100 protein-coding genes, 1 tRNA gene and 3 pseudogenes (1 of these 104 cut by a window edge) are annotated in these 98,437 nt (G+C 63.1%); 42 read left to right on the top strand and 62 right to left on the bottom strand.

Annotation, left to right across the window (positions count from 1 at the left end):
* Nucleotides 1-584, bottom strand: a pseudogene (locus A9K71_RS32410) (IS5 family transposase); the annotation flags it as partial.
* 162 nt (nucleotides 585-746) lie between these two features.
* Between A9K71_RS32410 and mobA the strand changes: the two are divergent.
* The 8 genes from mobA to A9K71_RS07725 all read left to right on the top strand — a co-directional run bounded on the left by mobA (nucleotide 747) and on the right by A9K71_RS07725 (nucleotide 6,781).
* On the top strand, nucleotides 747-1,379 hold the full coding sequence (gene mobA / locus A9K71_RS07760) for a molybdenum cofactor guanylyltransferase MobA (protein ID WP_066992761.1): 633 nt from the start codon (nucleotides 747-749) through the stop codon (nucleotides 1,377-1,379).
* A complete protein-coding gene (gene mobB, locus A9K71_RS07755) occupies nucleotides 1,376-1,891 on the top strand; it encodes a molybdopterin-guanine dinucleotide biosynthesis protein B (RefSeq protein WP_066992758.1) in 516 nt (171 codons plus the stop codon). The genes mobA and mobB overlap by 4 nt, the downstream gene beginning before the upstream one ends.
* Before the next feature lie 153 nt (nucleotides 1,892-2,044).
* A complete protein-coding gene (locus A9K71_RS07750) occupies nucleotides 2,045-2,830 on the top strand; it encodes an ABC transporter substrate-binding protein (RefSeq protein WP_066992755.1) in 786 nt (261 codons plus the stop codon).
* A gap of 79 nt (nucleotides 2,831-2,909) precedes the next feature.
* Nucleotides 2,910-3,626 (top strand): ABC transporter permease, encoded by a 717-nt coding sequence (locus A9K71_RS07745; protein WP_066992752.1) that lies wholly within the window; start codon nucleotides 2,910-2,912, stop codon nucleotides 3,624-3,626.
* Nucleotides 3,623-4,447, top strand: a complete 825-nt coding sequence (locus A9K71_RS07740) for an ABC transporter permease (protein WP_066992749.1) — start codon at nucleotides 3,623-3,625, stop codon at nucleotides 4,445-4,447. Before A9K71_RS07745 ends, A9K71_RS07740 begins: the two co-directional genes overlap by 4 nt.
* Before the next feature lie 113 nt (nucleotides 4,448-4,560).
* Nucleotides 4,561-5,430 carry an NAD(P)-dependent oxidoreductase gene (locus A9K71_RS07735; protein WP_066992747.1) on the top strand — a complete coding sequence of 290 codons (870 nt, stop codon included), beginning with the start codon at nucleotides 4,561-4,563 and terminating at the stop codon, nucleotides 5,428-5,430.
* 6 nt (nucleotides 5,431-5,436) lie between these two features.
* Entirely contained in the window at nucleotides 5,437-6,141 is a 705-nt protein-coding gene (locus A9K71_RS07730; RefSeq protein WP_066992744.1) for a DNA alkylation repair protein, read from the top strand.
* A gap of 67 nt (nucleotides 6,142-6,208) precedes the next feature.
* Nucleotides 6,209-6,781 (top strand): DUF3299 domain-containing protein, encoded by a 573-nt coding sequence (locus A9K71_RS07725; RefSeq protein WP_066992741.1) that lies wholly within the window; start codon nucleotides 6,209-6,211, stop codon nucleotides 6,779-6,781.
* Nucleotides 6,782-6,823: 42 nt separating this feature from the next.
* Here the strand turns inward: A9K71_RS07725 and A9K71_RS07720 are convergent, their stop codons facing one another.
* The 4 genes from A9K71_RS07720 to A9K71_RS07705 form a co-directional block, all read right to left on the bottom strand.
* Nucleotides 6,824-7,315: an Lrp/AsnC family transcriptional regulator gene (locus A9K71_RS07720; RefSeq protein WP_066992738.1), complete on the bottom strand. Its 492-nt coding sequence runs from the start codon at nucleotides 7,313-7,315 to the stop codon at nucleotides 6,824-6,826.
* 108 nt (nucleotides 7,316-7,423) lie between these two features.
* Complete coding sequence (locus A9K71_RS07715; protein WP_066992735.1) at nucleotides 7,424-8,041, bottom strand: uracil-DNA glycosylase family protein; 618 nt, start codon at nucleotides 8,039-8,041, stop codon at nucleotides 7,424-7,426.
* Nucleotides 8,042-8,068: 27 nt separating this feature from the next.
* A complete protein-coding gene (locus tag A9K71_RS07710; RefSeq protein ID WP_066992731.1) occupies nucleotides 8,069-8,680 on the bottom strand; it encodes a glutathione S-transferase in 612 nt (203 codons plus the stop codon).
* Between the two features lie 115 nt (nucleotides 8,681-8,795).
* The gene (locus tag A9K71_RS07705) at nucleotides 8,796-9,419 is read right to left on the bottom strand and encodes a thermonuclease family protein (RefSeq protein ID WP_066992728.1); all 624 of its coding nucleotides are present in this window, start codon (nucleotides 9,417-9,419) and stop codon (nucleotides 8,796-8,798) included.
* A 75-nt stretch (nucleotides 9,420-9,494) separates the two neighbouring features.
* On the opposite strand from A9K71_RS07705, the gene A9K71_RS07700 reads away from it, so the two are divergent.
* On the top strand, nucleotides 9,495-11,015 hold the full coding sequence (locus A9K71_RS07700; protein ID WP_066992725.1) for a HAMP domain-containing sensor histidine kinase: 1,521 nt from the start codon (nucleotides 9,495-9,497) through the stop codon (nucleotides 11,013-11,015).
* A gap of 36 nt (nucleotides 11,016-11,051) precedes the next feature.
* Entirely contained in the window at nucleotides 11,052-11,582 is a 531-nt protein-coding gene (locus tag A9K71_RS30005; RefSeq protein WP_082980387.1) for a GNAT family N-acetyltransferase, read from the top strand.
* A gap of 42 nt (nucleotides 11,583-11,624) precedes the next feature.
* On the opposite strand, the gene A9K71_RS07695 is transcribed toward A9K71_RS30005, so the two are convergent.
* Nucleotides 11,625-12,620: a nicotinate-nucleotide--dimethylbenzimidazole phosphoribosyltransferase gene (locus A9K71_RS07695; RefSeq protein ID WP_066992818.1), complete on the bottom strand. Its 996-nt coding sequence runs from the start codon at nucleotides 12,618-12,620 to the stop codon at nucleotides 11,625-11,627.
* Between the two features lie 163 nt (nucleotides 12,621-12,783).
* Here A9K71_RS07695 and A9K71_RS07690 point away from each other — a divergent pair, with 163 nt between their 5' ends.
* Nucleotides 12,784-13,014, top strand: coding sequence for a DUF1289 domain-containing protein (locus A9K71_RS07690; RefSeq protein ID WP_066992723.1), 231 nt, complete (start codon nucleotides 12,784-12,786; stop codon nucleotides 13,012-13,014).
* A gap of 28 nt (nucleotides 13,015-13,042) precedes the next feature.
* A complete protein-coding gene (locus A9K71_RS07685) occupies nucleotides 13,043-13,747 on the top strand; it encodes a TIGR02281 family clan AA aspartic protease (RefSeq protein WP_066992721.1) in 705 nt (234 codons plus the stop codon).
* A gap of 89 nt (nucleotides 13,748-13,836) precedes the next feature.
* Here A9K71_RS07685 and dusA read toward each other — a convergent pair whose 3' ends face one another.
* Nucleotides 13,837-14,835: a tRNA dihydrouridine(20/20a) synthase DusA gene (gene dusA / locus A9K71_RS07680; protein ID WP_066992719.1), complete on the bottom strand. Its 999-nt coding sequence runs from the start codon at nucleotides 14,833-14,835 to the stop codon at nucleotides 13,837-13,839.
* A gap of 106 nt (nucleotides 14,836-14,941) precedes the next feature.
* Between dusA and A9K71_RS31950 the strand changes: the two genes are divergently transcribed.
* From A9K71_RS31950 to A9K71_RS07665, 4 genes are read left to right on the top strand one after another with little or no spacing between them, the layout of a single operon-like run.
* Nucleotides 14,942-15,334: a hypothetical protein gene (locus tag A9K71_RS31950; RefSeq protein WP_197504207.1), complete on the top strand. Its 393-nt coding sequence runs from the start codon at nucleotides 14,942-14,944 to the stop codon at nucleotides 15,332-15,334.
* Complete coding sequence (locus A9K71_RS07675; RefSeq protein WP_066992717.1) at nucleotides 15,258-16,319, top strand: glycosyltransferase family 2 protein; 1,062 nt, start codon at nucleotides 15,258-15,260, stop codon at nucleotides 16,317-16,319. The genes A9K71_RS31950 and A9K71_RS07675 overlap by 77 nt, the downstream gene beginning before the upstream one ends.
* On the top strand, nucleotides 16,294-16,986 hold the full coding sequence (locus A9K71_RS07670; protein ID WP_066992713.1) for a class I SAM-dependent methyltransferase: 693 nt from the start codon (nucleotides 16,294-16,296) through the stop codon (nucleotides 16,984-16,986). The genes A9K71_RS07675 and A9K71_RS07670 overlap by 26 nt, the downstream gene beginning before the upstream one ends.
* Nucleotides 16,964-17,407, top strand: a complete 444-nt coding sequence (locus A9K71_RS07665; RefSeq protein WP_066992710.1) for a GtrA family protein — start codon at nucleotides 16,964-16,966, stop codon at nucleotides 17,405-17,407. Before A9K71_RS07670 ends, A9K71_RS07665 begins: the two co-directional genes overlap by 23 nt.
* 3 nt (nucleotides 17,408-17,410) lie before the next feature.
* Here the strand turns inward: A9K71_RS07665 and A9K71_RS07660 are convergent, their stop codons facing one another.
* The 3 genes from A9K71_RS07660 to A9K71_RS07650 form a co-directional block, all read right to left on the bottom strand.
* Nucleotides 17,411-18,034, bottom strand: coding sequence for a hypothetical protein (locus A9K71_RS07660; RefSeq protein WP_066992708.1), 624 nt, complete (start codon nucleotides 18,032-18,034; stop codon nucleotides 17,411-17,413).
* Nucleotides 18,021-19,184, bottom strand: a complete 1,164-nt coding sequence (locus tag A9K71_RS07655; protein WP_066992815.1) for a hypothetical protein — start codon at nucleotides 19,182-19,184, stop codon at nucleotides 18,021-18,023. Before A9K71_RS07655 ends, A9K71_RS07660 begins: the two co-directional genes overlap by 14 nt.
* Nucleotides 19,185-19,532: 348 nt before the next feature.
* Nucleotides 19,533-19,835 (bottom strand): DUF982 domain-containing protein, encoded by a 303-nt coding sequence (locus tag A9K71_RS07650; RefSeq protein ID WP_066992705.1) that lies wholly within the window; start codon nucleotides 19,833-19,835, stop codon nucleotides 19,533-19,535.
* A 294-nt stretch (nucleotides 19,836-20,129) separates the two neighbouring features.
* Between A9K71_RS07650 and A9K71_RS07645 the strand changes: the two genes are divergently transcribed.
* Nucleotides 20,130-21,587: an NCS1 family nucleobase:cation symporter-1 gene (locus A9K71_RS07645; protein WP_066992703.1), complete on the top strand. Its 1,458-nt coding sequence runs from the start codon at nucleotides 20,130-20,132 to the stop codon at nucleotides 21,585-21,587.
* Between the two features lie 98 nt (nucleotides 21,588-21,685).
* Here A9K71_RS07645 and A9K71_RS07640 read toward each other — a convergent pair whose 3' ends face one another.
* The gene (locus tag A9K71_RS07640) at nucleotides 21,686-22,747 is read right to left on the bottom strand and encodes a peptidoglycan-binding protein (RefSeq protein ID WP_245299551.1); all 1,062 of its coding nucleotides are present in this window, start codon (nucleotides 22,745-22,747) and stop codon (nucleotides 21,686-21,688) included.
* A 343-nt stretch (nucleotides 22,748-23,090) separates the two neighbouring features.
* Here A9K71_RS07640 and A9K71_RS07635 point away from each other — a divergent pair, with 343 nt between their 5' ends.
* Nucleotides 23,091-24,344, top strand: coding sequence for a serine hydrolase domain-containing protein (locus A9K71_RS07635; protein WP_082980386.1), 1,254 nt, complete (start codon nucleotides 23,091-23,093; stop codon nucleotides 24,342-24,344).
* A gap of 118 nt (nucleotides 24,345-24,462) precedes the next feature.
* On the opposite strand, the gene A9K71_RS07630 is transcribed toward A9K71_RS07635, so the two are convergent.
* The 6 genes from A9K71_RS07630 to tpiA form a co-directional block, all read right to left on the bottom strand.
* Nucleotides 24,463-26,169 (bottom strand): ShlB/FhaC/HecB family hemolysin secretion/activation protein, encoded by a 1,707-nt coding sequence (locus tag A9K71_RS07630; protein ID WP_082980385.1) that lies wholly within the window; start codon nucleotides 26,167-26,169, stop codon nucleotides 24,463-24,465.
* A 288-nt stretch (nucleotides 26,170-26,457) separates the two neighbouring features.
* Nucleotides 26,458-26,997 carry a DUF1697 domain-containing protein gene (locus tag A9K71_RS07625; protein ID WP_066992695.1) on the bottom strand — a complete coding sequence of 180 codons (540 nt, stop codon included), beginning with the start codon at nucleotides 26,995-26,997 and terminating at the stop codon, nucleotides 26,458-26,460.
* 17 nt (nucleotides 26,998-27,014) lie between these two features.
* Complete coding sequence (locus A9K71_RS07620; protein ID WP_082953678.1) at nucleotides 27,015-28,652, bottom strand: CTP synthase; 1,638 nt, start codon at nucleotides 28,650-28,652, stop codon at nucleotides 27,015-27,017.
* 250 nt (nucleotides 28,653-28,902) lie between these two features.
* Nucleotides 28,903-30,027, bottom strand: a complete 1,125-nt coding sequence (locus tag A9K71_RS07615) for a L,D-transpeptidase (RefSeq protein WP_066992691.1) — start codon at nucleotides 30,025-30,027, stop codon at nucleotides 28,903-28,905.
* A gap of 212 nt (nucleotides 30,028-30,239) precedes the next feature.
* Entirely contained in the window at nucleotides 30,240-30,764 is a 525-nt protein-coding gene (gene secG / locus A9K71_RS07610; RefSeq protein ID WP_066992690.1) for a preprotein translocase subunit SecG, read from the bottom strand.
* 171 nt (nucleotides 30,765-30,935) lie between these two features.
* A complete protein-coding gene (gene tpiA / locus A9K71_RS07605) occupies nucleotides 30,936-31,703 on the bottom strand; it encodes a triose-phosphate isomerase (protein WP_066992805.1) in 768 nt (255 codons plus the stop codon).
* A 144-nt stretch (nucleotides 31,704-31,847) separates the two neighbouring features.
* On the opposite strand from tpiA, the gene A9K71_RS07600 reads away from it, so the two are divergent.
* The 6 genes from A9K71_RS07600 to lexA all read left to right on the top strand — a co-directional run bounded on the left by A9K71_RS07600 (nucleotide 31,848) and on the right by lexA (nucleotide 38,104).
* The gene (locus A9K71_RS07600) at nucleotides 31,848-33,740 is read left to right on the top strand and encodes a peptidyl-prolyl cis-trans isomerase (RefSeq protein ID WP_066992686.1); all 1,893 of its coding nucleotides are present in this window, start codon (nucleotides 31,848-31,850) and stop codon (nucleotides 33,738-33,740) included.
* The gene (gene trpD, locus A9K71_RS07595) at nucleotides 33,737-34,747 is read left to right on the top strand and encodes an anthranilate phosphoribosyltransferase (RefSeq protein ID WP_066992683.1); all 1,011 of its coding nucleotides are present in this window, start codon (nucleotides 33,737-33,739) and stop codon (nucleotides 34,745-34,747) included. The genes A9K71_RS07600 and trpD overlap by 4 nt, the downstream gene beginning before the upstream one ends.
* A 1-nt stretch (nucleotide 34,748) precedes the next feature.
* Nucleotides 34,749-35,564, top strand: a complete 816-nt coding sequence (gene trpC / locus A9K71_RS07590) for an indole-3-glycerol phosphate synthase TrpC (RefSeq protein ID WP_066992801.1) — start codon at nucleotides 34,749-34,751, stop codon at nucleotides 35,562-35,564.
* A gap of 2 nt (nucleotides 35,565-35,566) precedes the next feature.
* Nucleotides 35,567-36,046, top strand: a complete 480-nt coding sequence (gene moaC, locus A9K71_RS07585) for a cyclic pyranopterin monophosphate synthase MoaC (protein WP_066992680.1) — start codon at nucleotides 35,567-35,569, stop codon at nucleotides 36,044-36,046.
* Nucleotide 36,047: 1 nt separating this feature from the next.
* Complete coding sequence (glp, locus tag A9K71_RS07580) at nucleotides 36,048-37,253, top strand: gephyrin-like molybdotransferase Glp (RefSeq protein WP_066992677.1); 1,206 nt, start codon at nucleotides 36,048-36,050, stop codon at nucleotides 37,251-37,253.
* 116 nt (nucleotides 37,254-37,369) lie between these two features.
* Complete coding sequence (gene lexA / locus A9K71_RS07575; RefSeq protein ID WP_066992799.1) at nucleotides 37,370-38,104, top strand: transcriptional repressor LexA; 735 nt, start codon at nucleotides 37,370-37,372, stop codon at nucleotides 38,102-38,104.
* Here the strand turns inward: lexA and A9K71_RS07570 are convergent.
* The gene (locus A9K71_RS07570; RefSeq protein ID WP_066992674.1) at nucleotides 38,098-40,551 is read right to left on the bottom strand and encodes a ComEC/Rec2 family competence protein; all 2,454 of its coding nucleotides are present in this window, start codon (nucleotides 40,549-40,551) and stop codon (nucleotides 38,098-38,100) included. The genes lexA and A9K71_RS07570 overlap by 7 nt on opposite strands.
* 102 nt (nucleotides 40,552-40,653) lie before the next feature.
* On the opposite strand from A9K71_RS07570, the gene gltX reads away from it, so the two are divergent.
* Complete coding sequence (gene gltX, locus A9K71_RS07565; protein WP_066992670.1) at nucleotides 40,654-42,078, top strand: glutamate--tRNA ligase; 1,425 nt, start codon at nucleotides 40,654-40,656, stop codon at nucleotides 42,076-42,078.
* 181 nt (nucleotides 42,079-42,259) lie between these two features.
* Nucleotides 42,260-43,588 (top strand): citrate synthase, encoded by a 1,329-nt coding sequence (gene gltA / locus A9K71_RS07560; RefSeq protein WP_066992667.1) that lies wholly within the window; start codon nucleotides 42,260-42,262, stop codon nucleotides 43,586-43,588.
* 82 nt (nucleotides 43,589-43,670) lie between these two features.
* On the opposite strand, the gene lpxB is transcribed toward gltA, so the two are convergent.
* From lpxB to A9K71_RS07495, 13 genes and pseudogenes are all read right to left on the bottom strand, one after another.
* Complete coding sequence (gene lpxB / locus A9K71_RS07555) at nucleotides 43,671-44,852, bottom strand: lipid-A-disaccharide synthase (protein ID WP_066992665.1); 1,182 nt, start codon at nucleotides 44,850-44,852, stop codon at nucleotides 43,671-43,673.
* The gene (gene lpxI / locus A9K71_RS07550) at nucleotides 44,842-45,744 is read right to left on the bottom strand and encodes a UDP-2,3-diacylglucosamine diphosphatase LpxI (RefSeq protein ID WP_082980389.1); all 903 of its coding nucleotides are present in this window, start codon (nucleotides 45,742-45,744) and stop codon (nucleotides 44,842-44,844) included. The genes lpxB and lpxI overlap by 11 nt, the downstream gene beginning before the upstream one ends.
* A complete protein-coding gene (lpxA, locus tag A9K71_RS07545; protein ID WP_066992796.1) occupies nucleotides 45,731-46,567 on the bottom strand; it encodes an acyl-ACP--UDP-N-acetylglucosamine O-acyltransferase in 837 nt (278 codons plus the stop codon). The genes lpxI and lpxA overlap by 14 nt, the downstream gene beginning before the upstream one ends.
* A gap of 15 nt (nucleotides 46,568-46,582) precedes the next feature.
* Nucleotides 46,583-47,044 carry a 3-hydroxyacyl-ACP dehydratase FabZ gene (gene fabZ / locus A9K71_RS07540; RefSeq protein WP_066992658.1) on the bottom strand — a complete coding sequence of 154 codons (462 nt, stop codon included), beginning with the start codon at nucleotides 47,042-47,044 and terminating at the stop codon, nucleotides 46,583-46,585.
* The gene (lpxD, locus tag A9K71_RS07535; RefSeq protein WP_066992654.1) at nucleotides 47,037-48,092 is read right to left on the bottom strand and encodes a UDP-3-O-(3-hydroxymyristoyl)glucosamine N-acyltransferase; all 1,056 of its coding nucleotides are present in this window, start codon (nucleotides 48,090-48,092) and stop codon (nucleotides 47,037-47,039) included. Before lpxD ends, fabZ begins: the two co-directional genes overlap by 8 nt.
* A gap of 78 nt (nucleotides 48,093-48,170) precedes the next feature.
* Nucleotides 48,171-50,540 carry an outer membrane protein assembly factor BamA gene (gene bamA, locus A9K71_RS07530; protein ID WP_066992650.1) on the bottom strand — a complete coding sequence of 790 codons (2,370 nt, stop codon included), beginning with the start codon at nucleotides 50,538-50,540 and terminating at the stop codon, nucleotides 48,171-48,173.
* A 218-nt stretch (nucleotides 50,541-50,758) separates the two neighbouring features.
* Nucleotides 50,759-51,901, bottom strand: a complete 1,143-nt coding sequence (rseP, locus tag A9K71_RS07525; protein ID WP_066992647.1) for an RIP metalloprotease RseP — start codon at nucleotides 51,899-51,901, stop codon at nucleotides 50,759-50,761.
* A 103-nt stretch (nucleotides 51,902-52,004) separates the two neighbouring features.
* Nucleotides 52,005-52,820: a phosphatidate cytidylyltransferase gene (locus tag A9K71_RS07520; RefSeq protein WP_066992644.1), complete on the bottom strand. Its 816-nt coding sequence runs from the start codon at nucleotides 52,818-52,820 to the stop codon at nucleotides 52,005-52,007.
* Between the two features lie 10 nt (nucleotides 52,821-52,830).
* Nucleotides 52,831-53,562 (bottom strand): annotated as a pseudogene (locus A9K71_RS07515) (isoprenyl transferase); the annotation flags it as partial.
* A 20-nt stretch (nucleotides 53,563-53,582) separates the two neighbouring features.
* Entirely contained in the window at nucleotides 53,583-54,137 is a 555-nt protein-coding gene (gene frr, locus A9K71_RS07510; protein ID WP_082980388.1) for a ribosome recycling factor, read from the bottom strand.
* Between the two features lie 89 nt (nucleotides 54,138-54,226).
* Nucleotides 54,227-54,949: a UMP kinase gene (pyrH, locus tag A9K71_RS07505; RefSeq protein ID WP_066992639.1), complete on the bottom strand. Its 723-nt coding sequence runs from the start codon at nucleotides 54,947-54,949 to the stop codon at nucleotides 54,227-54,229.
* 150 nt (nucleotides 54,950-55,099) lie between these two features.
* The gene (locus A9K71_RS07500) at nucleotides 55,100-56,209 is read right to left on the bottom strand and encodes an aldo/keto reductase (protein WP_066992636.1); all 1,110 of its coding nucleotides are present in this window, start codon (nucleotides 56,207-56,209) and stop codon (nucleotides 55,100-55,102) included.
* Between the two features lie 29 nt (nucleotides 56,210-56,238).
* Nucleotides 56,239-56,766, bottom strand: a complete 528-nt coding sequence (locus A9K71_RS07495; RefSeq protein WP_066992790.1) for a nuclear transport factor 2 family protein — start codon at nucleotides 56,764-56,766, stop codon at nucleotides 56,239-56,241.
* Between the two features lie 119 nt (nucleotides 56,767-56,885).
* Here A9K71_RS07495 and A9K71_RS07490 point away from each other — a divergent pair, with 119 nt between their 5' ends.
* Entirely contained in the window at nucleotides 56,886-57,812 is a 927-nt protein-coding gene (locus A9K71_RS07490; protein WP_066992633.1) for a LysR family transcriptional regulator, read from the top strand.
* A gap of 27 nt (nucleotides 57,813-57,839) precedes the next feature.
* Here the strand turns inward: A9K71_RS07490 and tsf are convergent, their stop codons facing one another.
* The 5 genes from tsf to A9K71_RS07465 all read right to left on the bottom strand — a co-directional run bounded on the left by tsf (nucleotide 57,840) and on the right by A9K71_RS07465 (nucleotide 62,483).
* Entirely contained in the window at nucleotides 57,840-58,760 is a 921-nt protein-coding gene (gene tsf, locus A9K71_RS07485) for a translation elongation factor Ts (protein WP_066992630.1), read from the bottom strand.
* Nucleotides 58,761-58,879: 119 nt separating this feature from the next.
* Nucleotides 58,880-59,659, bottom strand: coding sequence for a 30S ribosomal protein S2 (gene rpsB, locus A9K71_RS07480; protein WP_059188654.1), 780 nt, complete (start codon nucleotides 59,657-59,659; stop codon nucleotides 58,880-58,882).
* Between the two features lie 259 nt (nucleotides 59,660-59,918).
* Nucleotides 59,919-60,197 (bottom strand): DUF4031 domain-containing protein, encoded by a 279-nt coding sequence (locus A9K71_RS07475; RefSeq protein WP_066992627.1) that lies wholly within the window; start codon nucleotides 60,195-60,197, stop codon nucleotides 59,919-59,921.
* 64 nt (nucleotides 60,198-60,261) lie between these two features.
* Nucleotides 60,262-61,557 carry a hypothetical protein gene (locus A9K71_RS07470; protein WP_066992624.1) on the bottom strand — a complete coding sequence of 432 codons (1,296 nt, stop codon included), beginning with the start codon at nucleotides 61,555-61,557 and terminating at the stop codon, nucleotides 60,262-60,264.
* Nucleotides 61,558-61,652: 95 nt separating this feature from the next.
* A complete protein-coding gene (locus tag A9K71_RS07465) occupies nucleotides 61,653-62,483 on the bottom strand; it encodes a cell envelope integrity EipB family protein (protein WP_066992621.1) in 831 nt (276 codons plus the stop codon).
* A 138-nt stretch (nucleotides 62,484-62,621) separates the two neighbouring features.
* On the opposite strand from A9K71_RS07465, the gene A9K71_RS07460 reads away from it, so the two are divergent.
* The 3 genes from A9K71_RS07460 to A9K71_RS07450 all read left to right on the top strand — a co-directional run bounded on the left by A9K71_RS07460 (nucleotide 62,622) and on the right by A9K71_RS07450 (nucleotide 65,205).
* Nucleotides 62,622-63,086 (top strand): RidA family protein, encoded by a 465-nt coding sequence (locus A9K71_RS07460; RefSeq protein ID WP_066992618.1) that lies wholly within the window; start codon nucleotides 62,622-62,624, stop codon nucleotides 63,084-63,086.
* Nucleotides 63,087-63,097: 11 nt separating this feature from the next.
* Nucleotides 63,098-63,826, top strand: a complete 729-nt coding sequence (locus A9K71_RS07455) for a glycerophosphodiester phosphodiesterase (RefSeq protein WP_066992615.1) — start codon at nucleotides 63,098-63,100, stop codon at nucleotides 63,824-63,826.
* Nucleotides 63,827-63,990: 164 nt separating this feature from the next.
* Entirely contained in the window at nucleotides 63,991-65,205 is a 1,215-nt protein-coding gene (locus A9K71_RS07450) for a GNAT family N-acetyltransferase (RefSeq protein ID WP_066992612.1), read from the top strand.
* Nucleotides 65,206-65,226: 21 nt separating this feature from the next.
* Here A9K71_RS07450 and A9K71_RS31945 read toward each other — a convergent pair whose 3' ends face one another.
* On the bottom strand, nucleotides 65,227-65,391 hold the full coding sequence (locus tag A9K71_RS31945; protein WP_197504205.1) for a hypothetical protein: 165 nt from the start codon (nucleotides 65,389-65,391) through the stop codon (nucleotides 65,227-65,229).
* Between A9K71_RS31945 and A9K71_RS31240 the strand changes: the two genes are divergently transcribed.
* From A9K71_RS31240 to A9K71_RS07440, 3 genes are all read left to right on the top strand, one after another.
* Nucleotides 65,390-65,551, top strand: coding sequence for a hypothetical protein (locus A9K71_RS31240; protein ID WP_156752606.1), 162 nt, complete (start codon nucleotides 65,390-65,392; stop codon nucleotides 65,549-65,551). The two genes, A9K71_RS31945 and A9K71_RS31240, sit on opposite strands and share 2 nt — an antisense overlap.
* Nucleotides 65,552-65,566: 15 nt before the next feature.
* The gene (locus A9K71_RS07445) at nucleotides 65,567-65,995 is read left to right on the top strand and encodes an HIT family protein (RefSeq protein WP_066992609.1); all 429 of its coding nucleotides are present in this window, start codon (nucleotides 65,567-65,569) and stop codon (nucleotides 65,993-65,995) included.
* 212 nt (nucleotides 65,996-66,207) lie between these two features.
* Nucleotides 66,208-67,302, top strand: a complete 1,095-nt coding sequence (locus tag A9K71_RS07440) for a phosphatase PAP2 family protein (protein ID WP_245299550.1) — start codon at nucleotides 66,208-66,210, stop codon at nucleotides 67,300-67,302.
* Between the two features lie 241 nt (nucleotides 67,303-67,543).
* Here the strand turns inward: A9K71_RS07440 and clpA are convergent, their stop codons facing one another.
* The gene (gene clpA, locus A9K71_RS07435) at nucleotides 67,544-70,009 is read right to left on the bottom strand and encodes an ATP-dependent Clp protease ATP-binding subunit ClpA (protein WP_066992605.1); all 2,466 of its coding nucleotides are present in this window, start codon (nucleotides 70,007-70,009) and stop codon (nucleotides 67,544-67,546) included.
* A gap of 6 nt (nucleotides 70,010-70,015) precedes the next feature.
* Nucleotides 70,016-70,342 (bottom strand): ATP-dependent Clp protease adapter ClpS, encoded by a 327-nt coding sequence (gene clpS, locus A9K71_RS07430; protein WP_041000825.1) that lies wholly within the window; start codon nucleotides 70,340-70,342, stop codon nucleotides 70,016-70,018.
* Between the two features lie 89 nt (nucleotides 70,343-70,431).
* On the opposite strand from clpS, the gene A9K71_RS31235 reads away from it, so the two are divergent.
* The gene (locus A9K71_RS31235; protein ID WP_156751000.1) at nucleotides 70,432-70,608 is read left to right on the top strand and encodes a hypothetical protein; all 177 of its coding nucleotides are present in this window, start codon (nucleotides 70,432-70,434) and stop codon (nucleotides 70,606-70,608) included.
* 10 nt (nucleotides 70,609-70,618) lie between these two features.
* Here the strand turns inward: A9K71_RS31235 and A9K71_RS07425 are convergent, their stop codons facing one another.
* Nucleotides 70,619-70,948 (bottom strand): phasin family protein, encoded by a 330-nt coding sequence (locus tag A9K71_RS07425; protein WP_066992785.1) that lies wholly within the window; start codon nucleotides 70,946-70,948, stop codon nucleotides 70,619-70,621.
* A gap of 288 nt (nucleotides 70,949-71,236) precedes the next feature.
* Between A9K71_RS07425 and A9K71_RS07420 the strand changes: the two genes are divergently transcribed.
* Nucleotides 71,237-72,691: a D-alanyl-D-alanine carboxypeptidase gene (locus A9K71_RS07420; RefSeq protein ID WP_066992603.1), complete on the top strand. Its 1,455-nt coding sequence runs from the start codon at nucleotides 71,237-71,239 to the stop codon at nucleotides 72,689-72,691.
* Nucleotides 72,692-72,732: 41 nt separating this feature from the next.
* Here the strand turns inward: A9K71_RS07420 and A9K71_RS07415 are convergent, their stop codons facing one another.
* The 3 genes from A9K71_RS07415 to A9K71_RS07405 form a co-directional block, all read right to left on the bottom strand.
* A complete protein-coding gene (locus tag A9K71_RS07415; RefSeq protein WP_066992599.1) occupies nucleotides 72,733-73,431 on the bottom strand; it encodes a molecular chaperone DnaJ in 699 nt (232 codons plus the stop codon).
* 123 nt (nucleotides 73,432-73,554) lie between these two features.
* Complete coding sequence (locus A9K71_RS07410; protein ID WP_066992596.1) at nucleotides 73,555-73,992, bottom strand: DUF1489 family protein; 438 nt, start codon at nucleotides 73,990-73,992, stop codon at nucleotides 73,555-73,557.
* Nucleotides 73,993-74,131: 139 nt separating this feature from the next.
* On the bottom strand, nucleotides 74,132-75,535 hold the full coding sequence (locus A9K71_RS07405) for an L-serine ammonia-lyase (RefSeq protein ID WP_066992593.1): 1,404 nt from the start codon (nucleotides 75,533-75,535) through the stop codon (nucleotides 74,132-74,134).
* A 173-nt stretch (nucleotides 75,536-75,708) separates the two neighbouring features.
* Here A9K71_RS07405 and A9K71_RS07400 point away from each other — a divergent pair, with 173 nt between their 5' ends.
* Nucleotides 75,709-76,428 (top strand): DUF599 domain-containing protein, encoded by a 720-nt coding sequence (locus A9K71_RS07400; protein ID WP_066992783.1) that lies wholly within the window; start codon nucleotides 75,709-75,711, stop codon nucleotides 76,426-76,428.
* On the opposite strand, the pseudogene A9K71_RS07395 reads toward A9K71_RS07400, so the two are convergent.
* From A9K71_RS07395 to A9K71_RS07375, 5 genes and pseudogenes are all read right to left on the bottom strand, one after another.
* Nucleotides 76,401-77,196 (bottom strand): annotated as a pseudogene (locus A9K71_RS07395) (YdcF family protein). The gene A9K71_RS07400 and the pseudogene A9K71_RS07395 sit on opposite strands and share 28 nt — an antisense overlap.
* A gap of 81 nt (nucleotides 77,197-77,277) precedes the next feature.
* Entirely contained in the window at nucleotides 77,278-78,843 is a 1,566-nt protein-coding gene (locus tag A9K71_RS07390) for an amidase family protein (protein WP_066992590.1), read from the bottom strand.
* Nucleotides 78,836-79,300, bottom strand: a complete 465-nt coding sequence (locus A9K71_RS07385) for a GNAT family N-acetyltransferase (RefSeq protein ID WP_066992587.1) — start codon at nucleotides 79,298-79,300, stop codon at nucleotides 78,836-78,838. The genes A9K71_RS07390 and A9K71_RS07385 overlap by 8 nt, the downstream gene beginning before the upstream one ends.
* Nucleotides 79,301-79,307: 7 nt before the next feature.
* Nucleotides 79,308-79,595, bottom strand: coding sequence for an Asp-tRNA(Asn)/Glu-tRNA(Gln) amidotransferase subunit GatC (gatC, locus tag A9K71_RS07380; RefSeq protein WP_066992584.1), 288 nt, complete (start codon nucleotides 79,593-79,595; stop codon nucleotides 79,308-79,310).
* Between the two features lie 137 nt (nucleotides 79,596-79,732).
* Nucleotides 79,733-80,440, bottom strand: coding sequence for a metal-dependent hydrolase (locus A9K71_RS07375; protein ID WP_066992778.1), 708 nt, complete (start codon nucleotides 80,438-80,440; stop codon nucleotides 79,733-79,735).
* A gap of 107 nt (nucleotides 80,441-80,547) precedes the next feature.
* On the opposite strand from A9K71_RS07375, the gene ruvX reads away from it, so the two are divergent.
* Entirely contained in the window at nucleotides 80,548-81,030 is a 483-nt protein-coding gene (ruvX, locus tag A9K71_RS07370) for a Holliday junction resolvase RuvX (RefSeq protein WP_066992581.1), read from the top strand.
* Here ruvX and A9K71_RS07365 read toward each other — a convergent pair.
* The 3 genes from A9K71_RS07365 to A9K71_RS07355 form a co-directional block, all read right to left on the bottom strand.
* The gene (locus A9K71_RS07365; RefSeq protein WP_066992578.1) at nucleotides 80,972-81,313 is read right to left on the bottom strand and encodes a DUF6105 family protein; all 342 of its coding nucleotides are present in this window, start codon (nucleotides 81,311-81,313) and stop codon (nucleotides 80,972-80,974) included. The two genes, ruvX and A9K71_RS07365, sit on opposite strands and share 59 nt — an antisense overlap.
* Entirely contained in the window at nucleotides 81,313-81,873 is a 561-nt protein-coding gene (locus A9K71_RS07360; protein ID WP_066992575.1) for a hypothetical protein, read from the bottom strand. The genes A9K71_RS07365 and A9K71_RS07360 overlap by 1 nt, the downstream gene beginning before the upstream one ends.
* Before the next feature lie 154 nt (nucleotides 81,874-82,027).
* Nucleotides 82,028-83,656, bottom strand: a complete 1,629-nt coding sequence (locus A9K71_RS07355; protein WP_066992776.1) for a DNA alkylation response protein — start codon at nucleotides 83,654-83,656, stop codon at nucleotides 82,028-82,030.
* Between the two features lie 182 nt (nucleotides 83,657-83,838).
* On the opposite strand from A9K71_RS07355, the gene A9K71_RS07350 reads away from it, so the two are divergent.
* The 4 genes from A9K71_RS07350 to dprA are packed head-to-tail and all read left to right on the top strand — an operon-like array spanning nucleotide 83,839 to nucleotide 87,848.
* A complete protein-coding gene (locus tag A9K71_RS07350) occupies nucleotides 83,839-84,804 on the top strand; it encodes an aspartate carbamoyltransferase catalytic subunit (RefSeq protein ID WP_066992572.1) in 966 nt (321 codons plus the stop codon).
* Nucleotides 84,801-86,087 carry a dihydroorotase gene (locus tag A9K71_RS07345; RefSeq protein ID WP_066992569.1) on the top strand — a complete coding sequence of 429 codons (1,287 nt, stop codon included), beginning with the start codon at nucleotides 84,801-84,803 and terminating at the stop codon, nucleotides 86,085-86,087. The genes A9K71_RS07350 and A9K71_RS07345 overlap by 4 nt, the downstream gene beginning before the upstream one ends.
* A gap of 55 nt (nucleotides 86,088-86,142) precedes the next feature.
* Nucleotides 86,143-86,724: a glycerol-3-phosphate 1-O-acyltransferase PlsY gene (plsY, locus tag A9K71_RS07340; protein WP_066992566.1), complete on the top strand. Its 582-nt coding sequence runs from the start codon at nucleotides 86,143-86,145 to the stop codon at nucleotides 86,722-86,724.
* Nucleotides 86,721-87,848, top strand: a complete 1,128-nt coding sequence (dprA, locus tag A9K71_RS07335; RefSeq protein WP_066992563.1) for a DNA-processing protein DprA — start codon at nucleotides 86,721-86,723, stop codon at nucleotides 87,846-87,848. The genes plsY and dprA overlap by 4 nt, the downstream gene beginning before the upstream one ends.
* Before the next feature lie 30 nt (nucleotides 87,849-87,878).
* Here the strand turns inward: dprA and A9K71_RS07330 are convergent, their stop codons facing one another.
* The 4 genes from A9K71_RS07330 to A9K71_RS07315 all read right to left on the bottom strand — a co-directional run bounded on the left by A9K71_RS07330 (nucleotide 87,879) and on the right by A9K71_RS07315 (nucleotide 90,603).
* Entirely contained in the window at nucleotides 87,879-89,024 is a 1,146-nt protein-coding gene (locus A9K71_RS07330) for a hypothetical protein (protein ID WP_066992560.1), read from the bottom strand.
* Nucleotides 89,025-89,124: 100 nt separating this feature from the next.
* A complete protein-coding gene (locus A9K71_RS07325) occupies nucleotides 89,125-89,310 on the bottom strand; it encodes a hypothetical protein (RefSeq protein WP_066992556.1) in 186 nt (61 codons plus the stop codon).
* 183 nt (nucleotides 89,311-89,493) lie between these two features.
* Nucleotides 89,494-90,033 (bottom strand): J domain-containing protein, encoded by a 540-nt coding sequence (locus A9K71_RS07320; RefSeq protein WP_066992553.1) that lies wholly within the window; start codon nucleotides 90,031-90,033, stop codon nucleotides 89,494-89,496.
* Nucleotides 90,034-90,527: 494 nt separating this feature from the next.
* A tRNA-Lys gene (locus tag A9K71_RS07315) sits at nucleotides 90,528-90,603 on the bottom strand.
* 285 nt (nucleotides 90,604-90,888) lie between these two features.
* Between A9K71_RS07315 and A9K71_RS07310 the strand changes: the two genes are divergently transcribed.
* A complete protein-coding gene (locus A9K71_RS07310; protein WP_066992550.1) occupies nucleotides 90,889-91,344 on the top strand; it encodes a BA14K family protein in 456 nt (151 codons plus the stop codon).
* A 67-nt stretch (nucleotides 91,345-91,411) separates the two neighbouring features.
* Here A9K71_RS07310 and A9K71_RS07305 read toward each other — a convergent pair whose 3' ends face one another.
* The 7 genes from A9K71_RS07305 to A9K71_RS07275 all read right to left on the bottom strand — a co-directional run.
* The gene (locus tag A9K71_RS07305; protein WP_066992548.1) at nucleotides 91,412-91,891 is read right to left on the bottom strand and encodes a DUF6882 domain-containing protein; all 480 of its coding nucleotides are present in this window, start codon (nucleotides 91,889-91,891) and stop codon (nucleotides 91,412-91,414) included.
* 32 nt (nucleotides 91,892-91,923) lie between these two features.
* A complete protein-coding gene (glpK, locus tag A9K71_RS07300) occupies nucleotides 91,924-93,417 on the bottom strand; it encodes a glycerol kinase GlpK (protein WP_066992545.1) in 1,494 nt (497 codons plus the stop codon).
* 90 nt (nucleotides 93,418-93,507) lie between these two features.
* Complete coding sequence (locus A9K71_RS07295; RefSeq protein ID WP_066992542.1) at nucleotides 93,508-95,238, bottom strand: ABC transporter substrate-binding protein; 1,731 nt, start codon at nucleotides 95,236-95,238, stop codon at nucleotides 93,508-93,510.
* A 77-nt stretch (nucleotides 95,239-95,315) separates the two neighbouring features.
* Nucleotides 95,316-95,603, bottom strand: coding sequence for a DUF2160 domain-containing protein (locus A9K71_RS07290; RefSeq protein WP_066992540.1), 288 nt, complete (start codon nucleotides 95,601-95,603; stop codon nucleotides 95,316-95,318).
* A gap of 3 nt (nucleotides 95,604-95,606) precedes the next feature.
* Entirely contained in the window at nucleotides 95,607-96,515 is a 909-nt protein-coding gene (locus tag A9K71_RS07285) for a carbohydrate ABC transporter permease (RefSeq protein ID WP_066992537.1), read from the bottom strand.
* A gap of 1 nt (nucleotide 96,516) precedes the next feature.
* A complete protein-coding gene (locus A9K71_RS07280; protein ID WP_066992534.1) occupies nucleotides 96,517-97,383 on the bottom strand; it encodes a sugar ABC transporter permease in 867 nt (288 codons plus the stop codon).
* Nucleotides 97,384-98,437 carry the 3' portion of an ABC transporter ATP-binding protein gene (locus A9K71_RS07275; RefSeq protein ID WP_066992531.1) on the bottom strand. It continues 14 nt past the right edge of the window, so 1,054 of the gene's 1,068 nt are visible here — the last part of the coding sequence; the start codon falls outside the window, past its right edge; it ends in the stop codon at nucleotides 97,384-97,386. It lies immediately after the preceding gene.

Genomic DNA, 98,437 nt, shown 5'->3' with positions numbered 1-98,437 from the left:
GGTTGGATTGCAGGGGATGACGGCCTGCGCTCCCATCTCGACGACGATCGCGCGCAGGGCATTACTGTCATAGGCCTTATCGGCAAGAACGCGTTTGGCCTTGAGCCCTTCGAGCAAAGCAGGCGCTTGGGTGACGTCGCCACGCTGGCCGGGCGTCAGGATCAGGCGCAACGGACGGCCGCGACCGTCGACAGCCATATGGATCTTAGTAGTCAATCCACCTCGGGAACGCCCCAAAGCCTGGTTCTGGTCCCCCCTTTTCCGGTCGCCGCCTGCTGGTGGGCGCGAACCAACGTGCTGTCGAGCATCACATAATCGTTGTCGGGATCAACGATCAGATCGGCAAAGACACGCTCCCAAACGCCAGCCTTCGACCAGCGCCGGAACCGCTGGTGCAGTGTCTTCCACTTGCCGTAGCGCTCGGGCACATCATGCCAATGCGCTCCGGAGCGCAGAACCCACAGCACGCCATTCACAAACAGGCGATTGTCTTCGCCGCTGCGGCCAGGATCACCTGCCTTTCCCGGCAACAGTCCTTCGATACGCTGCCATTGCGCGCTGCTCAGTTCATATCGACGTGCCATCCACCGCTCTCCAGATCGAATCTGCAAGCCTATGAATCATGCATCAACGCGATTTTGAATCCTGAATGTCGATTGGTCCTACCGCGAGCGTGTCGTCGGCAGGCGCCAGCCTGCCGCCGAAAGCGCTGGACCCGACATGGCGCCGGACGGCATATAGTCCCGATGGACCGAAGCGTTGCAGGCATCATCCTGGCGGGAGGCCAGTCGCGCCGGATGGGCGGCGGCGACAAGACGCTGCTTTCGCTGGGCAAGGTCAGGCTGATCGAGCATGTCGCCGCGCGTCTCACACTGCAGGTCGCCACGCTGGCGCTCAACGCCAACGGCGATCCGGCACGGTTTGCTGGCACCAACCTTCCGGTGCTTGCCGATACGATAGAGGGCCATGCCGGCCCGCTCGCCGGCATCCTCACCGGCCTTGAATGGGCGGCAGCGGACACGGGTTACCGGTCGCTGGTCAGTGCGGCCGGCGACACGCCGTTCTTCCCTGGCGATCTCGTCGAGCGATTGGCCGTTGCCGCTCGGGCACGGCCGGGCGCGATCGCGGTCGCCAGTTCCGACGGCAGGTGGCACCCGACCTTCGCGCTCTGGCCGCTCGGCCTGCGCGATGCCCTGCGCCATTTCCTGGTTGAGGAGGACAATCGCCGGGTCTCGGCCTTCGTGGAGCGGCATGGTTTTGTCGAGGTGGAGTTTCCGATGCTCGAAGCCGGAGGCGAGCGGATCGACCCGTTCTTCAACATCAACACGCCCGACGATCTTGCGGAGGCCGAGCGTCTGTTGCAAAGCCTTGAGCCATGAGACGCGTGTTCGGCATCACCGGCTGGAAGAACTCCGGCAAGACGACCCTGACTGAGAAGCTGGTCGCCGAACTGGTTCGGCGCGGCTGGACGGTCTCCACGGTCAAGCATGCCCATCATGACTTCGACATCGACAAGCCCGGCACAGACAGTTTCCGCCACCGTCAGGCCGGCGCGATGGAGGTCGCGATCGTCTCCGGCCGGCGCTGGGCATTGATGCACGAACTGCTCAACGAGGACGAGCCGACGCTGGACGACATCCTGGCGCGGCTGGCGCCCTCGGACATCGTGCTGGTCGAAGGCTACAAGCGCGAAGCGCACCAAAAGATCGAAGCGAGACGGCTGGAGGCCAAGGACCGGACGCCGCTTTCGATCAACGATCCAAACATCGTGGCTCTCGCCGCCGACTTTCCGGTCGAAGGCGAAAAGCTGCCGGTCTTCAACCTCGGCGATACGAAATCGATAGCCGATTTTATCGAGCGCGCGACCGGTCTCGTCAGTCCAGGCAAGTAACGCAGCGGCACACGGCGGTTGCCGTTTGCTGTTGTTTTTGCAGTTGCTTTTTTCTTGCAAAGAGTGGGAGTATCCCGCGCAGCGGGCGGTCAAAAAGGCTCCGCCCACAAGAGCCGCACGGGACAGCGGCCATGACAATATGAGAGGATTATCATGCGTATTGCACTGCGTATCGCGCTTGCCGCTTCGGCCGCGCTGCTGACACTTGGCGTCGCCCAGGCTCAGGAAAAGACCCTGAGGATCGGCACCGAAGGCGCGTACCCGCCCTTCAACAACCTGACATCGGACGGCCAGCTGGTCGGCTTCGACATCGACATCGCCAAGGCCCTCTGCGACGAAATGAAGGTGAAGTGCACCTTCGTCGCACAGGATTGGGACGGCATCATCCCGGCGCTCCAGGCCGGCAAGTTCGACGCCATCGTCGCTTCCATGTCGATCACGCCAGAGCGCCAGGAAAAGGTCGACTTCACCCACAAATATTACAACACGCCGTCGGCGATCGCCGTGCCGAAGGATTCGCCGCTCAAGGGCGTGACCAAGGAAGACCTCGCCGGCAAGACGATCGGCGTCGCCACCACGACGACCCACTTCAACTATGCCTCGAAGACCTACACCGACAGCACGATCAAGGGCTATCCGAGCAGCCCCGAGGAACAGGCCGACCTCGCCAATGGCCGTCTCGACGCCATCGAGGACGACATCGTCGTGCTGCAGCAGTGGCTGGATTCGCCCGACGGCGCCTGCTGCAAGATCCTCGGCCAGCCCTCGCCGCAGCCGGTCGAGATTTTCGGACCGGGCGCCGGCATTGCCGTGCGCAAGGGCGAGACCGACCTGGTCAACAAGCTGAATTCCGCGATCGACGCTATCCGCAAGAACGGCAAGTACAAGGAAATCAACGACAAGTACTTCAAGTTCGACGTCTACGGCGCCGAGTCCTGATCATTTGCGCTCAGGGCGGTGAGGATCACCTCGCCGCGCTGCCTCCATTCCGGGATCGCCACGGAGACACGCCCCACCAATGCCAGCCCAAAGCATTTGGACACTTCTCAGTTGGGGACCGGATGGCTGGAGTGACGACATTGCGTCTGGTGTGCTGGTCACGGTCGCGCTTGCGCTTGCGACATTGCCGATAGGCCTGGCGATCGGGTTCTTCGTCGCCTTCGCCAAGCAGCACGAAGAGCCCGCGCTCCGGCTCGCGGCCAACATCTACACCACTGTTTTTCGCGGCCTGCCCGAGCTGGTGACGCTGTTCCTGTTCTTCTTCGGCATGCCGCTGCTGCTGCAATATGTCGTCCGCCTGTTCGAGCCCGAGGCGACAATCGACGTGAACAGCTTCATTGCCGGCATGATCGTGCTGGCGCTGATCTTCTCCTCCTACGCCAGCGAAGTCTTTCTCTCCGCCTTTCGCGCCATTCCCAAGGGCCAGTATGAGGGCGGCTACGCCATTGGCCTTTCGAAATGGCAGACGATGCGCCTGGTGATCCTGCCGCAGCTGCTGCGCATCGCCTTCCCGGGTCTGGAGAATTGCTGGCTCAGCCTGCTCAAGGACACCTCGCTGGTGTCGGTCGTCAATCTAGCGGAAACCCTGCGCAATGCCGGTGTCGCGGCGCGCGTCACCAAGCATTCCTTCCTCTTCTACAGTGTCGCGGCGCTGGTCTTCCTTGTGCTGGCCATCCTGTCCTCGGTCGCCACCGGCTATATCCAGCGCTCGCTCGGGCGCAGGGAGGCTCGATGAGCGTCAGCCAGGCTATTGCGGTTGACAGGCCCCCGCCCCGGGCTCGCGGCTGGCCGCGCGTGCGCATCATAGGCTACGCGCTGGTCGGCCTCTGGAGCCTTTTCGGCATCGGCATCGTCGCCTATCTGGTCCACGCCTGGAACGCCGATTTCTTCGCCAGATACGCGCCGGCCTATCTGCAGGGGCTCGCAACCACCCTGTCGCTGGTCTCCGTTTCGATGGTGGCGGGCGCTATTCTCTCGTTGCCGGTTGCCTACGGCCGGATGTCCAAGAACCGCATCCTTTCCGGATTGGCTTATTGCTACGTCTACTTCTTCCGCGGCACCCCGCTGCTCGTGCAGACCTACCTCGTCTATTACGGCATCGGCTCGTTCCGCCCCGAGCTGCAAACCGTCGGACTATGGTGGTTCTTCCGCGAGGCGTTCTACTGCGGCGTCTTTGCCTTTTCGCTCAACACCGCCGCCTATCAGGCCGAGATCCTGCGCGGCGCCATCGAAAGCGTTCCGCGGGGCCAGTGGGAAGGCGCGGCGTCGCTTGGCCTGCACAAGCTGCAGACGCTGCGCAAGGTGATCATGCCGCAGGCGATCATCGTGGCGCTGCGGCCTTACGGCAACGAGCTCATCCTGATGATCAAGGCTTCCGCGATTGTCGCCATCATCACCGTCTACGACCTGATGGGCAACGCGAAGCTCGCCTACGCAAAATCCTTCGACATCCAGGCCTATATCTGGGTGGCGATCGTCTACCTGGTGCTGGTCGAGATCCTGCGTCACGGCGTCGAATGGATCGAACGCCGGATCACCATTCACCTCAAACGATAGAGCGTCGTCAGCGGACGGGCCTGCACCAGTCGATGCGGCTTTGCGCGCCTTGACGAATTTTTCGCATAGCCTAGACCTTCCGCCACTGAAATCTCTTGTTGGAAGGCAGGCTTATGGCATCGGTTGCATTTCTCGGTCTTGGCGTCATGGGCTATCCGATGGCCGGGCACCTCAGGAACAAGGGCCACCACGACATCACTGTCTATAACCGCACGACCGCCAAGGCAGAGCAATGGGTCGCCCAGCATGGCGGCAGCCTGGCGCTGACACCGGCCGAGGCGGCCGAAGGCAAGGATTTCGTCTTCTCCTGCGTCGGCAATGACGACGACCTGCGCTCGGTGACGACAGGCGCCAGCGGCGCCTTTGCCGCCATGAAGACGGGCTCCGTCTTCATCGACAACACGACAGCCTCGGCCGAAGTCGCGCGCGAACTGGCCGAAGCCGCCGACAAGGCCGGCTTTTCCTTCCTTGATGCGCCGGTATCGGGCGGCCAGGCGGGCGCCGAGAATGGCGTGCTGACGGTCATGGTCGGCGGCGAGCAGGCCGCCTTCGACAAGGCCAAGCCGGTCATCGATGCCTATGCCCGCATGGTCGGGCTGATGGGACCCGTGGGCGCCGGCCAGCTCACCAAGATGATCAACCAGATTGCCATTGCCGGCCTCGTCCAAGGGCTGGCCGAAGGCATCCATTTCGGCAAGAAGGCCGGCCTCGACATCGACAAGGTCATCGAGGTGATCTCCAAGGGTGCTGCCGGCTCCTGGCAGATGGAGAACCGCCACAAGACGATGAACGCCGGAAAATATGACTTCGGCTTCGCCGTCGACTGGATGCGCAAGGATCTCGGCATCTGCCTCGCCGAAGCCAACCGCAACGGCGCCAAGCTGCCGGTGACCGCGCTGGTCGACCAGTTCTACAAGGACGTGCAGGACATGGGCGGCAGGCGCTGGGACACGTCCTCGCTGCTCGCCCGCCTGGAAAAATAGACGGCGATGGTCCTGCCCGATCCAAGCTGGAGCGCCGACGAGATCGTCGCCCATCTGCGTTCGATCAGCAGCGAGAAAAACCGCGCCGGCATGGCGCGATTCGGCATCAACACGAGAACCGCGCTGGGCGTCGGCAATTCCGATCTGCGGCCGCTGGCGCGCAAGCTGAAGAAGAACCAGGAACGGTCGCTGCTCTTGTGGGACACCGACATTCGCGAAGCGCGATTGATGGCCGCTTTCACCGGCGAGCCGAAGAAGCTCGACATCGGTCAATGCCGGCGCTGGGCCGCCGATTTCGGCAGTTGGGAGATTGTCGATACCGTTGCCGACCTGTTCGCCGAAACACCGTTCTGGCGTGAGCTGGTCGAGGAATTCGCCAAGGACGAGCGCGAGTTTGTCCGCCGCACCGCCTTTGCCATGCTGGCCTGGGCGGCGGTGCATCTGAAGAAGGAGCCGGACGCGAGCTTCCTCGCTGCTCTGCCGCTGATCGAGACGCATGCGGGCGATCCGCGCAACTTCGTCCGTAAGGCGGTGAACTGGGCGCTGCGGCAGATCGGCAAGCGGTCGGTGGCGCTGCACGCCCCTGCCCTTGCGCTGGCCGAGAAACTGGCGGCGTCGTCCGACAAGACGGCACGCTGGATCGGCAAGGACGCGGTGAAGGAACTTTCGGATGTCAAACAGCTCGAACGGCTCGCGACCACACGACCTTGATCTGAGCGAAGTAAGCTCACGACGCTTTTACTCGCTTCCGAAATGGGACTGGCGGAGGATCACGACCATGAGCAGGCGTTTCAGATCAAGCGCGACGCTGGCGATCGTGCTTATGCTCGCCACCGCGAGAGCCGACGCCGCGGCCGACGTCGCGCATATCTTCTGGAAAGACTTGCGCCCGGCGACGCAGGCGGTCGCCGAGGACGCCAACCTGCCGATGATCGCGGCAAAACTGCCCGATCACGGTGAGACACTGTCGCTCAATCTGCAGGACAAGACCGTTCAATTGTCCGGCTACGCCTTGCCGGTCGATCGCGAGGGCGACCTCGTCTACCAGTTCCTGCTGGTGCCTTGGACCGGCGCCTGCAGCCACATGCCGACGCCGCCGCCGAACCAGATCGTGCTGGTAACGCCGGCGCATCCTTACAGGATGGCGGAGGCATACCAGCCGGTCTCCGTCACCGGCGTGCTGAAGCCCGGCATGGAGAAGAGCCAACTCTTCATCCTGGACGGCGTCTTGATCGTGCAGTCCGGCTATACCGTGCGCAAGGCCGAGGTGGCTGATGTCGACAGCGTGCCGGACGCCGTCACGCTCCCGGTCAACTCGCCGTGGAATTTCCTCAACAAAAAGAAGAACTAGGTCTCGCAACTTCGCGCATAGCGGGAAGCGCGAGCGCCGTGCTCAGGCCGCGTTGGCCCCCGACTCCTTGTCCAGGATCATGTAGTCGAGCGGGATCTCGGTCGTGTACTTGATCTGCTCCATGGCAAAGGAGGACGACACGTCGCGGATCTCGATCTTGGCGATCAGCCGCTTGTAGAAGGCGTCGTAGGCGGCAATGTCGGGCACCACGACGCGCAAGAGATAGTCGACGTCGCCGCTCATGCGGTAGAACTCGACCACCTCCGGAAATTCCTGGATGACCTCGGAGAAGCGCCGCAGCCATTCATGGCTGTGCGAATTGGTGCGGATCGAAACGAAGACGGTGACGCGCACATTGACCTTCTCATGGTCGAGAATGGCCACGCGCCGCTTGATGACGCCCTCTTCCTCGAGCTTCTGGATGCGCCGCCAGCACGGCGTGGTCGACAGGCCGACTTTCTTGGCGACATCGGCGACCGCAAGCGTCGCGTCCTCCTGCAGGAGGCGAAGAATTTTTCTGTCTAGGCGGTCCATGGGAAGGCTCCAGCGGAATAGTTTGGCTATAATCCTTTTTATCAGGCCCTTTCACAAGAAAGAAATTCTGCCAATGCCGGCAAAAGCGAGTGATTTCTTGCAAGATGCCTAATTGAGGCGATAGCGGATTTCCGAGCGCAGGAATGGCAGCAAATCCATTTCAAACCACGGATTCTTCTTCAGCCAGCCGGTGTTTCGCCATGACGGATGCGGCAGCGGCAGCACTTTCGGCCCGGCTGCAGCATCCCAGACAGCGCGCCAGTTTCTGACCGTTTCCGTCAGCGACGGCCCACGCGCCGTGCCCATGTGCCAGGACTGCGCATAACCGCCGATCGTCAGCACCAGATCGATCTGCGGCATCAGCGCCATCAGATCGGCGCGCCAGGCAGGCGCGCATTCCTTCCGTGGCGGCAGATCGGCGCCCTTGGCGTCCTGGCCGGGAAAGCAGAAACCCATCGGCACGATGGCGAATTTCTCCGTGTCGTAGAACTCGTCGGGGGTGACGCCGAGCCAGTTCCTCAAGCGATCCCCGGAAGCGTCGGTGAACGGCATGCCCGAGATGTGGACTTTCGTGCCCGGCGCCTGGCCGGCAAGCAGGATGCGGGCCTTCGACGATGGCAACAGCACCGGACGCGGCTGATGCGGCAGGGGCCGTCCGCGCGGCTGCTCGACGCAAATGCGGCAAGCCCGCACCTTGGCGGCAAGGCTCTCCAGCGCTTCGCTCATGTCCGGCGGGTTATCCAAAAACAAGCCTCAAGCAGCAGCGCTTGGCCGGCTGGAGAGCGCTGCGTGCCAGCGCAGCACGTTCCCGCATTCCTCAGGCACCTTGATGCGCGCCGGCTTCATGAAATCGATGGCGATCAGCCCGGTGATGTCCGCGACCGAATAGGCGTCGCCGGCGGCAAATTCCCTGTCCGCCAACTCCCGGTCGAGGAGATGCAGGAACTCGATGGCCTTCGGCTTGTTGGCCTCGCCCCACTCTGGGATCTGCGGCACCTCCCATTCCTTCATTGCCGGATGGATGTGCCGGAACGCGGCGGCCACGCAGCTCATCAGGTTTAGCTCCAGACGCCTTTGCCACATCTCCACCAGGGCCTTGCCGAGCGCGCCTGTTCCGAACAGGGCGGGCTCGGGGTGCAATTCCTCGAAATACCGGCAGATGGCGATGGATTCGGTGATGATGGTGCCGTCGTCGAGTTCGAGCACGGGCAGCCGCCGCAGCGCATTGCGCGACGCCACCGGCTCCTCGCGATGCTCCAGCGCGCCCATGTCCACGGGCACCAAAGGGACGGTTAGCCCTTTTTCAGCCAGGAAAACCCGAACCCGCCTGGGGTTGGGCGCCCGGCCGCCATCGAACAGCTTCATTTCAGTCTCCGATCTTCATGCCAATCTTAGGGCGCGCTGCAATGCATGTCGCCCAAAACTGCACAGCGGTTTGGCAAGACCACATGTTGACCAACAGAGCATCACCGGAGCGGCATCACCAGAAACGAACAAGCTCACGCAGCGCATCGCCGAGCGAAGCCAGTGCGCCGTGCTTGCTTTCGACGGGTTGATTGTGATGGCTGTCGCGCCAGTCCTGCGGCTGATCGAAGGAGCCAGCCCAGATGCCCACCTTGGCAGCCCGCGCGACGGCCTCCTCGGTTTCGAAGTCGCCGAAGGCGACGGCCCATCCGGACTGTACCTGCGCCCGGTTGAGGTCCGTGTCGCCCGCCTTGCAGTCGCCGAGCAACCGGCCGTAGCGGTCGCGCTGCCAGCCGGTGCAGGAGACCGGCCTGTCGGCGATCAGCTGGACCAGCGACTGCCGCGCAAGCCTGCCGCAGGCATAGTCGGCACCGTCCTTGCGGCACGTCTGTGTGTATTCCGGCGCGTCGATGCCGCGCATGCGGATGCGCTCGGCGCCAAGCGTGATCGAATCGCCGTCCTTGACGATCGCCGAGCCTTGCTCCTGTCGCGTCTCGAAGCGGTCGAGCCGCGCCGCCACCAGGATGGACAGGCCAAGCAGGACCACGGCCAGCCCGTAATCCAGAAGCCTCCGCAAAAGGCTTCGCGGAGGCCGCGGAACATAGCGCCGGCGCGGTCTTCGCGACCAGGAACGGCTCATATGGCAAACAGTCTCTTAATCATTCGAACGTAGCTTAACGAACTGAAAATCGCTGCGCGCAGAAATTGAACTTGCATGCCTTTGCTACGCTCGGACACAGCGGACAAATTCATTGTGGACCGCAGGAAACCGCATCGCAACAGCGATGTGGCTCGCGCGGTGCGCAGGACGCGTGACCGTCTTTCGCAGCAGGCCGGCAGCCTCGATTTCGACCGCGAACTGCTCAAGCTGCATGCACGCGCCATGGTGGTCAGTGCGGCGGCGATTCCTCTGCTTGTGCTTGTAGTAGCGGCCATCGGCCGCTTCGCGGGCCTGGGCAACCAGGTCGCCGTCTGGGCTCTCTTCATGCTGCTTTGCTACGCCATCGTCACTTTCATGGCGCGGCGCGTCGAGCGCGCGGAAGCGGCCGAGCTCGACCCTGTGCAGACGCGCCGCGATTTCCTGATCGGCCATTCGCTTTGCGGCCTCGGCTGGGCCTGGTTCGCCTGGCTGGGCTGCGCCACATGCCAGGTCGACCAGTTCCATGTCGTCAAGGCCATGGTGCTCCTGGTCGCCATGGCGACGACTGCGGTGATGGCATCGTCCTTGGGCGGCGCGCTATTGGCGACCTTCGCCGTTCCCGTCGCGGTCTATGTCTATGCCGTCCTGCGCCTGTGGATGCCGATCGAAGGGATCATGGCGGCGCTTCTGGTCGCTGCCCTGCCCTTCTTCGGCTACGTCGCGCGCCATCTCAACCAGTCATCCTGGATGCTGCTCTCCTTCCGCTCCGAGAAGGACGCGCTGATCGCCGAGGTGGAGACTGCCAAATCCATGTCCGACGAGGCCAGGCGGCGCGCCGAGGACGCCAATCTGGCGAAGTCGCGCTTCCTCGCCTCGATGAGCCATGAGCTCCGGACGCCGCTCAACGCCATCCTCGGTTTCTCCGAAGTGATGGCCAATGAAGTGCTCGGGCCGATGAACAACCCGACCTATCGCGATTATGCGCATGATGTGCACGAATCCGGCCAGCATCTGCTCGACCTGATCAATGAGATCCTCGACCTGTCGCGCATCGAGGCCGGCCGCTACCAGCTCAACGAGGAGCCGGTGGCGCTGGTGACGATCGTCGAAGATTGCTGCCATATGATGGAACTGAGAGCCCGCAACAAGGACATCCGCGTCATCCAGGAGTTCGAGACCGCGCTGCCGCGCCTGTTCGGCGACGAGCGTGCCATCCGGCAGATCGCGCTCAATCTGCTGTCCAACGCCATCAAGTTCACGCCGTCGGGTGGCGAAGTGCGTGTGCGCGTCGGCTGGACGGCGGGCGGCGGTCAGTACATCTCGGTCAAGGACAACGGTCCCGGCATTCCGGAAGAGGAAATCCCAGTGGTGCTTTCCGCCTTCGGCCAAGGCTCGATCGCCATCAAGAGCGCCGAACAGGGAACGGGCCTCGGACTGCCGATCGTGCAGGGTCTGCTCGACATGCATGGCGGCGAGTTCGAGCTGCACTCCAAGCTGCGCGAAGGCACCGAGGCCATCGCCATCTTCCCGCTGAGCCGAGTGATGGAGGAATTGCCCGCGCTGCCGACCAAGGCTGTCGCCGCCCGGCGGCGTTGAGTCCTTCGGTCCGATATGACAAAATTGCCGCCTGAGATGACGATCACTGATTGGGATCCAAGCCGCACCGAGATCAAATCGGAACGCCTATCCCTCAAGCTATTTACGCCCGGTGATGCCGAAGAGCTTTACGCCTGTATTACGCCTTCAATCACCCGCTTCATGCAGTGGGAACCGCCACGATCGTCGGCCGCATTTGGCGCGGTCCGGCGGTCTTGGTTAGAACCGATCCTCGATGGATCGGACCTGCATTTCGTTGTGCGGCGTTCGCAAGACGGTCGTTGTCTAGGGCTTGTTGGCCTCCATGCGGCGAACACGGTATCTCCCGAACTTGGAATCTGGCTCAAGGAAGACGCTCAAGGACAGGGCATCGGCCGGGAGGCAATCGCCGCCGTGGTTGCATGGGCGTCGGAGAAACTCGCGCCGGACAGTTTTGAATATCCTGTCGCGGAAGAAAACATCGCTAGCAGAAAGATTGCAGAACGTCTCGGAGGCTCGGTAGTTGGAAGGCGATCCAATCCAAAATATATCGCTGTCGTCTATCGTATTCCCAAGCTCCGGCGTTGACTCCCTACCCGATAACCTGCAGCCGATTTCTGCACACGTTCTTCAGCCACGAACCGCCGCCGCCATGCCAGAACTCGTGAGAGCCGCGGCCTTGACGAGACCGGCGGCAAGTCCAGCCCCAACTCCTTCCCCGTGACTGACAGCAAGATCGAGCAGTGGCTTGAGCCCAAGCCGTTCGGCGACTTTGGCTTGGCCCGGCTCCGGCGACAGGCTGGCGAGCAGGCAGTGGTCGATCGCGGAAGGATCGGCTTTGTGAAGAGCCGCGGCGGCAGCCGTCGCGACGAACCCGTCGAGCAGCACAGGAATCTTCTGCATGCGGGCTGCAAGAATGGCGCCGCAGATCGCCGCGAACTCGCGCCCGCCGACGCGGCGCAAGGCTTCGAGCGGATCGCCGAAACCGGCGCCGTGGAAAGCAAGCGCCCGGTCGACCGCTTCGGCCTTGCGCGCCATCATCGCCGTGTCCGCGCCCGATCCAGGGCCAACCCAGTCGGACCCCTTGCCGCCGAAGAGGGCAGCGCTGAGCGCGGCCGCGATGGTTGAATTGCCGACGCCCAGATCGCCAAGGCAAAGAAGATCGGCGCCGCCCGCGACCGCTTCCATGCCGAAGGCCATGGTGGCGGCGCAGCCGCGCTCGTCGAGGGCTGCTTCTTCCGTGATGTCCCCGGTCGGAATATCCAGCGCCAGGTCGAAGACCTTCAGGCCGAGATTGTTGGCGATGCAGATCTGATTGATCGCCGCACCTCCGGCGGCGCAGAGTTCGACGGCATTGGCGGTCGCCGAAACCGGCCGCGGCGAAATGCCATGCCGAACGGCACCGTGGTTGCCGGCAAAGATCGCCACAAGCGGACGATTGACGGCCGGCGGCGCACGCCCGCTCCAAGCGGCGAGCCATGCCGCGACATCTTCAATCCGGCCAAGCGAAGCTTTCGGCTTGTCGGCCTTGGCAAACAGGGTGCGAACGCGGGTTTCGGCGGCGGCGTCCGCCGGCGGCAGCGTTGCCAGCAGAGTGCGGAAATCGTCGAAAGGCTTTGCGGTCATATCGAATGCGGTCTCTTTGCAGGAACAGGCCAGCGGCATAGCCGCCTTCACCGCCTGGCACAACCGCCCGGCAATGCCGCGAAAGCGCCGGTCGACGGCGCATCGCGAAGGGCTTGCATTGGCGTTGCGGTTGCACCATGTGGAGTGAAGGCAAGAGAACAGTATGACGGCCATCGAGTCTCCCTGCATACTCGTCTGTTCCATCGACATGAAAACCGGCTTCTGTTTCGGTTGCGGCCGCACGCGCGATGAGATCGCCGGGTGGATCGCGATGACGCCGGAAGTCCGGCGTGCAGTCATGGCCGAGTTGCCGGCGCGGCTGGAGACGGTCGAACGCCGGCCCCGCCGCGAGACGCGGCGCGCCCGCATGGCGCGCGAGCGCGGCGTGCTGTGAAAGAGCTGGCTGTGAGAAAGGGCTGGCCATGAATCGCCTGTTCTGGGTCGTCATGCTGGTGATCGGCGCCGGCTTGATCCTGCTGATGATGAATGATTCCGCCGGCCGCACCTTCGGCATCGAGAACAACGATTTCAGCAGGCTGATCTGGGTTGGAGTCCTGGTGGCGGTAATCGGCGCCAGCCTTATTCGCTCTGGCCGGCCGCTCGGTGACATGGCGCGCAACTTCGGCGTCTGGGCGGCAATCGTGCTGGCGCTGATCGCCGGCTACCAGTACCGCTACGAGTTGCAAGATGTTGTCAGCCGCGTCACCGCCGGCCTTGTTCCGGGAAGCCCCTTGGCGCTTGGCGTCGATAGTGGCCGTGCCACCGTGACGCTCGACAAGGCCGGCAATGGCCATTTCGAGGCGCGAATCCTCGTCAACGGCAGGCCGGTGCGCACGGTGGTCGACACCGGCGCGACCAGCACGGTGCTGACGGCGGAGGACGCCCAGGCGGCCGGCTTCAACCCAGCGGCGCTGAGCTACACCGTGGACGTCTCGACCGCCAACGGCATGGCGCGTGCGGCAACGGTCAGGACCGACGAGATGGCGATCGGCGGCATCGTGCGCAAGGATATGCCGGTGATGGTCGCGGCGCCCGGCATGCTCGAGCAAAGCCTGCTGGGCATGAACTTCATCGGCTCGCTGTCGGGCTTCGAGGTGCGGGGTGACCGGATGATCCTGCGCGACTAGATCCTCGGTTTTCTGCCCGGAATTGCGTCTAGACAAACAGATGGAGCGGTTCGCCGTTTCTGTGGAACGGTGAAAACCGCCGATCCGCCTCAAGCGGCTTCGGTTTCCGCCGCCACGAAATCTATTGCCGCGAACGCCGTCTTCAGCACCTCTGGCCCGGCGCCGGGTCTGTTGGCGTCGGTGGACAAAATCTGCCGGTAGCGGCGTGCGCCCGGGAGACCGTGGAACAGCCCGACCATATGGCGCGTGACATGGCCGAGCCGTCCGCCCTTCTCGATGTGGCGCGCGGCGTAAGCGGCCATGGCGTCCATCAGCGCCGCGTAGTCGAAAGCGACCGGCGCCTCGCCGTAAAATGTGGCATCGATCCCGGTGAGGATGCCGGGCGTATGATAGGCCGAGCGGCCGAGCATGGCGCCGTCGACATAAGCGAGGTGCGCCTCTGCCTGGTCAAGGGATTGAATGCCGCCGTTGATGCCGATGAATTGGTTGGCCATCCTGGCCTTGAGCCGATAGACGCGCGGATAGTCGAGCGGCGGGATCTCGCGGTTTTCCTTGGGACTAAGCCCCTCCAGCCACGCCTTGCGGGCGTGCACCCAGAGCGCATCGGTGCCGGCCGTCAGCACGCCGTCTGCGAGCATGTCGAGAGCGGGTTCGGGGTCCTGGTCATCGACGCCGATGCGGCATTTGACCGTGACGGGGATTGTCACCGCCGCCTTCATCGCCGCGATGCATTCGGCGACCAGCACCGGCGTCTTCATGAGGCACGCGCCGAAAGTGCCCGACTGGACGCGGTCGGACGGACAGCCGACATTGAGGTTGATTTCGTCGTAACCGAACGCCTCGCCGATCACCGCCGCTTCGGCAAGCTTTCGCGGATCCGACCCGCCAAGTTGAAGCGCAACCGGATGCTCGGCATCGTCGAAGCCGAGCAGGCGCTCGCGTGCGCCATGGATGACTGCGTCCGCTACCACCATTTCCGTGTAGAGCAACGCGCGACGCGTCAGCTGACGGTGAAAGAACCGGCAATGCCGGTCCGTCCAGTCCATCATTGGTGCTATGGCTATTCTAAAATCTTGATACTTCGACATTTTCTTGTTGTTTCAAAAATGTTGGGCCACGTGGTGTGCGCTCTTTTCCCACGAGACGCCCTTTTTCCAGTTTCCGATGCGTCGGTGCACACGGGGCGCACACGAATTGGACACCTTCCCTAAACTAAAATCCGGCTCTTGGAGAGCCCAGGTTCGTCACGGGGCATCTCACGAAGATTTTTGCGCGGCAGGAACGCCGAGATCGGCGCACGATGCAGCGCCGCTCTTTCGCGATCCGGTGGCGCTCCATCCGGCCGGCCTGAAAAAGATGGGCATCAAAATCCTCGATCCAAGGACTTCTGTCGGTACCCGGTTAGATTTCAACCGAACGTTGCGCGCCTTTTTTGGCGAGAGCAGCGCCATTTCTTCCGCAATTAGCGCCTGCTTATGGAACTTTCTGGCCGGTGTTCCATTGCAATCGCATGCAAGAATCTGTCCAGCGGATCCGGACGCGGGCACCGTCCCTACGCTACTCATTGGTGCTGCCGATATACAATGAGGAGGAGGTGTTGCCCCGGCTGGTCGAGCGGATCAGCGCACTGACCGCAAAACTGGACGGAGACACCGAAGTCATCTTCGTCGACGACGGAAGCAGCGATCGAAGCGTGAGCTATTTGCGCGGCATGGTCGCCGCCGAACCGAGCTTCCGCCTGATCGAGCTCTCCCGCAACTTCGGCCACCAGATCGCCATCAGCGCCGGCATGGAAGCGGCCTCCGGCGAGGCCGTCATCGTCATGGACGCTGACCTGCAGGATCCGCCCGAGGTCGTTCTCGACCTGGTGGCGAAGTGGAAGGACGGCTTCGAAGTCGTCTACGCAAGGCGCGTCAGCCGCAAGGGCGAAACCTGGTTCAAGCGCTTTACCGCCAGCCTGTTCTATCGGCTACTGGAGAGGATGACACCGGTCGAGATCCCGCGCGATGTCGGCGACTTCCGCCTCGTCGGCCGGAAGGCGCTGGACACGTTCAAGCGCATGCCGGAGCACGACCGCTTCGTCAGGGGCATGTTCGGCTGGATGGGTTTCAAGCAGGCGGCGGTGCCGTTCGAGCGCCCGGCGCGGACGCTTGGTGAAACCAAATACCCGTTCTGGAAGATGATGCGGCTTGCCATCCATGGCATCATCGGCTTTTCGGAGCGGCCTCTGCAACTGGTGCTGTTGACCGGGTTGGCCATCTCCGCTCTCGCCCTGGCGTTCGGCGCATACGCCATCGCGGCCTGGATCCTCGAAACCGGCGTGATTGCCGGCTGGACATCCACGGTGGTGATCGTGTCGCTGCTAATCGGCATCAATCTTTTCATGACCGGCGTGATGGGCCTTTACGTCGGCAGCATCCATGCCGAGGTCAAACGGCGCCCGCTCTACGTTATCGAAAGGCTGAGTGGCTTCGACCGGCCGATGCGCGTCGCCTCCCGCGACAAGCGCGCTTCGTTTCGCAAGTCCAGGAACGGGGTCACGGCGGATGTCCGAACTCTTCGACAGCTATAGGTCCAGCTACAGTGAGGCAGTCGAGGGCTCGATCCGGTTCTCCGGGCTGCGCCATGATTTCTTCCTGCGTGCCAAGGCCGAGCTTCTGCGACGACTGGTCCTCGAGCAGGACCTCCGGCGGGGCGGCGCAGGCGTGCACGCGCTCGATGTCGGTTGCGGCGTGGGCTCGCTTCATCCGCATCTCGCCGATGTCTTCGATCGACTCGACGGCTGCGACGTGTCGAAGGAATCCCTCGCGCGTGCCAGCGCTGAGAACCCGCACGTCGCGTACAGCGTGTGCAACACCTCACGCCTGCCTTACGCGGATGGCATGTTCGACCTGGCCTTCGCCAGTTGCGTCGTCCACCACGTGCCGCCTGCGTCGTGGCTGGATTTCTTCCGCGAGATGCGGCGCGTTGTTCGGCGAGGCGGACTTGGCTGCATCATCGAGCACAATCCCTACAACCCGCTGACCCGTATGGCGGTGTTGAGATGTCCGTTCGACAAGGACGCCGTCCTGCTTCGCGCTGGCAAGGCGGCATCGCTGCTTGAGCAGGCGGGCTTCCGCGACGTGCACTGCGAGCATTTTCTGCTCCTGCCGTCGGCCAAGCCGCTTGCCCGGAAACTGGAAAGCGCGCTCGCTTGGCTGCCGCTCGGAGCGCAGTATGCCTGTGTCGCCCGCGCCTGAGAATCGTCGCGTCGCCGGCACGAAGCTCCTGGGGCGCTTCGCTTCAGTCGGCCTTGTCGCCACAATCCTCTATGCCGTCCTGACTACAATCTTTGCCCAATCGAACTGGCTCGGGCTCGCGCCCGTCGAAGCCTCGCTCGCCGCTTACGCGGCCGCCGCCCTGTTTTCCTATCTGGCGCACAAATCCTTCACCTTCATGTCGGCCGGCTCGCACCGGTCACAGGCGCCGCGTTTCGTATTGCTGACGATTGCCGGCCTCGCTATGGCTTACGCGGCACCGTACCTGCTGACGGTGACATTCGGCCTGCCGCTCGCCGTTCCCGTTCTCCTCACTTCCTTGGCCATCCCAGCGCTTAACCTTCTTGTGCTCGATCGCTGGGTCTTTGCAGAGCGCCGCCTGCGCGATGACGGGCCGTCCTGAGGATCAAAGCGTGTCCAACCGAAAAGATCTCAGCTTGATGGCGCGGTTGTAGATGTTGCTCGCATCGGCGCTTTGCGGAATGCCGTCGGGATACTCGATGGCCATGTCCAGTGTCGCCTTGCCAGCCAGCACGGCGTGCGGAATGACGAAGGACACAGTTGTCGCCACATCGCCCGACAGCGTCCCCCGATACACCTCGGTCCCATTGGCCGACACGACGATCCTCTGCCAGGTCTGCGGCGGGCGAATAACGGCGGCCATTTCCAGCGTTGCCCGAAGCCCGTCGCGGAGCGGCGGCAGGGTAAGGCGCAGGCGAGAGCTCTCGCCCAGCGAATGGGTGCCGTCCGCCACTGGCCCCGACCAGCCGCAGACCATCATGGTGGTTGCTTCCCGGGCGCCGTCGGAGCGGAACGATACGGTCCGGCCTGGCGTGTAGCGCCCCACGGCGTCCCGGTTGAGGCATGTGGTGGTCTTGTCGATGTAATAGGCGCGGTAATCGTCGTTGACATTCGGGCTGAGGGCAAGCGCCAGGATGGTGATCTCGGCTGCCGCAAGCGCGCCCGCCAGCGCGTAGCCGGCACCCAGGATTACCGGCCTGGTCGATTCCGTCAGCTCAGACCAGCGCAAGATAGCCTCCAAGCCAGGCCACGGTCATGAAGTAGCAGGTGAAGAGGAAGACAATCAGCGCAGCGACCAATGTCGCCTTCGAGCCCGACAACAGCACCGCCGTCAGCATCGTCAGCGGCGCGAGGCCGACGACATAGCGGACCATCGAAGCCAGATTCGAGGTCAAAGGCAGGATGATGGCCATGGCGCAGAACAGGGCCGCGCCAATTTGCCTGCGCGCCGCGAGCACCGCCGCCAGCGCCAGTCCCACGATTGCCGTCGACGCGCTCCATTGCGGCGCACTGGGCCACCAACCGGCCCCGGGGTGATAGGACAGCCCCGCCCAGAGGAACAGCAGCGGGTTGCCGGCCACGCGCCCGAACGCGCGCTGGACATGCACGAAGGCAAAGCCGTCCCCGACCGTGACGTAAAGGTAGAGCATGTAGGCGAACAGGCCGGCGGGCGAGATGAGTATGGCGATGATGAGATCCGGCCGGCCGAGCAGCCAGCGCGGAAAGCCAATGACCGATCCGCCCTTCGCGCGATGCTCCTCGAACATGCGAATGACGATCGCGAACACGGCCAGCACGCCGACGACCCTCGTTGCCGAGAGCAGCGCGCAGGACAACCCAGCGGCGAGATGGTTCGAGCGTTTGAGCGCCAGGAAGAGGCAGGACGTCAAAAGCACGAAGAGCGGCTCGGTGAGGAAGGTGGCAAAATAGAACGAGAACGGGCCGCTCAGCAGGAAGGCGCAATAAAGCACATAGGCCCGCATATTCCTGTCCATGAGCGGCCATGCCACCAGGCACGAGAGGTAGCCGCACGCCAGCGATGCCGCCGTCGCAATCGCGATCGTGGAGAAGGGCAGAATCGTGCGGACCGCCGCCACCAGCATCGGATAAAGCGGAAAGAACCCCCAGCGCCCGACATTGCTGCGGCCAGGAATGGGAAAGCGCTCATAGCCCTGTTCGGAAATGCCGACATACCAGGAGCAATCCCATTTGCAGAAGGCGCGGACATAGGCCGCTAGGCTCGGATCCGGCGACACCGATGCGAATGCGGCGTAGCGGATGGCAAGACCGCTCAACAAAAACAGCAGCGGCACTGCCGCCACCGCGATCACCGTGGGGCGCATGCCGCTCTTCGCACGCGCCACATCTTCAACCGCCAAATCCGCCTCCAACCGTCCGGATGGCATCCGCGTGGGGCCGGCGTCCCTGGCCAACACGCCTCTCGGTCCAACGCTGCATACCTAAAGGGGCGGTGGGATTTTTAGTTCCGCTGCACGATATTCCGGCCGGCATGGCATCCGGTGGACAATCTGCCGGTAGAGCGCCGCCGGCAGGCCATGAAAACAGTCCGGCGTATGACACGACCAGCCGCTGGCCCCGGTGGAAGCCCCCTCACACGCTCTTTCAGGGGGAATTGAAACGACGCAACTCGTGCCAGTAAGGACACAACACCACCGCGGACGTCGGCCTCAGGCCGACGTCTGATGCTGCCGAAGGATTCGAACGTGCTAGCGCCTTAGAGCGTAGACATTGTCCATCGAGGCGCCGCCCAGAGGCAGCGCCATCTCGTCGTCGAGAATCCGAGTGATGCGGGCAAAGCCGACAAAAGCCTTTCTCGCCTCCTCAGCCGACATCTTGCCAGCCATAGCTGCCGAGCAGCAATTCACGGCGCATTGATAAACGGGGCCGCGCCTCCCCGTTGGCCACTTCCGCAGGAACACCATCGCTTCGGAGACGCTGTCGACTTCCTCCAAGGGGTATCCCTGCCCACGCGCGATCCGCACTGGGGTAAAGAAATGCAAGCGATCCATCACTATCCTCCCGGTCGACCGCAAAGCGGCCGAACCCGCATAAACGCATGTCCAGGGGTTTGGTTCCATACAATTTTGGTTGCTGCTCGAAAAGGTTCGGAACCGGACAGGGCACGATCAGCAACCCGACTCAAGTGAAGGCGATTCCTGTTTTGGCGCGACGAGAAGCGCGATTCTCATTGAATGACTTTAAGGCCAAAGCCGGCAAATGGATTGCTTGTAGGTTCCCCAGCGGCAGGCTTACCCTCACCAGTTAACGCGGGTCGCCGCGTTTTGCAAAAGGGGACAGTTGCAATGACCATACAAGGCGCTTCGCCGGACCTCTACAACGAGGATCTGGCTCCGGCAACAGTCAGGAACTGGGGGCCGTTTTCAATCTTCAACGTCTGGACTTCCGACGTCCACAGCCTCTGGGGCTATTATCTCGCCGCGAGCCTTTTTCTGTTCTGCGGCGGCTTCGTCAACTTCATCATCGCCATCGGCATCGGCTCGCTGATCATCTACTTCCTGATGAACCTTGTCGGCTATGCCGGCGTTAAGACCGGCGTGCCCTACCCTGTGCTTGCGCGCGCCTCCTTCGGCATCTGGGGTGCCAACGTTCCGGCGCTGGTGCGCGCCGTCGTCGCCTGCTTCTGGTATGGCGCGCAGACGGCCGCCGCGTCGGGCGCAATCGTCGCGCTGCTGACGCGGCTGCAGTGGTTCGACGAGTTCAACAGGACCTCGCATCTGCTCGGCCATTCCACCCTGGAGGTGATCTGCTTCGTCGTCATCTGGGCGCTGCAGCTTTTGATCATCCAGAAGGGTATGGAAACGGTGCGCCGCTTCCAGGACTGGGCCGGACCCGCCGTTTGGGTGATGATGCTGATCCTGGCGATCTATCTCTGCGTCAAGTCGGGCACCTTCGCCTTCACCAGCGATATTCCGATGGACGTGCTGCTCGACAGGACCAAGGATGCCGGCGTGCCAGGCGAGCCGGGTTCGTGGACCGCGCTGTTCGCGGTGGCGGCAATCTGGGTAACCTACTTTTCGGCGCTCTACCTCAACTTCTGCGACTTCGCCCGCTACGCGCCCAACAACGCGGCGCTGCGCAAGGGCAACATCTGGGGCCTGCCGGTCAACCTGATCCTGTTCTCGCTGGTCGCCGGCGTCACCACGATCGCCGCCTACGACGTCTATCACGAGGTGCTGCTCCACCCCGACCAGATCTCGGCCAAATTCGACAGCTGGTTCCTGGCGGCGCTTGCCGCGCTGACCTTCGCGGTGGCGACCCTGGGCATCAACGTCGTGGCGAACTTCGTCTCGCCGGCCTTCGACTTCTCCAACGTCTTCCCGCGTCAGATCGACTTCAAGAAGGGCGGCTATATCGCGGCGCTGATCGCGCTGGTGCTCTATCCGTTTGCGCCGTGGGAAGGCAGCGCTGCCTCCTTCGTCAACATCATCGGCGCAACGATGGGGCCGATCTTCGGCGTGATGATGGTCGACTATTATCTGATCCGTAAGGGCGAGGTCGACGTCAACGCGCTCTACCGCGAAGATGGCGAGTTTCGCTTCCAGGGCGGCTGGCACGTCAACGCCTTCATCGCCGCCGGCATCGGCGCGATCTTCTCCTCGATCCTGCCCAACTTCACCAACTGGCTGCCGTCCTGGTGGGGCGTCTATGGCTGGTTCTTCGGGGTCGCGATCGCGGGCGCCGTCTACTATGTGCTGCGCACAATGGCGCTCGGCGCCGGCGCACGCATGGCCAAGGCTTAACACAGTCGGGGCGGCGAAAGCCGCCCCATTTGCTTCGTCTCACTTGCCCACCATCTCGGGCCAGCCAATGCGGGGTCCTTGCGCTCGAAAAAGTTGCGTCAGGGCAGTTCGAGCTCGGGCTCAATGATGTAGATGGTAGGATCCATTTCTTCAGGAGACACGACGACCACGTCCTTGCCTGTTGCGTCTATATAGCCGTCCGTAACAGCAAAGCCCGCCATAAGCTGGTCGTCCGTGAGAGGATACCAGGAACCGAATTCGTGAGAGTAAGACGCGATAGCCAACCTTGCCAAAATCGCGTTGTTATATAGATCGACCTCGTAGTCCTCAGAAAATTTTCCGGCCGAGTATCTCTTATAGCCATCGATATAAGGATCGCGAGAATTCTTACCTCGATACTTGTCGACAATGGCGCCGACGGTGACCTTATCCTTGCTGCCATTAAAGTATATTTTTCGTAGCAGGAATCCCCAAGCGCCTACTCCGTACTCCGGGGCCTCATATATGGCAGTTTGATTTCCATGACGATCCGGCAACGTGCATCCCATATATCCGTTCATGCTGTCTCTCTGCCAATTGGAGATGTTGATGGCACCCGGATTGTTGGTTCGGAGAGCTCTTCGAGTAAGCGTATTTGACGAGTCGTAGTCGGCGTCCGGTTGGCCGCTGAAGAAGTTGCCAAGGCCGGCCAGGCTTCTGAAGTCGAATTGAGTGCCTTGCGCATATTTCGCATCGTCACGAAAAGGCGGATCCAGACGGCGCATGATGTTCGTGTCCCAAAACGGCAACCCCAGCGCTTTGCCGGTCCGAATGCTCACGACACCGTCAGCGGTTATCCCATGCGCCGCCTGGAAGGCCTTCGTGGCGCTCTCTGTTTGCGGGCCAAACAATCCATCAACATCGGAAGAGTAAAACCCTTTGTCCTCGAGCACGCATTGAAGGAGCGCGACCCTGCGATCAGGAACCTGGCTTTTGGTCAATTGAAACACCGGATCCTGCGATCCGCCGGCTGCCCGCCGAACACCGGCAAAGGCGACGAGAAACGGCAGGGTTGAGCTTGCGAGCACGTGCCTTCGTGTCACCGGAAAGGTGGAAGTCTCCGATACTTTCGCAAGAATTCCCGCTTGTCGCTTCTGACCAAGATATTCGAAGTCGAACATCGCCATTCTCCAAGCCGCCGAGCACCATTTGCTGGCACTAACGCCGTGCTTAGCTAGGCGAGTTCTGCCAAAGCGCTCCACGCCCAGCGATACACCTTGGCTCCGGACCTCATCTTATCGTATCTTTGCCTCGGAACGTAGCTTATGCGGAGGGCGCAAGTTGGAGAGGCGAGTTCCCGTCCGGGTTGAGAATGTTTGTTTAGACGAACTTGCGCTCGCCAACCAACGCCGGCGCTGTGCGCTTCCCCGCCAAGAGCTCCAAAACGCCCTGCCCCCGACTTTTCGATCCTTAACTGCTCACCATGATGTTCGTCCGACCTTTTTCTAAATGTGGAGAATGGCAATGGAAGAGAATGGGTTTCGTCTGATCGTCCGCTGCATCGGTTCCGTCGCCCTGTTTGCTTTTTCCTTCCAAAACGCATTCGCAACCAATAGCGCGCGATGCGTTGCGAACATCGAAAAAGTGATTGCCGATGGGTCGGTTCCGGCGAAGGCAACGCCGCTGCCCTCGGAGCTCAGCGCGAAGCTTGACGCTGCGGTTCGATCCGCGCTGCCCAAGACGGCGGCACCAGGTGTCATCGTCGGCGTGGTGACACCTTCCGGAACATGGAAGGCGGCGTATGGCAAGGCCGACCCTTCCGCCGGCACACCCATGGCTGTGGGGATGCACACGCGCATAGGTTCAGTTACCAAGACATTCACCGGCACGGCGATCATGCAGCTGGCCGAAGCTGGGAAGCTGTCGCTTGACGACAAGATCCAGAAATACGTGCCCGGCATCCCCAATGGCGATCGGATCACGCTCCGCCAGCTCGCCGATATGACCAGCGGCATTGCGAGCTATACCCAAAGTGCAAAATTCCAGGATGTCTTGTTCTCCAAGCCTCAAACGATCTTCACGCCCAAGGAGCTGGTAGCCATCGGCGTGGCAGAATCGCCTCTCTTCGAGCCCGGAGCCTCGTTCAACTATTCGAACACCAACACGATCCTGCTCGGCATGGTCATGGAGCAGGTTACTGGAAAGACCGTCGGCGAGGTTTTCAAGGAGCAGATCTTTGATCCGCTGAAGCTCAAGAATACGTCCTGGCCGGGCGACTCGGTGGATTTGCCGGTGCCCTATGCTCAGGGCTTTACCCTGCAGGGGGATTTTGCCAAGCCGGATGCACCAAGCAACGCGACGAACTGGAACCCATCCTGGGGATGGACTGCAGGGGAACTGATTTCCAATATCGACGATTTGCTGGTTTATGCTCGGGCACTGGGCACCGGGAACGGCTTGCTGGGGGCAGCTGCGCAGAAGGAGCGGCTGACCTTCCCGGGCGCGGCCGGCTACGGGATCGGCGTCGGTTGCATCGGCGGCTGGGTGGGCCATACGGGCGAACTGCCAGGCTACAACACGACCTTGTTTTACAAGGCAGGTGCGGACATAGCCGCCGTGGTCCAGACCAACAGCGACATTGCTTCCGGCGATTGCAAGGCGGAGCCGACGCTGACCGACGATCCACGCGACACGGTCTGCTCTTCGCCTGCAACGCGTGTATTTGTTGCGGTTTCAGAGGCTCTTGGCCAGCCGTATACGCCGCCCAACCCCCACTGAATGCCGGATGAGAGCCGAGACGGCTCGACAATTTTGCAGCGGCTCACCCGTTGTGAGCCGCTCCGTCTCCTCGTTTGAAGCACGGCGGAACTCTGTGTCGGGCTTTCCCGGCATCGCTCTAATATGAACCGATGAGTTGGAACAGGAATCGCGTGCCGGTATCGGCCAGCTCTTGGCTGTCTTGGAACGGTATTGCGACTATCGCCCTTGCATTGAGGTGTTGTCCGAAAGAAGCTGCCACCCCCACCCCGGCCGAGCCCAGTTCTGCCTCGGTGTAATCCACGCCCGTGTCGTGGTTCCGGATCGCGCCATAGTCGACGAAGGCAAACACGTTCAAATTCGAGAAGGGCGAAGATTCCGGGAGTTGGATGTTTCGCCCCAGTTCCAGCGCGGAGGCTATCCCACTGTCGCTGGAAGCCGCCGAGCCGTCGAAGGCCAGCCCATAGGGATCGCCGCCGAGCACGAGTTGCACCGCCGATGGAAGCGCCGTGGGCGCATACTGGGCAGCGACGCGAAGACGAATGGTGGTGAGCGGGACGATCTCCTTGCGCAGGTCGAGATCGGCGCGGAAAAACCGATAGTCGTCGGGAACGCCTTCACGCGGCGCATGGGGGTTGCTGCTGTCGCTCGCGCCGAGGGCGTCCAGACCTTGGCCGAAAGTGCCGGTCAACGAAATGGCGCCCTTGTCCAGCTCGCCGATATAGTTCAGGGACGTTGCCAGCCATCGCAGGTCTTCGTCCGTCGCCCTTTGCCCGCTGGCGCCCAGCGAGTTGTCTTTGAAGTTCAGCTCAATCCGGCCGAAAAGACTATGATCGATTGTCCGCAGGAAGGGGTAGTTGGCATAGACTGTCCCGAAGGTCGACTGAATATCGAGTTCGAGAGGCCCGAGATCGCCGCCGGGTTCGGAAGATACATGGCCGAGGCTGTAGCCCACGTGCAATCCGTCATATCCTACCGGAACATCCTGCGAGCCGAGGACGAATTTGAGCTCGTCCGGGCTGGCGGGAATGGTGACCCCAACGATTTTCGTCGCCTCAAACAGCCTCAGCGCATCGTTTAAGGTACCGGTGCCGGTCAGCTGGTACGGACCGACCGCGTCGCTGCCAAAACTATCGAATATCCCTGTTGCGCTGGCACGGTTGAAGCTGATGTCCAACTTCAGATCCCCGCCCGCCGAGGGCGTTTCGGGACGCGTGAAGACGCCTTCAATCGTCAGGCCGGCAAGGTCGCTCATCAACAGCAGTACGCGCTCGGCTTCCTTGATGCGGATCGGACGCATGGCGACGATGCGATCGATATAGGGCCGCAGACGTTCCTCGACGTTGGGCACAGCACTCTTGATGGTGACCTTTCGCACGTAGGATTCATACAGAATGATGACCACGTTACCGGAAGAGACGTCCTGCTTGGGCACGACCGCCCACGAGAAATATCCTTCCCGCTGGTAGATGGCGTCGATCCTCTCCGCGATCGCGTAGACTTCTGCGAGGCTGATCCTTTTGTTCAGATCCCCGGCCCAGGCAGCTCGAAGTGTTTCATTTGCGACCGTGACGGCGCCTCGAACGGTTACCGATCGCAATATGAACTTTATTTTTCGAGCCGCGGCGGGCGGGGTTTCCTTGCGGGCATCGGAAACCGAAAGATCGATCGTGCCGGGCTTTCGCGGGGCCGAGTAGCGCCGGATGATTTCGTTCTGATCTGACACCACCGAACCAATTTGATCGGAGATCGTCTGAGCCTCCGTTGGCCCGACGGTCAGGGCCCAGGCAGCAAGAATCGCAAGAATAACGATCGTCGGCTTCACGAGCGCGAGCAGCTCAGGCAATGCTTTGCGGCTAGGCACTTGTAAGCCTGGCTGAGACTTGCTCACAAACTCACGATGCCCCCTGACATGTAGACTTGAGCAAACCTTATCAAATCTCCCGTTTTGCGCCAGCTTCTCGAAAGGAGAATCATCTCCAGATTGCGTGAAGGTGTTTCTCAGCGGCCTTTCATCGGAACGGTCGCCTGCCTCAGATTTCGGTGAACGATCGAGGAATCGGATTCGCCCTGCTCCGGCGCGGAGGGTTGAGACTTGAGTAGTCGGGGCGGCGAAAGCCACCCTTATTTCAACCTATTTGGCGACCATCTCGGACAGTCTGCGCACCGTATTCCAGTTGCGCGATGTGCCGATCCCCATGCGCTTGTGGTTTGCTGCGGCGAGCAGCCGCGAGCTTGGCCGCTCGCGCGAAAAGACGACCCAAATATCGCCGTCGACCGACAGCACCTTCTCGTCCGCGGCGGCATAGGCTGTAAGAGCCGCTGCGGCTTCTTCAGGCGCCGGCCGGCGCATCACCCGCACCGCAACCTGATCGCCGGCTTTTGCCGATTCGTCCGGGAACGGATTGGCGGCAGCAAGCTTCAGCCAGTCTTCTGCGTCGCGCACGATGATATCGACATGGCGGCCGAAAGTCTCTTCGAAGGCCTTTTCCAGCCGCCGTTCGAGACCGGAAACGCTGGCCGTCCGCGCCTCGAAGACCAGATTACCCGTGGCGACCAGCGTGCGGACGTTTTTCAGCCCGATGGCTTCGGCCATCGCCTTGAGCTCGGACATGACAACGCGCCGCCCCTCGCCCAGGATGATGCTGTAGAGCAGCGCGACGTAAGTTCGCATGGTCGCCGGCCGATCGTTCAGACCAGCCGCGACTGCTCCACCGCCGCTTCGATGAAGCTTGCAAACAGCGGGTGCGGCTCGAGCGGGCGGCTCTTCAGTTCAGGGTGGTACTGCACGCCGATGAACCAGGGATGGTCGGGATATTCCACCGTCTCCGGCAGCACCCCGTCTGGCGACATGCCGGCAAAGACCAGGCCGCAATCCTCAAGCCGCTGCTTGTAGTCGATGTTCACCTCGTAGCGGTGCCGGTGGCGCTCGGAGATCTGCGTGTCGCCGTAGATCTCGGCGATCTTCGATCCCTTGGCGAGGTCGGCTTGATAAGCGCCGAGGCGCATGGTGCCGCCGAGATCGCCGGTAGCCCTGCGCTTCTCCAGCATGTTGCCCTTCAGCCATTCCGTCATCAGGCCGACCACCGGCTCCTCGGTCGGGCCGAATTCGGTGGAAGAGGCATGCTCGACGCCGGCGAGCGACCGCGCAGCCTCGATGCAGGCCATCTGCATGCCGAAGCAGATGCCGAAGTAAGGCACCTTGCGCTCGCGCGCGAACTTCGCGGCCAGGATCTTGCCCTCGGAGCCGCGCTCGCCGAAACCGCCGGGAACGAGAATGCCGTGCACCTTCTCCAGCCACGGCGTCGGGTCTTCCTTCTCGAAGATCTCGCTCTCGATCCAGTCGAGCTTGACCTTGACGCGGTTGGCAAGCCCGCCATGCGACAGCGCCTCGATCAGCGATTTGTAGGCGTCCTTGAGGCCGGTGTATTTGCCGACGACGGCAATCGTCACCTCGCCTTCCGGATTGTGGATGCGGCTGGAGAGCGCCTGCCACGGCTCCATCCGCGGCTTCGGCGCCGGATCGATGCCGAAGGCGGCAAGCACCTCGGAATCCAGCCCTTCCTTGTGATACGCCATCGGCACGTCGTAGATGTGCGGCACGTCGAGCGCCTGGATGACGGCGCTCTCGCGCACATTGCAGAACAGCGAAAGCTTGCGGCGCTCTTCCTTGGGGATCGGCCGGTCGGCGCGCACCAGAAGGATGTCGGGCGCAATGCCGATGCCGCGCAATTCCTTGACCGAATGCTGCGTCGGCTTGGTCTTCAATTCGCCGGCGGTAGGGATGTACGGCATCAGGGTGAGATGCACATAGACCGCGTTGTTGCGCGGCAGGTCGTTGCCGAGCTGGCGAATCGCCTCCAGGAACGGCATCGCCTCGATGTCGCCGACCGTGCCGCCGATCTCGCACAGCACGAAGTCGTAATCGTCATTGCCCTCGAGGACGAAGTGCTTGATCTCGTCGGTGACGTGCGGGATCACCTGCACCGTCGCGCCGAGATAGTCGCCGCGCCGCTCGCGCTCGATGATGTTCTTGTAGATGCGGCCGGTGGTGATGTTGTCCTGCTGGTTGGCCGAGCGGCCGGTGAAACGCTCATAATGGCCGAGATCGAGATCGGTCTCGGCGCCGTCGTCGGTCACGAACACTTCGCCATGCTGATACGGCGACATCGTTCCGGGGTCGACATTGAGGTAGGGATCGAGCTTTTTTATCCGCGCGCGATAGCCACGCGCCTGCAGAAGAGCCCCAAGAGCTGCTGCGGCGATGCCCTTTCCGAGTGAGGAAACCACGCCGCCTGTGATGAATACATATCGCGCCATGGGAGTCATCGCTTAACGCGGCCTGATTGATTCCGCCAGAGAAAAAACCGCCGCGAAGGCTTTTTCCCAAATGGCGCTGGTGTCCGGATGGGCATTTCTCTGAAGCATGCCGCCCAAAACTGTGCAGTGGTTTTGGGAGAACGGCAGGCATCAGAACAGAAACTCGAAAGCGCCGCACCTGCGTCTTTCAACGCGACGCGCTTTGATCAAAGAAAAAGGGCCGGTGGTGCCGGCCCTTTCGGCAGTTTGCTTCAACGCGTTAGATAATGACGACCTTGGTGCCGACCTTGACGCGGCTGTAGAGATCCATGACGTGCTCGTTGATCATGCGGAAGCAGCCGTTGGAGGCGCTGGTTCCGATCGACTGCGGTGCAATGGTGCCGTGGATGCGCAGATGCGTGTCCTTCTTGCCGTCATAGAGGTAGATGGCGCGCGCGCCGAGCGGGTTTTCGCCGCCACCGGGCATGCCGTCCTTGTACTGGCCATAGTGCTTCGGCTCGCGCTTCTGCATGTCGAGCGTCGGGATCCAGCGCGGCCATTCCTGCTTGTCGCCGACGGCCACCGTCCCCTTGAACTGAAGACCTTCACGGCCGACTGCGATGGCGTAGCGGCGCGCGGTGGAAAACGATTCGACGAGGTAGAGACGGCGAGCAGTCGTGTCGATGACGATCGTCCCGGGCTCATAGCCGGTGAAGGCAACGTCCTGCGGCACGAACTCCGGCTTCACCTTGAACGGCCTCTTGGCATCCTTCTTGGCGAGCGCCGAATCAAGCGCGCGGGTCTCCGGCAGATAGTTGATCGAGGTCACCGAGGACCCCCCGAACAGGCCGGCGAACAGCCCGCCGCTGCTCGCCCGCTTCTGGCCGGGCTGTTCGCTGCGCAACTCACCGTTGTTGCCGGTGGCCGTGATGTTCATCGCGTCGGCCGGGATGGGCTCCTCGGCCTGGAGCGAGGCGATCGGCGCCACGGGCATGATCGGTTCGATGATCTTGACGGTCTTCTTCCCGGGCTTCGCATCGGCCACTTCGGCCGGCGCGGCCGAACCCTTCTTGGAGAGCCATTCCTGACGCGCCGCATCCGCCTTGGCCTTGGCCGCCTCGCGCATCGCCAGCTTGCGGGCTTCGAGCGCCTTCTGCTTGGCCGCTTCCTTGTCGGCAGCGATCTTGGCCTCGAGCTTTTCGATCTGCGCGAGGTCGTCCGGAGTCGGGTTTTTCTTCTTCTTGAGAAGCCTCAGCTGCGATGCGTCGCTCTTGGCGGCGACGGGGATTGCGTCGGTCTTCTCTACCGACGGCGAAGCGGCCAGGTTTGCCGGTGAGGCAAAGGCCGCGGATCCCATGCCGAATACGGCACAGAATCCCAAAAGGATGAAGCTGCGAAGCTGCATGGCGAAGATCCGATTTTCTATGCTAGTTGCCCAACGGCGTCGCCCGGCGCCCCCCAAGGACGCCGAAAGTGCCGCGCGCAATCTATAATCGATTAGCCAGCGCACCCTCAAGCTGAGCGACGTGTTACATTTGGTTGAATCTTCGTGATCGAGCGGCATTTGCCGCGACTGTGTTCAAAGAACAACAGATCGCGGCGGCAATGCTTGTCCGGCTACTGGTTCGGAACCTGCGGGGTGACCGGCAATGTAACGCCGTTCGCGGCCGGCGGCGTGGTCGGATTCGCGGGCGCCGGTGTTGCGGGAGCAGTGGCCGGAGCCGTGGTGGTGCCGCCATTCGACAGCGGCGTGGTGGTCGTCGCGCCGCCCGACGGGGCGGGCGGCGCGGTGCCGGTAGCCGGCGCCGCCGGCTGCGAGCTGCCCACCGGACCGGTGGCGCCCGGCAATTGGTTGAGCACGCCCTTGCCGGCATTGCCCGAGGTCGAAGCCGGTGCCCTGTCGAGGATGTCGATCGGCTTCTCGCCGTAGCGGGCAAGGATGGAGAGCGCGAGCGAAGTCACGAAGAAAGCCGCGGCCAGGATCGCAGTCGCGCGGGTAAGCGCGTTGGCTGCGCCCCGCGCCGTCATGAAACCGGAACCGCCGCCAATGCCGAGACCGCCGCCTTCGGAGCGCTGCAGCAGCACCACCCCGACAAGAGCGAGCACGACCATAAGATGAACGACGATCAGTACCGTTTCCATAATTTATCCTGGCGAGGCCTAGCGCGGCCGCGCATACGACCGGTGATTTGGAGGCGGCTCCTTACAATGCTTTGGCGGCATTTCCAAGCCCGTGGCCGGGAATATGGGGAGCAATCAGGCCATTGCAACGATTTGGGCCGCGCCCCTGCCGCCGCGGGCCACCGCCTGCGGCTATGACATGTGCATATAGGCTTCGGCAATGGCGAGGAAGTCGGCCGCCTTCAGGCTTGCGCCGCCGACCAGCGCGCCATCGACATTCTCGACGCCGAGCAGCTCCACAGCATTGGACGGCTTGACCGAACCACCATAGAGAATGCGCATTCTGGCCGCGGCATCGCCGAGCAGCGCCGTCAGCTTGCCACGGATATGGGCATGCGCCTCGGCGACGTCGGCCGCGGTCGGCGTCAGGCCGGTGCCGATGGCCCAGACGGGCTCGTAAGCGATGATGGTGTTGGCGGCGGTGGCGCTCGCCGGCACGGAACCGTCGAGCTGCCGCGACAGGACATCGAGCGTCGCGCCGGCTTCACGCTCGGCGCGCGTCTCGCCGATGCAGATGATGGCCACCAGCCCTGCCCGCCAGGCGGCCGAAGCCTTGGCATTGACGATCGCATCGTCGTCGCCGCATTGCTCGCGCCGCTCGGAGTGGCCGACGATGACATGGCTTGCGCCGGCATCCTTCAGCATCTCGGCCGAAATCTCACCCGTATAGGCGCCGCTCTCCTTGGGGTGGCAATCCTCGCCGCCGGCGCGAACCGGAGTGCGCGAAAGGATCTCGGCGGCCTGGTGAAGCAAGGTGGCCGGAACGCAGACCAGGGCTTCCGTCTCCGCATCGAGGCCGCTCATGAAGCCGTTGCCGATCATCCTCAACTCGTTGAGCGAGGCGCTGGTGCCGTTCATTTTCCAGTTGCCGGCAACGAGCGGACGGATTCCAGGGGTCATGGCGTCGAGTTCTCCAGGCAACATAAGGCAGCGCCCTCACTACCAAAATCGGGCCACAAAGCAATCGACAGTGGGCCGGAAGGACGCTATTGCGCTTGTTTCAGAGTCGGCGCATGCGAAAATGCGCAAAGATCGGAAGTGGGCATGCTTGGTATTTTGAGAAGCGCGGCGGGCACCTGGGTCGCGAAAGCTTTGCTGTCCTTGCTGGTGGTGAGCTTTGCCGTCTGGGGTATTTCCGGGCGCCTGTCGGGAAGCTTGGCTGGCCATCATTCGGTGATTACCGCCGGCGGCACCACGGTTTCGATCAACGAATACCGCCTCGCCTACGATCGCCAGATCAACCTGCTGTCGCAGCAATATGGCCAGCGCATCACGCATGAACAGGCTAAGCTGCTCGGCCTCGACAACCAGGTTCTGGCGCAGCTCGTCTCCGGCGCCGTTCTCGACGAGCAGGCTCGCAAGCTCGGGCTTGGCCTTTCCAAGGACCGGCTGGCCGAGCTGACGCGCGAGGATCCGGCCTTCAAGGGTCCAGGCGGCCAGTTCGACCGCAGGACCTTCGAATATTTGCTGAGCCAGATCGGCATGCGGCCCGAGGACTATCTGAAGAATCGCTCGCAGGTGGCGGTCCGCCAGCAGATCGTCGAGGCGATTTCCGACGGCCTCAAGGCGCCGCAGACCTTCCTGAAGGCGGTCGCGCTCTATCGCGGCGAGGACCGCACGATCGACTATCTCGTCCTGCCGAAGACACTCGTCCAGCCGATCGAGGCGCCGTCCGACAGCGCGCTGAAAACCTATTTCGAAGCCAACAAGAAGAACTACGCGGCGCCGGAATACCGCAAATTCTCCTATATCCGGCTTGAGCCGCAGGACATCATGGACCCGACGGCGGTGACCGATCAGCAGGTCGCTGACGACTACAACAAGAACAAGGCGCGCTATACGACACCCGAAATGCGCACCATCGAACAGCTGGTGTTCAAGACGCCGGACGCGGCCAAGGCGGCATTTGACTCCCTGAAGACCGGCGCCACCTTCGACAAGATCGTCACCGCCGAGGGCAAGACGCAGGCCGACACCGTGCTCGGCACGCTGGCAAAGGACAAGATCGCCGACAAGGCGGTGGCCGACGCAGCCTTCTCGCTCAACGTCAATGAGGTCAGCCCGGTGGTTCAGGGCGCCTTCGGCCCGGTGCTCTTGCGCGTCACCGAGATCAAGCCGCAGGTGGTGAAGCCGCTTTCGGAAGTGTCCGACCAGATCCGCAAGGATCTTGCGCTCGGCGAGGCAAGCCGCGTCCTGCTCGACGTCCACGACAGCTACGAGGACACCCGCGCTTCCGGTGCCTCGCTTGCCCAGGCGGCCGACAAGCTAAAGCTCAAGGTCGTCACCATCGACGCCATCGACCGCACCGGCCAGCGGCCGGACGGCACGATCGTCAACGACCTGCCGCAATCGGCGGACCTCATCAAGGCCGTCTTCGAGGCCGAGCCGAACACCGAGAATGAAGGCCTGACCACTGCCGCCAACGGCTTCGTTTTCTATGAAGTCCAGTCGATCACGCCGGCGCGCGACCGCACGCTGGAGGAGGTTCGCCAGAAGGTGGTGGCCGACTGGACCGCGGCCGAGACCGACAAGCGGCTCACCGCCAAGGCCGGGGAGTTGGAAAAGCGCCTCAAGGCCGGTGCGACGCTCGACGTGATCGCGGGCGAGCTGAAGCTCGAGAAGCAGACCAAGCGCGGCCTGAAGCGCGAAGCCGACGATGCCGATTTCGGCAAGGAGGGCGCGGCGGCCATGTTCGGCGTCGGCGAAGGCGGCACGGGCCTGATCCCCTCGCCCACCGGCGACGGTCAGATCCTGTTCAAGGTTGCCGAAGTCTTCGAACCTGCCGGTGCCGATGGCAGCTCTGTCCCGGAAGACGCGCAGAAATCTTTCAGCGCTGGCATATCCGACGACCTGCTCGATCAGCTGGTGGCGCAGCTGCAGTCGCAATATGACGTTCGTATCGATCCGGCCGCCGTTTCCCAAGCACAGACACGATGAGCGCGCTTAAGACATATATTGCCAAGGTCGCGACCGGCACCGCGCTCTCCTTCGAGGAAGCGCGCGAGGCCTTCGACATCATTATGTCGGGCGACGCGACGCCGGGGCAGATCGGTGGCTTCCTGATGGCGTTGCGCGTGCGCGGCGAAGCCGTGAGCGAGATCTCCGGCGCGGTCGCCACGATGCGCGCCAAGATGCTCCGCGTGGAAGCCCCGCGCGGCGCCATCGACATCGTCGGCACCGGCGGCGACAATTCGCATTCGGTCAACATTTCGACCGGATCGGCATTCGTCATCGCCGCCGCGGGTGTCCCGGTGGCCAAGCACGGCAATCGCGGCCTGTCCTCGCTAACCGGCGCGGCGGATGTGCTGATGGCGCTAGGCGTCAAAGTCGACATCGCACCGGAGACGATCGGCCGCTGCATCCAGGAAGCCGGCGTCGGCTTCATGTTCGCGCCAGCGCATCATCCGGCGATGAAGCATGTCGGTCCTGTCCGGGGCGAGCTCGGCACGCGCACTATCTTCAACCTGCTCGGGCCGCTGTCGAATCCAGCCGGCGTCGGCCGGCAGATGGTTGGCGTCTTCCTGCCCGAATGGATCATGCCGGTGGCTGAGACGCTGAAGGCGCTGGGTACCGATCATGCCTGGATCGTGCACGGCGACGGTTATGACGAGATCACCACCACGGGCGAGACGCAGGTCGCAGAGCTCGCCGGCGGCGAGATCCGCACGTTTACCCTCACTCCGGAAGCGGTCGGACTGAAGCGGCATAACAAGGAAGACCTCCGCGGCGGCGAAGCGGCCTACAACGCCAGGGCATTGCGCGATATGCTGGGCGGCGCTGCCGGCGCTTATCGCGATACCGTGCTGATGAATGCCGGCGCCGGGCTGGTGGTGGCCGGCAAGGCAACGACGCTCGGCGATGGCATCGAGGCAGCAGCGCAGGCCATCGACAGCGGCCGGGCGCTGGCGGTGCTCGACAAGCTCATCGAGATTTCGAACGGTTAGAATTTTGTCCGATATCCTGCGCAAGATCGAAGCCTACAAGCGCGATGAGATCGCCGCCGCGAAGCTCAGCGCGCCGCTTGCCGAGGTCAAGGCGAAGGCCAAGGATGCGGAACCCCCGCGCAGCTTCCTTGCGGCGCTTGAGGCCAAGCGGAAGGCCGGCGGCTTCGCGCTGATTGCGGAGATCAAGAAGGCCAGCCCTTCCAGGGGCTTGATCCGCGCCGACTTCGACCCGCCGGCGCTCGCCAGGGCCTACCAGCAAGGCGGTGCTGCCTGTCTTTCGGTGCTGACCGACGCACCGTCCTTCCAGGGCGCGCCCGGCTTTCTGACCGCGGCGCGCGCCGCCGTTAGCCTGCCCGCCCTGCGCAAGGATTTCCTCTTCGACCCGTATCAGGTTCATGAAGCCCGCGCCTGGGGCGCGGACGCGATCCTCATCATCATGGCGAGCGTCGACGACGTCTTGGCCAGTGAATTGGAAGCCACGGCCTTCGATCTCGGCATGGACGCGCTGGTCGAGGTGCATGACGAACAGGAGATGGAACGCGCGCTTCGCCTCTCGTCGCGGCTGATCGGCATCAACAACCGCGATTTGAGAACCTTCGAAACCAGCCTCGACGTTTCCGAGCGGCTTGCCGCCATGGTCCCGGACGACCGGCTGCTGGTCAGCGAGAGCGGCATCTTCACCCATCAGGACTGCCGGCGGCTGGAAAAGAGCAAGATCGGCACCTTCCTCGTCGGCGAAAGCCTGATGCGGCAGGCCGACGTGGCCGCCGCGACCGCCCTTCTGCTGACGGGCAAGGCGCCGGCCGAGGCCGTTTGACGATGCCCGCGCTTACGCATCTCGGCGCCAAGGGCGAAGCCAACATGGTCGATGTCGGCGGCAAGGCCGAGACAACGCGCACGGCCATCGCCGAAGGGTATGTCACCATGCAGCCGGAAACGCTGGAGATGATCCTGGCCGGCGACGCCAAGAAAGGCGACGTGCTGGGCACGGCGCGCATCGCCGGCATCATGGCGGCCAAGAAGACGCATGAGCTCATCCCGCTTTGCCATCCCCTCCTTCTCACCAAGGTGTCCGTCGAGATCGAGCCCGACCACGCGCTTCCCGGCCTGAGGGTCAGCGCGCTTGCCAGGGTTACCGGCAAGACCGGGGTGGAAATGGAGGCGCTGACCGCGGCGTCGGTCGCCTGCCTCACCATCTACGACATGGCCAAGGCAGCGGACCGAGGCATGGCGATTTCCGGCATCAGGCTGGTCGAGAAAACCGGCGGCAAGTCGGGCGACTACAAGGTAGGTCCTTAGCATGGCTTTGCTTCCGGTCGCCGACGCGCTCCAACGCCTGTTGGACGGCGCGACCGCGCTGCCAGGCGAAAGCGTGCCGCTGGCCGACGCGTCCGGCCGGGTGCTGGCCGACCCCGTGGTGGCTCTGCGCACCCAGCCGCCCTTCAATGCGTCGGCGATGGACGGCTACGCCGTAAGGGCCGCCGACGTAGCCTCGGCGCCGGCCCGGCTCTCCGTGATCGGCATGGCCCCCGCCGGGCGTGGCTTCACCGGCTCTGTCGGCAAGGGCGAGGCCGTGCGCATCTTCACCGGCGCGCCGCTCCCCGAAGGCGCCGATACCATCGTTATCCAGGAGAATGTCCGCGATCTCGGCGGCGGCGGCATCGAAGTGACCGAGCCGACCGTGGAGGGACGAAACGTCCGTCGCCGCGGCCTCGACTTCTGCGAGGGCGACCTGCTCCTCGAAAAAGGCCGCCAGCTCGATCCGGCGGCGCTTTCGCTGGCGGCATCGGCCAACCATCCGAGTCTCAACGTGGTGCGGCAGCCGCTGCTCGCCATCATCGCCACCGGCGACGAATTGCTGCCGCCGGGCAGCGCGCTCGGCCCCGACCAGATCATCTCGTCGAATGCCTATGGCGTCATAGCTACAGCCCAGTCGGTCGGCGCGCGCGCGCTCGACCTCGGCATCGCCGCCGACCGCAAGGACGCGATCGCGGCCCTGGTCAAGAAGGCGGTCAAGGCCGGCGCCGACGTCATCGTCACGCTTGGCGGCGCCTCCGTCGGCGACCACGACTTGATCCATGACGTGCTGACCGGCGAAGGCATGCAGCTCGACTTCTGGAAGATCGCCATGCGTCCCGGCAAGCCGCTGATGTTTGGCCGGCTCGGCGACATTCGCTGCATCGGCCTGCCCGGCAATCCGGTCGCAAGCCTGGTCTGCTCGCAGCTGTTCCTGAAGCCGCTTCTGGCGCGGCTGGGCGGCCGGTCCTGCCGGCAGGAAATCCGCACGGCCCGGTTAGGCGTCGCAATGCACGCCAACGATCTCAGGCAGGACTATGTGCGCGCCGTGGTCCGCGAAGATGCGGGGGCGTTGATCGCAACACCGTTCGGCATCCAGGATTCCTCGATGTTGAGGATGCTCGCCGATGCCAATGGCCTGATCGTGCGCCAACCCTTCGCACCGGCGGCTCAAGCCGGCGAGGAATGCAGCGTTCTGATGTTACGCTGAACAAAACGTCAACACATTCACTAAACTTTAAACGGTTGCGGAACACAACTGGAACAGATAGTGTTTGTTCTGGGTTTGTTTTTCTGATTCTGGTTTCAGAACCCATGGGGGCCGCCATGCTGACGCGCAAACAACATGAACTGCTGATGTTCATCCATGAACGGCTCAAGGAAAGCGGCATTCCGCCGTCTTTCGACGAGATGAAGGAAGCGCTCGACCTTGCCTCGAAATCGGGCATCCACCGCCTGATTACGGCGCTGGAGGAGCGCGGTTTCATTCGCCGGCTTCCGAACCGGGCGCGTGCCCTTGAAGTGCTGCGCCTACCTGACTCGATCGCGCCCGGCCTCAATGCGGCGAAGAAATTCTCGCCGAGCGTCATCCAGGGCGGCCAAGGCAATCTCGGCCGCCAGATCAAACCCGCGGCGCCCGCCCGCACGCCGACGCCCAGCAATGACGACGACGCCGTTTCAGCCGTCTCCATCCCGGTGATGGGTCGCATTGCCGCCGGCGTGCCGATCGACGCCATCCAGCACCAGACGCATTCGATCACAGTGCCGCCGGACATGATCGCGGGCGGCGAGCACTACGCGCTCGAGGTCAAAGGCGACTCGATGATCGAGGCCGGCATCTTCGATGGTGATACGGTCATCATCCGCAACGCCAGCACTGCGAGCCCCGGGGAGATCGTCGTGGCGCTGGTCGACGACGAGGAGGCGACGCTGAAGCGCTTCCGCCGCAAGGGCGCCTCCATCGCGCTCGAGGCTGCCAATCCGGCCTATGAGACCCGCATCTTTGGTCCTGATCGCGTCAAGGTTCAAGGCAAGCTCGTGGGGCTCATCCGCCGCTACTGAGGGGGCTGCGGCTTGGCTTCCGGCTTCTCGGGCTTCTTGTAAGGCGCTAACCCCCTCGCCTCACGCGAGTAGCGCCGCTGTTCGTGCCAAGGGCGGTACGGTTTTTCGACGGCGTATTGAATGGATGCTCGCGCCGTCGCCGATTGCGGATCGAAGAAGACGGCGGCACTGCCGTCGCGCGCGAGCTGCCGCTTGGTGACGACGAGGATACGTGGATCGCGGCAGGGATTGTAGGCCGTGGCGTCGTTGATGACGATGAGGTCTGCAAAGTCGCAGGCAGGTCGGGAAGCTTCGCGGTTCTCGGCGAGCGCGACGATCGCGCCCGATGGATGCCGGCCAATGCAGAGATCGCCCGTGCAGTAAAAAGGCGATCCAGGCGGCAAGTCGACGGGATCGGCTATGTCCAGCGTGCCCTTGGCGAATGTCTCCGGCGGCACGATCGTTTCGGCCTTGAGCGCGCGTTTCCAGTTATCGGTGGTGAACTCGTTGGAGCGGGCACGATTGACGGCGAGTTCGCCGCCGCCGATCGGCATCGCCACCAGATGCGCGTCCTCCGAGATCAGCAGGTCCGGCGTGCGCACCTGCGGGATGATCATGACGGCCGCGACTGCCAAAGGAATTGCGGCCAGCCTCAGCCAGGTAGTCGCCATCGTGGCGATGACGAGCGCGATCGTCGCCAGCAGCACCGAATGGATCGAGATCAGGCCCACGGCATCGACCGGCGACCACTCCGAAAGCCACGCCGAGATCGCGATCATCGCCGTCAGGCCCTTGCCCATCAAATAGAGGAAGGGCCCGTCGAAGCCGAACGGCATCATGACCGCGCTGGCGACGGCGAGAAACATCACGACCGTGACGATCGGCATGATCGCGAGATTGGCCAGCAGGCTGAGCGGCGAGACGCGCTGGAAATGCCAGATGGCAAACAGCGCTGTGGCACTTCCGGCAATGATCGACGTCATTGCGGCGCCACCTGCTCCGACTGCCAGTTTATGCGACATGAACCGCAGGAACGAACGCTTTGCCGGCGGCGCTCTCACCTTGCCGGCGCGGTAGTCGGACCAGCCGGCATAGGCGCCGACAAGAGCGGCGGTTGCCGCGAACGACATCTGAAAGCTCGGGCCAACCACTTCATGCGGCGACACCAGAATGACGGCGATGGCCGAGATCGCCAAATTGCGCATCGTCAGCGCCGCCCGGTCGAAAAGCACGGCGACCAGCATGACGGCCAGCATGATGAAGCTTCGCTCGGCGGCTACCACCACGCCGGAGATGACGAGATAGGCGGCAATCGAGATAAGCGCGATTGCCGCGGCATATTTCTTCACCGGCCGGCGTGACGAAAAATCCGGGAACAGCGCAAAGGCGCCGCGCAGCAGAAGCATGACCGTGCCGGCGACCAGCGCCATGTGGAGGCCCGAAATCGAGATGATGTGATAGATGCCGGTCCGCCGCATCGCCTCGTTGATGTCCTCGGGAATGCCGGCGCGCACGCCGACGATCAGTGCAGCGGCAATCTCGCCTTCGGGTCCGCCAATGGTGCTTCTGATGTGATCGGCAATGTTTTCGCGCGCGTGCTCGATGGCTGAGGCGATGCTCGTCTGAGCGATCGGGTCGGTTGGCGGAATGAGTTTCGGGTCGCCGAGGAAAAATCCACTGCCGCCGATGCCGGAAAAATAGCTGTCGAAGGAAAAATCATAGCTTTCGGGACGGACCGGCCCGGTCGGCGGCAGGAGCCGTGCGTAACCCGTCACCAGCGATCCAGCCTTCATGCCGGCCGGGATCCTGCGTGCCGAGAGCCTGACGCGATCCGGTGCGTAGCGCAGCTTTGGATGCGCGGTCGAGACGAGATCGATGGTCAGCCTGACGCGGCCATTGGCCATTTCCTCGGCGACGGCGACGCGGCCTGTCAGCCGCGTCTGGATTTCGGAGCCGAGCATCGGTGTTGCGGCGCGCCAGGTCTCGACCTTCGCGGCGACGAAGCCCAGCGCGCAAAACAGAGCCGCCATAAAGACCAGGTGTGTCTTCAGCCAGGGACGCGAAACGGCCGCGCATAGAGCCATCAGCGCCACCGCCGCCAGCGGTCGGTAAAGATCCGGCTCGGCGCTCAAGGAATAATAGAGTATCACGCCGGCGGCCAGGAACACCGGCACCAGCAGGAAGCCGATGCCGCGGTCGAGCTCGGTGGAGGCTGCCTCGGCCACACCCCGGCGAAACGCGGAAAACGAGGCACGGCGGAACCGCCTGCGGATTAAGTCGATGGCCGCCGGCGGAGGAGCTTGTAGCGAAGCATCGCCGTCCGGCGGCAAAATCTCGGTGGCCGGACGCGGTACGGGAACCAAAACCGGTACTGCCTCGGCAGGTATGGTGTCGGCAAACAGCAGGCGCTCGCTCACGCCAGCCGTCGTCTCCTCGCCCTCCTCCGCACCCCGGCCACGTCCAGCCATCGGGTCTGCCCCTTGCGCCCCAGACCTCCTATGCTACATGAACGCCCACCGCGCGAAAGTCCGCGCAATCATGCCCGCTTCAGAGCTTCTTCCGAGAGTTCCATGTCCGACAAGGTCGTCACCCGCTTTGCCCCCTCGCCCACCGGCTATTTGCACATCGGCGGCGCGCGCACGGCGCTGTTCAACTGGCTCTACGCCAGGCACACGGCCGGCACGATGCTGCTGCGCATCGAGGACACCGACCGCGAGCGCTCCACCGAAGCGGCGACGGCCGCTATCCTGGACGGGCTGACCTGGCTCGGCCTCTCATGGGACGGCGAGGCCGTGTCGCAGTTCGAGCGCGCGCCGCGCCACCGTGAGGTGGCAGAGGAGCTCGTACGGCTGGGCAAGGCTTATTACAGCTATGAAACGCCTGCCGAGCTGGAGGCGATGCGCGAGGCGGCGCGGGCCAAAGGGCTGCCGCCGCGCTACAATGGCCAGTGGCGCGACCGCGATCCCTCCGAGGCGCCTCCCGGCGTCAAGGGCGCCATCCGCATCAAGGCGCCAACCGAAGGAGAGACCCTCGTGCACGACCGCGTGCAGGGCGAGGTGCGATTCCCGAACAAGGACCTCGACGACTTCATCATCCTGCGCTCGGACGGCAACCCGACCTACATGCATGCCGTCGTCGTCGACGATCACGATATGGGCGTCACCCACATCATCCGCGGCGACGATCACCTGACCAACGCCGCGCGCCAGACCGTAATCTACAACGCCATGGGCTGGACCGTGCCGTCGATGTCGCACATCCCGCTGATCCATGGTGCCGACGGCGCCAAGCTGTCGAAGCGCCACGGCGCGCTCGGCGTCGAGGCTTATCGCGCCATGGGCTATCTGCCGGAGGCCCTGCTCAACTATCTGGCCAGGCTCGGCTGGAGCCACGGCGACGACGAGGTGATGTCGATCAAGGATATGATCTCCTGGTTCGACATCGGCGACGTCAACAAGGGCGCCGCCCGGTTCGACTTTGCCAAGCTCGAGGCGCTGAACGGCGTCCATATGCGCAAGATGGACGACAAGGCGCTCTTTGATGTTCTCGTAGCCACCCTGCCCTATCTCAAGGGTGGCCCGGCGCTCGCGGCCAAGCTCGACGACAGGCGCCGGGCACAGCTGCTTGCTGCCATGCCGGGCCTGAAGGAGCGGGCAAAGACGTTGGTCGAGCTTGTCGATGGAGCCGGCTTCCTGTTCGCCGAGCGGCCCTTGCGGCTCGACGAAAAGGCTGCGGGGTTGCTTGGCAGCGACGCCCGCGCCATTTTGCGCGGCGCCCATGCCGCGCTCGCCGCGATCTCCAGCCAATGGAGCGCCGCGACCGCGGAAGCCGCTATTCGCGATTTTGCGCAGGCAGGCGGCCATAAGCTCGGCGCCGTGGCTCAACCGCTGAGAGCTGCGCTCACCGGCCGCAGCACCTCGCCCGGCGTGTTCGATGTGCTCGCTGTGCTCGGCCCTGAGGAGAGCCTGGCGCGGGTTGCGGATCAAATCGATTAGGAGCGAACTGGCCCAAGAAGATTGGCATTGAAAGGTGTGTTTCGCAGTGCAACATTAGGCCTTGGCCCAATCTGGCACGCACCTCCTAAAATGCGGTGGCAAGTTCGCGCATTCCGGTGATTTCGACGTGTCGTTTGCAGGAATTGCCTTGCCGGCATGAGAAAACATAGAGGAGTTTGCAATGAGCGAAGCTGCGACAAAACTGGAATCGGGCGGCAAGGCGCGCGAGTCGACCGCAAGGCTCGAGCTCGCCGGCAAGACGCAGGAATTCAAGGTGCGAAGCGGCTCGACCGGGCCCGACGTCATCGACATCGGCGCGCTGTACAGCACCACCGGGGCCTTCACCTACGATCCCGGTTTCACCTCGACGGCAAGCTGCGAGTCGGCGATCACCTTCATCGACGGCGACGCCGGCATCCTGCTGCATCGCGGCTACCCGATCGACCAGCTCGCCGAGCACGGCGACTTCCTCGAGGTCTGTTATCTCCTGCTCTACGGCGAATTGCCGACCAAGGCGCAGAAGGACGACTTCGACTATCGCGTGACGCGCCACACCATGGTGCATGAGCAGATGTCGCGCTTCTTCACCGGCTTCCGCCGCGACGCCCATCCGATGGCCGTCATGTGCGGCGTGGTCGGCGCGCTGTCGGCCTTCTACCACGACTCGACCGACATCTCGGACCCATATCAGCGCATGGTCGCCTCCATGCGACTGATCGCCAAGATGCCGACGATCGCGGCGATGGCCTATAAATACCACATCGGCCAGCCCTTCATTTACCCGAAGAACGAGCTGAATTTCGCGGCGAACTTCCTGCATATGTGCTTTGCCGTGCCGTGCGAGGAGTACAAGATCAATCCGGTGCTGGCGCGCGCCATGGAGCGCATTTTCATCCTGCACGCCGATCACGAGCAGAACGCGTCGACCTCGACGGTTCGTCTCGCCGGCTCTTCGGGCGCCAATCCGTTCGCCTGCATCGCGGCCGGCATTGCCTGCCTCTGGGGCCCCGCGCATGGCGGCGCCAACGAGGCGGCCCTCAACATGCTGGGCGAGATCGGCCATGTCGACCACATCCCGGAATTCATCGCCCGCGCCAAGGACAAGAACGACCCGTTCCGCCTGATGGGCTTCGGCCATCGCGTCTACAAGAACTACGATCCGCGCGCCAAAATCATGCAGAAGACAGCGCATGAGGTGCTGGGCGAGCTCGGCATCAAGGATGATCCGCTGCTCGACATCGCGATGGAACTGGAGAAGATCGCGCTGACCGACGAGTATTTCATCGAGAAGAAACTCTATCCGAACGTCGACTTCTATTCGGGCATCACGCTGAAGGCGCTGGGCTTCCCCACCACCATGTTCACCGTGCTGTTCGCGGTCGCCCGCACCGTCGGCTGGATCGCGCAGTGGAAGGAAATGATCGAAGATCCGCACCAGAAGATCGGCCGCCCGCGCCAGCTCTACACCGGCGCCACGGAGCGCGATTACGTGCCGATTGCGAAGCGGTGAGTGAGCGAATAGCGAAATAGCGAGTAGCGAATAGGGACAGAACTCGGCGGCGCTGAGCGGCGCCCAGCCTACTCGTTATTCGCTACTCCCTATTCGCTTTTCTGATGCACCCCAGCACCACATCTGCAGCAATCTCGCCCGACGGCCTGTCGGTCGCCATGCGCCTGGCGATTTCGGCAAAACCTGCCCGCTGCCAGGCACGCATGCCGGTGTCGGCAAACAGGGCTTCCAACTGACGCGCCAGGTTCTCCGGCCTGACATACTGATCATAGAACTCCGGCACCAGCGCGCGATCGGCGATCAGGTTGGGCAGCAGCGCCGACCAGGTCGTCACCAGATGCTGCAGCAGCTGCCTCGCGATCGGATCGAGCTTGTAGCTGGAGACCATTGGAACACCGCAAAGCGCAAGCTCGAGCGAAACTGTTCCGGAGGCGATCAGAGCCGCGTCGGCCTTGCCGAAAGCCAACCATTTGCGCTCCGGATCGGTGATGATCTCTGGCTTCTCGTCCCAACGCGTGACGGATGTTTTCACCAGGTCGGCGACATGCGGCACCGTCGGCAGCATCAGCCGCAAGCGGTGACCGCGCTGATGCAAGACCGATATCGCCTTGCCGAACGGCTCGATCAGCCGGCGCACCTCGCCGCGGCGCGAGCCGGGCAGCACGAGCAGCGTCTTCACGCGATCCTCCGACAGGTCCCGCGGCAAGCTCTGCGCCTTGGCGGCGCCAAGCACGCCGGGATCCTGGGTCAGCCGGTGGCCGACATAGGTGCCGGGAGGCCCACCAAGTCGGGTGAGCGCCTTCACTTCGAAGGGCAGGATGCAGAGGATGTGATCGACATAGGGCTTCATCGCCGCCGCCCTGCCCGGCCGCCATGCCCACACGCTCGGGCAGACATAATGGACGATCGGGATGGCGGGCGCGGCGGCGCGGACCCTTTTGGCGACGCGCAGCGAAAAATCAGGGCTGTCGATGGTGATTAGGCAATCCGGCCGCTCCGCCGCGATGGCGCCGGCTGTTTGGCTGATCCGGCGCATCAGCCGCGGCAGGTCGCGCAAGACGGCGCTGAAGCCCATCAGCGCGATCTCGCTGCCGTCGAAGAGCGGTGTCAGCCCCAGTTCCTGCAAATGCCGGCCGCCGATGCCGACGAGCCGGATCTTACGGCCGGTGGTCTTCTCGAGCGCACGCACGATGTCGGCGCCGAGCAAGTCGCCCGATTCCTCGCCCGCGACGATGGCGATCTTGAGCGGCCTCTCACTGGCCATCGGTCGGCTCCGTCGCGGTAAATCCGACGATGAACAAGCCAAGCGCATCGGCCCGCGCGAGAGTCACCGGGCTTTCGAGAATGAGCGAGCGGCCGGCTTCGACGGCGATGCCGGCAAGGCCGGCCGCATGTGCGGCCTCGACCGTCTGCGGGCCTATCGAGGGCAGGTCGGCGCGCAGCTCCTGCCCTGGCTTGGCGCATTTGACGAGAACGCCGCGCGTCTTGCCGGCGAGCCTGCCGTGTCCGCGCAATTCGCGCGTCCTCTCGAGCAGGCCCTTAGTGCCTTCGATGCCTTCCAACGCGATAACCCGCCCTCCGACCGCAATCGCCGCCTGGCCGACGTCGAGCTCGCCGATTGCCTTGGCCGCCGCGCGGCCCGCCTCGATATCGCGCCAGTCCGATTGCTTTGGTCCTGCCTTGGTCAGCGTGCCCTCGCCGGCAGCGAGATCTGGAACGATCTCGTGCGCTCCGACCACCGTGATACCGCGCCTTTCCAGCCCGCGCGTCAGAACCTTCAGAAGCCCGTCGTCGCCGCGGGCCAGCGCCATTGCCACGGAGGGGATCATCGTCAGCAGACTGAGCGTTGGACGTATTTTCGCAAGCCGCGGCCTGCGCTTGATCTCGCCGGCAAGAACCAGGTGGCTAATGCCTTCGCGCTTCAGCAAGGGAAGCAGGAAGCCGATGTCTTCGAGCGCAAGCGTCGCCTGCTCGTAGGCGGCAAAGTCCGCTTCGCGATCCACCTCGCCCTCGGCCAGGATGATGAAAGGCGAATGTCCCTGTCTGACCAGACCTTCCGCCACTTCGACCGGCAGGCTGCCGCCACCGGCGATGATGCCGACCCTGGAGCCCGGCGCGAGTGCAAGCCCTGACCCGGCGGGCTCAGCCCTCGTCATCGCCATCGTCATCGCCGCCACCGCCCTTGAGCGGCGGGACGGCATAATGCCGCTTGCCGCGACTGGTGATGAAGTCGATCATCTTCATGGCCGTCGGCGACGAGGCGAATTCCGCCTTGGCGATCTCGACATTCTCCCCGACCGTGCGGGAGTGGTCGAAAATCGCCCTGTAAGCCCTTCGCAGCATGTAGATTTCGGCGCGCGGCAGGCCGGAGCGCTTCAGGCCGATGACGTTGAGACCGCGCAGCTTGGCGCGATTGCCGACGGCGATCGCATAGGGAATGACGTCGCCGACGACCGCCGAGCAGCCGCCGATAAAGGCGTTGTCGCCGACGCGGACAAACTGATGCACGGCGGTCAGGCCGCCGATATAGACATTGTCGCCGATCTCGCAGTGCCCGCCTAGCGTTGCTCCGTTGGCGAAGGTGGCATTCTTGCCGACGACGCAGTCATGGGCAATGTGGGCATAGGCCAGAAAATTGCCATTATCGCCGACCGTCGTCTCGCCGCGGCTGGAATCGGTGCCGACATGCATGGTGACGCCTTCGCGGATGGTGCAATTTTCGCCGATGACCAGCGTCGTGCGCCCGCCCTTGTGCTTGGTGTTCTGCGGCGGCGCCCCGAGCGTCGACATTGGATAGACCTTGGTCGAGCCGCCGACGGTGGTCGCGCCCATCACCGAGACATGGCTGATCAGCTCGACGCGATCGCCGATGACGGCATCGGCGCCGACATGGCAGAAGGGTCCGATACGCACACCTTCGCCGAGCTGGGCACCTTCTTCGACGACCGAGGAAAGGTGGATTGATGTCTGAACTTTCATGAGCATTAGAAACCGTCAGCCGGTGACCATCATAGCCGAAACTTCGGCTTCGGCGGCCTTTGCGCCATCCACCATCGCCTCGCAGGCAAATTTCAGCAGGTTGCCGCGCTTCTTGATCTTCTTGACGTGGATCCTGAGCTGATCGCCGGGGACGACCGGCTTGCGGAACTTCGCGTTGTCGATGGTCATGAAATAGACCAGCGACGGCTTTTCCGCATTGAGGCTGCGAATGCAGATCGCGCCGGCGGTCTGGGCCATGGCCTCGATGATGAGCACGCCCGGCATGACCGGCTGCTGCGGGAAATGGCCCTGGAAATGCGGTTCGTTGATGGTCACGTTCTTGATGCCGACCGCGGAGTCGTCGCCGTCGATTTCGACGATGCGGTCGATCAGCAGAAACGGATAACGGTGCGGCAGGAGCTTCATCAGCCCCATTATGTCGACCGCCTCAAGTGTCGTCGCAACCGTGTCAGCCATTTCCGTCGCCCTGCTTGCGAGTCCTGGCCAGCCTGCGCAGCATCGCGATCTCACGCATGGCTTCCGCCATGGGCTGCGCCGGATAGCCTCCCCAGACCTCGCCCGCCGGCACGTTGCTCATGAATCCACTTCTCGCAGCAAGCTTGGCCCCGGGACCGATGGTCAAATGATCGGCGAGGCCGACGCCGCCACCCATGGTGACGTTGTCGCCGACGACGACGGAACCGGAAATACCCGAAAGCCCGGCTATAATGCAATTGCGGCCGATGCGAACATTGTGGGCGATCTGCACCAGATTGTCGATCTTGGTGCCTTGTCCGATGATCGTGTCGGACATCGCACCGCGATCGACGGTCGAGTTGGAGCCGATCTCGACGTCGTCCTGGACGATGACGCGGCCGATCTGCGGCACGCGCTCAGGTCCCTTCGCGCCGGCCACGAAGCCGAACCCGTCCTGACCGATCCTTGCACCGCCATGAATGATGACGCGGTTGCCGATCAGCGCATATTGGATGCTGGCGCCCGGACCGACATAGCCATCACGACCTATCTTGCACGATCGGCCAATGACGGCATGGGGCGCAATGACCGTGCCGCTCCCGATGGCAGCGCCGGGACCGATCACGGCGCCTGCCTCCACGATCGCCCCGGCTTCGACACGCGCGGACGGGTCGATGTGCGCTTGCGGCGAAATGCCGGTTTCGCCGGTCATCGGCCCGGGCGTGGCGGCCTGCGGAAAGAGCAGTCGCCCCACCATGGCGAAGGCCTGCTGCGGGCGCGGATGCGCCAGCACCGCAATCCCCTGCGGCGCCCTGTTGGCGAAGTCGGCAGGACAGAGAACGGCAGCCGCCTTGAGCGAATGCATCAAGGCGAAATTGCGCTTGCCGTCGACAAAAACGAGCGCACCGTCGCCACCCTCATTGGCGGGCGCCAGCGCGTCGATGGCGATGTCGGCCTGCGAGGAATCAATAAGATTGGCGCCGGTCAGATTCGCGACCTCGCCAGCCGTATACCGGCGTGAAGGCGCGAAGAACACCGGATCGGTCATTCCACAAACATTATCCAGCTAGGTCGGATCAGTCGATTCCGGGCCATCACACGACCCGGAAACATCGTAACCCGCGGATTAGAAACGGGTCGCTATGCCGAAGTTGAATTCCTGCACGTCGTCGCCCGGCTGCTTCTCGACCGGGATCGCATAGTCGATGCGGATCGGACCGAACGGCGAAGCCCACATCAGGCCGACACCGACCGAAGCGCGCAGATGCATGTCAGCCGATCCCGGCTTGATCAAAGCAGGATCGAGCTTGCTGCCATAGAGCGTTGCCGCATCGGCGAACACCGCGCCACGCAGGCCGAAGCTTTCCGGAATGACCGGCATCGGGAACTGGGCTTCCGCCGAAGCATTGAAATAGGTCGTGCCGCCGAGATGGTCGCCACTGGTGTCGCTGGCAATCGGGCCAATGCCGCCATAGGCGAAACCGCGGATCATGCGGTCATTGCTCTGGAAGTGGTCGAAGATGCGCAGATCGCCATTGCCGTAGCCCGCGATATAGCCAGCGCCGCCCGACACCAGGCCGACTAGGTCCAACTGCTCGGACAAGGTCTGGTAGACGCTTGCTCGCCCGGTCAACTTCACCCACTTGGCGTCACCGCCGAGACCGGCGACTTCCGTTGTGCCTGTGATGTAAAGACCCTCGTGCGGATTCTTCATGTCGTCGATGGTATTGTAAACCAGACCGAGGCTGACCGACGACTTGGTCCATGGGCTCTCGGCGACGCCGTCGCGGATGGCTTGGGAGATCGTGCACTTGGACGGATCGTAGACGCCGCTGGTCAAGCAGCCATCGGCGATCGAATACTTCTCCTGCGAGATATTATACGCCAGCTGCGTCGAGATGCTGTCGGTGATCGGCAGGCCGAAGCGAATGGTCGCGCCCGTGACGTCCGTATCGTAGTGGTTGTACTCGCGGGTCGACTTGTAGATGTCGAAGCCCGCCGCGATGCGCCGGCCGAGAAAATACGGCTCGGTGAAGGAGATCGCATAGTCGCGCGAGTTCTTGCCGCCGCCGGCCGACAGCTTGATGTACTGGCCGCGGCCAAGGAAGTTGCGCTCGGTGATCGAGCCTTCGACGGACGGACCCGGCGTGTCGCCGCCGGTCGAATAGCCGGCGCCGACCGAGAACTCACCGGTCGACTTCTCGACCACATCGACCACCAGGACGACCTGGTCCGGAGCGGACCCGGGGACGGTCGAGATGTCGACTTTTTCAAAATAATCCAGAGCTTCCAGCCGCTTCTTCGCGCGCTGGATAAGCACCTGGTTGAACGCGTCGCCTTCGCTGACATCGAATTCGCGCCGGATGACATAGTCGCGCGTGCGGTCGTTACCGCGGATTTCGATACGCTCGATATAAGCCTTGGTACCCTGGTCGATGGTGTAGACGACCGAGATTGTATGATTCTCGAAATTGCGGTCGCCGCGCGGCGTCACCTGGGCAAACGCATAGCCTGAGCCGGCGACCTTTTCAGTGAGCGCAACAATCGTGTCCTCGACGTCCTTGGCGTTATACACATCGCCCTTGTGCGTCTGGACCACCGATTCCAGCGACTTTGAGTCGACCTCGGGAATCGTGCTCTCGACACTGATGTCGCCGAAGTTGTAGCGCTCGCCTTCCTGCACGGTGATGGTGACCGTGTATTTGTTGGTGGCTTCGTCCAACTCACCGACGGCCGAAACGACCTGGAAATCGGCGTAACCGTGATTGTAGTAGAAGCGGCGCAGCAACTCCTGATCGGCGCGCAGTTTGTCCTCGTCATAGACGTCGTCGCGCAGCACGAACGAAAGCCAGGACGAACGCTTGGTGTTGATGACGTCCGACAGGCGACGGCTGGAAAAAGCGCTGTTGCCGACGAAATTGATCGCCGCGATCTGCGTGCGCGCGCCTTCGTTGATGTTGAAGACCACGTTCACGCGATTGTCGCCGAGGTCCATGATCTGGGTCGTCACGGCGGCGTCGTCGCGGCCGATACGCCGATAGGCAGCCTTGACCGCCTCGACGTCGGCGTCGAGCGCCTGCTGCGAGAAGGTCGCGCGCGGCTTCAGTTGGACGGCGGCCTGGAGCGCGTTGTCCTTGAGCTTCTTGTTGCCCTGGAACAGGACCTGGTTGACGACCTTGTATTCGGAAACCTTGACGACCAGGGTCGAGCCGACCTGATTGATCTGGACGTCCGAGAACAGCCCGGTGCCGAACAGGGCTTTCACGGCGCTATCGACATCGGCGCTTGAAAACGCCTTGCCGGGCTTGATCGAAATGTAATTGCGGATGGTTTCGGCATCGACACGCTGGTTGCCGCTGACCTCGACCCTACTGACCACTGCTGCTTCGGCTACCGATGTGGCAACGAACTGCACTGCGAGCGCGCCTGGCAAAACCAGGGCGGCGGACAAAGCCGCCGCGGACGCGGCGCTCAGAAACTTGGATGCTGCCTTCATCGGGCTTTTGTACCTTTTTCTCGTAGTCCCCACGGCGAGAAAACCGGACGTGCGGTATTTTCCCTTACCGTATTAACCGGATTTCCCCTACACGCAAGGCTCCCGGTTAATTTGTATTTACTTAACCCTGTTGCGTGGCTTTCGTGTCACGCATATCCCCACGCATGGTAAACGGCGTCTCAATATGGATGGAGCCGAAGCCAAATTCCTTCATGATTTCAGCACCCAAACAGATCATTCCAAAAAACGAAACCCATAAATCCGAGCACCAGAAGGAGACCGGTCCGGTAGGCCATCTCCATCATCCGCTCCGACACGGGCCGCCTTATGACGGCCTCCACGCCGTAGAACAAGAGGTGGCCGCCGTCGAGAGGGGGAATCGGCAGAAGATTGAGAATCCCTATCCCGACTGACAGGAATGCAACAAGCTGCACCAGCCACTCGAAACCGAGTTTGGCCGCCTGACCCGACATTTTCGCGATCTTGATCGGGCCGCCGAGTTGGCATTTGTCCTCGCGCCCGACGACGAAGCGCTGCAGAAATTGCCCGGTGCGCTCGATCACATGCCCGGTTTCTTCGACAGCCGCCGCCAGCGCGCCCGCGGGCGTGTAGGAGACCAGTCGCGGCTGCCCGAGTTCGGCGTTGTTGGCCACGCCGATGATCGCGACCTTGACCTTGTTGCCGAGCGCATCCTGCTGCTCCATCGGTTCCGGTGTCGCGGTGACGGTGATTTCCTTGCCGTCGCGCAACATGGTGAAGGTGATGGCGTCGCCGGCGCGGCCCGAAACCAGGCGTTGAACGTCGGCGAAGGTCTCCACCTTGTTGCCGTCGACTCTGACGAATCGATCGCCGGGCTGAATGCCCGCCCGCGCCGCCGGGCTGCCGGCGCTGACTTCGGCCACCATCGGCTCCATTACCGGGCGGCCGTAGAGGGAAAACAGCACCGCGAACACGGCGATCGTCAGCAGGAAATTGAACAGCGGCCCGGCGACGACGGTCGCCGCGCGTTTCCAGATCGGCTGGGTGTGGAAGGCGACCTCGCGCTCGGCCTCGCTCAGCGATTCGAGGTCCTCGGTGCTCGGCTGGCTCGATGTCGCGTTCATGTCGCCGACGAATTTCACGTAGCCGCCAAGCGGAATGGCGCAAAGCTTCCAGCGTGTGCCGTGGCGGTCGTTGAAACCAAAGAGCTCCGGGCCGAAGCCGATGGCAAAAGCCTTGACGCCGATGCCGCACCAGCGGCCGATGAGGTAGTGGCCCATCTCATGCACGAATACCACGACGGTGAGCACAAACAGGAACGGCACAAGGGTGCCGAGGACAAAGCCCTGCGTGCTGAAGAGCGCGTGAAGAATCTCGTTCAAGTCATGCCCTCAAAATTCGCCCAGCGCGACAGTCCGCCGCGACTGTGGCATCAATCCGGGCGAATCCATGGCACGCGTCGTTTTCGCCCATTGGCGACGCCAGTCAGTTCGGAAACAGCCCCATTGCCGGATGGTCGGCGCCCGCCGCAATCCAACCGATGACGTACAGGGCGAACGCAGCCGCGACAAGCCCGTCCACCCTGTCCATGACGCCGCCATGGCCGGGAATGAGATTGCTCGAATCCTTGCAGCCGTGCCGGCGTTTGACCCAGGATTCGAACAGATCGCCGATCTGCGAGACGATCGAGAGTGCCAAGGCGACGAGACCAAGCATAGTGAGATTGCCGGCCCCGGCCGCGATTGCCAGCACCAATCCGGCAGCGATGCCGCCGACAGCGCCGCCAAGCGCGCCGCTCTGCGTCTTGCCGGGCGAGATTGATGGCGCAAGCTTCGGGCCGCCGACCCTGCGGCCGACGAAATAGGCCGCTATGTCGGTCGCCCAGACGACCGCGAACAGGAAGAGGATGGCGATCAATCCTGAGTGGCTGTCCCCGCGCAGATAGGCGAGCGACAAGCCGGACAACGACGCGTATGCCAGCCCCGAGGCCTCCCACTGCACTGCTCCCCGCAGTCGCGCGGCAACAGCGACGATAACAGTGATGGCTGCGACCAGAAGCAGCAGCCACAGTGCCGGCAGGCCGGCGACCAGCGCGCCGATGAAGACCAGAATCAGCACTTCCGGCAGAAAGCCGAGCGTCGCACCGTTCTCAGCGCGTGCCATGCGCGTCCATTCGTAGAAGATCAACGCCGCGATCGCCGCACAGAACAGGCGGAACGGCAGCCCGCCGAGCCAGGTGAGCGCAAGTGTGGCGGCTGCCATCACGATGGCCGAGATGACACGCTGCTGGAGATTGCTCATCGATGCCGCGCTACAAGGCGACGTCGCGGGCGGCGAGCCCGCCGAAACGGCGTTCGCGGCCGGCAAAGTCGCGCAGGGCGTCGGCCAGGTGCTCCCGGCTGAAGTCCGGCCAGTAGCAAGGCAGGAAGACAAGCTCGCTATAGGCGGCCTGCCACAAAAGGAAGTTCGACAGCCTGAGCTCGCCGCTGGTGCGGATCACGAGGTCTGGATCGGGAATGCCCTCGGTGTCGAGCGAGCCGGCAAAGCTCTCCATCGTGATGGCGTCGCTTGTCAAGTCGCCGCGAGCCACGGCATCGGCGAGCTTGCGCGCGGTGCGCACGATCTCGTCGCGCCCGCCATAGTTAAAGGCGATGACCAGCGTCAGCGCCTCATTGCCCGCGGTCAGCGATTCGGCCTCCTGCAGCAGGCCTCTGATGTCCGGCTGTAGCCCTTCCCTGTCGCCGATCACCCTCACCCGCACGCCGTTTTGGTGCAGTTCGGCGAGATCGCGGCGGATGAAGAGCTTCAGGAGGCCCATCAGGTCGCTGACCTCGGACTTCGGCCGCGACCAGTTTTCAGAGGAGAAGGCATAGACCGTCAGATGGGAGATGCCGAGCTCTGGCGCGGCGCGCACCGTCTTGCGCAAGGCTTCAACGCCGGCGCGGTGGCCGGCAAGCCTCGGCATGCCGCGCGCCTTGGCCCAGCGTCCGTTTCCGTCCATGATGATCGCGACATGCGCGGGGGTTGTCATGGTCTCGCTTTCGAGCCGGTGAGAAACCGACCCTAAACCTGCATGATTTCAGCTTCCTTATCGGAAAGCAGGTGATCGATGGTGCTGATCATCTCATCGGTCAGCTTCTGAACCTGGTCGGAGCGCTTGCGATGATCGTCTTCGCTGATCGTGCCGTCCTTTTCCGCCTTTTTGAGGAAATCCATGCCGTCGCGACGGACATGGCGAACCGCGACGCGGGCGTTCTCCGCATAGCCGTGCGAGATCTTGACCAGTTCCTTGCGGCGCTGCTCGTTGAGTTCGGGCAAAGGAATCCTCAGATTGGTGCCGTCGACGATCGGATTGAAGCCAAGATTGGCCTCGCGGATAGCGCGGTCGACGGCGCTCACCATCGATTTGTCCCAGACCGAGACCGAAATCATTCGCGGCTCGGGCACCGATACATTGGCCACCTGGTTGATCGGCATCGTCGTACCGTAGGCATGAACCTGGACGGCGTCGAGCAGGTTGCTGGAAGCGCGGCCGGTGCGCAGCGAAGCGAGATCGTGCTTGAAGGCCGCGATCGCCCCGTCCATGCGCCGCTTGAGATCGTCGTACTCGCCACTCATGATCATCTCCTCGACCCGTTCGCCGGGTTCACTGCTTGTCTTCTAGTCTCGTCCGGGACCGGCGATCATTCAGCCGTCTTCGGCCCCAGTCAATTGTCCGCGACGATGGTGCAACGGCCGCCGCCTCTTAGAATTTCGCCGAAACCACCTTTTTCGTGGATCGAATAGACGATTATCGGAATGTTGTTTTCACGCGCAAGTGCAATCGCGGCCGTATCCATGATCGTAAGCCCGCGTTTGATGACTTCGGCATGACTTATGCGGTCGAAGCGCACCGCCTCCGGATCCTTCTTCGGGTCGGCCGAATAGACGCCATCGACCTGCGTGCCCTTGAACAGCGCGTCGGCGCCGATCTCGGCGGCGCGCAGCGCTGCGGCCGAATCGGTGGTGAAGAACGGATTGCCGGTGCCGCCGGCAAAGATCACCACCTTGCCTTGATTCATATAGGCGGTCGCCTGGCGCTGTGAAAAACTTTCGCAGAGTTCCGGCATGGCAATGGCCGAAAGCACCACGGCGTCGACGCCGATTTTGTTCAGCGAGGTGCGCAGCGCCAGCGAGTTGATGACGGTGGCGAGCATGCCCATGTGATCGCCGGTGACGCGGTCGCCGCCCTTGGAGGCGACGGCCACGCCGCGGAAGATGTTGCCGCCGCCGATCACGACTCCGACTTCGACGCCAAGCGCCCGCGCCTCGGCAATATCGGCTGCGATACGGTCGACGACCGAGACGTCGATCCCGAAATGCTGTTCCCCCATCAAGGCTTCGCCCGAAGCTTTCAGCAAGACACGTCGATAGAGGGGCTTCACCGTCATCTGGTTCCTCGAAAAATCTCGGCGCGGGCAAATCTGGAGGCGAAGGCGCCCCGCTTCGCCTGGCGGCGCTGGCACGATGGTTCGACCCGATACACGAAGGGCGCGGCGATGTCACGCCGCGCCCTCGCTCAAAATTCCAGGCTTTTCCGATCAGTTGCTGCTGATGCTGACCGCCTCGCCTTCGATCATGACCGGCAGCGAATAGCCGGACGGCTTGTCGCCGGTCACGACACCGCCGGCCACCCTGACCTGAATCTCGGGTCCAAAAAAGGAATGCGGGAACGGCGCGGGCGCAAGGCTCACCGAATCGAGCCGCTTGCGAAGGTCGGCAGGGAATGAAAAGTCGAGCGCCCGCAGATTGTCCTGCAACTGGGCAAGTTTCGTCGCGCCGAGGATGACGGTGGCCACACCCGGCTGCGCCGCAACCCAGTTCAGCGCCACCTGCGCCATGCTTCGATCGAGTTCGGAAGCCACCTTCTCGAGTTCCGTAACGATCGCCCAATTGCGTTCGCTGAATTTCTGGAAACCCGGATGCGTGGTGTTGCGGAACCCGTCGAGCCGGCCGGCATTGCCGGCTTGCGCCGGGCGGTATTTGCCGCTTAGCAGGCCGCTGGCCAGCGGGCTCCACGCCATGATGCCGGCGCCGTGACGCGAGGCGAAAGGCGCGAATTCATGTTCGATCGAACGCTCGGCGAGCGAATATTCGAGCTGCAGGGCCGAGACCGGCTCATAGCCGCGCAGTTCGGCGATCGCCTGCGCCCGCCCGGCATACCAGGCCGGCACGTCGGAAAGACCGATATGGCGTACTTTGCCGGCACGCACCAAATCGTCCAGCGTGCGCAACACCTCCTCGGCCGGCGTCAGCCTGTCCCAGACATGCATGAGGTAAAGATCGATATGGTCGGTTCCGAGCCGCTTCAGCGAAGCGTCCACCGCGCGCATGATGTTCTTTCGGCCATTGCCGCCGGCATTCGGATTGCCGGGTTCCGTGTTCATCGTGAATTTGGTGGCGATCACCGCCTTGTCGCGCAAGCCGCGCTCGGCGACGAATTCGCCGAGCCAGGTCTCTGCCGTCCCGCCGGTGTAGAGGTCGGCCGTGTCGAAGAAATTGCCGCCGGCCTCGACATAGGCGTCGAACATGGCGCGGGCGGTTTCCCTATCAGCACCCCAGCCCCATTCGGTGCCGAAGGTCATGGTGCCCAGCGCCAGCCGGCTGACGCGCAGGCCGCTGTTGCCAAGTGTGTAATAGTTCATGCTCATGACGTGTTCCGATCGTGTTTGGTATGGGCTTACTGGCCAGGCGTCGCTTTCACCCAGGGATTGCCCCGCTCATGCGTCATGCGGAACGTGAAGCCGTCGACCTTCCAGCCTTGACCCGATCGGGTCAGGCGATGCTCATAGGTGCCCCAGACCTCCCAGAGCGGATCGCCATTGCCTTCCATCCTGTTCCAGGCATAGCCGTTGGAACGGACGGTCGCCGTATCGGCCTCTATTTCGACCTGATGGTTGGTCCGCAGGTGCAGGCTCGTCTTGCTGCCTTTGAGATTGGCAGCCCAGGCGCCGATCAGATCGTCGGAGGCGACCGTGGCCGCGGGCTGTCCGGAAAGGCTGCTGAAGTCCGCGGTAACCCGGTCGGCGAAGAAGCTGCGGGCGAGTTTCCAATCCTGCGCATCGACGGCGCGGTCAATGGCATCCGCGATGCGGATGACGGCGCGCTCGTCGGCGAGCATTTGCCAGCCCATTGGTTCGGCTCCGCCGGCGTCGACGGGCGCCAGTGCCAGTCCTGCCGCGAAGGTCACGTGTCTCAAAGCATTCATGTTTTTCTTCTCCTTGCGCATCGCGCCCCACCGCCGATGTGTTTGGCGACAATGTGGACCACCTTGACGGCATCGATAAGATTGCATTGTTCGCAAGGACTATGCGATGTTATTCATGAATGGATCGAGATCTGCTGACGCATCTGCCGGTGATCGTCGCCGTGGCTCGGCGCGGCGGCTTCGCGCTTGCCGCGGCCGAGCTCGGCATGAGTCCGTCGGCCGTCAGCCATGCGGTGCGGCTGGTGGAAGAGCGCATCGGCCAGCCGCTGTTTGCGCGCACAACGCGCAGCGTTTCGCTGACCGAAGCCGGCAAGGCGCTGGTGGAGACCGCGGCCCCTGCCCTGCAGGACATCTCCGAGCGCATCGACCGCATCCGCGGCGTCAACGGCAGGCCCTCCGGCCTGCTCAGGATCAATGCGTCCAATATCGCGATCCCCCTGGCGGTCACGCCGGTGATCGCGGCCATGGCCGAAGGCTATCCGGAGGTAACGGTCGAGGTCTTCGCCGACCAGGCCCTGGTCGATATCGTCGGCGAGGGTTTCGATGCCGGCATCAGGCTGGGCGAGATGATCGCACAGGATATGATCACCGTGCGGCTTACGCCTCCCTTCAAGGCGGTGGTTGTCGCCTCGCCCGCCTATGTCGAAAAGCACGGCCGTCCCCGCGCGGTGGCCGATCTCGCCAAGCACAATTGCATCGGCTACCGGCTTGTCCGCGCCGGCGGGCTCTATCGTTGGGATCTGAACGAGAACGGCAAGGATGTCGTGGTCGAGACGCGCGGCACGGCCATCGTCACCGATTCCCTTGCGGCGATCGATCTTGCGCTTGCTGGCGTCGGGCTCGCCTACGTATTCGAGCCGCTGGTGCGCGCCGATCTCGCCGCGGGTCGTCTGGTTCAGATCCTGCCGAAGACTGCGATCGAGGAGCCGGGCCTGTTCCTCTATTTCCCGCGCAGGGCATCGATGGCGCCGAAGCTCAGAGCCTTTATCGATACCGCTCAAGAGATCGGCCGGGCATCCATGCGGACACCCGGCCGAGTTGCCTGAGCTCTGTAGCCTTACTTTTGCTTCGGGCTATTTCTTGACCGCGGCCGCGACTTCCGCCGCGAAATCGGTCGTTTCCTTCTCGATGCCTTCGCCCAGAGCGAAGCGCAGGTAAGCGGTGATCTTGGCCGGCGCGCCGATCTCCTTCTCGGCATCGTTCAGCGCCTTCTCGACGGTGATGTCGGGATTGAGCACGAAGGCCTGCTTCAGGAGCACCACCTCTTCATAGAACTTACGCAGCCGGCCCTCGACCATCTTCTCGATGATCGCTTCCGGCTTGCCGGACTGGCGGGCCTGGTCGGAGAAGATCGCCTTCTCGCGCTCGATCAGGGCCGGGTCGACTTCCTCGGCAGTCAGCGCAACCGGGTTGGTCGCGGCGACATGCATGGCGACCTGGCGGCCGAAGGCGCTCGCCGCATGCTCATTGCCGGTGGTCTCGATCGCGACCAGCACGCCGAGCTTGCCGAGGCCGTCCGCGACGGCATTGTGGACATAGGTCGCCACCGCGCCATGCGGGACAGTGAGCTTGGCCGAGCGGCGGAAGCCCATGTTCTCGCCGATGGTGCCGACCGCGTCCTTGATGGTGTCGGTGACTGACTTGTCGGAGCCCGGATACTTGGCCGCGGCAACTGCTTCGGTCGTGCCATAGGCGAGCGCCACCTTGGCGACGTTGGCGACGATTTCCTGGAAGGCGGAGTTGCGCGCGACGAAGTCGGTCTCGGAGTTCACCTCGACGACCGCGGCTTCGCGAACACCGGAATCGACGCCGATCAGGCCTTCCGCCGCGGTGCGGCCGGCCTTCTTGTCGGCCTTGGAGATGCCCTTCTTGCGCAGCCAGTCGACGGCCGCTTCCATGTCGCCGTTGGTTTCGTTCAACGCCGCCTTGCAGTCCATCATGCCCGCGCCGGTCAAGTCGCGGAGTTCTTTGACCTGTGCAGCCGAAATGCTCATTGTCGCCTCTTTGTTTCAAATGCGCCGACGCACCATCGAATCCCGATGATGCGCCCGGCAAAAGCGCTTTAACGCGCCAACTTATTGGAAAGATGAAGGCCGAAGCCGGCCTTCGTTTTTCAAGCTTCCGGAGCTTCAGTGGCCGGAGTGTCGAGCGCCGGTTCGACCGGAGCCTCGGCCGACGCGCCGATGTCCATGCCGAGCGCACCCTGCTGCCGGGCGATGCCGTCGATCGCAGCCTTGGCGATCAGGTCGCAATAAAGCTGGATCGCGCGGGCCGCGTCGTCATTGCCGGGGATCGGGAAGTCGATCTTGTCCGGGTCGCAATTGGAATCGATGATGGCGACGACCGGGATGCCGAGGCGCTTGGCCTCGAGGATGGCGATCGCTTCCTTGTTGGTGTCGATGACGAACATCAGGTCCGGCGTCGAGCCCATGTCCTTGATGCCGCCCAGCGCCTTGTTGAGCTTCTCGCGCTCGCGGTCGAGGTTGAGCCGCTCCTTCTTGGTGAGGCCCTGGGCCTCGCCGGCCAGCGTCTCGTCGAGCTTGCGCAGGCGCTGGATCGAATTCGAGATCGTCTTCCAGTTGGTCAGCATGCCGCCCAGCCAACGCGAGTTGACGTAATACTGGGCCGAACGCTGCGCGGCGTCGGCGACGATGTCCGAAGCCTGGCGCTTGGTGCCGACGAACAGCACACGGCCGCCCTTGGCGACGGTGTCGGAAACCTGCTTCAGGGCCTGGTGCAGCAGCGGCACCGTCTGCGACAGGTCGATGATGTGGATGTTGTTGCGGGCGCCATAGATGTAGGGCGCCATCTTCGGGTTCCAGCGGTGGGTCTGGTGGCCGAAGTGAACACCAGCTTCCAGAAGCTGGCGCATGCTGAAATCAGGCAGAGCCATTCCTTAGTTCCTTTCCGGTTGGCCTCCACGGACACAGGCATTTCGGACTTATGTCCTGATGCCACCGGAGGTTTCAGCCGGATTTCTCCCGGGCAGACACCAAAGTCCGTGTGTGGAATGAGCGCGCATATAGAGGGGAAGTCTCGTAAACGCAAGCGAGCTACCGGAAAACGCCCTCACCTGCGGCGATCCGCGCACTTATGCATGTCGCCCAGAAGTGTTCGGCGGTTCTGGGACAACGACATGCATCAAAACTCCGTCAGCGTCGGGTCTTGCCGTTCGGCACTCTGACGCGGCGGAAGACGGCGACAATCTCCTCGCGACTGCATTCGACCGCGCCGAGCCGCACGGCGCGGTCGCGCTCGAAGCCGGTGATATCGTAATGCGGCGCCGAAGTCTTCGGCGGCCCCTGATAGGACGAGCGCTTGAGGCCGAGATCGGCGGCAAAGCGGTGGAGCTCGTCGGTGTCGTCGGCGAGCAGATGGCACCAGCGATGGCCGGCCCATTTCCAGATCGCCGCATCGACATAGACAGCCATCGAGCTTGCCGCACTCCAACCGACATCAGCGGCCCGCTCACAATCACCCCGGGCCGACGCGAAGTCAGCGATGATAGAAGGGATTCGGATAGGAAATGAAGCCGCCGGCGGCTTCAAGTTCGGTCACGATTCTCGACACCGCTTCCTGCATCCTTGAGCGCAGCACGGCGAGCGCCTCTTCGACCGAACCATCATATGCATGAAGCGCCAACGGCTCGGGCACGCGGATGTGAGCGCAGCGCGGCCCGGCGGGCTGCGGAATGAAGCGGTTGATCGAATCGCGCAAGTTGCCTTGGCAATAGTCGTTGCGGATGCGCTTCAGATGCTCGGCGATCTCCTCCTGGGTTATCGTCTGATTGGCGAAGGCCCAGGAGCCGACGCGCTGGACGCGCTGGATCGTTTCCGCCAGTTTTCGCACGCGTTTCTGCTCATCCGCATCAGCCTTGCCCTCGCGCAGCCAGCGGCGTGAACGCCGCAGCAACTCGGCCAAATCGAGGTCGGGTTCGGCCGCAACGGCATCGGCGAGCCGCAGGCCAAGCTCGGCCAGCACCCTTTGCTGGCGGCTGGCAAAGGAAGCGCCCGCCTCTGCGGTCAGGCCACAGGCCTGCTCGTCGAGGGACAGCAGGCCTGAATAGATGCTGTAGACGCGCTCCGGCAGGGAGCCGGCTGCAACACTTTCCATTTTCAGCTTTTTCTTGACATAGGCGCATTCCCTGGCGAGCGGCCGCTCGACATTGCCGATGAAGGCGAGCTTCCAGACAACAGGAGCCACCCAGACCTTGAAATCCTTGTTGGTTTCGCGCCCGCGCTTCAGCGCCGCCAGCCCCATCTCCACCGCGCCGGGAAGCAGCGGCGCGACATAGTTGCCGTGCCAGCCGACGCTGCCTTCCGGATGAAGCAGCACGCCATGGCCTTTCAGCGCCCAATCGACCGAATGCGCTTTGGCGGCTTCGCTGTTGCCGGGAATCTGCGCGATCAGATTGTTGGCCAGCCAGAATCTCTGCATCAGCCGACCGAGCCCGTTCACCACCCCATGTGTTGCCCATGAGGCGGCAAGCGGGCTGACGCGCGAGACGATCTCCTTGTCGATCATCCAGTCGGTGAAGAATTCCGGATGGTTGGGCGTGATGAACGTCGCTTGGCCTTCGCCGCAGCAGGCCTGCAGCTTCTGCTGGTCGGCGACGGGAAAGTCGATGTGACGGATATTGGCGACGCCGCGCAAGCCGGCGAGCCGATTGAACGGCAACAGGTCGCGGAAGCCGGGAACCCCTCGCAGCATGACGATGCGGTTGACGATCGTCATCACCTTGATCAGCGCCGGATTGGGTCGCGGCGCCACGAACACGTCGATCCTGCCCAAGCTTTTCCCCCGAAATGCCTAAGGGATGCTGGAACGGGATTGCGGCGTCTTCAAGTCAGGCTCGGCGACGGATCGCCGTAGTGGTTAACCCGCCGCTATTTCGAGGCCGGACAGGGCTTGGCCTGATCGAAGAGCGACAGGTTCACCAATTTGCCGGTCATCGAGAAGTCGCCATAGTCCATGACGAGGTCGCGCGTGATGCCGTTCTCATGCAGTTTGAAGCTGATCCGGTACTCCGGCACCTCTTCGCCGCTTTTGTCGGTGTCGTCGAAATAGGCGATGTCGACCGGCCAGTATTTGTCGGTGGCAAGCTTGGCGAGCGCCGGCGCTTCCGGGTCCGCCTTGTCGGCGTCGGCTCTTTTGCCGACGACGACGGTGGTCGTCATCACCTTATTGGCATCCTCGGAGCCGTCGAACAGATTGGTCTGATAGAAGTTCTCGCCCTTCTCGGCCTTGCCGATCAGCTCCACGAGGTGCTGGGTGGGGAACTGCGTGGCGGCGAGCTCGAGCGTGTTCTTCTCGGGCTTGTCGATGTTGACTTTGAGGCCTTTCGGCTCCCTGGTCGCCATACCCTTGACTTCCTTGTCGAGGTTCTGGTCGACGAAGGACTTCGTCACGAAGGAGAAGGTCTTGCCTTCCGCGTCCTCGAACGTCGTCGTCTGCTGATCGGTCAGCCTGGTGTTCTCGCTGGTGACGATCTGCGTGACGAAACGGAACTTCACCGTATAGCCCTCGCAGGGAGAGCCGTTGAACTCATAGACCATGCGGCCGGAGATGCCTGTGATGCCGGAGCGGTCGGACGCCTTGTTGAGCGTGAGATCATAGACGGCGCGGTGCGCCTGCAGCGCTGGCACGGCAAGGGCCGGAGTCATCGGGATGGCCGCCGACAGGAGAGCGGCGGAAAGGAAAAGGCGCGTCAAGCGCATGCAGTGCTCCGATCGTCGCGGCCGATGGCAGGCCGCAGGGAAAGATGGTCCAGCTTAAAAAAAGTCGTGGCGGAAGCGAGGCAAAAATAGCAATTTCGGCCCCGCCAACGCGGCGCCTTCCAGCAATAGGGAAAACCAATGAGCGAAACAATCGAAAAGCGGCTAAGCGATCTCGGCGTCGCCATTCCGGCCGCAGCAGCGCCGGCCGCCAACTACGTGCCCTACTGCCGGACAGGCAACACGCTCTTCACCGCCGGGCAGCTGCCGCTGAAGGACGGCAAGCTGCAGGCAAGCGGGCTGCTTGGCCGCGACATCGATACCGCCGCCGGCAAGGAGGGCGCAAAATTCTGCGCCATCAACATTCTGGCGCAGGCCAAGGCAGCACTTGGCGATCTCGAAAAAATTCGCCGGCTGGTCAAGATCACGGTCTTCGTCGCCTCGGCGCCGGACTTCGTCGAGCAGCATCTGGTCGCCAACGGCGCCTCCGACTTCCTCGTCGCGGTCCTCGGCGAACGTGGCAAGCACGCTCGCTCCGCCGTCGGCACTGCGTCGCTCCCGCTCAATGCCGCGGTCGAGATCGAAGCGATCTTCGAAGTCGAGTGAACGAGCCTGACATGACCGACCTTTCCTGGCTGATAGCCCGCCCCGTCGCGCATCGCGGCTTCCACGACATGAACAAGACACGCTGGGAGAACACGCTGTCGGCCTTCGCCGCGGCAGCCGAGCGCGGTTACGCGATCGAATGCGACGTGCATGTCTCGTCCGATGGCGTTCCCGTCATCATCCACGACTGCGACCTGAAACGACTGACAGGCGAGGATGGCTTCGTCTGGCAACGCACCGCGGCCGAGCTTGCCGCGCTCAAGGTCGGCGGCACGAAAGATCATGTGCCGACGTTGCAGGACGCGCTCGACCTGATCGACGGACGCGTGCCGCTGGTGGTCGAGCTGAAAGGTGTTCCCGGCCACGACAAAGGATTGGTCGCAAGCGTCGGCAGGCTGCTCAAGCGCTACACTGGCAAGGTGGCGATCATGTCGTTTGACCATTGGCTGATCCGCGACTTCGCCAAGGAGGCGCCGGGCATTCCCGGCGGGCTCACCGCCTACGGCAAGGACGACCAGCTGATCGAGGCGCATTTTGCCATGCTGGCGCACAACCTCGCCTTCACCTCTTACGCCGCCGGCGATCTGCCGAACCCGTTCGTCAGCTTCGTGCGCGAAAAGCTCAAGATGCCGGTCATCACGTGGACCGTGCACGACCAGCCGGCGGTCGACCTCACCTTCAAATATGCCGACCAGATGACCTTCGAGGGCTTTGAGCCGGACCTGGTCAAGGTCGCCTAGAGCTGGATGATTTCAGGTCGAATGACCTGGATCAGATCCGCCGAAATCAATCTGAGAGAGAGCATGATGCCGTCCGAAAACCGCTTCGCACTTTCGGCATCATGCTGTGAGGCAGTGCCTGAAACGTGACTTGTAGCAGCCCTGAGGACGCTTAAATAAGCCGGATGGATCAGGGTGACGACGACGATGGACCGACAGCGAATGCGGACTATTCGGTCCGCATCGCGACGACCATCGGCGCATTCACCTGCGATGAATGGAACGGCTTCGCCGCAACCACGCGCGGCGACACAGCAAACGGCTACAACCCGCTCGTTTCATTCGGTTTTCTGAGCGCGCTTGAGGATTCTGGCTGTGCCGTACGGCGCACCGGCTGGCAGGGTCATCACCTCAGGCTCGAGACGGCGCAAGGCAAGCTGCTGGGCGCCGTGCCTTGCTATCTCAAATCGCACAGTCAGGGCGAATATGTCTTCGACCACGGCTGGTCGGACGCGTTCGAGCGCGCAGGTGGGCGCTATTATCCGAAGCTGCAATGCTCGGTGCCGTTCACGCCGGTCACCGGGCCTCGCCTGCTCGTAAGCAGGGGCGAGGACGAAGGCGCGGTGAGGGCCGGCCTCGCCGCCGGCCTGAAATTGGTGACCGACAAGCTCGGCGTGTCTTCCGCGCATGTCACTTTCGCCGCCGAGCCCGACATTGCGACGCTCGAAGCAGCGGGTTTCCTGCACCGAACCGACCAGCAGTTCCATTTCTTCAACGAAGGCTTTTCGAGCTATGATGACTTCCTCGCCACGCTGGCCTCACGCAAGCGTAAGGCGATGAAAAAGGAGCGTCGCGAGGCGCTGGCCGACGGCATCAGCATCGATTGGCTGACCGGCAGGGACATCACCGAACGCGCCTGGGACGATTTCTTCGCTTTCTACATGGATACCGGCGGCAGGAAATGGGGCCGCCCTTATCTCAACCGCCAGTTCTTCTCGCTGATCGGCGAGCGCATGGCCGAGGACGTTCTCCTGGTCATGGCCAAGCGCAACGGCCGCTACATTGCGGGCGCCATCAACTTCATCGGGTCCGACGCGCTTTACGGCCGCAACTGGGGCTGTATCGAGGACCACCCCTTCCTGCATTTCGAGGTCTGCTACCATCAGGCGATCGACTTCGCGATCGAGCGCAAGTTGAAGGTGGTGGAGGCCGGCGCGCAAGGCGAGCACAAGTTGGCGCGCGGCTACCAGCCGGTGACCATGCATTCGGCGCACTACATCGCCCATCCTGGCCTGCGCAACGCGGTCGCCGACTACCTTCGCCGCGAGAGGCGCGAGGTGGAGCGGATGGGGGAGTATCTCGAAGAGCACACCCCGTTCCGCAAGGATCTCAAGGAATAGCTCGGGCCTTGCCATCCACAGTCATTGCGGCTTTCGGGCCGCGATCGGAACGAGGAACGAAAAGCAGGCAACCAGGAAGAAAATGCCGCCGCCAAGCGCCAGCAGATCGCCTGCGGGCCACGCGGCGGCGATGAAGAACAGCGCCGACACAATAAACAACGGCCGACCGGCGACGATCCACTTCATGGTCGCTCCATCAGCGATGGCCGAACCGCGCACCGCCGCCTGGCTCTACCTGATGACCTTCCGCTCGAGCGGCGGCCGGCGCTCGACCGCGCTGCCGACAGATCGGCTCATTCGTCTTGCCGCTCGGAAGCGGCTTCGCTACACCGGACGACGACCATAATCCGGAGTGCCCGCCATGGCCGAAGCCTACGATCCCGGCAACATTTTTGCGAAAATCCTGCGCGGCGAAATCCCCTCGCACCGCATCTATGAGGACGATGCGGTCGTAGCCTTCATGGATGTGATGCCGCAGGGGGTCGGTCACACGCTGGTGGTGCCGAAGGCGCCGTCGCGCAATATCCTCGACGCCGATCCGGCAACATTCGGTCCGCTGTTTGCCGTGGTGCAGAAGGTGGCGGTTGCCGTGAAAAAGGCCTTCAATGCCGACGGCGTCACCTTGATGCAATTCAACGAGCCGGCCTCCGGGCAGACCGTCTACCATCTCCATGTCCACGTCATTCCGCGCTTCGACGGCGTGCCGCTGAAGCCCCATTCCGGGCAGATGGAAAAGCCGGAAGTGCTGGCCGAGAACGCCGGCAAGATCCGCGCGGCACTGGGAAACTAAAGCGCGCGGTCCCGTCGCCGTTGAAGGCCGACTGACAGCCTCGCACTGACGATCCAATTTCGGTTTGCCGCGACAACCCCGGCGCGTTTTTCCCCGGCCGGCCGCGTGCGGCGCCCGGATGCGACCGTTTGCACTCGAATCGTTTGGTTAGGAAATATCGAACCATCTCGCTGTAGAACGCTGGGGCGTGGCGAGCTATTGGGTTTCAAACCATGGACAATTCGGTTGCGGCGTCGACCCCCCTTGCGAGGATGGCTGGCGGACGGGCTTTTCTGATCGCCCTGGCACACGCCTTTCGACGACACAGATTGCTTCACGCCTTGGCCGTCGGCGCTCTGCTTCTGGCAATAGCTATCGGCATGCGCACCGGAAACATGCCGGATTTCGGCATATTGAAAGAATACATTGAGTACCTTTTGATCGCTTTCTGGATCTGCGGTTGCGTCTTTGCACTTGGGATCTTTCTCCACCTTGCGCTGGTCAAACGGGATCCCGAACCGCTCGGCACCTTCCTGAAATCGCTGGGCAGCTTTTTCGGCGACGCCGAACGCACGGCCAACAGTCTCAACGGCCTGACCGCCAGCATCGCCTTCGTATCCGCCGTCGGTGTTCTGAAAGGAGCCATCGCAATCCTCTCCCCTTTTGCATGGGACAAGGCGCTGGCCCACGCCGATCGGATCCTGCATTTCGGTAGAGCCCCGGACGAATGGCTGTGGTTTGTCGTCCAGTCGCCATTTGCATTGAGGATGCTCAATCTCGCCTACAATTTCTGGTTCATCGTGCTCATCGCCACGGTTTTCACCGCCTGCATCACGCGCAAAGATACGAAGCTGCGCCATCAGTTCCTGATGAGCTTCATGCTGATATGGACGCTTGGCGGCTTCTTCCTGGCGATGGGGCTCTCGTCGGCAGGGCCGTGCTTTTACGACCGACTGGGACTCGGCGGTGACTTCCGTCCCCTCATGCAGGCACTCGCCGCCGCCGATCGCATCTATCCGATCTGGGCGCTTAGCACGCAGGACATGCTATGGAGCGGCTATACCGGCGCGACCGTCGGCAGCATCGGCATATCCGCTTTCCCGTCCATGCACGTGGCGATGGCGGTGCTTTTCTCTTTGTACGCAACGCAGCGCTCCCGGCCGGCCGGTATCCTGATGTGGGCATTCGCTGCCTTGATAATGGTCGGCTCAGTTGCGCTTGGCTGGCATTATGCCATCGACGGCTACGCGGGTGCGCTCTTGTCGATCATGATCTGGAAGGCGTGCGGATATTTCCTGACACGCTTCGCGCCGGACGGCGTTGCTTGACTCTGCAGCCAGCAAACATTTCCCGGGGCGGCAATGCTCGACTTCCGGAGGGCCGCGCGCCATTCGGTATGGATGATTTGGCCAGCCGTCACGTGCCGGTTCCTCCCAATCAAAAAGCCCCGTTGCCGGGGCTTTTTGACTTCAATGCATGTCGCCCAAAGGCGGGCGGCCGTTTTGGTAACAAGCACCTAGACTAGCGTGCGCCGCCTGAATCCGTTTCAGCGGGACGCGCTCAGGTCGATCAGCCCTTGCGGGGCAGTTGCGGCACCAGGCTTCGCTTGCCGCCGTCCTTGCCCTTCGGCTCCGGCTTCTGCGCCACCGCCTTCTTGGCGGCAGGCTTCTTCGCCGCCGCCTTCCTCGGCTTCGGCGCGTCCTCGGGCTCTTCCTTCTTCGGCTTCACCGGAGCTTCATCGGCCAACGATTCGAGCTTCAGGCCGGTCTCGCCGGTTTCCTTCTTCTCGACGGTGACGCGCACCGTGCCACCCTTCTTCAGCTTGCCGAACAGCACCTCGTCGGCCAGCGGCTTCTTGATGTGCTCCTGAATGACGCGGCCGAGCGGACGCGCGCCCATGCGCTCGTCATAGCCCTTGTCGGCCAGCCAGGCGATCGCGTCCGGCGACAGGTCGAAGGTGACGCCCCGCTCGGAAAGTTGGGCCTCGAGCTGCATGACGAATTTCTGCACCACCTGATGGATCACCGGTATCGGCAGCGAGCCGAACGGGATGATCGCGTCGAGACGGTTGCGGAATTCGGGCGTGAACAGCCGGTTGATAGCCTCGACGTCGTCGCCCTCGCGCTTGGTCGAGCCGAAGCCGATCGCCGCGCGCTGAGCGTCCGATGCGCCCGCATTGGTCGTCATGATCAGGATGACGTTGCGGAAGTCGATCTGCTTGCCGTTGTGGTCGGTCAGCTTGCCATGGTCCATCACCTGCAACAGGATGTTGAACAGGTCCGGATGCGCCTTCTCCACCTCGTCGAGCAACAGCACGCAGTGGGGATGCTGGTCGACACCGTCGGTCAACAGTCCACCCTGGTCGAAGCCGACATAGCCGGGAGGTGCGCCGATCAGCCGCGAGACGGTGTGGCGTTCCATATATTCCGACATGTCGAAGCGGATCAGCTCGACGCCGAGCGAGGCCGCGAGCTGCTTGGCCACTTCCGTCTTGCCGACGCCGGTCGGCCCGGAGAACAGGTAGGAACCGATCGGCTTCTCCGGCTCGCGCAGGCCCGCCCGCGCCAGCTTGATCGCCGACGTCAGCGCGGTGATCGCGGTGTCCTGACCGTAGACGACGCGCTTCAGCTCGACATCGAGGCCCTGCAGCACCTTCTCGTCGTCCGCCGAAACCGTCTTCGGCGGGATGCGAGCCATGGTGGCGATCGTCGCCTCGATTTCCTTGATGCCGATCGTCTTCTTGCGCTTGGCCTCAGGCACCAGCATCTGCGAGGCACCGGTCTCGTCGATCACGTCGATCGCCTTATCTGGCAGCTTGCGGTCGCTGATGTAGCGGGCCGACAACTCCACCGAAGCCTTGATCGCTTCGCTCGTGTAGCGGACCTTGTGGAACTCCTCGAAATAGGGCTTCAGGCCCTTCATGATCTCGATGGCGTCCTCGATGGTCGGCTCGTTGACGTCGATCTTTTGGAAGCGCCGCACCAGCGCGCGGTCCTTCTCGAAGAACTGGCGGAACTCCTTGTACGTCGTCGAGCCGATGCAGCGGATCGCGCCGGACGACAGCGCCGGCTTCAACAGGTTCGACGCATCCATGGCGCCGCCAGACGTGGCCCCTGCCCCGATCACGGTGTGGATCTCGTCGATGAACAGCACCGCGCCCGGATAGTCCTCGAGCTCCTTGACGACCTGCTTCAGCCGCTCCTCGAAGTCGCCGCGATAGCGCGTGCCGGCCAACAGCGTGCCCATGTCGAGCGCGAAGATGGTGGCGTCCTGCAGCACCTCGGGCACGTCGCCTTCGACGATGCGCTTGGCAAGGCCTTCGGCGATCGCCGTCTTGCCGACGCCGGGGTCGCCGACATAGAGCGGGTTGTTCTTGGAGCGGCGGCACAGCACCTGGATGGTGCGATTGATCTCGCTCTCACGGCCGATCAGCGGATCGATCTTGCCGGCCTTGGCCTTGTTGTTGAGGTTGATGCAGTAGGCCGTTAGCGCGTCCTGCGGCTTCTTCTTGCCGCCATCCTCCTGCGGCTCGGCGCCGTTCTGGCCGCCCTGCTCATCGTCGGCGCCGCGCGGCGTGCGCGACTCCGAAGCGCCGGGGCGCTTGGCGATGCCGTGCGAGATGTAGTTGACCGCGTCGTAGCGGGTCATCTGCTGTTCCTGCAGGAAATAGGCCGCATGGCTTTCGCGCTCGGCAAAGATTGCGACGAGCACATTGGCCCCGGACACCTCCTCGCGGCCGGACGACTGCACATGGATGACGGCGCGCTGGATGACGCGCTGAAACCCGGCGGTCGGTTTCGAATCCTCGTCGTAACCGGTGACGAGATTGTCGAGCTCGGTGTCGATATAGGTCAGAACGGTGTGCTTGAGCTCGTCGAGATCGACATTGCAGGCGCGCATCACCGCGGCCGCCTCGGTGTCGTCGATGAGCGCCAGCAGCAGGTGTTCGAGCGTTGCATATTCATGATGCCGCTCGTTGGCGAATGTCAGCGCCTGATGTAGCGCCTTTTCCAGGCCTTGGGAGAAAGCCGGCATGTTACCTCACTTCTTCTCCATCACGCATTGCAGCGGATGCTGATTCTGTCGGGCGAAATCCATGACCTGAGACACTTTGGTCTCGGCCACCTCGAATGTGTAGACCCCGCACTCGCCCACTCCATGATTATGAACATGCAGCATGATGCGTGTGGCGGCCTCGCGGTCCTTCTGGAAAAAACGCTCCAGGACGTGGACCACGAACTCCATGGGAGTGTAGTCGTCGTTAAGGATGAGGACCCTGTAGAGGCTGGGCTTTTTTGTCTTGGTTTTGGTGCGCGTGATGACCGCCGTGCCGCGACCGGGATCGTTGCGGTCGCCGTCACCTTGCATTCGCACCACGCCTGCCGTGGCAGTCAAACCGATCGTCACGTAGTCCTGCCTTTTCGAATCCTCATGCGAGTTCAACATGTAGGTCTTCGATGGCCGATTTTAAGCCCTTCTGTTTAGCTGACAATATGGCTAGGTACGCAAACTTCAGCGAATTTCTCAATCGTGAATGCGGCAAGGCGCGGGTGGTTGCGGCGGCGCATGAAAAAACCCGGCCGCGCTTCCGCGACCGGGTTGTTTTTGCGGGCCGGCTAGCCTGCCCGATGTGATCGGACGAAATTACTTCGCCTTGGCGACGACCGATTCGAACGGCTTGTAGGCTTCCTTGGCGAGCTCGGCATAGAGATTGCCGATCTTGCTGGCCTCGGCCACGAAGCTCTCGTAGCTCTGCTTGGCGTAGTCGGTCTGGATCTCGATGGCCTTCTCGATCGACTTGGCCGAGAACAGCTTCTCGAAGGCGGCGCTGCCGGCCTCGAAGCTCTTCTTGGTGTATTCGCCGGCTTCGGTCGCGATCGCCTGCGCACCCTTGGTGAGCGAGGCAAAGCTCTTCAGCCCGGTGTCGGCAAACTCCTTGCCGTATTTCGCGAAGTCCTCATAGGTCTGGGTCATTTCATGCCTTCCCTTGGTTGAAACGCCCATTCAGCCCCGGGCGCCCTTGTGCAATGCACCGGAATATATTGTGCGCTGCACAAAAGTCAAGATTGCCTTGAGCCGCAAGGGCTCCGCGCGACAGCGACCGCTAAAGTTCGAATAAACAGAGGCTCAAATCGCCAGAAAATGGTGAACGCGGTGGTTACCATAAACGGATTGGTAACGCTGACCGCGATAGCTTGGCCGGAAGTGAGGCAGGCACCCCTCTGCCGCCTCCGGGGCAACGAAAATTCAGGGTAAGTAACGGTGCGTCAGGCGTTGTCGGGCTTCGTCTCCAAATCTTCATTCTCCTTCAAGGCGATCATGATTGCCGCGCTCGCGGTGACGATTGTCGCCGCCGATGTCGCCTCCGCGATGGCGGCAAAGTCTGCCGCGATTGTCGTCGACGCCAAGACCGGAAGGGTGCTTTATTCGGCCGACGCCAACGGCCGGCGCTATCCGGCTTCGCTCACCAAGATGATGACGCTCTACCTCACCTTCGAGGCCTTGGCGAAGGGCAGGATCGGCAAGAACACGCCGGTGCCGTTCTCGGCCCATGCCGCGTCCGAGCCGCCGACCAAGCTCGGCGTGCGCGCCGGCGGGTCGGTGCCGGTCGAGACCGCGATCCTGTCGATGGTGACGAAGTCGGCGAACGACTCGGCGACCGCGCTGGGCGAGTTGCTCGGCGGCAGCGAAGACAATTTTGCCCGCATGATGACGGCCAAGGCACGCCAGCTTGGCATGAACGGCACTGTCTTCCGCAACGCCAATGGCCTGCCCGACCCGGGCCAGTTCACCACGGCGCACGACATGGCGATGCTCGGCATCGCGCTCCGCGAGCACTTCCCGCAATATTACGGCTATTTCTCGCAGCGCTCGTTCCTCTATGGCCGCCAGCGCATCAACGGCCATAATCGCCTGCTCGGCCGCATCAAGGGTGTCGACGGCATCAAAACCGGCTACACGCGCGCTTCCGGCTACAACCTGGTCTCCTCAGTCGCCGATGGCGATCGCCGCCTCGTCGCAGTGGTGATGGGCGGCGCTTCCGGCCGCAGCCGCGACAACCAGATGGCTTCACTGATCAACACCTATCTGCCGCGCGCCTCGACCCGCGGCGGCGGCAACCTGATCGCCAAGGCGGGCGGCGGCAATCCGATCAAAGCTCTGGCCAAGGTCCTCCTGCCCAAGCATGACGCGCCGACTCCGGACGAAAAACCGGCTGTCGACGACACCGAAGTCGCGTCAGCCGATGACAGCGCGCCGGTCGCTGAGGAAACCAAGCCGGTGATCCAGGTCAGGAAGGTGAAGACGGTTGCGGTGGCCGCCATGGCTCCGGCACCCGCGCCCCAAGAAACCACCTCAGAGACCGAAACCGCATCACAGCCCGAAGCCACGTCCCAGACGGTTGCCGCTTACGCCGAGCCGGCCGCAGCCGCCGCCCCGGCCATCGATCCGGTCAAGACGGCCTCGCTGCCGTCGGGATGGGTGGTGCAGGTCGCGTCCTCGCCGACGCAATCGGGGGCTCAGGCGCTTCTCGACAAGACGACCAAGCAGGCGCCGAAGGTGCTGGCCGACGCATCGGGCTTCACGGTCGCGTTCGACAAGGGCGGCGTCACCTACTACCGCGCCCGCTTCGGCGGTTTCGGCTCGAAGGACGCAGCCTGGAAAGCTTGCGACGCCCTGAAGCGAAAGAAGATCGAGTGCTACGCCGTCCAGCAATAGGCGGCTTTTGAACCTCCCGGGAAGTTCCGCGTCGAAGGAGACTAGTCGTGATTGGAGAGCAAGACGTCCTTGGCTTCATTGATCCGCGCCGCCAGGACAGACGTGCCGCCGACATCGGCGTTCAGGCGCTGCATCAGGCGGCGGTGCGCCTTGCGGATATCCGCCGCGGCAGCCCCCGCTTCAAGACCAAGGATCTTGTAGGCCTCCTCCTTAGTCATGGCGCCCGCACCTGGCGCAACACCCAGCCCTTCGCCACTGTCCGGCTGCGCGTCCTTGCGCCAGACGGGAAAACGGCCGTCAAGATACGTCTCTAGCAGCTGGCGGCTCTCCGGGTCCGGCCGCAGCTCGACATGGAGTTGCTGCAGCTCGGCGATCCCCATGGCGCTCAGCATTCTCCCCTCATAATGGCCGGCGAGAACAAGGCCTTCGAGCTTGCCGCTGTCGTGGTCGAGCTCCATTTCGAGAGCCGCGGTGCGCACGGTTGAGCGTTTGGCCGCGACAAGTTTCGGTGGCGGTCGCCTCGCCCGCATCCAGGCATACCAGCCTGCAGCCGCAATCATCAGCAGGCCGCCAAAGCTGCTGCGGCCGACCACGAGCATCGTCGCGCCGATCAGGCCCAACAGCGCGGGCCCAAGCGTTCTGAGACTGTCCGCCATCCTCGCTGCGTCGGCACGCACAAAGATTGTCGCGGCGCCGAAAAGCACCAGGAGCACGGCTGCCAATGCGATGATCACGCCCATCAGTTTGCACCGCCATCCAAATGATTGTGCATCGAAATCAAGATGTGGCGCAGGGGCGGTGCTTGCAAGCCCCACACCGGGCCGCTCGAAGGGCCAGCAAGCGGAAGATGAGGACCTGCAGTCTTACAGCAGGCCGAGATCCGCAAGCTCCAGGCGCAGTTTCGGCGGCATCTCGGCCAATGCGGCCCTGCCCTTGCCGAGATCGGCCGGCGCATCGGAGGGCTTAAGATAACGCCAGCCCTGGAAGGCGCGGCGCGGCTGCCAGTCGGTGCGCACCACTTCGGGATCAAGCACGAGATGGCAGCGGCCGATGCCTTCGCCGTCGACGAAAGGCCGGATCTCCGTGATCAGCTGCCGGCATTGGACGTTGCCCTTGATCACCCAGTAGAGCGAGCCGCCATCGGTGATCTCCCCACCGCGCGTCGGCACCATGCGCGTGGTGTGCCAGTGCTCGGCCGGCTCGCCAGCGCGGCGCCGCTCGTCGAGACGGAAGGCGATCCACTCTTCCAGGTCCTCGACGCTGTCGCAGCCGACGCAGAGTTTGATGAGACTGAGAGACATGCCCGCAATCTAGCGACTGCCCCGGAGGCGTTCAACGCCGAGCGAGATTATGCACAGGCCGATTGCTGCCAGATCATGAGGCCAGCGTGGCCGTTTCGATCGCTTCGGCAAACCAAGCCCGCCGGTGGAAAGGGCAGGGTCAGCACTCGACCACGTTGACAGCCAGTCCGCCGAGGCTGGTTTCCTTATATTTCTCGTTCATGTCGAGACCGGTCTGGCGCATGGTCTCGATCGCAGCATCCAGCGGCACGAAATGCGTCCCGTCGCCCTTGATCGCGAGCGAGGCGGCTGTCACCGCCTTGACCGCGCCCAGCGCATTGCGCTCGATGCAGGGCACCTGCACCAGGCCGCCGACCGGATCGCAGGTCATGCCGAGGTGGTGCTCGAGTGCGATTTCCGCGGCGTTCTCGACCTGCTCCGGAGTGCCCCCCATGACCGCGCAAAGCCCGGCCGCCGCCATTGCCGAAGCGGATCCCACTTCGCCCTGGCAGCCGACCTCGGCGCCCGAGATCGAAGCGTTTGACTTGATGATGCCGCCGACGGCGGCGGCCGTCAGCAAGAAGTCGCGGATGCTCGGCTGGTCAGCTTCGGGATGGAAATGCAGCCAGTAGCGCAGCACTGCCGGCAGCGTGCCGGCGGCACCGTTGGTCGGCGCAGTCACCACGCGCCCGCCGGCGGCGTTCTCCTCGTTCACCGCCATGGCATAGATCGACAGCCAGTCATTGGCGAGCAAGGGGTTGGGCCGGTTCTGCTGCCACTGTTCCTGCAGCTTGTCATGCAATTGGCGTGCGCGGCGCCGCACCTTCAGTCCGCCCGGCATGATGCCGTCCTGCGACAGCCCGCGGTCGATGCAGCCCTTCATGGCGCTCCAGATCGCGTCGAGGCCGGCGTCCAGCTCCTCGCGCGACATATGCGTTTCCTCGTTGGACCGCTTCATCTCGGCGATCGAAAGCCCGCTCTTGGCCGCCATCGCCAGCATCTCGACGGCGTTCTTGAACGGATAAGGCACCTTCTTGCCTTCCGTCGACACCGAGCCCTTGGCCTTCATGCGCTGCAACTCTTCCTCGGAGACGACGAAGCCGCCGCCGATTGAATAATAGATGCGCTTGAGCAGCAGCCGGTCGGACGCATCGTAGGCATAGAAGGCCATGCCGTTGGCGTGGCCGGTCAGCGGCGTCTTGCGGTCGAGCACCAGATCCTTGGCCGGGTCGAAGCGGTAGGCCGGATGCCCAGGCGGTGAAATCCGTTTCTCCGTTCCGATGCGGGCAACGATGCTATCCGCCTCATCCGGATCGACCGTCTGCGGCGTCTCGCCGGCCAGTCCGAGGATGACGGCGCGGTCCGAGCCATGGCCGATCCCGGTATAGGCGAGCGAGCCGTGCAGGCTGGCCCCGATGCGATCGACCTCGACGCCGGCCGGGCGCGGCCAGTCGTCGGCGAGGATTTCGTCAAGGAAACGCCGGGCAGCCGTCATCGGCCCCATCGTATGCGAACTCGATGGACCGATACCGATCTTGAACAGGTCGAAAACCGAAAGGAACACGCGCCGCTGTCTCCTGGAGGCCGCTCAAAACTTACATATAGGAATTCTCGCGATGTTTCCGCTGTTTTGCATGTCGCGGCGCGGCGTCAGCCGACCTTGTTTGCTCCGGCAGCGACATGTATCCGCTTGCTTCCGCCGTCGAAGCGCCCGCCGGGCCTGTGGTAAAAGAACGTATGGGCGATTCCCTTCATCTTTCGGCGGCAGACTTGGCCGCTCTAGGCTTCTTCTTAGCCGTCTGGGTGCTGCATACGCTGGCCTCCGACGGCAAGCTCGTTAGCCGCGTGTCGCTGACCACGGCCATGAACGCTCAGCGCGAAGCCTGGATGCGCAACATGGCCGAGCGCGAGGTGCGCATAGTCGACACCGCCATCATGTCCGGGCTGCAGCAAGGCACCGCCTTCTTTGCCTCGAGCTCTCTGATCGCGCTCGGCGGCTGCTTTGCCCTTCTCGGGGCTTCCGACCGGGTTCTAACCATAATGGCTCACCTGCCGTTGGCCTCCGCATTCTCCCGCGAGGCCTTCCAGACCAAGATGTTCGGCCTGGTGCTGATCCTCGCCTTCGCCTTCTTCAAATTCGGCTGGGCCTACCGGCTGTTCAACTACTGCTCGATCCTGATCGGTGCCGTGCCGGTCCCGCATGGCGAGGCCTCGCGCAATCCGGTCAGCGGGACGGCGGTGTGGCGGGCCACCCGCATGAACGTGCTAGCCGGCAAGCATTTCAATTCCGGCCTGCGCGCCGTCTTCTTCTCGATCGGCTATCTCGGCTCGTTCGTCGGCCCGACGGTGTTCGTGCTGTCGACGCTGGTGCTGCTTGCCGTGCTTGTGCGCCGTCAGTTCTTCTCGGCCGCGCGCCAGGCAGTGCTTGGTCAGCCGCCCGGCGCCGGGAAAGGTTGATCGATGCGGCCCGACAGCCAATAGGCGGAGAGCCCGATCCATTCGCGGATCGCCATGGTGGTCGCCTGCAGCGAATCGGCCGGATTGTCGCGGAACAGTCCGATGCCTTCCTTGCCTGAGGTCCGGTAATCGACCGGCCAAGGGACGGTTGGAAAACCGGCCTTGTCGAACAGCGCCTTGGCGCGCGGCATATGGAAGGCAGACGTCACCAGCAGCCATGTCTCGCCCGGTTTCGGCTCGACCAGCCTGCGGGTGAAACTGCATTTTCGTACGTGTTGCGGGACTTGTTCTCAGAATCAGGCGATCGGGCGCGACCCCCAGCGCGCCAAGCAGGCGCGGCGCGGTGTCGGCATCGCCCTGGCCGTCCAGGAAAAGCTCGCCATTGCCGCCGGAGACGACCACTTTCGCTTGCGGAAAACGCCTGGCGAGGATCGCCGTCTCGACCATGCGATCGCCGCCGCTGTTCAGCTCATAGCCGCCGCGCGCCAGATTGATCGCGCCCTCGAAACCGCCGCCGAGCACGACGATGCCGTCGACCTTGTCCGGCAGCGGCGGCTTGGGAAAGCGTTCCTCCAGCGGATTGAGCATCATTGCGCCAAGCGAGGTCCAGGCCGAAAGCGCGAGGATCAGGAAGGCGAGCACGCTGCCGGTGCCGGCCAGCCGAGGGCGGCGGGAGAGCGCCGCCAGCAGACCGGCGAGCAGCAGGAAGATCGCCAGATTGAGCGGCTGGACGAGAAACCAGAGGATCTTGGAAAGATAATAGAACATCCCTCACCCATTACGGCGCCGCGCGTCCGTTTGGACGCGCAAAGGACGCCACAACGCTAACGGACTAGATGAGGGACAACGCTACCACCACTTGTCCGGCTGGAACCTGCCCGCGGCCTGTTCGATGACGTGGGCGGTCTGGAACAGCGTTTCCTCGTCGAACGGCCTGCCGATGAGCTGCAGGCCGAGCGGCAGGCCTTTGCCGTCCAGGCCGGCGGGCACCGATATCCCCGGCAGCCCGGCCATGTTCACCGTCACGGTGAAGATGTCGTTGAGATACATTTTCACCGGATCGGCGTTCATGTCCTCGTCGGCGACGCCGAAGGCGGCCGACGGTGTGGCCGGGGTCAGGATGACGTCGACACCGGCGGCAAAGACGGTCTCGAAATCGCGCTTGATCAGCGTGCGCACCTTCTGCGCCTGCAGGTAGTAGGCGTCGTAGTAACCCGCGGAAAGCACATAGGTGCCGATCATGATGCGGCGCTTGACCTCGCGGCCGAAGCCGGCGGCGCGCGTCTTCTCATACATGTCGACGATGTCCTTGCCGGGCACGCGCAACCCGTAGCGCACGCCGTCATAGCGGGCGAGGTTGGACGAGGCCTCGGCCGGCGCCACGATGTAGTAGGCCGGCAGCGCGTATTTGGTGTGCGGCAGCGAGATATCGACGATCTCCGCGCCGGCATCCTTCAGCCAGGCAATTCCTTTCTGCCAGAGCGCCTCGATATCCTCGGGCATGCCGTCGACGCGGTACTCCTTCGGAATGCCGACCTTCATGCCCTTGATCGGCTTGCCGATCACCGCTTCGTAGTCCGGCACCGGCCGGTCGACCGAGGTCGTGTCCTTCGGGTCGGAGGAGGCCATCGACTTCAACAGGATCGCGGCGTCGCGCACATCGCGCGCGATCGGACCGGCCTGGTCGAGCGAGGACGCGAAAGCGACCACGCCCCAGCGCGAGCAGCGGCCATAGGTCGGCTTGATGCCGACGGTGCCGGTGAAGGCTGCCGGCTGGCGGATCGAGCCGCCGGTATCGGTCGCGGTGGCGCCGGCGCAGAGGAAGGCGGCGACCGCGGAAGCCGATCCGCCGGAGGAGCCGCCCGGCACTAGCTGGGCGTTATCCAACGTCCGCGCGGTCTTCGCGCCGCCGGCCGAGACAAACCCGCCGTCGCCCTGATGCGTCGTCGGCGTCACCACCGTGTCGAGGCGCGAGCGCCGCCAAGGATTGATGACCGGGCCGTAATAGGAGGTCTCGTTGGAGGAGCCCATGGCGAACTCGTCCATGTTGAGCTTGCCGAGCATAACGGCGCCGTCGGCCCACAGATTGGATGTGACGGTCGATTCGTAGCGCGGTTGGAAACCGTCGAGCACATGGCTGCAGGCCTGGGTGTGGACGCCTTCGGTGGCGAACAGATCCTTGATGCCGAGCGGAATTCCTTCGAGCGCCCCGCCCTCGCCCTTGCCGAGCTTCGCGTCGGAAACCTTGGCCATCTCGCGCGCCTTGTCGCCGGTCACCGCGACATAGGCATTGAGCACCGGATTGGCGCGCTCGATCGCCGAGAGATAGGCTTCGGTGATCTCGGCAGCCGAAATCTCCTTGCCGCGCAGCTTGGCGCGGGCCTCGGAAATGGTGAGATGTGTGAGGTCACTCATCAGGTAAGCTCTTTTCGTAAAACACCGACCATTCCGAGTCGGGATAATCCAGCACCGGGCCGCAACGCGAAAACCCCGCGCGTTCGTAGACGGCCCAGGCGGCAGGGTGGCGATCGCCGGTCTCCAGAACCAGGCGCTTCAGGCCTTCCTGCCGCGCCAGACCCTCGATCCGCGCAACGATTTGGGCACCGATCTTCTGGCCGCGATGCGTGGGCCGCGTGTACATGCGCTTGACCTCGCCGACCGCGTCGGCATGACGCTTCAGCGCGCCGCAGCCGACCGCAAGGCCAGCGTCGCGGGCGACGAACACGGTCGTGTCGTGGCTAGCCATCTGCTCGACGGTGAGGTGATAGCAGTGTTCCGGCGGCGTCAGTTCGAGCAGCGCGGTGTTGAGTTCTGCGACCAGCGCGCGCACGTCGTCCTGCAAGGGCGTCTCGACGCCGATTTCGACGGCCATCCTGCCCTTACTCCACGACCTTGGGAACGAGGAAGAAATTCTCTTCCGTGGCCGGCGCGTTGGCGACGATGTCGACCGCCTTGTTGCCGTCGGTGATCATATCCTGCCGCTTCTTCATCTCCATCGGCGTGACCGAAGTCATCGGTTCGACGCCGGAGACGTCCACCTCGTTCAACTGCTCGACGAAGCCAAGGATGGCGTTCAGCTCGCCTGTCATGCGCTCGGCATCCTGCTCGCTCACCGCAATGCGGGCAAGGTGCGCGACGCGCTTCACGGTCTGAAGATCAACGGACATGTCTATTTGCCTCGGGAAAACCAGTGCGGGCTATAGCGGCGCCGCGCTTGCGGCGCAACATAGATCATGCCGCCGACCGGGATGCGGTGCTTCGGGCGCCGCTCTAGGTAGTGTACCCTACTACATAGGACGAACGCCTAGATCGTGATCGCCTTGCCGATCTCGGGCAGCGCCACCTTGACGCCGGATCCCTCCATGCCGGCGACGAATTTGTCGGCGGTCTGGTCGATCATCGGGAAGGTGCCGAAATGGCAGGGAACGACCGTATCGAAGCGGAAAAAGCGGCGGCAGGCTAGGGCAGCCACCGCGCCGCCCATGGTGAAGCGATCGCCGATCGGCACGATGCCGATCTTCGGTTCATGCAATTCGTTGATCAGCCCCATATCGGAAAAGATGTCGGTGTCGCCCATGTGGTAGAGCGTCTTGTCCTCCGGGAAATGCAGCACGAGCCCGCCCGGATTGCCGAGATAGGTGTTGGTGCCGTCTTGTCCGCCGAACGAAGAGGAGTGCAAAGCCTGGACGAAAGTGGTGGTGAAGGGACCGCAATCGACGGTACCGCCTATATTGCCGGGATTTATCTTCTTATCGCTGACGCCCTTGCCGACGAGATACATGCAGATCTCGAAATTGGCGACAAGCATGGCGCCGCTCTTCTTCAGCACCTCGGCGGCGCCGCTGATATGATCGCTGTGGCCATGGGTCAGAAGAACATGCGTCACCCCTTCGGCTGGATTTTCCCAGCCGCCCGTCCAGGACGGATTGCCGACCAGATACGGGTCGATGAGGATGTTGGCGTCCTTGGTCTCGATGCGGAATGCCGAATGTCCATACCAGGTCAGTTTCATGAAGGGATTCCTCGATTTTCTCGTTGCCAAAGGATAGAACGCCGAAAGCAAATTGAAAGTCCCGCGGCCGATCAAAAAGGCGCGCGGCGACTAACCAGGACGAGCGGTTGGGCATCATAAGCATCGAGGAATTGCCGGCACTTCTCGCGGGCGGCCGCACGCTCGCCGGGCTTGATCTGGGCGACAAGACGATCGGCGTGGCGGTATCGGACCGAAGCCTGTCCTTCGCCCATCCGCGCCCGGTCATCCTGCGCAAGAAGTTTTCGCTCGATGCCGCCCAGTTGCTGGCTCAGCTCGAGAAGGACAATGTCGGCGCGATCGTGCTCGGCCTTCCCGTCAACATGGACGGATCGGAAGGTCCGCGCGCCCAGAAGTCCCGCGCCTTCGCGCGCAACATGGCCGCCTTGTCCGACCTGCCCTTCGTGCTATGGGACGAGCGGCTGTCGACGGTCGCGGCGGAACGGACGCTGATCGAGATGGATTTCTCGCGCAAAAAGCGCGCCGGCAAGATCGATTCGGCGGCGGCGGCCTTTATTCTGCAGGGAGCGTTGGACCGACTCCAGTCGCTCGGCCGAGCTGATCAGGGCTGACAGGGCCTTCCCGGCGCCGCCTGATCCATTCGGCGATTTGGCGCCGGCGGCGGAATGCCACCAGCCCGAGCAGCAGGAAACTGTCGAACACACAGGCCCGCGCCACCATACCGGGGATGATTCCCGGATCGACGCCGAGCATCTGGCCGTAAAGCTGGAAGACCAGGTCGTGCAATTGGCGGCTGAGCATCACGTAGCCGAAATTGATGTCGTTGAGAGACAGGAAGAACCAGCCCCAGAACAGGACCAGCGGAGCCGCCCAGAATGCGAACAAGGCGCGCATCAGCGGCGACCTCCGGGTCTGGTTTCCGGCCGGCTGGAGATGCGGGACAGGAGCGAGCTGTGCGCGACGCCCGATCCCATGCGATGGGAACCCAGGCGGGCTTCGCTTTCATGCAAGGTCATCGCGGCGAGAGCCGAGCGTCGCTCGGCGAGCACCGCGACATAAGAGGCGAGCAGCGCCGTCATCTGGATGGCGACGACCATGAACAACCCGTTGATGCCTTGCGCGGCGCCGCCGACGAGAATCACCGAAAGCAGGAAGGAGGCGCAGATGAAGGCTATCCGCACCACCGTATCGCCCGCATCCGGCCTTGTCGCGATGTTGAGCAGCGTCTCGACGAAGGCCCAGCAGAACAGCAGCGCGACGATCAGCATAGCGACCGCGAGCGGCGCCACGACGAGAGCATGATCGAGATCCGGGAAACGGCTGCTTTGCAGCGAGACGCCAAGCACGCCGAGCGCCGACGCGATGCCGCGATTGCCATCCATGCAGATGTAGGCCAGCAGGGCGAAGACGAGCGCCCAATGCAACGCCAGAAATGATGTCAAAACGTGCCGCATGCGCTTCCTGCCTAGGGGAGCACGGGATCGCCATGGTTAACATTTCCCTACTCCGGTGGACAGAGTGGGCTCCGCGAAGCCTCCCCGCAATGGAAACCATTCGTTAAGGTTAACGACAATCCACAGGCCGGCGATCGAACGCCTTTCAGGCTGCTCAGCTCAGTGGCGGGTAGAGCGTGTCGATGATCATGCGCGCGTCATGGCGCGAATCGAGCATGCCGTAGGTGGTGCGCCATTGGCCGCCGAGTCTTGTTTCGACGAAAGCGTCGGCGATCCGCCCTGCCCCCAGCCGGCGCAGCTCCGCCGCCGCCGCCGAAAGCGCCAGCTGTTCGGTCAGCAGGCGCGCTGAGCCCTGGTCTGTCGAAGCCACCTGCATGGCCGCGTTGAGCACGCCGATGGTGCCCCGCCCGCCGGCGCCGAGGTCGCGGTCGATGCCGGCCAGCACCTCCTCGAACAGGCCTGGCGCGCGGCCAAGCACACGCAGCACGTCGAGCGCCATGACGTTGCCGGAGCCTTCCCAGATCGCGTTGACCGGAGCCTCACGGTAATAGCGGGCAAGCGGCGCTTCCTCGACATAGCCGTTGCCGCCGAGGCACTCCATAGCCTCGTAAAGCAAGGCCGGCGCGATCTTGCATACCCAGTATTTGACCACCGGCGTCATGGCGCGGGCAAAGGCCGCCTCGCCGCGATCGCTCGCCGCCTCGTCGAAGGAACGCGCCAGCCGGAACGACAGCGCCGTCGCGGCGGCAACGTCGAGCGCCATGTCGGCAAGGACCCGCTGCATCAGCGGTTGATCGACCAGACTGGTGCCGAACACCTGGCGATGGCGCGCGTGGTGGACGGCTTCGGCCAGCCCGGCGCGCATGAGCGCTGACGAAGCGACGGCGCAGTCGAGCCGGGTCAGCGTGACCATGTCCATGATCGTCTTGATCCCGGCGCCCGGCTCGCCGACCATCTCGCCGATGGCATTGACGAACTCGACCTCCGACGAGGCGTTGGAGCGGTTGCCGAGCTTGTCCTTCAGGCGCTGGAAACGGAAGCCATTGCCCGAGCCGTCGCCCAGAATGCGCGGAACCAGGAAGCATGAAAGCCCCTCCGGCACCTGGCCGAGCACGAGAAAGGCGTCGGACATCGGCGCCGACATGAACCATTTATGCCCGGTCAGCCGATAGAAGCCGTTTCCCGCGCGCTCGGCCTTTGTGACATTGGCGCGCACATCGGTGCCGCCCTGTTTCTCGGTCATGCCCATGCCGAGGGTAAGCCCGGTCTTTTGCACCGGCGGCTTCTGGCTCTGGTCGTATTTGCGCGTTGTCACGCGCGGCGCCCATTCGCGGAACAGCTTTGGGCTCGCCATCAGCGCCGCCAGCGAAGCGCTGGTCATGGTGATGGGGCAAAGATGTCCGGTCTCAAGCTCCGCGGTCAGGTAGAAGCGCGCCGCCCTCACCTGATGCCGGCGGCCGATCTCGGCGTCGCCGTTTTCCCAAACCGAGGAATGCAGGCCGCCGGCAACCGAGCGTCGCATGAGCGCATGATAAGCGGGATGAAATTCGACCAGATCGACGCGTCGGCCCTGGCGGTCATGCGTCCTGAGCTTCGGTGTGTCGGTGTTGGCCAGCCGGGCAAGTTCCTGTGCCTCCTGTGTCATGACGAACCTGCCGAGCCCGTCCAGATCCTTGCGGACGGAATCGGAAAAACGCTCGGCAAGCTGGATGAGCAACGGATCGCCCCGCCATGCGTTGCCGCCCGTCAGTGGCGGCGGCTGGTTGATCACCTCGTCGGTCACGCCCAATCCTTCAGTTGGCAGAGAGGTCCTTACCATCTCAAGGCCGCGGTCGCGAATCCGAAGCCATCGGGCCTTATAGCCAAGCAGTGCAAGGCGCGCGACGAAAATACCGGGGAGAACGCGCGCAATCCAAAGCTGGCGCTTGCGGCTGGCCTGACCGCACCCTATAGCAGCGCCTTGAGATGACCGACGCTTCGTCCCTGCCGCTGTTCCCTCACCGCCATCTTCTAGGCATCCGCGATCTTTCCCCCGCTGATATCGAGCTGCTGCTCGATCGCGCCGACCGGGCCGTCTCGATCTCGCGGCAATCTGAAAAGAAGACTTCGACGCTGCGCGGCCGGACACAGATCAACCTCTTCTACGAGGCCTCGACCCGCACGCAATCGTCCTTCGAGCTCGCCGGAAAACGGCTCGGGGCCGACGTCATGAACATGTCGGTGGCGAGCTCTTCGGTGAAGAAGGGCGAGACGCTGATCGACACCGCCATGACGCTCAACGCCATGCGTCCGGATATCCTGATCATCCGCCATCAGTCGGCGGGCGCGGCAGCACTTTTGGCGCAAAAGGTCGGCTGCTCGGTGGTCAACGCCGGCGACGGCGCGCATGAGCACCCGACGCAGGCGCTGCTCGACGCGCTGACCATACGCCGCGCCAAGGGACCGCTGTCGAAGCTGATCGTGGCGATCTGCGGCGACATTCTGCATTCGCGCGTCGCCCGCTCCAACATCATGCTCTTGAACGCGCTCGGCGCGCAGGTGCGGGTGGTCGCACCCTCGACGCTGCTGCCCGCGGGCATCGACAGAATGGGCGTGATCGTGTCGCGCTCGATGGCGGAAGGACTGAAGGACGCCGACGTCGTGATGATGCTGCGCCTGCAGCGCGAGCGCATGGAAGGCGCTTTCGTGCCGTCGATCCGTGAATATTTCCGCTATTTCGGCCTCGACGCCGAGAAGCTGAAAGCGGCCAAGGAGGATGCGCTGGTCATGCATCCCGGGCCGATGAACCGCGGCGTCGAGATCGCCTCGGAGATCGCCGACGGGCCGCAGAGCGTCATCCAGGAACAGGTCGAGATGGGCGTAGCCGTGCGCATGGCGGTTATGCAAGCGCTGTTAGATCCGCGCCGCAACCAGGAGGGAAGCGGCGCATGAGCGTGACGCTCTTCAACAAGGCCCGCATCGTCGACCCCTCGCGCGGTGTCGACGAGATCGGCGCCGTAATCGTCGACGGCCGCCGGATCGTCGCCGCCGGCAAGGCGGCGCTGAACCAAGGCGCGCCCGAGGGCGCTGTCGTCATCGACTGCGCCGGCAAGACGATTATTCCGGGTCTCATCGATGCCCGCGTCTTCATCGGCGAACCCGGCGGTGAGCACCGCGAGACCATCGCCTCGGCAAGCGTCGCTGCGGCAGCCGGCGGCGTCACCTCCATCGTCATGATGCCTGACACCAATCCGGTGATCGACAATGTGGCGCTGGTCGAATTCGTGCTGCGCACGGCAAGGGACACCGCAAGCGTCAACATCTTCCCGGCGGCGGCAATCACCAAGGGTCTCGACGGCCGCGAGATGACCGAGTTCGGCCTGCTGCGCGAAGCCGGCGCCGTGGCCTTCACCGATGGTCGACACACGATCGCCAACGCCTTGGTCATGCGCCGCGCGCTGACTTATGCCCGCGATTTCGGTAGCGTGATCGCGCATGAAACCCAGGATGCCGACCTTGCCTCGGCCGGCGTGATGAACGAGGGCCTTTATGCGAGCTGGCTCGGCCTTTCCGGCATCCCGCGCGAGGCCGAGCTCATCCCGCTGGAGCGGGACCTGGCGCTGGCGCGGCTGACCGACGGCGCCTATCACGCCGCCAAGATCTCGACGGCGATGGCGGTTGGCGCGGTGAGCCGTGCAAAGGCCGACGGCGCCAATGTCACGGCGGGCGTCGCCATCCACAATCTGTCGCTCAATGAGAACGATGTCGGCGAATACCGCACCTTCTTCCGGCTCACCCCGCCCTTGCGCGCCGAGGAAGACCGGCTGTCGATGGTCGAGGCGATCAAGGACGGCACGATCGATATCATCGTCTCTTCGCACGATCCGCAGGATGTCGATACCAAGCGACTGCCTTTCGCGGATGCCGCCGCCGGGGCGATCGGGCTGGAGACGCTGCTTGGCGCAGCACTTCGGCTCCACCACAATGGCGATGTGCCGCTGCTCAGGCTGGTCGAGACCCTGTCCACCGCGCCGGCAAGACTGTTCGGCCTGCCCGGCGGCACGCTGAAGCCGGGTGCCGCGGCCGATCTTGCGCTGGTCGATCTTGACGAGCCCTGGATCGTCAGCGAGAGCGGCCTGCGCTCGCGGTCCAAGAACACCTGTTTCGAAGGCGCGCGCCTTCAGGGCAAAGTCTTGCAAACCATGGTGGCGGGCCGCACAGTGTTTTCGGCCTGAACGTCAATCGACCAAAGTCGGAAGCAGGTTGATCGGCTGAATAGGTGGGGGAACAATGGGTTACGGGCTCGCACTGATCTTCGGATACCTGCTCGGCTCGATTCCGTTCGGGCTGTCGATTACCCGCGCGGCCGGTCTCGGCGATGTCCGCCAGATCGGTTCAGGCAACATCGGCGCGACCAATGTGCTGCGCACCGGCAACAAGGGGCTCGCCGCTGCGACGCTGCTGCTCGATGCGCTGAAGGGCACCGCGGCGGTGCTGATCGCCGGACATTTCTCGCCGGATTTCGGACTGCTCGCGGGCTTCGGCGCTTTCCTCGGCCATCTCTTTCCGGCCTGGCTAGGATTCAAGGGCGGCAAGGGCGTCGCCACCTACCTTGGCGTGCTGCTCGGGCTTGCCTGGCAGGGCATGGTTGTCTTCGCCGTTGTCTGGCTCGCCATGGCCTTCCTGTTCCGCTACTCCTCGCTCGCGGCGCTCGCGGCGACGGTGGTCGTGCCGATCGCGCTTTACTTCATCAGCACGCCTCAGATCGCCGGCCTGTTCGCGCTGATGAGCCTGATCGTCTTCGTCAAGCACCGCGCCAACATCTCGCGGCTGCTCGCCGGCACCGAGGGAAAGATCGGGGCGAAGGGGTGAGTGCTCCGGTCGCCGGCCCGCGCCTCAGCGAGCGGCAGCGGCTTGCCTGGCTTCGCCTGATCCGCACGCCGAACGTCGGCCCTGCCTCTTTTCGCGAACTGATCAACCGCTTCGGCTCGGCCGAAGCCGCGCTCGAAATGCTGCCCGAGCTGATGATCTCGGGCGGCGCCAACCGCATCGCTCGCATTCCCTCCGCCGGCGAAGCCGAGGCGGAGTTGGAAGCGGCCCGGCGCGCCGGCGCCCGCTTCGTCGGCATCGGCGAAGCAGACTATCCCGCTTTGCTGAAGACCCTGGACAACCCGCCGCCGCTGTTGGCGGTGAAGGGTGAAGGCGCGGTGTTCCGTCTCCCTGCGGTGGCGATCGTCGGCGCCCGCAACGCCTCGCTCGCCGGCATCAAGATGGCGCGCATGCTGGCGAGCGACCTCGGTCGCGAGGGCTACGCCATCGTCTCCGGCCTCGCACGCGGCATCGACACCGCGGCGCATCAGGGGAGCCTTTCGACCGGCACGGTCGGAGTGCTGGCCGGCGGCCTCGATGTGCCCTACCCGCCGGAAAATGCCGGTCTGTGCGACGACATCGCCGAGCGCGGCGGCGCCATCGTTTCGGAAATGCCCTTCGGCTGGCAGCCGCGAGCGCAGGATTTCCCGCGCCGCAACCGCCTCGTCGCCGGCATTGCGCTCGGGCTCGTCGTAGTCGAAGCCGCACAGCGCTCGGGTTCGCTGATCAGCGCCAGGCTGGCCGGCGAGATGGGCCGACTGGTCTTCGCGGTTCCGGGCTCGCCGCTCGACCCGCGTGCCGCCGGCAGCAATGCGCTGCTCAAGGACGGCGCCACGCTCGTCACCGAAGCGGCCGACATTCTGGGCGCGCTGGCACCGCTGGCTGGCACTCGCCCGCCAAGGACCATGCCGCTCGCCGAGGCGCCCGACTTGTCGGCAATGCCGCCGCCCGGCGAAGACGAACGCGCCGACGTGCTGGAAGCGCTCGGCCCGACGCCGATCGCGGTCGACGAGATCATCCGCCACACAGGCCTGAGCGCCGCGCAGATCGCCATGGTGCTCTTGGAGCTCGACCTCGCCGGACGCCTCGAGCGCCATGCCGGCGGGAATGTGTCGCTCGTGGCGTGAACCCGGCTGCTCCGACCTGCGGCTTCAGCGTTAGCGGAACAAATATTTGGACACTTCAGGATTGCCGCGGCGCCACATCACGTTGTCCAGAAAATAGTGGTGCACGTTGATGAAGATCAGCACGATGAAGAAGAACAGCGAGGACCCGAGGACTTGCTTGTCGTAGGGGATCAAGGCGGTCATCGCCATCGGCATAAGCCAGAAGCCGAGATATCCGAGCGCACCACCCCCGACGATGAATCCCAGAACCCTAAGCCTGTAGAGAGGTCCGAGAAAGGACAGTACCTTCGGTTGCGGATTTTGTGCGGCATCCGCGACGTCGCGCTCGACGTTCGTCTGGTAGCGCCAGACCACGGCCAGATACTGCAGCGAGTGGAGCGCCGGCACCACTAGCAGCCAGAGCGGGTTTATCCTCGCAATCAGGATCCACAGATAGAGCGACGCGACATAGGCTACGATGCCGTTATACGGCAGCGCATGACCATTTCTGTGCCAGCGGTTGATCAGCATCAGAACCGTGGCCGCCGTCGAGGCGACGGCCGCTAGCAGGGCAATGTTGGTTATCCAGGAAGGGACCGCGAATGTGTAATATTCCAGGCCGTAATATCTCCCTTGGGTCACCGCCGTGTTCGTCTGGAGCCATGCCAGGATCCACACGACATAGCTGTTGACCAGCAGCACCTTCTTGTCACGATTGTCGAAGAATTTACGCTTCAGGACGGCGTCGACCATCAGCATGCCGTAGCCTTGCTTGACGTAGTGCCAACCGACGAAGAAGAACATGGCGTTGGCTGCGTATCCCAGCAACTGAGTGTCTGCCCTTGCCGCGCCATATGCAAAGAACGCGGCCATGATCAGGGGGACGACGATGCCCGCGAAAATGTAGCGAAGCTGCAGGCTCTTCTCGTATCCGTTGCCCCTCACCTTGCGCCCGAAATTGCGATAGAAAATCTGGTACGAGTGGGCGAAGTGGGGGTAGTTGACCAGATATGCCACGACGACCATGGTTGCAGCGACGAGGCCTTCATATTCGAGCGGCACCAGGAACAGGATGGGCAGGATCAGAAACGCGCTGCCGCCGAGCATGAGGAAATCGGCGACCGGGCCAAACAGATATTTGCCAGGCAGCGTCGCCGCTTTAGCGGCTGAAGCATCCACCGAAAGGTCAAGTGCCATGGTCGAGCTCTCCTTCGGGAAGGATCGACCTTAGCCGCCACCCCGCCTGGCGACAAGGTTGGGGTGCCGCTCCAGCCTTTGCCGACGTCTCGATCCCCAGTTAGATGGAAAACTGAACGCGTTTCGGCGACTGCAGCTCGCGCCCCATCTTTGCCGCCTGAAAGATCGTCAGCAAGACCAGGATCGGCTCACCGTCTGTCGGATTGACGGTCAGGGCCACGCGGCCGAGTTCGTCGCTCATGGCGCAAGTCCAGTCTTTGACGGCGATCACCTTCTTCTCGGGCAATGTATCCTCCCCTTGGGCCGGGATCCTGATGCTACCTGCCCGGTTGCATGGAACCAGGTATGGCGCGGCCGGCCACACCGGATCGATCCTCCTCGTCGGCCAACCATGGCCCCGGCGGAATTCGAACACAAGCAATCGCGGATGTAAAAGCAACCGATCAGCCGGCAGTATCAGAGGGCACCGTCAAGTTGCATGATCCAGCAGCCTGGTTACGACGGTTTCACGGCGATGCTCGGAATTGGCGCGATCGATGCCGTCTACGGTGATCGCGAACATCCCGTTTTCGATCCTTGCTATCCAGCTCTTTGCCTTCAGATACCAAAGATGAAATTCCAGATGTTCTCGCGGGCAGCCTGACAAGCGTTCGAGCTCTTCATCGCCAATGCCGGGATTGTTGACGTCCTGTCGACGTTTTACATAGAGAAGCGACAGCAGCTTGGCCTGGATGACAACGTCCCGTTCAAGCCCTTTGGCATCGCTGGCTTCTTCGGCGAGCTCGCGGCGAACGCTCAAATGGTCTCTATACTGGACATCGTATTGGGCGCGTTTGACTGGATCTTTGAGCGTATTGTGGGCTTCTACGATTTCCGAGAAGCGTGACTCATTGCCGGTATCCCGATTGTCGGGATGGTAGCGCATGGCAAAGTAACGAAATATCCGCTCGATCGTTTCCGAATTCGCGTTTGGGCTGATCTCGAGCAGCTCATAGTAGTCAACGAACATAGTGGTGATTCCACAGAATCGATATTGCGACACCACTCCCCAACGGCAGCATCGCGCAACCGTCCTGCCCGCGCAAGCCGCATGCCGAGCATGAGTGACTCCCCGCAAGCGATCTTGCGGAACCTGACAGTCAGAACTCACGGAGGCTGTTGAGCGACCTAGGCAGTATGCTGCGCCAAGGATGCCCTCAACTTAACGCGAGCTGGCATCGAAGCGAAACGCTTTGGGAAGAACTCGCCGGGCGAGGCCCCCAACAACGGCCTTCAAGCCCGACGAGCTGCCGGGGATCAAGCCGGCCATGTCTGCGGTGCAAAGCCGATGCCAAGCATTCCCGTCCCAAGACGAGACAGGAAGACCAAATGCCACCGGGTCGGGTCGCTTCGGCTGCCGGGCTTTTTCGTTGCCAATCAGTTAGCCTCAGCTAAGCCGGGGCGTGAAAAGCGGTCTCCCGTTTCGCAGCCGAAACCTTATCTCTTTGAAATGGCCCGGATATTTGGTGAGCGCGATGGGATTCGAACCCATGACCTACTGATTAAAAGTCAGTTGCTCTACCGGCTGAGCTACGCGCTCCCGCGGGCTCAAAACGCCGCCCTCGAAATTGCGCGGAACATAGGGAGAGTGCCGCGACCGGTCAACCGGAAAAACACCGGCTTCCAAGGCGGATTTTTTGAACGGATTCCAAGGGAGCGCTTAAGGTGGCCGGGAGAAGCTTTCGGTGCCTCCGCCGATCACCCGGACCCGGGCCGCTTCAGAAAGCCCTTCGATAACAACACGTTGATGGAGAAGCGGGAACCATTGCAACCGAGACCCGTTTCGCAACACAGGGACGATTACCAACCCTCGAGGAGTACATCGATGAAAAGGATCGCATCAGGCCTGATGGCAGCCGCCCTCTCGGCGTCGTTCATCGCGGCGGAGATGGTGCCGGTCAACGCTCAGCCAGCTTATGTTCCACAATCCCAGGGCCTCTGGTCGGATGTCCAGACCGTGCAGTATCGGGATTGGAGACGACACCGCAGCTTCAACCGCGATTTCTCGCGTCGGGACGGCGTCGTCTACTGGAACGGCCATCGCGGCTACCGTGAATACCGCCGCGGCTATCGCCGGCATGGCGATTATTGGTTCCCGCTCGCTGCCTTCGCCACCGGCGCGCTGATTACCGGCGCCATCATCAACAGCCAGAACCGCGTCTATCGTGGCGGCGATGCGCATGTGCAGTGGTGCTATGACCGTTATCGGTCTTATCGCGCCTCGGACAACACTTTCCAGCCCTACAACGGCCCGCGTCAGCAGTGCGTTTCGCCCTACTGACAGCCTCCAGTCAGTATCCAGGGTCGTTGACCGAGCCCGTGCCGCAAGGCACGGGCTCTCTGTTCATTCAGCTGGCCCAGTTGACGCTTTTCAATATCAGGTAAAGGCCCCCGCCTTCCCCTCGCGGTGAGCGATAGGCTCCGAGCGCGTTGCAAATCCGAACCATGGCACCGGTCAGTCCCCAACCAAGCGCTTCGAGGTCATCGGCCACGTCGAGCACATAAGCCTGCGCCAGTTCGTCTATGCCCTTCTCCTCGCCGAATGACCGAGCCAGTTTGGCGTCGCTGAGAAGGTCGCCCGGCAAATTTGAATTTGCCCAAGCCCAGAGCCAGTTGTCCGCCTTGGCGCTTGTAGAGCCGGCAATCTGTATGCGGGCGACCACCTTGACGACGCCATCTGCCGAAAAAAGCAGTTTTCCGGTCGTTAAGTCATAGTCGTAGCGCTGCCAGCTGCCGAGGCGGAATTCATCCTCCAAACGATGGTTCTTGGCGTTCAACTGATCGAAAGCCTCGTCACGCCATGCGGGATACCAATCCGGATGCTTCATGCCCCCTCGCCTTGCCGTGTCTCCCGCGCGCCTCATTGCACGCTCAGCGTCCTGCGCACTGCGTCGCGCCAGCCACTCAGCTTGGCGGAACGGGTGGCGGCGTCCATATCCGGCTTGAAGCGCTTATCGAGAGCCCAGGTCTTGGCAAACTCCTTCGCCTTCGGCCACACGCCGGCTTTGGATCCGGCGAGCCAGGCGGCACCCAGCGCGGTCGTTTCCAGGATGGTCGGCCGATCGACCGGCGCGTCGAGGATGTCGGCCAACCTCTGCATGGTCCAATCCGATGCGACCATGCCGCCGTCGACCCGCAGGACGGTCTTGGCGGAAGCGCCCTTCCAATCCTTGCGCATGGCGTCGAGCAGGTCGCGCGTCTGGAAGGCGACGGATTCGAGCGCCGCGCGCGCGAACTCGGCCGGGCCCGAATTGCGCGTCAGGCCGAAGATCGCGCCGCGGGCATCCGCGTCCCAGTGCGGCGCGCCGAGGCCGACAAAGGCCGGCACCAGATAGACTTGTTGCGCCGGATCGGCGGTCCCGGCGAGCGCACCGCTCTGCTCGGCCTTGCCGATCACCTTGATGCCGTCGCGCAGCCATTGCACGGCGGCACCCGCAATGAAGATCGAGCCCTCCAGCGCATAGGTGGTCTTGCCGTTCAACCGATAGGCGATGGTGGTCAAGAGCCGGTTCTTCGAGCGCACCAGATCGGCGCCGGTGTTCAGCAGCGCGAAGCAGCCGGTGCCGTAGGTGGACTTCATCATGCCCGGCTCGAAACAGGCCTGGCCGATGGTCGCTGCGTGCTGGTCGCCGGCGACCCCGAGAATCCTCATCTCGGCGCCGAAAAGGCTCTTTTCTGTGACACCGAAATCATCGGCGCAGTCCTTCACCTGCGGCAGGACCGCGGCCGGTATGTTCAGGATGGACAGCAGCTCGTCGTCCCAGACATTCTTCTCGATGTTGTAGACCAGCGTGCGCGAGGCGTTGGTGGCATCGGTGGCGTGTACCTTGCCGCCGGTCAGGCGCCAGATGAGAAAACTGTCGATCGTGCCGGCGAGCAATTCGCCTTTCTCGGCGCGCTTTCTCGCGCCCTTCACCTTGTCCAGCATCCAGGCGATCTTGGTGCCGGAGAAATAGGGATCGAGCAGCAGCCCGGTCTTTTTCGTGAACGTCTTCTCCAGCCCTTGCTTCTTGAGCTTCTGGCAAAGCGGCGCGGTTCGTCTGTCCTGCCACACAATCGCGTTGTGGATCGGTTTTCCCGTCGCCTTGTCCCAGATGACCACCGTCTCGCGCTGGTTGGTGATGCCGATCGCGGCCATATCCGATGCTGCGCAACCGGCAGCCTTCAGCGCCGCCTTCACTGTCGCGAACACGCTTGCCCAAATGTCTTCCGGATCATGCTCGACCCAGCCGGAAGCCGGATAATGCTGCGTGAATTCCTGCTGGCCCGTGCCGGCGACTTTCATTTCGCTGTCGAAGACGATCGCCCTGGTCGAGGTCGTTCCCTGGTCGATGGCCAGCACAAAACCGCTCATTCCGTCCCTCCACTTCTCATGCAACAGGGGAGACGGCCAAGCCGCCTCCCCTGCATTTCCTACACAGGCTCGCGGGCCTGCGTCATGCAGTTACTGCTGCTGCCAGCTCTTCACCAACTCGTCGTAGTTGATGGTGATCGGCTTTTCCTTTTCGTTCTCGATCTTCAACTGCGGCGCAAGGTTGCCCTTCGAGACCGCGTCCTTGTTCCAGTATTCGAGATCATGCTCTTCGGCCATCTTCGGGCCGATATCGCCCTGGACGCCCGACTTTTCGATGCGGCTCATGACCTTTTCCTGCTCGGCGCAAAGCGAGTCCATCGCTTCCTGCGCGGTCTTGGCGCCCGACGACGCATCGCCGATCGCCTGCCACCAGAGCTGAGCGAGCTTCGGATAGTCAGGCACGTTGGTGCCGGTCGGCGACCACTGGACGCGGGCCGGCGAGCGGTAGAACTCGATCAGGCCGCCGAGCTTCGGAGCGCGCTCGGTGAAGCTCTTGTCGTGGATCGTGCTCTCGCGGATGAAGGTCAAGCCGACATGGCTCTTCTTCACGTCGACGGTCTTCGAGGTGACGAACTGGGCGTAAAGCCAGGCGGCCTTGGCGCGGTCGGTCGGCGTCGACTTCATCAACGTCCAGGAACCCACGTCCTGGTAGCCGAGCTTCATGCCGTCCTTCCAGTAGACACCATGCGGCGACGGCGCCATGCGCCACTTCGGCGTGCCGTCGTCGTTCAGCACCGCCTTGGCGCTGGCGTCGACCATCGAGGCGGTGAAAGCGGTGTACCAGAAGATCTGCTGGGCCACCCCACCCTGCGCCGGAACCGGGCCGGATTCGGAGAAGGTCATGCCCTGCGCTTCGGCCGGAGCGTAGGCCTTCAGCCAGTCGAGGTATTTCTGGATCGAGTAGACGGCAGCCGGACCATTCGTGTCGCCGCCGCGCGCGGTGCAGGAGCCCACGGGCCGCGAATTCTCGTCGACCTTGATCCCCCATTCGTCCACCGGCAGGCCGTTCGGAATGCCCTTGTCGCCGTTGCCGGCCATGGACAGCCAGGCGTCGGTGAACCGCCAGCCGAGCGACGGGTCCTTCTTGCCGTAGTCCATGTGGCCGTAGACCTTCTTGCCGTCGATCTCGCGGCCGGTGAAGAACGCGGCGATGTCCTCATAGGCCGACCAGTTGACGGGAACGCCGAGGTCGTAGCCGTACTTGGCCTTGAAGTCGGCCTTGTTCTTCTCGTCGTTGAACCAGTCGTAGCGGAACCAGTAGAGGTTCGCGAACTGCTGGTCCGGCAGCTGATAGAGCTTCTTGTCGGGCGCCGTCGTGAACGAGGTGCCGATGAAGTCCTTCAGGTCGAGATTCGGATTGGTGACGTCCTTGCCGTCGCCTTCCATCCAGTCGGTCAGGTTGCGCACCTGCTGGTAGCGCCAGTGCGTGCCGATCAGGTCGGAATCGTTGACCCAGCCGTCATAGAGGTTCTGACCGGTCTGCATCTGGGTCTGGATCTTCTCGACGACGTCACCTTCCTGGATCGTGTCGTGGGTGACCTTGATGCCGGTGATGGCCGAGAAGGCCGGCGCCAGCACCTGCGATTCATAGGAATGGGTGGCGATGGTTTCCGACACGACCTTGATGTCCATGCCGGCAAACGGCTTGGCTGCGTCGATGAACCACTGCATTTCCTTTTCCTGATCGGCGCGCGAAAGCGTCGACAGATCACCTATCTCCTTGTCGAGAAAGGCTTTTGCCTCGTCCATACCGGCATAGGCGTTACCTACGCCCAGCAATAGTGCAATGGCTGTCGTTGATGTAAAAATTTGCCGTCGCATGTGTTTCCTCCAGTCTTAGGTTGCAAGTGCGATCTGGAGCGGCCGCCGGCACGCGGCCGCTCCAACTATTTCCCCCTCTATACGTATCGGAATACGCCGATCGCGTAGACCACGGAGAGAGCGAGAGCCCACCACAGGTTGGGTCCAACGAGACCCAGCCAAGCGAGATGGATAAAGGCGCTGCCGAGCAGCGACAGGAAGAGGCGGTCGCCGCGCGTCGTTTCGAAGCGCAGGATACCGACGCGCGGATAGCCGCCCGGCGAGGCATATTCCCAGGCCGCCATGCCGACCAGCAGCAGCAATACCGTTGCGAAGAAAGCCGCCGTCGGCAACGTCCACGCCATCCAGGAGAAGTCGAGGTTCATCGATCACACCCTCCCCAGGGCGAAGCCCTTGGCGATATAGTTGCGCACAAACCAGATCACCAGCGCGCCGGGGATCAGCGTCAGCACGCCGGCTGCGGCGAGCAGCCCCCAGTCCATGCCGGCGGCCGAGACGGTGCGGGTCATGGTGGCCGCGATCGGCTTGGCATCGGTCGTCGTCAGCGTGCGGGCGATCAAAAGCTCCACCCAAGAGAACATGAAGCAGAAGAAGCAGGCGACACCGATGCCGCTCGCGATCAGCGGCATGAAGATCTTTACGAAGAAGCGCGGGAAGGAATAGCCGTCGATATAGGCGGTCTCGTCGATCTCCTTCGGCACCCCGGACATGAAGCCTTCCAGGATCCACACCGCCAGCGGCACGTTGAACAGACAGTGCGCCAGCGCCACCGCGATATGCGTGTCGATCAGGCCGAAGGCCGAATAGAGCTGGAAGAACGGCAGGGCGAACACCGCCGGCGGCGCCATGCGGTTCGTCAACAGCCAGAAGAACAGGTGCTTGTCGCCGAGGAAGCGGTAGCGCGAGAAGGCATAGGCCGCGGGCAGCGCCACGGCCACCGAGATCACCATGTTCATCACCACATAGGTGATCGAATTGATGTAGCCCGAATACCAGGACGCATCGGTGAAGATGGTGCGGTAATTTGCCAGCGTCGGATTGTGCGGGAACAACGTCAGCGACGACACGATCTCCGCATTGGTCTTGAAGCTCATGTTAATGAGCCAGTAGATCGGCAGCAGCAGCACGACGATGTAGAGCGTCGGCACAATCCACCACCAGCGCGATTCCTCGCCCCGGCGCCGCATCAGCTTCGCCACCTCGTCCTGCGAAAGGGTGCTGCCTACCTCGGTGACCGCCGCTTCGCTTACGCGTGTCGTCTCGTTTGCGCTCGCCATCTCAGCGCTCCGCGTCGTAGTTGGTCATCACGGTGTAGAACACCCACGACAACAACAGGATGATCAGGAAATAGACCAGCGACATGGCCGCCGCCGGACCGAGATCGAACTGACCGAGCGCCATCTTGACGAGGTCGATCGACAGGAAGGTGGTCGAATTGCCGGGACCGCCGCCGGTGACGACGAAGGGCTCGGTATAGATCATGAAGGAGTCCATGAAGCGCAGCAGCACCGCGATCAGCAGCACGCGCTGCATCTTCGGCAGCTGGATGTAGCGGAACACCGCCCAGCGCGAGGCGCCGTCGATCTTGGCCGCCTGGTAGAAGGCGTCCGGGATCGAAACCAGGCCGGCATAGCAGAGCAGCACGACCAGGCTCGTCCAGTGCCACACGTCCATGATGATGACGGTGACCCACGCGTCGATCGGATCCTGGACATAGTTGTAGTCGATGCCGAATGCGTTGACGTAGTAGCCGAGCAGGCCAATGTCGTTGCGGCCGAACACCTGCCAGATCGTGCCGACAACGTTCCATGGGATGAGCAGCGGCAGCGCCATCAGCACCAGGCAGACCGGCACGCCCCATCCCTTCTTCGGCATGTTGAGCGCGATGAAGATGCCGAGCGGCACCTCGATCGCCAGGATGATGAAGGAGAAGATCAGGTTGCGCGCCATCGCTTCCCAGAAGCGGTCGGACGCCAGCAACTCCTCGAACCACTCGGTGCCGGCCCAGAAGAAGACGTTGTTGCCGAACGTGTCCTGCACCGAATAGTTGACGACGGTCATCAGCGGAATGACGGCCGAGAAGGCCACCAGCACCAACACCGGCAGGACGAGGAACCAGGCTTTGTTGTTCCAGGTCTTTTCCATCTACGCCCCCATCTCGACGCGCCATGAATCGGCATAGATGTTGATGCCGGCCGGATCGAAGCGGACCCTGGGTTCGGTCGGCACCTCATCGTCCTCTCCGATGACGGCGGCGATCTCTTTGCCCTCGAGATTGGCGCGAACCACCTTATGGCGGCCAACATCCTCGACCTTGCTGACTGACACCGCCATGCCTTCGCGGCCGAGCCGGACATATTCGGGACGGATGCCGAGCTCGACGGGACCGGCTTCGGCCTTGGGTGCGCCCGGCAGTTCGATGCGCTGCGAGCCGAGCAAAGCCGTCCTGCCTTCGAGCGCAACCGGAAGCACATTCATGCCCGGCGAACCGATGAAATAGCCGACGAAGGTGTGGCGCGGCCGCTCGAACAGCTCGGCCGGCGTGCCGATCTGCACGATCTCGCCGTCATACATGACCACGACGCGGTCGGCGAAAGTCAGCGCTTCGGTCTGGTCGTGCGTGACATAGACCATGGTGTAACCAAACCGGCGATGCAGCTGCTTCAGCTGCGAACGCAGCACCCATTTCATATGCGGATCGATGACGGTGAGCGGCTCGTCGAACAGGATGGCATTGACGTCCGAGCGCACCAGTCCTCGACCGAGCGAGATCTTCTGCTTCTGGTCGGCGGTCAGCCGGCGCGCCTTCCGGTGCGCCATCGAGGCGAGATCGATCATGTCGAGCGTCTCGCGCACCTTGCGGTCGACATCGGCCTCCGGCACGCGGCGGTTGCGCAGCGGAAAGGCCAGATTGTCGTAGACGGTCATGGTGTCGTAGATGACCGGGAATTGGAACACCTGGGCGATATTGCGCTCTTGCGTCGACAGATTGGTCACGTTCCGGCCGTTGAACAGAAGCTGGCCGTGCGAGGGATGGAGCAGCCCCGAAATGATGTTGAGCAAGGTGGTCTTGCCGCAGCCGGACGGCCCGAGCAGCGCATAGGCGCCGCCGTCCTCGAAGGTGTGATGCACCTCCTTCAGCGCGAAATCCGAATCCTTCTTTGGATTGGTCAGGTAGGAGTGGCGGATGTGGTTGACG

The organism is Mesorhizobium sp. WSM3873 (genome assembly GCF_001672445.1).
Taxonomy (GTDB): Bacteria; Pseudomonadota; Alphaproteobacteria; order Rhizobiales; family Rhizobiaceae; genus Mesorhizobium.
This window is presented reverse-complemented; position numbering and strand designations above follow the sequence as displayed.

Coding starts and splice junctions, on each gene's coding strand:
- mobA (WP_066992761.1), top strand. CDS start 747: ATGGACCGAAGCGTTGCAGGCATCATCCTGGCGGGAGGCCAGTCGCGC.
- mobB (WP_066992758.1), top strand. CDS start 1,376: ATGAGACGCGTGTTCGGCATCACCGGCTGGAAGAACTCCGGCAAGACG.
- A9K71_RS07750 (WP_066992755.1), top strand. CDS start 2,045: ATGCGTATTGCACTGCGTATCGCGCTTGCCGCTTCGGCCGCGCTGCTG.
- A9K71_RS07745 (WP_066992752.1), top strand. CDS start 2,910: ATGCCAGCCCAAAGCATTTGGACACTTCTCAGTTGGGGACCGGATGGC.
- A9K71_RS07740 (WP_066992749.1), top strand. CDS start 3,623: ATGAGCGTCAGCCAGGCTATTGCGGTTGACAGGCCCCCGCCCCGGGCT.
- A9K71_RS07735 (WP_066992747.1), top strand. CDS start 4,561: ATGGCATCGGTTGCATTTCTCGGTCTTGGCGTCATGGGCTATCCGATG.
- A9K71_RS07730 (WP_066992744.1), top strand. CDS start 5,437: ATGGTCCTGCCCGATCCAAGCTGGAGCGCCGACGAGATCGTCGCCCAT.
- A9K71_RS07725 (WP_066992741.1), top strand. CDS start 6,209: ATGAGCAGGCGTTTCAGATCAAGCGCGACGCTGGCGATCGTGCTTATG.
- A9K71_RS07720 (WP_066992738.1), bottom strand. CDS start 7,315: ATGGACCGCCTAGACAGAAAAATTCTTCGCCTCCTGCAGGAGGACGCG.
- A9K71_RS07715 (WP_066992735.1), bottom strand. CDS start 8,041: ATGAGCGAAGCGCTGGAGAGCCTTGCCGCCAAGGTGCGGGCTTGCCGC.
- A9K71_RS07710 (WP_066992731.1), bottom strand. CDS start 8,680: ATGAAGCTGTTCGATGGCGGCCGGGCGCCCAACCCCAGGCGGGTTCGG.
- A9K71_RS07705 (WP_066992728.1), bottom strand. CDS start 9,419: ATGAGCCGTTCCTGGTCGCGAAGACCGCGCCGGCGCTATGTTCCGCGG.
- A9K71_RS07700 (WP_066992725.1), top strand. CDS start 9,495: ATGCCTTTGCTACGCTCGGACACAGCGGACAAATTCATTGTGGACCGC.
- A9K71_RS30005 (WP_082980387.1), top strand. CDS start 11,052: ATGACGATCACTGATTGGGATCCAAGCCGCACCGAGATCAAATCGGAA.
- A9K71_RS07695 (WP_066992818.1), bottom strand. CDS start 12,620: ATGACCGCAAAGCCTTTCGACGATTTCCGCACTCTGCTGGCAACGCTG.
- A9K71_RS07690 (WP_066992723.1), top strand. CDS start 12,784: ATGACGGCCATCGAGTCTCCCTGCATACTCGTCTGTTCCATCGACATG.
- A9K71_RS07685 (WP_066992721.1), top strand. CDS start 13,043: ATGAATCGCCTGTTCTGGGTCGTCATGCTGGTGATCGGCGCCGGCTTG.
- dusA (WP_066992719.1), bottom strand. CDS start 14,835: ATGTCGAAGTATCAAGATTTTAGAATAGCCATAGCACCAATGATGGAC.
- A9K71_RS07675 (WP_066992717.1), top strand. CDS start 15,258: ATGCAAGAATCTGTCCAGCGGATCCGGACGCGGGCACCGTCCCTACGC.
- A9K71_RS07670 (WP_066992713.1), top strand. CDS start 16,294: ATGTCCGAACTCTTCGACAGCTATAGGTCCAGCTACAGTGAGGCAGTC.
- A9K71_RS07665 (WP_066992710.1), top strand. CDS start 16,964: ATGCCTGTGTCGCCCGCGCCTGAGAATCGTCGCGTCGCCGGCACGAAG.
- A9K71_RS07650 (WP_066992705.1), bottom strand. CDS start 19,835: ATGGATCGCTTGCATTTCTTTACCCCAGTGCGGATCGCGCGTGGGCAG.
- A9K71_RS07645 (WP_066992703.1), top strand. CDS start 20,130: ATGACCATACAAGGCGCTTCGCCGGACCTCTACAACGAGGATCTGGCT.
- A9K71_RS07640 (WP_245299551.1), bottom strand. CDS start 22,747: ATGTTCGACTTCGAATATCTTGGTCAGAAGCGACAAGCGGGAATTCTT.
- A9K71_RS07635 (WP_082980386.1), top strand. CDS start 23,091: ATGGAAGAGAATGGGTTTCGTCTGATCGTCCGCTGCATCGGTTCCGTC.
- A9K71_RS07625 (WP_066992695.1), bottom strand. CDS start 26,997: ATGCGAACTTACGTCGCGCTGCTCTACAGCATCATCCTGGGCGAGGGG.
- A9K71_RS07620 (WP_082953678.1), bottom strand. CDS start 28,652: ATGACTCCCATGGCGCGATATGTATTCATCACAGGCGGCGTGGTTTCC.
- A9K71_RS07615 (WP_066992691.1), bottom strand. CDS start 30,027: ATGCAGCTTCGCAGCTTCATCCTTTTGGGATTCTGTGCCGTATTCGGC.
- secG (WP_066992690.1), bottom strand. CDS start 30,764: ATGGAAACGGTACTGATCGTCGTTCATCTTATGGTCGTGCTCGCTCTT.
- tpiA (WP_066992805.1), bottom strand. CDS start 31,703: ATGACCCCTGGAATCCGTCCGCTCGTTGCCGGCAACTGGAAAATGAAC.
- A9K71_RS07600 (WP_066992686.1), top strand. CDS start 31,848: ATGCTTGGTATTTTGAGAAGCGCGGCGGGCACCTGGGTCGCGAAAGCT.
- trpD (WP_066992683.1), top strand. CDS start 33,737: ATGAGCGCGCTTAAGACATATATTGCCAAGGTCGCGACCGGCACCGCG.
- moaC (WP_066992680.1), top strand. CDS start 35,567: ATGCCCGCGCTTACGCATCTCGGCGCCAAGGGCGAAGCCAACATGGTC.
- glp (WP_066992677.1), top strand. CDS start 36,048: ATGGCTTTGCTTCCGGTCGCCGACGCGCTCCAACGCCTGTTGGACGGC.
- lexA (WP_066992799.1), top strand. CDS start 37,370: ATGCTGACGCGCAAACAACATGAACTGCTGATGTTCATCCATGAACGG.
- A9K71_RS07570 (WP_066992674.1), bottom strand. CDS start 40,551: ATGGCTGGACGTGGCCGGGGTGCGGAGGAGGGCGAGGAGACGACGGCT.
- gltX (WP_066992670.1), top strand. CDS start 40,654: ATGTCCGACAAGGTCGTCACCCGCTTTGCCCCCTCGCCCACCGGCTAT.
- gltA (WP_066992667.1), top strand. CDS start 42,260: ATGAGCGAAGCTGCGACAAAACTGGAATCGGGCGGCAAGGCGCGCGAG.
- lpxB (WP_066992665.1), bottom strand. CDS start 44,852: ATGGCCAGTGAGAGGCCGCTCAAGATCGCCATCGTCGCGGGCGAGGAA.
- lpxI (WP_082980389.1), bottom strand. CDS start 45,744: ATGACGAGGGCTGAGCCCGCCGGGTCAGGGCTTGCACTCGCGCCGGGC.
- lpxA (WP_066992796.1), bottom strand. CDS start 46,567: ATGAAAGTTCAGACATCAATCCACCTTTCCTCGGTCGTCGAAGAAGGT.
- fabZ (WP_066992658.1), bottom strand. CDS start 47,044: ATGGCTGACACGGTTGCGACGACACTTGAGGCGGTCGACATAATGGGG.
- lpxD (WP_066992654.1), bottom strand. CDS start 48,092: ATGACCGATCCGGTGTTCTTCGCGCCTTCACGCCGGTATACGGCTGGC.
- bamA (WP_066992650.1), bottom strand. CDS start 50,540: ATGAAGGCAGCATCCAAGTTTCTGAGCGCCGCGTCCGCGGCGGCTTTG.
- A9K71_RS07520 (WP_066992644.1), bottom strand. CDS start 52,820: ATGAGCAATCTCCAGCAGCGTGTCATCTCGGCCATCGTGATGGCAGCC.
- frr (WP_082980388.1), bottom strand. CDS start 54,137: ATGAGTGGCGAGTACGACGATCTCAAGCGGCGCATGGACGGGGCGATC.
- pyrH (WP_066992639.1), bottom strand. CDS start 54,949: ATGACGGTGAAGCCCCTCTATCGACGTGTCTTGCTGAAAGCTTCGGGC.
- A9K71_RS07500 (WP_066992636.1), bottom strand. CDS start 56,209: ATGAGCATGAACTATTACACACTTGGCAACAGCGGCCTGCGCGTCAGC.
- A9K71_RS07495 (WP_066992790.1), bottom strand. CDS start 56,766: ATGAATGCTTTGAGACACGTGACCTTCGCGGCAGGACTGGCACTGGCG.
- A9K71_RS07490 (WP_066992633.1), top strand. CDS start 56,886: ATGGATCGAGATCTGCTGACGCATCTGCCGGTGATCGTCGCCGTGGCT.
- tsf (WP_066992630.1), bottom strand. CDS start 58,760: ATGAGCATTTCGGCTGCACAGGTCAAAGAACTCCGCGACTTGACCGGC.
- rpsB (WP_059188654.1), bottom strand. CDS start 59,659: ATGGCTCTGCCTGATTTCAGCATGCGCCAGCTTCTGGAAGCTGGTGTT.
- A9K71_RS07475 (WP_066992627.1), bottom strand. CDS start 60,197: ATGGCTGTCTATGTCGATGCGGCGATCTGGAAATGGGCCGGCCATCGC.
- A9K71_RS07465 (WP_066992621.1), bottom strand. CDS start 62,483: ATGCGCTTGACGCGCCTTTTCCTTTCCGCCGCTCTCCTGTCGGCGGCC.
- A9K71_RS07460 (WP_066992618.1), top strand. CDS start 62,622: ATGAGCGAAACAATCGAAAAGCGGCTAAGCGATCTCGGCGTCGCCATT.
- A9K71_RS07455 (WP_066992615.1), top strand. CDS start 63,098: ATGACCGACCTTTCCTGGCTGATAGCCCGCCCCGTCGCGCATCGCGGC.
- A9K71_RS07450 (WP_066992612.1), top strand. CDS start 63,991: ATGGATCAGGGTGACGACGACGATGGACCGACAGCGAATGCGGACTAT.
- A9K71_RS31240 (WP_156752606.1), top strand. CDS start 65,390: ATGGTCGCTCCATCAGCGATGGCCGAACCGCGCACCGCCGCCTGGCTC.
- A9K71_RS31945 (WP_197504205.1), bottom strand. CDS start 65,391: ATGAAGTGGATCGTCGCCGGTCGGCCGTTGTTTATTGTGTCGGCGCTG.
- A9K71_RS07445 (WP_066992609.1), top strand. CDS start 65,567: ATGGCCGAAGCCTACGATCCCGGCAACATTTTTGCGAAAATCCTGCGC.
- A9K71_RS07440 (WP_245299550.1), top strand. CDS start 66,208: ATGGACAATTCGGTTGCGGCGTCGACCCCCCTTGCGAGGATGGCTGGC.
- clpA (WP_066992605.1), bottom strand. CDS start 70,009: ATGCCGGCTTTCTCCCAAGGCCTGGAAAAGGCGCTACATCAGGCGCTG.
- clpS (WP_041000825.1), bottom strand. CDS start 70,342: ATGCAAGGTGACGGCGACCGCAACGATCCCGGTCGCGGCACGGCGGTC.
- A9K71_RS31235 (WP_156751000.1), top strand. CDS start 70,432: ATGGCCGATTTTAAGCCCTTCTGTTTAGCTGACAATATGGCTAGGTAC.
- A9K71_RS07425 (WP_066992785.1), bottom strand. CDS start 70,948: ATGACCCAGACCTATGAGGACTTCGCGAAATACGGCAAGGAGTTTGCC.
- A9K71_RS07415 (WP_066992599.1), bottom strand. CDS start 73,431: ATGGGCGTGATCATCGCATTGGCAGCCGTGCTCCTGGTGCTTTTCGGC.
- A9K71_RS07410 (WP_066992596.1), bottom strand. CDS start 73,992: ATGTCTCTCAGTCTCATCAAACTCTGCGTCGGCTGCGACAGCGTCGAG.
- A9K71_RS07400 (WP_066992783.1), top strand. CDS start 75,709: ATGGGCGATTCCCTTCATCTTTCGGCGGCAGACTTGGCCGCTCTAGGC.
- A9K71_RS07390 (WP_066992590.1), bottom strand. CDS start 78,843: ATGAGTGACCTCACACATCTCACCATTTCCGAGGCCCGCGCCAAGCTG.
- A9K71_RS07385 (WP_066992587.1), bottom strand. CDS start 79,300: ATGGCCGTCGAAATCGGCGTCGAGACGCCCTTGCAGGACGACGTGCGC.
- gatC (WP_066992584.1), bottom strand. CDS start 79,595: ATGTCCGTTGATCTTCAGACCGTGAAGCGCGTCGCGCACCTTGCCCGC.
- A9K71_RS07375 (WP_066992778.1), bottom strand. CDS start 80,440: ATGAAACTGACCTGGTATGGACATTCGGCATTCCGCATCGAGACCAAG.
- A9K71_RS07365 (WP_066992578.1), bottom strand. CDS start 81,313: ATGCGCGCCTTGTTCGCATTCTGGGCGGCTCCGCTGGTCCTGTTCTGG.
- A9K71_RS07360 (WP_066992575.1), bottom strand. CDS start 81,873: ATGCGGCACGTTTTGACATCATTTCTGGCGTTGCATTGGGCGCTCGTC.
- A9K71_RS07350 (WP_066992572.1), top strand. CDS start 83,839: ATGACCGACGCTTCGTCCCTGCCGCTGTTCCCTCACCGCCATCTTCTA.
- A9K71_RS07345 (WP_066992569.1), top strand. CDS start 84,801: ATGAGCGTGACGCTCTTCAACAAGGCCCGCATCGTCGACCCCTCGCGC.
- plsY (WP_066992566.1), top strand. CDS start 86,143: ATGGGTTACGGGCTCGCACTGATCTTCGGATACCTGCTCGGCTCGATT.
- A9K71_RS07330 (WP_066992560.1), bottom strand. CDS start 89,024: ATGGCACTTGACCTTTCGGTGGATGCTTCAGCCGCTAAAGCGGCGACG.
- A9K71_RS07320 (WP_066992553.1), bottom strand. CDS start 90,033: ATGTTCGTTGACTACTATGAGCTGCTCGAGATCAGCCCAAACGCGAAT.
- A9K71_RS07310 (WP_066992550.1), top strand. CDS start 90,889: ATGAAAAGGATCGCATCAGGCCTGATGGCAGCCGCCCTCTCGGCGTCG.
- A9K71_RS07305 (WP_066992548.1), bottom strand. CDS start 91,891: ATGAAGCATCCGGATTGGTATCCCGCATGGCGTGACGAGGCTTTCGAT.
- glpK (WP_066992545.1), bottom strand. CDS start 93,417: ATGAGCGGTTTTGTGCTGGCCATCGACCAGGGAACGACCTCGACCAGG.
- A9K71_RS07295 (WP_066992542.1), bottom strand. CDS start 95,238: ATGCGACGGCAAATTTTTACATCAACGACAGCCATTGCACTATTGCTG.
- A9K71_RS07290 (WP_066992540.1), bottom strand. CDS start 95,603: ATGAACCTCGACTTCTCCTGGATGGCGTGGACGTTGCCGACGGCGGCT.
- A9K71_RS07285 (WP_066992537.1), bottom strand. CDS start 96,515: ATGGCGAGCGCAAACGAGACGACACGCGTAAGCGAAGCGGCGGTCACC.
- A9K71_RS07280 (WP_066992534.1), bottom strand. CDS start 97,383: ATGGAAAAGACCTGGAACAACAAAGCCTGGTTCCTCGTCCTGCCGGTG.